This window comes from Vibrio sp. Y51_MX_L26, from assembly GCF_024181935.1.
Classification (GTDB): Bacteria; Pseudomonadota; Gammaproteobacteria; order Enterobacterales; family Vibrionaceae; genus Vibrio; species Vibrio diabolicus.
Window position 1 is genome coordinate 261,629 of sequence record NZ_JAMZAS010000003.1, and the last position, 115,343, is coordinate 376,971.

A 115,343-nucleotide genomic window follows, 5' to 3' on the forward strand; every position below is an offset into this window, starting at 1 on the left:
TCCATTGTTGGCCGCTTTGCTAACCGAATTGCGAAGGGGCAGTTTGAGATAGACGGAGAGAAGTATCAACTTGGTATCAATAACGGTGAAAATTCACTGCACGGTGGCCTAGAAGGGTTTGATAAACGCCGCTGGAAGGTTGAAGAGCAAAATGATCAACGGGTCACTTTTTCACTTCGCTCCCCGGACGGTGACCAAGGCTATCCGGGAAACCTCGATGTGAAGGTGATGTACACGCTCACTGACGAGAATGAACTAGCTATCGCCTATGATGCTAAGACCGACAAAACATCTCCAGTGAATTTAACCAATCACGCTTACTTTAACTTGGCTGGTGAGGCGAGCCGCGCGAAAAGTTTGGATCATACTTTACAGCTCAATGCTGGGCATTACTTGCCAACGGATGCGGGGTTAATTTCTTCCGGTGAACAAAAGCCAGTTTCGGGTACCAGTTTCGACTTCACCGAGCCAAAATCGATTGGCCAAGAATTTCTTGCAGAGCAAGATCAGAAAACTGCTGGTGGCTACGATCACGCCTTTGTCTTCATGCCTGAAGTGACCGATGGCGTGTCTGTCGCTGCGGTTTTAATTGCACCACAAGAAGATGTGGTGATGAAGGTGAAAACCACCAAGCCTGCCATCCAGTTTTATTCAGGTAATTTCTTAGCCGGTACGCCAGGTGCAAGTAAAACTTACGAACGCTATGACGGCCTAGCATTGGAAACGCAGTACTTTCCAGACGGGCCAAACAAACCAGAATGGGGACTCAACAATGGGGTGTTGAGCTCTGGGGATTGCTATCAGCATCAAACTACTTATCAGTTTGAATTTTAGATAGCACTTCTGCCCTTTGAACTTGCAGCGGCAGCGATGCTGCAACTCCAACGACTTTGGGTGTTATGGTGGGCTACATGCCCACCTTTTTTGTTTTTGTCGAAGAGGTTCGAACGATGAGCTCACCCTCTACTTTGCGTTTGTTAGAAAGCAACGGCTGCCCTTCAATCAGTGCCATCAACGATTCGATTGCGAGTTTACCCATGTCTGAGTAGGGCAGTTCAACCGACGTTAATGCTGGAAAGCTTTCAGAGGCGATTTGCTGATTATCGTAACCGACAACGGCAACATCCTGAGGAATCTTCAACCCCAACTCCGCTATCGCTTGGTAGCACCCCATTGCCATATAGTCGCTGCCACAGAAAATCGCTTCTGGCGGCTGCTCCATATTCAGTAGTGCCAGTGTTTGCTGGTGCGCTTCTTTTAGCGACCAGTTTGCATCGACTAAATACTCTGAGTTAGGAATGATGTCTGCATCAATGAGAGCCTGACGATAACCATCGGCACGTTGCTTACTGGCTAGCATCCAACTTTCACCAGACAGCATGGCAATGCGACGATAACCTTGCGCTGTGAGGTGTGAAACTGCTTTGTAAGCTCCAATCATATCGGCTGGCAAAATACTTGGCGTTTCGGTGTGTTCTTCGTTGGTGCAGTTCAGCAGCACAGTCGGTAAGGAAGTTGTGACGCGTTGCTGCTCCAACTCTCGCGTCATACTGGATGCGTAAACCAAACCTGCGTAATCACCGCCGTTGATCTCCGACTCAATCTTGCTTGCCAACACTTCATCATGGCTGTAATTGAACGTCACCAATATGTAGTCGTTCGACCACGCTTCTTCTCTCGCTGCATTGATGGCATCGATAAATGGGTCATAACTGGTTAAGCCGTTGATCACCAATGCGATCTTTTTAGGGCGTCCCAAAGCATGGGCAACCTTTTTGTTTTTGTAGCCAAGTGATTCTGCGGTTTCGAGCACTTTACGTTTGGTCGCTTCCGCGATTTTTACGGAAGTTGAGCCATTCAATACCAGCGATACGGTCGACTGAGAGACGCCAGCCGCCGCCGCAATGTCACTCATGGTGATTTTTTTAGCCATTCTGCTCTTTTACTTAATTTCGTTAGCTAAAGATATTAGCTAAAGATTAAGTTCGGATCATCCTTTAAAGATGAAGATCACAAAAGTAAGTCAGAGCAACTTAAAAGCTGTGATTTTAACCACGTTTATTCTTTGACTACCTAGTCATTAAATTATTAATTAATATATTAGCTAATATTATTAGTTAATAATTTAGCTTTAAGGTGAGTAAGATGAAAAGATGGTCGGAAGAGAAAGCGTGGCAATGGCAAAAAGAGCATGGCTGGCTACGTGGCTTTAACTATTTACCGCGCACAGCGGTTAACTGGAATGAGATGTGGCAAGCGGAATCTTTTGCACCTGAGGTTATGGAACAAGAGTTAGCTTGGGCGCATGATGTGGGTTACAACACTTTACGTACCAACTTACCATTTATAGTTTGGCAAGCGGATCGCGATGGTTTACATGCGCGAATTGAGCGCTTTCTGGATATTTGCGAACGCAATCAAATCAAAGTGATGCTCACGCCGATGGATGACTGCGGTTTCTCGGGCGACCATCCTTATCTTGGTGAACAAAAAGCGCCCGTACCGGATTTGCACAACAGCCAAGCAGCAGCAAGTCCTGGTCGCAATGTGGTGATGGACAAATCTATGTGGGGTGAGGTCGAAGCGTATATTCGCGACATCATCTCTACCTACAAAAATGACCCTCGAATCGTTATTTGGGATCTCTATAACGAGCCAACCAACCGAATGATTTTCACCACCACGGGTGAGATCGCTTATGACGAAGAAATGGAAATCTTTAGCCATGAGCTGATGGAAAAAGCGTTTGAGTGGGCACGTGAAGAAAACCCAACTCAGCCTCTCACCGTTGGCGCTTGGCATGCGCCAAGCATTCTTGACCGAAGCCTACCGATTTATGAACACCCAACCGATCGCAAAGCGATGGAGCTATCGGACATCATTACTTTCCACGCTTACTTACCACTCGATCTGTTCCATAAAGCCGTTGAAATTGTAGAAAGCTACAACCGACCAATGATGTGTACTGAGTGGCTTGCTCGTCATGCGCAATCGTACATGCACGAACAGCTTCCGGTCTTTAAACAGAAAAACATTGGTTGCTACCAGTGGGGATTAGTGAAAGGAAAAACACAAACGCATCTGCCTTGGCCAGAGATAAAACGTAGCGATGCTAACTATGCGAGTCAATGGTTCCACGATCTGCTTGATGAGCAAGGACAGCCGTATGACGCAAGCGAAGTGCAATTGATCAAAACACTCGCAGAAGTGGATTAATTGCCTGTGAGCCGACTCTGAGAAATGAGTCGGTTTCTTATTTACAATAAAATCAATTGAGACGTGAACAATGACTACTCTACAAAACAAACTCACTAATAAGGAGCTGATGTCTTACTTCGGCTATGGGGTAGGCCAGTGCTTTAGCTTTGGTCTAGTCGGCTCTTTTATTCTTTATTTCTATACCGATATTTTGGGCATTTCTCCAATTGCGGCGAGTACGATTTTTTTGATTGCTCGTGTGTGGGATGCGGTGAATGATCCGCTCATTGCCGGATACATGGACACGTTAGACTCTCGCTTTGGTAAATTCCGCCCTTACATGCTGTTTACGCCGGTTCTGATTGTTCTGGTCACGGTTGCCGCTTTCTATAACATCGATGCTGATACATCGACAAAAGTGATGTATGCCGGTATCACTTACATTCTTTGGGGTACGCTTTACACAATTTCTGATGTGCCGTTTTGGTCTATGTCTTCTGTTATGACGGATGAACCGCAAGAGCGAGCAAAAGCGGCAACTTGTGCCATGTTAGGGGTGAATGCAGGTATTGGTGCAACTTTGGTTGTGTTCCCGAAACTGAGCGCTTACTTCGCTGATGGCCGAGCAGATCAGGGTTACTTACCAGCTGTGATTGTGTTGATGATCGCGGGTTTGTTCTTCATGCTGAACGGTTTTTATAACACCAAAGAACGCATCTCGACGAAGAGCTGTGAAAAAGTCACGCTAAAACAAACCTTTCAAGCCGTTCGTAAAAACAAGCCGTTGTTTTTTATTCTGGCAGCGTTTTTCATGAATGTGTTCTTCAATCTGGTGAATGGCTTATACATTTTCTTCTTCACATACAACATGGGTGACGCAGGGTTAGTCTCTCTGATTGGTACCATCACTTTGGTAAGTGCGATTGCGTGTTTGGCTACGCCTGTGCTGACAAAGCGTTTCAAAAAACGTGACATCTTTATTGCGCTGTGTGTTTTAGAGATCATCGCTCGCATTGGGTTCTATTTTACTGGCTATGATAATCCAACGGTCGTGATGGCGTGGTTAGCGGTGATTACAGGCATCTTTATGATGACCAACCCTCTTATCTCGGCCATGATTGCAGACACAGTAGAGTACTCGTACTACCACAGTGGCAAACGTACCGCGGCGATCACGTTCTCGGGACAAACCTTTACAGGCAAACTTTCTGTTGCGGTAGCGGGCGGCTTAACGGGGGTAATCTTGACGATGATTGGCTATGTACCAAATGCGGCGCAAACGGAAACCGCGCTCAGTGGCATGTTCTTCTGTATTGCGTTGCTACCCGCATTGGGAGCTTTAGTGCGCATCTTTATTATGTCTCGCTACACATTTACCGAAGACCAACATGCGATTTTACGAGAAAAATTACAGCGTGGTGAGTTTGCGGAAGGCGTTGACGTGAAGTCTGCAAAACCGAACGAAGCCTTGAGCTAGAATCCATATCGTCTCGACAAGTGCTCAAAGAAAAAGCCCGCTCAATAACCTGAGCGGGCTTTTCGTTTTCAATTTACAGGTTATCCACCATCAACAACGCTCGACAGAGTTTCTTCGTACTAAAGTTGGGCTAAAAATAATGGTTTCGTCTTCAATTTTTTCGTCACGAGATAGCGCCAAAGCCAAACGGGCGGCGCGTTCTGCCATCATCTCGATTGGGTAGCGAATAGTGGTCAGGCTAGGGTGAACAAAGCGGGCGATCAAGCCATCATCGAACCCGACCATAGATACCTTATTTGGTACGTCAATGCCATTTTGATCTAACGCTGCCAGTGCGCCAGCGGCCATGTAGTCGTTGTAGGCCACCACTCCAGTAATCTCCAAAGATTTGGTTAACAGGTTGGTCATCGCAACTTCGCCACCATCACTGTTGGGCTCACCGTATTCGATGTAGCTTTTGGAGAGTTCAATACCATGTTCTTTCAATGCGGCTTGGTAACCTTGCAAGCGTTCATCGGTATCTTCGATATCGTGGGATGAGGCAATGCAAGCGATTTTGCGATGCCCGTGACGAATTAAATATTCTGTCGCGAGGAATGCTCCTTTGCGGTTATCAAGGGAAATACAGCGTTCAGCCAGCTCTGGGATATGACGATTGATAAGCACCATACCTTTTACTTCTTGGGCGTAGCCAATTAGATCCTCATCAGATAAGCCTTTCGAGTGGATGACTATTGCATCGCAACGGCTGTTGATCAGCAATTCTAGGGCTTGACGCTCATCATCTGGATTGTGATACCCGTTGCCAATCAAGATATGTTTGCCATTTTCGCGCGCGATATTATCGACGGATTTGACCAGCGTGCCGAAGAAAGGATCGGACACATCACTCACCAACACACCCATGGTATTTGTGCTTTGACTCACCAGTGCGCGAGCTGCGGCATTGGGTCTGTAACCCAATTTGCTCATTGCTTTGGTGACCGACTCTACCGATGATTGACTGGCTTTTGGGGACTTGTTGATCACGCGAGAAACCGTTGCGACCGAAACACCGGCTTCTTTCGCGACATCCTTGATCGTTGCCATATAGAACCTTTAGTGGCTAAAAATTTTGACTGGAAGTATTAAACACCCATTGTGTAATAAGTGCAATTTGATAGGGAATTTGCTTTCGGAAATGAGATCTTTACCACTTGTATTTATTAAGCTTACTGATAGTGTAAACGTTATCTTTTTAGTAAAACTTTACTGAGGTTTTAATTATGGAAACTATTGCTTACTCTGATTTTGCCAAACTGGAAATTCGTACCGGAAAAATCATTGAAGTGGCTCGTCATCAAAATGCAGACAAGCTGTACATTGTGCAAATTGATATTGGTGAAAAAACACTGCAAACCGTAACCAGCTTAGTACCTTATTACACCGAGGAAGAGTTGATGGGCAAACAAGTGGTCGTGTTGTGTAATCTTGCCAAAGCCAAAATGCGCGGCGAAACCTCCGAATGTATGTTGTTGTGCGCAGAAACGGATGATGAGTCCGAAAGTGTGTTGCTTACGCCAGAAAGAGCGATGCCGACTGGGGTGAGAATTGTTTAGAGTTTAATCAAGCAAACGTTTTATTGTTCGTGTTTATGTTTTGTGTCTCATAAATAAATCAATAGGAATATATTCAACTCTATTTATAATCTCCGTGCTTTTAAAAACTGTTTAACAGTATGAAAAACATAGGAAATTATAATAAAAAAAGTATTGCCATTATTGGCTTTAGGTGCAGTGGTTGCTTCAGCGTCAGTTCAAGCAAAAGGTAACTGGTATGTTGGCGCAGATATTCTTAACTCTGATCTTGAAGTTGAAGGTCACTCTTACAGCTCTTCAGCTACAGGTTTGGGTATTGCGGTAGGTAAAGAGCTGCAATATTCAGAAAACTTCAAATTGGCTTTAGAAGGTGAGTACATTTACTACGGTAGCTTCGAAGAAAAAGCATCGGGCGCGGGTAATTGGTTAGAAGCTACTGTTGAAGGTTATTCATTCAACCTTAATGCTAAACCTAAGTACCAATTCTCTGGCACTGGTTTTTATGTTGGTGCTGTTGTTGGTCTAGGTGTAACTGGGGTTGATTTAGAGGCAAAATCAAACCTTTCTGGTTTCACTGGTAAGACTGATGGTAGCGATGCTGGCTTTAACTATGGTGCTGAAGTGGGTTATGAATTTGCTTCAGGTCTGGTTGTTTCTGGTGGCTACCGTGCTTCTACAGTAACCATCGATGTTGAAGGTGGTGGCGATCTTGAATTTGATTTTGACAGCCTGTACGTTGGCGTTGATTACAAGTTTTAAGCTCGCATAAGCAAAACATAGATACTAAAAAGGAGCCGTTAGGCTCCTTTTTTGATTAGATTATCAATCAACTCGTAATGATGCTCTTGCACGCCTGCAAGGTTGCCGTATTTGGGTTGATGGCGGTCATTTTCTTTTGCGTGTTGCCAGCCAATGGTGTGACGCACAAAATGCTCTGCAAACGCATGAGATACTTCTAAGCAACCTGCTAGCACGGTATCGACATAGCTTTGCATGATTGGGCTTTTTACGCACGGTGGTAATGGCTCGTCTTTTACGTAAACCCAGATGCTATGTTCTTGGTTAAAGCTCGCGTCCGTTTCGATTTGCTCTGGCTGAATTTGAATACGATGATAACCACGCTCACGGTGATCGAATTCTGCGAGAGCTTCTTCATTCACTTCGAGTAAAACGCCGTTGACCTGCCCATCGCCTTGGTTTACAACCAGAGGAGACAGAGTGTAGCTGTCATCAATCTTTCCCCAGTAGCGCACCAGTCCATGAGCAATGACGGGAATGGCTTCTCCCGTTTGTCCGGTTAACTTACGTGACGCAGAATTAATCAAACTGCCATAGCCAAATATGTACATCTTCGTTGCATCCCTTAACTAATGGTTGTGTCTCTCACCGTTTATACCTAACCCGCCTCTGAAGCACAACTTTACCTCTTAAGTATAATCTTAACTCTTAACATATATTTTTAATGCATGTTTGTGGTAGCATCAATATTGTAGTTGAGTTAACCAGCATCAAGAGACGCTTGAGGGCAAGATAATGCTGAATATCACCGATAAAAAAGTGGAAGAAAAAATCCCCGCATGGCTGCGATTAGGCTTTCGGCCGTTTTTTATGTTTGGGTCGATTTACGCCATTGTTGCGATCGCGTTGTGGGTGTGGATGTTCCAGAGCGGAAAGCCAAACGCATTAACTGTACCGGCATTATGGTGGCACGTTCATGAAATGTTGTTCGGCTTTTCGATGGCGATTGTGGTTGGTTTTGTACTGACCGCAGTACAAAACTGGACTGGCATTAATGGCACCAAGCATTACACGCTTTTGATCTTATTTGGCTTGTGGTTGGCACCTAGAATATTGCTTTGGACGCCAGCGCCGTTATGGTTAACCAGCAGCATTGAAGCGGTATTTTTGTTGTTTGTTGCCTATGAGGTAGGCATTCGTGTTTATCGAGCCAAAGGTTGGCGTAATCTGTTTTTTGTGCCGCTGTTTCTTTTGGCCATTTTTGCGAACTTTGCAAGCTACGCAACAATAAAAGGCATGCCGCCGTTTAGCTCTTCTGCTGTATGGCAGGCGATGTTGTGGTGGTTTACGTTGTTGCTGTCGGTCATGGGCGGGCGTGTGATTCCATTCTTTACTGCGCGTCGATTTAATTTCGAAAAAGCGCAACCATTGGCTTGGTTAGAGTGGTTCGCGAACTTGCCGTTGGTAATGCTATTTGTGCTGAGCTTTTTCCCTGTGACGTTTGCAGAACTAGGTAATCCGTTGATGCTGTTTGCAGGAGTTGCTCAGTTGGTGCGTTTTGTTCGCTGGAAACCTTGGTTAACCCTGAGCGAGCCTTTAGTGTGGTCGCTGCATGCTGCGTATTTGTGTTTGCCACTAAGCTTAATTTTGCGAGGCACTTGGGGAGATGCATTTGCCAGCCATAACCTGATTCACCTGTTTGCGATAGGTGCATTAGGCGGCTTGATTTTAGCGATGATCGCACGCGTGACGATGGGACATACTGGTCGCATGATCTACAAAGGTCCGAACATGAGCCTTGCGTTTGCGGCGATTACCGCGGCAGCTTTGGTTCGCAGTTTTGCCGTGATATTTGATCCTGCCAATATGATGCTGTGGATTAATATCAGTGGCGGATTGTGGATTGTCGCATTTGGCCTGTTTGTTTGGCGCTTTGGCGTGATGCTTATTACCCCTCGCGTTGATGGTCATCCCGGATAGGGCGCTAATGTGAGTAGAGAAAGAGGAGCCGCGCGCTCCTCTTTTGATTTTTGTTCTTTATAGGATTAGCGCTTATTCGTCTTCGTCGTCCGTTTTATTCGTGAACCCCAAGCGTTTGAATAGCCACCACTCTAGAGCAAAGATGACAATTAAAGCGATACAGAACCAGGTGAACGCCATGGCGGATTCCACGCCTGGCATACCGCCAATGTTGATGCCAAGCAAACCTGTTAGGAAGCTGGTTGGCAAGAAAATAGTCGCCACCAAGGTAAATAGATAACTGTTTTTATTAGTTTTCTCGTCACGATGATGTTTGATTTCTTCTTGAAAGAGAGCGACTTCACCAAGATAAAACTCAAGTGTTTCATTTATGCGCGTAATATTATTGTGGGCGAAGCGATATTGATGGGGCCTTAAAGCCACCAACTCGGACTCTGATTCAACGAGATCTCGAATAGCATATTGCTGAGGGCGAATAAAACGTTTGATGGAGATAAGCGCTTTTTGAGTCGCCATATGCTTGTACGTCGATTCATCATTCACATCAAACTGGTTTAACGTCTCTTCAATCGTATCGAGGTAAACGTCTATTTTGCTATTTAATCCTTCAATAATCTGATGAAGTAAACCAGCAAGGCTTTTCGGACCTTTGTGTTCCGCCAAGGCTTGACGAATTTCCATGATGGCACGCGATGGGATCTTACGTGTTGAAATCAGTGCGCCTTGAAAATAGAGAATTCGAATACTGAGCATGTCTTCTGGTGAAGCATCGCCATTCATGTTGACGCCTCGTAAAATCAACATGAAGTTCTCGTCATCCAAAGGGTGGAAAGACGGTCGGCTTTCGTCGGCTAACAGGTGATCAACAGTGGCACGTGGTACTTGGTTTTGCTCTAGCCAGCCACGAATATCGGGATGCAGCCGCTCACAATGGTACCAATGTTTGGCTTGAATCTGCTCCGCCGTTGTGGATTGCTGAGTTGCTTCTGGGGTTGAAAAATCCCAATGTTCAATCATAAAACCCATTTTCTTTTCCTTGTCTGAGCCTTTCCCCAAATCACTCGGAAAGAGCCTGTGCTCTTCCGCTGCATTATTTTCCGTGAAATGCATCAGTGATAACGTTCTGAACCTAGCTCCATGAAGTTATTCAGGGATAATTATTTAAATGAGTATGATTGCATTTAACGCTAAATGTCTATGAATAGTTGCTCTTATTTGTAATCAAGTGAAGCAAGCCAAAGTGTGGCGTAAAAACAGCAAAATAAAAAAGCCTGCAACGAGGCAGGCTTTCTAGTAGGGAGGGGAGGAGCAGTTAGCCAACTTGAGAAAGATTAACCACTTTCTGCTGTAGCTTTTCTTTTAAATAGTCCGATAAAGCCTGCTTTTCTTCATCGTTCATGTACAGACCAAGTTTGGTACGACGCCACAAAATGTCTTCATCGGTCATTGCCATTTCATGGTTCATTAAGTAGTCGATCTCACGTTGGTAAACACCGCCGGCTTGCGATGAGAACGCGTGTCCAAGGTCAGCTTCGCTTGCTGTGCCTTCCATTAAGTTCCACGTTTGGGTACCAAATTGTGTTACGTAACGAAGAATCAATGCTTCTGGCGCCCAAGCGTATTTAGCATGAATTTGTTTAGCTAATTGTTCACGACTACAGCTGAAGTTACCACCAGGTAGGGTTTGATTTGCCGTCCAGTCGCTTCCCATCTCTGGTAGGAAAGGAGCCAGCTTTTTCATTGCCGCTTCACCCAGCTTACGGTAGGTCGTCAGCTTACCACCAAAGACAGAAAGCAGAGGTGCATGGTCGTATTCCGCATCGAGTTCTAGCGTGTAGTCTCGTGTGATCGCTTGCGGAGAGTCAGATTCATCGTCACATAAAGGACGAACACCGCTGTATGTCCAAACCACATCTTCGCGAGTCAGCTGGTGGACAAAGTGTTGGTTTACGATGTCGATGAGGTAATCGACTTCGTCATCTGAGATTGCCACTTCGCGTGGGTCACCTTTGTATTCCACATCTGTTGTACCAATGATTGAGAACTTATCTAAGTAAGGAATCATAAATACGATGCGGTTGTCTTTGTTTTGAAGAATGTAGGCTTGCGGTTCGTTGTGGATACGAGGAACAACGATGTGCGAGCCTTTGATTAAGCGAATGTTACGAGGAGAGGCTTGCTCTAATCCATCATCAAAGAACTGTTTTACCCAAGGGCCAGCTGCGTTTACTAGTGCTTTTGCTTTGCGTTCGAAACGTTGGTCTGTCATCACGTCATGAATTGTGACATGCCAGATACCACCTTCACGGTGTGCTTTTTCTACGCGGCAGTAGTTACGTACTTCTGCTTGGTTTTCACGAGCAGCCAGAACGTTAAGTAATACTAAACGCGCGTCATCAACCCAACAGTCAGAGTATTCGAAACCGGTTTTCATTTCTGGTTTTAGCAAGCCCGATTTCGCTAAGTTGACGGTTTTGCTGCCTGGCAGAGTCGTACGTTTACCCAAGTTATCGTAAAGGAACAGACCACAGCGAATCATCCAAGCTGGGCGTAGGAATGGGCGATGAGGCAAACGGAAACGCATTGGTAGTGCAACGTGAGGCGCTTTGCGAAGAATAACTTCACGTTCTGCGAGCGCTTCCGAAACCAAACGAAATTCATAGTGTTCAAGGTAACGTAAACCGCCGTGGATCAGTTTAGAACTTGCCGAAGAAGTAGCGGACGCGAAGTCATTTGCTTCGTATAAGCCAACACTCAAACCGCGGCCAGCTGCGTCTGCCGCAATACCAGCCCCGTTAATGCCGCCACCAATTACGATCAAGTCTAAGGTAGTGGATGAGCTAGTAGTGGAAGCATTTTTTTGTATACTCATAAATTTGACCTCTTGGTGAGCGAACGAGCATTTTAGAACATGATCTAATCCTAGCTTAGGTTTCGTTTGTGATCATCTATTATTTTCGTTTGTGAGCGTTTTGTGTGATTTAGGCACAAAAAAACCTCTGCCTAATTAAGACAGAGGTCATTTGAGAGGCAAATTAATGATTGGAACTACTCGTTTTCGAAGTTTGTCTCGTTCGCTTCAACGACTTCAAGTGGAATTGAAGCTTCTTTTAAAATCGACAAGATTTCTTCTGGTGGCTGCTTGTTGGTAAAGATCATGTTGAGCTGAGCGATATTGCCTAGCTTCACCATGGCATTACGCCCAAATTTGGTGTGGTCGACGGCGAGAAATACACTGCGGCTGTTGTCGATGATCGCTTGTTTGACCCTGACTTCGTGGTAATCAAAGTCTAATAGCGAGCCATCAAAGTCGATACCACTGATGCCAAGAATGCCAAAGTCGAGACGGAACTGTTTAACGAAGTCGAGAGTGGCTTCTCCAACAATGCCGCCATCGCGACTTCGAACTTCACCACCTGCTAAGATGACTTTGATCTCTGGGTTGGGGAAGAGAATGGTTGCCACGTTGATATTGTTGGTAACCACGCGTAGCTGTTTATGGTTTTTATTGAGCGCTCGCGCAACCGCTTCTGGTGTGGTGCCGATATCAATAAATAGAGTCGCACCATCAGGAATGTGCTTGACCACCTCGTCTGCAATGACATCTTTTTCATTGAAGTTGAGCGCTTTACGCGTGTTGTAAGATGTGTTTTCAGAACTGAGAGGGATGGTTGCACCACCGTGATAACGACGAATTTTGTTGTCGTCGGCGAGTTCATTAAGATCGCGTCGGATGGTTTGTGGGCTGACATTGAATCTTTCTACCAACTCATCCGTGCTGACATAGCCTTGTTTTTTCACCAACTCAACAATCTGTTGGTGTCGAGGTATTTGCTTCACTTACCACTCCCTTGTGCATTGGTAACGGCCAATGCTTCAAATTCGAAGCTCTATTGTGCTCGAATTTGCGCGTTGTGAGAAGTAAGCGAGTTCAGGAATCAGGGGCAAAGCGCAAAAAGAGCGCACAAATGGCGCTCTTTTTTCGTATGGAGGTGAGATTAATCTTCTTCGTCGTGAAGTTCAGACCAGGTTTGCGCACATTTCACTGCGCGTTTCCAACCCTTGTAACGACGATTGCGCTTTTCTTCATCATCGTGCGGCTCAAACGTGCGATCAAGCACCGCTTTATTCTGCAACTCGTCAATGCTGTCCCAGTAACCCACGGCAAGGCCTGCAAGGTAGGCTGCACCAAGAGCCGTCACTTCTGTTACTTGAGGGCGGTGTACTTCTGTATTCAATACATCGGATTGGAACTGCATTAGGAAGTTGTTCGCTACCGCACCGCCATCGACGCGAAGATTCGCCAACTTAATACCTGAATCGGCTTGCATCGCATCCAGTACGTCACGAGTTTGGTAAGCGATGCCTTCCAAAGTCGCACGGATAATGTGGTTTGAGTTCACGCCGCGAGTAAGGCCGACAATCGTGCCACGTGCGTAGGCATCCCAGTATGGTGCGCCTAAACCAGTAAAGGCAGGCACGACATAAACGCCGTTTGAGGTATCCACTTTGGTTGCGAAATATTCAGAGTCTTCTGCACCGTTCAGGATTTTTAATTCATCACGTAGCCATTGGATAGAAGCACCACCCATGAATACGGCACCTTCAAGCGCATAAGCAGGCTCACCTTTCGGACCACAAGCCAAAGTTGTCAGTAGGCCGTGCGTCGAAGTGACTTTTTCTTGGCCCGTATTCATTAGCAAGAAACAACCCGTGCCGTAAGTGTTTTTCGCCTGACCCGCTTCAACACACATTTGGCCGTAAAGCGCAGCTTGTTGGTCACCAGCAATACCAGAAATAGGAATACGAGTACCGCCTTTACCACCAATGTTGGTCTTACCGTAAACTTCCGATGAACGTTTTACTTCTGGCATCATAGATGCTGGGATACCAAGCTCATCTAACATTTTCTGATCCCAACATAGATCGTTGATGTTAAATAGCATTGTACGCGATGCGTTAGTGTAGTCGGTCACGTGAACGCGGCCTTGAGTCATCTTCCAAACTAACCAAGTATCGACGGTACCGAACAACAGCTTGCCTGCTTCTGCGTCTTCGCGCGCGCCCTCAACGTTGTCCAGAATCCATTTCACTTTAGTGCCAGAGAAGTAAGGGTCAAGCACCAAACCTGTGTTGTCACGTACGTAGTTTTCTAGACCACGCGCTTTTAAATCTTCACAGATGTCAGCAGTACGGCGACATTGCCATACGATCGCATTGTAAACGGGTTTGCCTGTTTCTTTATTCCAGACGATGGTAGTTTCACGCTGGTTAGTAATACCGATAGCCGCCAATTGGTCGCTACGGATGCCAGACTTAGCTAGAGCTTCTACCAACGTAGAGCTTTGTGTTGCCCAGATTTCCATTGGGTCATGTTCTACCCAACCTGCCTCTGGATAAATCTGAGTAAATTCGCGCTGTGCGACGCTTACGATGTTAGCGTCATGATCAAGAATTACTGCGCGAGAGCTTGTCGTACCTTGGTCTAGGGCAACAATGTATTTTTGCTCAGTCATGGTAAGAATCCTTTTGTTTCGTTATTTATATTTTAGTAAATGTTCGAGTTGCGTCAGTTTTAAGCTCTAGCTTCTTCTGTTTCTTCTTCCGTCTCACATTGGTTTGGAATTGTACAGCCGTGGCCTTGTTGTGGAAGGTAAGCCGCAATCGCTTTTGGATACAACCAACCACCAAAACACGCACCTGCAATCGGAGCAAGTAAAGGCACGATAAAGTAAGGAATGTCTTTAGCACCTGTCAGAGCGTAATCCCAGCCTGCGAAGTAAGCGAACAGTTTCGGTCCAAAGTCGCGCGCAGGATTCATCGCGAAGCCAGTTAGTGGACCAAGAGAACCACCGATTACGGCAATCAAAATACCGATTAACAGCGGGTTCATTGCACCTCGTGCAGCGCCGTTATTTTCATCGCCCAAAGCCAAAATCGCAAACATCAGCACGGCAGTGATAACGAATTCCACAGCAAAAGCGCCAAAGAAAGAGAGGGAAGCATGTGGATAGGTTGAGAAGATACCAGCGGTTGCTAGTGCATCTTGGCTACTGCGGACGAAGTTATGTGCGATTTCGTAGTCGGTGAAAAGGTTGCTGTATAAGCTGTAAACCAACGCAGCAGAGCAGAATGCGCCAAGCATTTGGGCGATGATGTATGGCACCACTTTCGCCTTATCAAAACCATGGAACATAGCGAGTGCGATGGTTACCGCTGGGTTGATGTGCGCGCCTGAAACGCCGGCAGTACAGTAAATAGCGATGGCGACACCTAGGCCCCATACAATACTGATTTCCCATTGTCCAAATGATGCGCCTGTTAGAACTAAGGCTGCGACACAGCCTACGCCGAAGAAGATAAGTAGTCCTGTACCGATAAACTCGGCCAAACATTCTCCGAGCAGAGAGGGGTGTTTGTTCGTTGTCATGTTAAAAGTCCTTTGATCATTTTTGCCTGTCTAGCACGATACTATTGTGCACATATAAACGTTTGCGAAAACAAACGCGCGTTAAAAATGAGCGTTTGAGCATAAAATTGTTAATCAAAGTCTTCGTTTTTGTTAAATGGCGCATCTTTTAATCGAAAAAGAAAACAACGAAAAGAACTTCTTTGCTACGAAGTGTGTTTTGGAAGCGCTCAAATTACCGATGTGAAAAAGAATGCACAACTGGTAAGAGGAGTTTTGTGAAGCTGCTACGTGCTTGGGGATTTATTACTCAGATTTTGCGTAGTAATTAACCCTAAAGAGGTAAGGCGAGGTCAAGTACATCAAGGACTAGCGGTGATATAAGAAAATGCGTTGCTATGTTTATATCTCGAGAGGAACTTGTTATCCAAATTAGTGTTAATTATGAAAATGGAGAGGAAAATAAATATGGTTTATGTCTTGTGTTCGTGAATCACTGTCTAGGTTTGAGTTCAGATAACATTAGCTTTGTTATTTCGTTTGATACTAAGCGCGAACATTTTTCATCTTTTTAGTTATTTAGTGGTTTCGCGTAACAAGGATGGATGTGAAACACCCTTTTTACGGTTAATTTGTGTTCTTATTCGAGCCTTTGTTTCATTGGTTTCGAATTGGAATGCTCAAATGAGAGGTTGAAACATCAGTTTCATATTAACTAATTATGAGTAAAGTTGAACGATGGTCTAATTAATGCGCTCTAATTTACTGTATTTACTTATATTTAATTCATGTGCAACATTTGTCACAGAAATAAAATCCTAACTCAATACAATTCATGAACTTTCGAACGAAGATTTTATTTGTTTCGTTCGCTCCTTTTGTGTTTTTTACCATCGCATACAAAATAATGAGGTTCCTATGTTTGGAATATTCAAACCTAAGGCGCACATTGATCGTCTGTCCCCAGGCAGTATCGATAGCACCTACTCTCGCCTCCGTTGGCAACTCTTTATCGGTATATTTGTTGGCTACGCCGGTTACTATCTGGTTCGTAAAAACTTCAGTTTGGCGATGCCTTATCTTATCGAGCAAGGCTTTAGCCGCGGTGACTTAGGTGTCGCGCTGGCAGCTGTTTCCATTGCATATGGTCTCTCTAAATTTCTAATGGGCAGCGTATCTGACCGTTCCAACCCTCGCTATTTCCTTAGTGGCGGCCTACTGATGTCTGCATTAGTGATGTTTTGCTTTGGCTTTATGCCATGGGCGACTGGCAGCGTCACTGCGATGTTCATTTTGCTTTTCTTGAACGGTTGGTTCCAAGGCATGGGGTGGCCCGCATGTGGACGAACCATGGTGCACTGGTGGTCACGTAAAGAGCGTGGTGAGATCGTTTCGGTTTGGAACGTGGCACACAACGTGGGTGGCGGTTTGATTGGTCCACTATTTATTCTTGGTCTGTGGGCATTTAACGATGATTGGCGCACTGCATTTTATGTTCCTGCATTTTTCGCCACGTTGGTTGCTGTGTTTGTTTGGATGACGGTTCGCGATACGCCTCAATCTTGTGGTTTGCCACCGATCGAAGAGTATAAAGACGATTATCCTGATGACTATGACAAGTCGCACGAACAAGAAATGACAGCCAAGGAAATCTTCTTTAAGTATGTATTCAACAACAAGCTGCTTTGGTCGATTGCAATTGCAAACGCATTTGTTTACCTAATTCGCTACGGCGTACTGGACTGGGCACCTGTTTATCTAAAAGAAGCGAAGGATTTCTCGGTAGATAAATCGTCATGGGCTTACTTCTTATACGAATGGGCCGGCATTCCAGGCACATTATTGTGTGGTTGGATTTCAGACAAATTGTTCAAAGGTCGTCGTGCACCTGCTGGCATCTTATTTATGGTGTTAGTGACCGTTGCAGTGATGGTTTACTGGTTTAACCCTGCTGGTAACCCAATGGTGGACATGATGGCGCTGATTGCAATTGGCTTCCTAATCTATGGTCCGGTTATGCTGATTGGCTTGTACGCACTTGAACTCGCTCCGAAGAAAGCCGCCGGTACTGCTGCTGGTCTTACTGGTTTATTTGGATACTTAGGTGGTGCGGTGGCTGCAAACGCGATTCTGGGTTACACGGTAGACCACTTTGGCTGGGATGGTGGCTTTATCATCTTAGTTGGTTCTTGTATTACTTCTATTGTGTGTTTGATGTACGCCTTCTTAGGTGAGCGTGCGCACCACGAGCAAAAAGAGCGCGAAAAGGAAGCGCTAGCGTAATATTTATTTAAAGAGGCAGTGGAATACTGCCTCTTCGCTTTATCAAGGAAATAACAATGAAAACAAAGTCAGTATGTCTTACTTTTTTAGCACTTAGCCTCTCAGCTGGTGCGATTGCGAAACCGCTTGTAATTGCACACCGTGGCGCATCGGGTTACTTGCCTGAGCACACGCTAGAAGCCAAAGCGCTTGCTTACGCAATGAAACCTGACTACATAGAGCAAGATGTGGTAATGACGAAAGACGACCAGTTGGTCGTGTTGCATGACCATTATCTAGATCGTGTAACGGATGTTGCGGAGCGTTTTCCTGATCGCGCACGCAAAGACGGTCGCTACTACGCGATTGATTTCACACTGGCGGAAATCAAATCGCTGCGAGTAACTGAAGGCTTTAATATCGATGACAAAGGTAATAAGGTCGCTGGTTATCCGACACGATTCCCAATGTGGAAATCGGATTTTACCGTGCCGACGTTTGCTGAAGAGATTGAGCTGATCCAAGGACTTAACAAGACGTTGGGTTACGACATCGGTATTTACCCAGAAATTAAAGCGCCTTGGTTCCATCGTCATGAAGGTAAGGACATTTCTAAAGCGGTGCTTAAAGTCTTGAAGCAGTACGGTTACGACTCGCAAGACGACAAAGTTTACCTGCAGTGTTTTGATGCGAACGAACTGCAACGCATTAACAGTGAGTTGATGCCCGCAATGGACATGGATTTAAAGCTCGTTCAGCTCATGGCTTACACCGATTGGAACGAAACTATGGTGTACAAAGGCGATACAGCAACGCCATACAGCTATGATTGGATGTTCGAAGCCGACGGCATGAAGAAAGTGGCGAGTTACGCCGAAGGTATTGGACCTTGGAAGCCGATGCTGGTGGATGATAAGTCAACCAAAGACAACATCATCATCAAGCCGTTGATGAAGGCTGCAAAAGACGCTGGCTTGCAAGTGCATCCATACACGTTCCGTGCCGATCCAGGACGCATTCCTGCGTACACGGACAGCTTTGAAGGCATGATGGATGTGTACTACAACCAAGTGAAAGTGGATGGTTTGTTTACTGATTTCCCAGATAAAGCAGTCAGCTTTTTAAATCAGTAATCAGCACTCACGCATTTTGCTTTTAGCTAAAAAATCCCCCAACAGTTTCCTGTTGGGGGATTTTTCGTAGGGTTAATTCACTGCAATACCTAAATGACTTCAAGATGCTCAGTTCAGAGCGTGGTCACTGATACGAGTTCAAGGAAAATGGCGAAGTGAAATAGCTCGCTATTTTCAAGTTATTTGACGCGGGAATCGTGATAGTGACACGCTCCCAAAGGGCGAGTTGTCTTGGCTTTCATGCTTTGTTAACGAGCTTTGATTTAGATTAACTAGATCTTCAACTCGTTGCCGCGCCTGCAAGCCAAGTTAGCCTCGCTGAATCAAGCATCTCGAGGTTATTTAGGTATTCTTATTAGTTGTTTTTATGCAATTCGCTGTTCAGTTCAACCGCGCTCTTGTTTGCAAGACACTCGATTTGACCTGTTACAGAGTTACGACGGAACAGTAGGTCAGAAACACCGGCAAGATCGCGTGCTTTCACTACTTCTACTTCTTGGCCAGCAGAATCTAGCATGCGCACTTTTGAACCAGCAGTTACGTATAGACCTGATTCGATAGTACAACGGTCACCCATTGGGAAGCCAAGACCTGCGTTCGCGCCTAGTAGAGAGTTTTCACCGATAGAAACCACAACTTTGCCGCCGCCAGATAGCGTACCCATGATAGATGCGCCGCCGCCGATGTCAGAGCCGTTACCAACCACTACGCCAGCAGAGATACGACCTTCAACCATGCTCACGCCTGTTGTACCCGCGTTGAAGTTGATGAAGCCTTCGTGCATTACCGTTGTGCCTTCGCCAACGTGTGCACCAAGACGTACGCGAGAAGTATCTGCGATACGAATGCCAGTTGGAACCACGTAGTCCACCATTTTAGGGAACTTGTCTACGCAATCTACGCTTAGCGTACGGCCAGCTAGGCGAGCTTCGATTTGACGCTCAGCCAGTTCAGGTAGGTCGATTGGACCTTCGTTAGTCCATGCGATGTTGTGTAGTAGACCGAAGATGCCATCCAGTACGGTGCCGTGTGGCTTGACTAGACGGTTGGAGATAAGTTGAAGTTTTAGGAAGCCTTCAGCAACAGATTGTGGTTGTTCATCCGTAACTAGAATAACCAGTACAAGCGGCTGTGCTGATTCTGCTGCTTTGGTTGCGAAAGATGCGTTTGCTGCATCGCCGTTTGCTTCGAAAGCCGCCGCAAGTTCTGCGCTTTGTGCAGCTGAGATCTCGATAGCTTGGTTGCCTTGTTCGTAACCTGCTACTGCTGCTAGTGCGTTAACAAGCTCTTCATTTGGGTTAAGAACTGGGTTTGGAAAAAACGCTTCAATGATTTTGCCATCGCGGTTTTTAGTCGCTGTACCAAAGGCTAGAGAAAAGAAAGCCATAGTTGATCTCCATGTGTTGAGTCTTGTGTCTCGTCTGTTCACTGACAAGAAATAATTAAGTTGTCAGCCATCATAATGAGAGTGCTAGGGAGTTTAAAGAGGGGAAATAGATAAAGTCTGTAGATGGATACCTTTTGTCTTTTGGGAGATATGTCTGTCTGATGAGAAATGTGGTTGTGAGGTGGTCAATTAGCAGGTGTTTGTTGAAATGAAAGAAGGCGATTTGTCGTATCTGTGCTCGAAAGAAAGGGCGATCTTTCCATGATGATGTGTGCCTTCAGATATAAAAAACGCCACATGATGCGGCGTTTCTTTAACAAATGAGAGGCTTATGCAGCGTCTTCTTGCTTGTCTTCTTCTACAGATTCAAGCTTTTTTGCTTTCTTTGGTGCCGGTTTGCGTTTTGCACCCAGTGCGTAAAGCACTTCTTCTTTGTTTTGAGCGAGGTACATCGCAAGATCTTCTTGCTTCCCTTCATCTTCTAAAAGTTCACTTTTACCTAGCAGCGTGAATAGTTCGTCTGCCATGTCTAGCATTTTATCGTATGCGTCAGCTTCCGCTTTAGAGGTAAAAGTCATTTTCTCTTCTCCATTGCGTTCTACCACGTACTTGACGATTACAGCCATGGTTGGTCCCCTAACTTGGTGTATTGATACTGGCTTTTTATACAGTTTTTGACCAGTTAAGTCTAGCGACAAGCCTAAGAATGAGAGACACGTACAACTAACTGACCAGCATTTAAACTATCTCCGTTTCACTTGGAGGGTGTATCCTCTAGATAAAGGTTATTTGGTCGTTCCCAGTCTTGGCAAAATTCGATAAACGTTCTGAGTAGTGGGCTTTGGTATTTCTCTTTGTGAACCAGTAGCCAGAAGCGACGTTTCATATCTAAAGGCATGTCGAGCAGTTTTACGCGACCGTCACGAATAGCAGGTTCTGCAGACAAACGTGACAAGCAACCTAAGCCCAGCCCAGCAGATACTGAGTTGATCAACGCTTCGGTGGTATTGAGCTGAAAAGCTTCATGCCAATGTTCCAAGCGCGGCGCGACAACGCGCATAAAAAATTCGCGTGAACCAGATCCCGCCTCTCGCAATATCCATTCACTGTTTTCTAGCTCGGTTAAGTTTACTGGCCCTTCGTGCGCGGCTGGGTAATCGGGCGCGCAAATCACGCACATTTCATCTTCGCTAAACTGGGTGGACTGCAATTCAGGGTGAAGTGTTTTGCCTTCAATGAGGGCTATGTCTAACTCGTAATCGGTCAGCATGTCGCAGATTTGTGCAGAGTTAGAAATGAACAGGCTTTGAGAACGATGGTTCGTTTGCTGACGAAATTCGCTAAGCAAATAGGGCGCGACTTGGTTGCCAATGGTGTCGCTGGCACCAATGCGAAGTTGGCCCGATAGCGCTTGGTCACCATCGAAAATGCTCTCGATGTCCTTGGCTCGGTTGAGTAATTCATCCGCCAGTGGCAGTAGCTTTTGACCTTCTTGGTTCAAAATCAGTCGGTTATTAACACGATCAAACAAGTGATGGCCGATCTGCTTTTCTAATTCTGAGAGTGCCATGCTCACAGCGGCTTTTGATAAAAAGAGACTATCAGAAGCTGCTGTGAGCGTTTTGTGTTGCGTGATCGTCGTAAACACTTTCAGTTGTTTAAGAGAAATGTGACTTGCCATACCCCACCGTTAAGTAATTTTGAACGTTTGTTTTAAATAATTAGATATATCGGAACGAAGTGCAAGCGTATTATACGCTCCATCAAGAGTGAGTCTGGTTGAGGTCATCATGATTCAAAGAACAAAAGCAAAAGTAATGGGAGCGCCAACTCCAATGGCGGGTTTGGCTCTTGGTATTGCAAGCTTGGGCTGGAGTTGGGAAAACTTCGCCGAATTACATGGCTACGGACAGTGGATTAGTGCGGGTATCGCGAGCATATTGTTGGCTATATTGGCAACCAAGTTTTTGCTACATAACCATCTATTGAGACAAGATCTTGCTCATCCGGTCGTGGGCAGCGTGGTTCCGACATTTGCGATGGGCACTATGGTGGTATCGAACTCTCTCGGCCATTTTTACCCATTGGCTGGTGATGTGCTTTGGTTGATTGCGGTGGTTCTGCACATCGTGTTCTTGGTGAGCTTTGTTTACCATCGCGCCAAAGATTTTGAATTACATCACATGGTTCCAAGTTGGTTTGTACCTCCAGTGGGTATCATCGTTGCGGATGTGTCTTTCTCTGGCAACCCGATGTTAGCGCCAGTGGCACAAGGTGCATTGATGTTTGGTATGGTGGCGTACGCGATCATGTTGCCGATGATGATTTACCGTTTCATGTTTACCCATGAAATTCCGGATGCAGCGAAACCAACAATGGCAATCATGGCAGCGCCAGCAAGTCTATCATTGGCGGGGTACTTAACGGTCACTGCGACACCATCACCAGTGATCATCGCTATGCTATTTGGTATCGCGGTATTGATGACGGCCATCATATATCTCGCGTTCTTTAAATTGCTTAGACTGCCATTTAGCCCTGGCTATGCAGCGTTTACCTTCCCGATGGTGATCGGTGCGACGGCGCTGTTTAAAATGGCGAATTGGATGGAGTTGCAAGGATTGGCTGCGCACTATGTTCAACAAGTGCGAGGCTTAGCTGGTCTTGAGTTGATTGTGGCAACATTTGTTGTCTCTTATGTGGCTTTACAATACATCAACAACTTATTGATTCAGCCACGCTTGATGCACGCTCATCACGCTTAAATAGCAGATAGGGAAAAGCCTCTTGGTCTTACAGCCAAGAGGCTTTTTTATTTCAATCGGCGTCGATGTTGGACACTAGCCTTTTTTGTAAAATCGCGACATCTCATCCAGAGAATGACGAATGATATCGACAGGAACTTTCTGTTCTTTCTCGACTTTTAACTGGCGATTCAGTTGCTGAGAGTGCCCGCCAGGATTGACCACAAGCATCAGTTCTTTGCCGACCAATGCATAGTTGTAGTAGCTGCCAGCAATATACCAATCGCGAGGGGCAGAGCTATCAAACAAGTTATGACCAACGCTGTATGAACTCGTTGTGCCTTGAACGTCAAACAGCGTATTCATCATGGTTGGCACGACGTCAAAATGGGTCGTGCGGTAATCAATTTGCTCTGGTTGACGATTTGGCATGTACACGTAAAGAGGCACATGCACTTGTACGTCACTGTAGTTACCCGTGTGGCCCCAATAGTTCATCTTATGGTCATTAAACTCTTCACCATGATCAGATGAAATTACCACAATGGTATTGTCTAAGTCGACGTTTTTCAGCACATCACCAATCAAGCTATCGATGTAGTACAACGAGTTCTTGTATCGATTGTGGTAAAGCGAAGCGTCAAAATCGTTGTTGAGCAAAATGTGGTCAACGCGTTCCCAGTATGGTTTGAATTTCGCAAATTCAGGTTCGGGAAATACTGTGCCGTGGGCGGCATCGTAGAACAGAAAACCAAAGTACGGTTTGTCGCTGTCCTGCTTTTGGAACTCGATGAACTTGTCTGTGATCTGCTGATCGCGCTCGACGGCCGTTTCTCCAGTTTGTCTCAGAGTCAAGTCCGACACTTTTTTGAATACCGTGCGAGAAAGTGGCGGGCTGGTGAGCGGTGCTGAGCCAAAAATGCCCATGCGGTATCCTTCTGCTTGCAGCGTATCCATAAAAACAGGAGAGCGTTGGCTTGCGTAAAAGCTTTCCCAGTAGGTCGCTGGCAAGCTGTAAAACAGGCTGAAAATACCCGCTTGAGTTGAGTTGCCGCCGCTCATGTGTTGTGTGAAATTCACTGTCTTTTCGGCGAACTTGCTGACATTTGGCATGACTTCCGGCGTCGCATCACTGTAGCGCCACGCGTCAACCAAGATAAACAAAACATTGGGCTGCTTCTCTTTGCTTTGCACTTGAATGGGTGCAAGCGGGTAGTTGAGTGAGCTACGTTCAATATTGGTTAACTCTACGCGGTTCTTCGATGCAATGTTCTCATCCACTAGGTCGTGTTTGTAAATAAATTTACGAGCCGTCAGCGGGTAGTAAAGTGGCCAGTTATTCGAAAACTGACTGACTTCATCGTCGTAAAGCGCGTTTTTGTACGCATGAATCATCTGTGTGCTGACCAATACAGCAAACCAGACGCTGATCAAAACGAACTTAGCTCGGCTTTGTGCCAGTTTATTACTTACCCAAACGGTACAGGCGAGCCCGATCACCAGAACGGCAACTTCACTGACGAAGATAAGCCAACTCATCCACGAAATATCGAAGACATCACCGCCACCTTCGAAAAACATACGGATTAATAGAGCGTTGATGTGAAGTTTGTATTGCTGAAAAACGAGGATATCGACTTTAAACATGATCAATAGACAGATCGCAATAGCGATCACGATGCCTTTGAATGCTCGAGTCGGTAGAAAAGAGAGCAATAAACTCAACAACATAAATGGAAGAGCGATCAAGCCCAGCCAGCCATATTGAGTCGAAACTAAATAGTAACCTTGCAACAAGGTTAGTGGTTCATTCTGATTGTTAGACAACACAAAAGGATAACAAGCGATCGACAGATACACTGCAAAGCAAGCAAAAAAAGCAATCAGCCAAGCGCTGTTGGAAGACAGTTTGCGAAACATACTTTTTGTTTGTTTATAAATTATGGGTAGTGGGAGTATAAAACAGTGTTTTTTATTATGGAATAGTTGCGACGAATGTCACATTTTGTATGGAAGTGTCAGACTTGATTGACATGTGAAAATTAAGAAGATTCATACTCTATTTGAGTGATATATAACCTTTTGTTTTTTCCGAACGCGAGATCACTGCGGGTTTAAATGGGGCTGTGCTAAGCTAGCTAACAGTTTCAATCGGCGCTCGGTATTCCCAATTTGTTTACTGTTTATCATTCCAACCAAGTTGACGTTCTCAAATCACTCCTTGTCGAACTGATTCGAATCAGTCCGCTGGAAAACCCGTTCGAAAAAGAACAAATTCTGGTTCAAAGTCCGGGCATGTCCCAGTGGCTAAAAATGGAATTGGCCAAAGAGTTTGGTGTTGCCGCGAACATTGATTTTCCGCTTCCTGCTACCTTCATTTGGGATATGTTTACGCAGGTGTTGCCAGACGTGCCAAAACGCAGTGCGTTTAACAAAGAAGCGATGACGTGGAAGTTGATGCATCTGCTTCCGGGGCTTCTCAACCAAGAGGTGTTTTCGCCGTTAGCGCAGTACCTCAAAGATGACAGTGACCACTCTAAGCTGTATCAGCTGGCTGAGAAAATTGCTGATATTTTCGATGGTTACTTGGTGTATCGTCCGGAATGGATCGCAAGTTGGGAAGCTGGGCAGAGTGTGCCAGAGCTGGAAGATGAGCATCCGTGGCAGCCGATCCTGTGGCAAGCGTTGTACGATCACACTGTGTCATTAGGACAGTCTCCTTATCACCGTGCCAACCTTTATGAGCACTTTATCGACACATTAGCGAGTTTTAACGGCAATTTTGACCATTTACCCAAGCGTTTGTTTGTTTTTGGCATTTCTTCGTTGCCGCCTCGCTATATGGATGCGCTAAAAGCAATTGGTGAACACATCGACGTGCATCTGATGTTCACCAACCCTTGTCGTTATTACTGGGGTGAAGTTCGAGATCGTAAATATCTGGCTCGTTTGGCGGCGAAACATCGTCAGCACGTTGTGTGGCAGGACGATCACTCGGAAGTGCAAGGTGAAACTGAGCAACTGAAAGGTTCACTGGAAGATAATGTGATCGATGAGCTGCACACCGATGTGGTCGGAAACAGTCTGTTGGCGTCCATGGGTAAACTCGGACGCGACAATATGTACCTCTTGTCTCAGCTGGAATCTCATGAAATTGAAGCGTTTGTTGATGTTGAGCGCGACAGTCTGCTCCATCAATTGCAAGCGGATATTCTCAATCTTGAAGAACATCAAGATGACCAACAGATTGAAAACAGTCATCACAAACAAGTGGTTAGCTTGGGTGATAAATCACTGAGCCTACACGCTTGTCACAGCCCGATGCGTGAAGTGGAAGTGCTGCATGATCAACTATTGGCGATGTTCGATGCTGACCCAACGTTAAAACCGCGCGATATTATCGTGATGGTCGCGGACATCAACGCTTACAGCCCTGCGATTCAGGCGGTCTTTGGTAACGCACCGGGTGAGCGTTTTATTCCCTATTCGATTTCTGACCGAACCGCCGACCAAGAGAGCCCAATTCTTGCCGCATTTATGCAGTTGGTGAACTTACCCAATACGCGCTGTTTGGCATCAGAACTACTCGAACTTCTGGAAATTCCGGCGATATTAAAGCGTTTTGAACTCAGCGAAGATGATTTCTTACAAGCCAAACAATGGGTTGAAGAATCGGGAATTCGCTGGGGGTTGGATGCCAATACCGGACGCGAATTTGAACTGCCGGAAACCCGTCAAAACACATGGCAATTTGGTATTCAACGCATGTTGCTTGGCTACGCGATGCCAGAATCCGCAGGTTTGTTTGAAACCGAGCAAGGCAGTTTGTCTCCGTACAACGAAGTGCAAGGCATGGGCGCAGAGCTTGCGGGCAAGTTGGCACACTTTATCCAACAAATTAGCACTTATCGCAGCAAACTTTCTCATGTTCAGACTATTGATGGTTGGCGAGAGACTTTGGTTTCACTGCTGGATGACTTCTTCTCAGTTGAGTTAGAAGGTGAAATGGCGCTCAAATCCATTCGCGATACGCTCAGCCAACTCAAAGAGCAATTGGCTGATGCCGCATTTGATGATGCGTTATCGCCGTCGATCATCAGCCAGTACCTTCAAAACAAATTATCTGGCACACGAGTCAGCCAGCGCTTCCTTGCTGGTCAAGTGAACTTTTGTACCCTGATGCCGATGCGCTCTATTCCGTTTAGAACCGTTTGTCTACTGGGGATGAATGACGGCGTGTACCCGCGTTCCATGCCGCCGGAAGGTTTTGACTTGATGACGGGAAGAACCAAACCGGGCGATCGTTCGCGCCGAGATGATGACCGTTACCTATTCCTCGAAGCGATGTTGTCTGCACAGCAAACGCTGTACATCAGTTATGTTGGCCGTTCAATCCAAGACAACACCGAGCGAGTGCCCTCGGTATTGGTTTCTGAGCTGATGGAATACTGCCACCAAAACTATTGTTTAAGTGGTGATGAAGCGTTGCCCGTTGATGAGTCTGGCGACAACTTGTTAAACGCGTTGGTGAATACCCACGCCATGGTGCCGTTTAGCCCAAGTGCGTTCCAAGGCATGCACGCCAGCTACGCGAAAGAGTGGATTCCAGCGGCATTGACTCAAAGTAGTCAATCGCAAGGCTATGTTCGTCGTGATTTTAACCGTGCATTAGACGACTATCTGTTAGGAGCGACGTTCCCACTTGAGCTCGACTTAGTCGAATTGCAACGTTTCTGGCGCTTACCGGTGCAGTTTTTTTTCAATCGTCGCTTAAAAGTAATCTTTGAACCGCCACTGCCGGTGATGGAAGACGACGAACCCTTTGTTTTAGGTGGTTTGGAAAGTTATCAAATGCGTGATGAGCTGTTAGAAACCTTGCTTGAAACGACATTGATGCAGCCAGAGAAAAAAACAGAGGTGCTTAAACACTTTATGAGTCAACAGCGCGCGCAAGGCAAACTGCCGGTGGGGGCGTTTGGTGATATCGAGTTTGAAACCAACCGAGTTCAGGCGGAAGAGCTGGTGGATAAACTGGCGTTTTTATCTGGTGCGCCTCAAGACGATTTGGAAATCGACCTGACGTTTGACTCCTTATTTGAGCGAAATGAAGGCGAAGAGAAAAACGTTCGCCTAACAGGTTGGCTAACCCAGTGTTACCAATCTGGGTTGATTCTCTACCGAAGCGGTAAGATTCGAGCTCAGGATTACCTTGCTGCGTGGATCGATCACCTTGCCATGTCGGCGTCGGGTTATGCCAAGAAAACTCATCTGATTGGCTACGATCGTAAAGAAGGCGCGCTGCATTTGATCTACCCAGAAATTGCCGATGCGCAGTATGCCAAACAGCGACTGACTGAATTAGTTCGCTTGTTCTTCGAGGGTATGACTAAGCCTTTGCCTTATTTCCCGAAAACGGCGTTGGCTTGTGTTGAAGCGGGCTTTAGCCGCGGTCAGTGGGTCGATGACGAAGAGAAATCTTTGAAGAAAATGGCTGACGCATTCAATGATGGCTTCATGAGCCCGGGCGAAGGCAATAACGCGTACATCTCTCGAATTTGGCCTGCTTGGAATGATGAGTTGGCCTCAGAAGTTCGTTTGCTGACAGCATTAGTACTGCAAGGTGCGCGCTTAGCGGTTCAAGACGCTGATGATGTAAAAGCGTAATAAAGACAGTTGGATAAAGAGAAGGAAGAGTAGGGTGGCCGCCAGAAAATCATTATTTTTTGTAGGGCGTTCGCTGTACGGCCACAAGGTCAGAGGGACCATGATACTTTTGTTTAATTCATTTGAGTTGTGCCGCCAAAAAGGTTTGGCTTATCTCGTGGGGCGCATACTAACGGTACGTCTTATGGATAACCGTGAGAAAGATCTCACAAAGCTCTAAATTATCCAACTTGTTAAACATATTAATAGAATTTTTAACTATAGATCACATTTATTAGGTGATACGTCCTAGTAAATAATCCGGAGAGATTCAGCGTTATGGATCAAATGTCAGGTGCAGAGTGTCCTCTACATACGTTAGACCGCACAGAGCAACCTCAACCAACGCCACTAGAACCGATGACGTTTCCTCTGCATGGTGCGAGGTTAATCGAGGCATCAGCAGGTACAGGTAAAACCTTCACTATTGCAGGTTTATATCTGCGCCTTTTGCTTGGTCACGGCAGCGCGGAAACTCGACATCGCGTCCCGCTTACGGTCGACCAAATTCTGGTCGTAACCTTTACCGAAGCGGCAACTGCGGAATTACGCGATCGTATCAGGGCAAGAATCCATGATGCGCGAATCGCGTTTGCGCGTGGACAGAGTTCCGATCCGGTGATCCAACCTTTGCTTAATGAGTTTGACGATCACAAGCAAGCCGCAGAAGTTTTATTGCAGGCAGAGCGTCAGATGGACGAGGCGGCGGTCTACACCATTCACGGTTTTTGCCAACGTATGCTAACGCAAAATGCGTTTGAATCTGGCAGCCGATTTAATAACGAGTTTGTGACCGATGAAAGTCACCTAAAAGCGCAAGTTGTAGCCGATTACTGGCGTCGCAATTTCTACCCGTTGCCGTTTACCTTGGCAGGGGAAATTCGCCAGCTATGGAGCTCTCCATCTGCGTTGTTGTCTGACATCAGCAATTACTTAACTGGTGCGCCGTTAAGCCTTTCTGTTCCTGCAATGAAAGGCAGTTTGGCTGATCTTCATACTGAAAATTTGAAAAAAATTGATGAATTAAAAGTACAGTGGCGAGAAAGCCAAGATGACTTCTTCACGCTGATTTCAGATTCAGATATTAACAAACGCAGCTACACCAAAAAGTCTCTTCCGTCGTGGTTGGAGGCGGTAAACGCTTGGGCAGCAACGGAAACCACAGGTTACGATTATCCAGACAAGCTGGAGAAATTCGCGCAAAACGTCTTGTTGGAAAAAACACCGAAAGGCAGTGCGCCGCAGCATGCGGTATTTGAAGCCATTGAAACATTTCTTGCCAATCCAATCAGCTTAAAAGCGCCACTGCTTGCGCATGCGATTGAACATTGTCGTGTGATGCTGGCCAATGCGAAAAATCAAAAACAGTGGCTCTCTTTCGATGATTTGCTGACGCAACTTTCTGCTTCTATCGATACGGATGAAAGCGAGCTTTTAGCGGCGCGTATTCGTACTTTGTATCCTGTCGCAATGATTGACGAGTTCCAAGATACTGACCCGCTTCAATACAGTATTTTCAGCCGTATTTATCTGAACAACCCGGAATGTGGTTTGTTTATGATCGGTGACCCCAAGCAGGCGATTTATGGCTTTCGTGGCGCAGACATTTTCACTTACATCAAAGCGCGTAACCAAGTAAGTGCCCACTACACGCTTGGGACCAACTGGCGTTCTAGTGCAGATATGGTGCAGGCGGTAAACCAAGTATTTGCTTTGCCAGACAGTCCATTTATCTATGATTCGGATATTCCGTTCTTACCCGTTAAGTACAGTCCCAATGCCGAAAAACGCATTTGGACTATGGGTGGCCAAAAGCAACCCGCGCTGACTTATTGGTTGCAAGAAGCGGACGATAAACCGCTACCAAAAGGCGAGTATTTGACTCGAATGGCAGAGGCGACCGCAAGCCAAATCCAAACTATTTTGACGCAGGCTCAACAGGGGCAAGCGTGTCTGGTGAATGGCGAAAAACAGAAAGCGGTTCAAGCGGGCGATATCGCGGTGTTGGTTCGAACAGGTAGTGAAGGTCGAATGATCAAACAAGCGCTAGCAGACCAAGGCATTGCCAGTGTGTACCTGTCTAACCGAGACAGTGTGTTTACCAGTTCGGTGGCGCAGGATCTACAGCGTTTGCTGCAAGCGGTGCTGACTCCAGAAAATGACCGTGCGCTGCGTGCAAGTCTTGCCTCTGAGCTGTTTGCCCTCGATGCAGCAAGTTTGGATGCGCTTAATAACGATGAAGTGGTGTGGGAAAATGCCGTAAACGAATTCAAAGAATATCGCAAACTTTGGGTTCAGCGTGGTGTGCTGCCGATGTTACGCGCGGTGATCAGCAAACGCCATATTGCCGAGCGATTACTAGAAGAAGGTGCGAGTTCACAGGGTGAGAATGGTGAGCGAGTACTTACCGATTTAATGCACATCGGTGAACTGCTTCAACAAGCTAGTAATGAACTGGATAGCGACCACGGTCTGCTGCGTTGGCTCGCTCAGTCTATCAGTGATGCGGAAAACGGTTTGGGTGGCAGTGATGACCAAATCCAACGTTTAGAATCGGAACGTAACTTAGTGCAGATCGTAACTATTCACAAATCAAAAGGCTTGGAGTATGACCTCGTATTTCTGCCGTTTGTGTTCAGCTATCGAGAAGCCAGTGAAGCCAAATATTACGATGCAGCCAATGACTGCACGGTACTGGATATCACTGGCAACGATGCGTCCATGAAGCAAGCGGACAAAGAGCGTTTGGCGGAAGACTTACGCTTGATATACGTGGCACTAACGCGTGCTGTTTATGCGTGTTTTATCGGTGCCTCACCGTTGCGCAATGGCCGTTCGACCAAAGAGCCAACTGGTGTACACCGCAGTGCGATTGGCTATTTGATTCAAAATGGTCAAGAAGGTGGCATTAACGATTTGCACCAAGGTTTAACAAAGCAACAAGACGAGCTTGATTGTGTCGTTGTGGCCGATCCGCCGCAGCAACTCAAAGATAAGTACGTAGCGCCACAAGAAGAAATACACGATCTTAGTGCGAAAGAACTGCAAAACCCTATCGACAGAAACTGGCGCATCACCAGTTATTCTGGCTTGGTCAAGCAAGGCTCTCATCACGCCGAGCATGATGCCACGATTGAGATTACGGGTTTTGATATTGACTCATCTGAAGAACAAGACGAAGCGGATTTGGTGGAGCCAGAGCGTTCTATTTTTACCTTCCCTCGTGGTGCGCGTCCGGGTACGTTCCTGCACAGCCTGTTTGAGGAAATTGAATTTACTCAGCCAGCCACGACGGAAGAGAATACACAAATCATCCTTGGCTTGATGGAAAGCGAACAGCTCGATGAAGAGTGGTTGCCCATTTTACAGCAATTGATTGATACCGTACTCGCAACGCCGTTGGATGGTAAGTCTTTGCTGCTGAATCAAAAAGCACCGTCGCAACGTTTGGTGGAGATGGAATTTTTGTTGCCGATTGAAGTGTTGTCTGCACCGGCGTTAAACCGAGTTATTCAGCGTCACGATCCGTTGTCGGCGAAAGCGGGGGATTTAGGTTTCCAAACCGTGCAAGGCATGCTCAAAGGTTTTATCGACTTGGTGTTTGAACATCAAGGTAAATACTATGTGCTTGACTGGAAATCGAATCATCTTGGCGACGATGTGGCGCACTACCATGGTGAGGCTCTGAAATCGGCGATGGCGGATCATCGCTACGATTTGCAGTATCAGATTTATGCGTTAGCACTGCATCGTTTCCTACGCAGCCGATTGGCGAATTATCAATACGAGCAGCACTTCGGTGGTGTATATTACTTGTTCTTACGCGGCATGGATGGGCAGAGTGACCACGGCATTTTTGCTGCGAAACCAACCTTAGAGTTCTTACAAGAGATGGATCGTTTGATTGATGGTCAAGCACTGGAAACAAGAGCAACTCAAGCCGGGCAGATGGAGCTACTTTAATGACGACAAATCACAATCTTCATGCTGACCAAGATAGCCTATTGGCAGTGCTAGAACGTTTGGCGCACAAAGGTGCCATTCGTCAGCTCGACTACCAATTCGCCTGTTTTATTGATTCTCAAACGCATGATGAACAGTCGGATAGCCAAGCACTGGCGTTTATCGCTGGTGTTGTCAGTAGTGAGCTTGGCAAAGGACATATCTGTCTGTCTCTGTTCGATGCACAAGGGCAATCAGCGGATTTAGCCAGTAAGTTAGGGCTGTTCGGTGAGTCGGCATTGGCACTCAACACTCAGCTGCAAGGCATAGACTGGATTCAAGTCTTACAAAATTCCGCCGTGGTCGGCGCGCAAGGAGAAGCCTTACCGCTGATTTTCGATGGCGAGCGTCTGTATCTGCACCGCTATTGGCATTATGAAGTGACACTGGCGGAAAAGCTTAATCAGTTGGGCGCTGTAGTGAACTTGCAGCCGCAAGAGTTAGCGCGATTATCCGAGTTGCTCAACCATCTGTTTGCGCGCCAATACCATTTTCTGTTTAACGCGTTAGGCAAAGCAGTAGAAGCGGGAAGCAGCAACCAAGTGTTGCGTCAGCAATTGGTGTGTGATCACCTTGATGTGGTCTCAAGCGAATCGTTGGATTGGCACGCCATTGATGCCGTGCTTAGCAATACGCGCAAGGTTCAGGATTTGCAAACACTGGATGAACTCGTACCACTCTCGGCTTGTGTGAACTGGCAAAAAGTCGCGGCGGCGGTTGCGTTAACCCGTCGATTTGCGGTGATTTCTGGTGGCCCAGGTACGGGTAAAACAACGACAGTAACCAAATTGCTTGCTGCGTTGATTGAGCAGGCGACACAAGAGAAAAATCTGACCATCAAGCTGGTGGCACCAACAGGTAAAGCCGCAGCGCGATTAACCGAATCCATTGGTAAAGCGGTGCAAGAGCTGCCGGTTTCTCCGGAGCTAAAAGCCAAAATTCCGACTGAATCGAGCACCTTGCATCGCTTGCTGGGCGCGATCCCTAACAGCGCAGAATTTCGTCACAACAAGCAGAATCCACTGCATTTGGATATTTTAGTTATCGACGAAGCGTCGATGGTCGATTTGCCAATGATGTACAAAGTGGTCGATGCCTTACCGAAACATGCGCGGCTGATTTTGCTCGGTGATAAAGACCAACTTGCCTCAGTTGAAGCAGGGGCGGTGCTGGGTGATATCTGTTCGTTCCACGCATTGGGTTATGGCAAAGAGCAGGCGTCAGCCATCGCAAAACTGACGGGTTTCGATACTTTAGCGCATACGGGTAACAGTGCATCTAGCATTGCCGATAGCTTATGTATGCTGCAAAAGAGTTACCGATTTGATGCTCGCTCAGGTATTGGTCAGTTGGCAAAAGCGGTCAACTCCGGTTCTGCTGCGAGTGTGGATAATGTCTGGGCGCGTGACTTTTCCGATATCGAACGTTTCGCGCTAAGTAGTCAACATTACAACCAAATGATGCAGACGTTGGTGCAGGAATACGGTCATTACCTCAAACGCATTGGACAACAGGAAACTGATCCTGAAACCGGAGAGCCAGAGTCGCTAACTCACAAAGCCAAAGCGGTGTTAGATACCTTCAACCAATGCCGACTGCTGTGCGCGATCCGTGAAGGTGACTTTGGTGTAGCGGGGCTAAACCAGCGTATTGAGAAAGCACTCGCGGCGCGCAAGTTAATTCAGGTTCAGGATGAAATTTGGTATCACGGCAGACCCGTCATGGTTACGCGTAATGATCACGGTCTAGGTTTGTATAACGGTGATATCGGTATTTGCATGCGAGATGACAGTGAAGAAGAACCACGTTTGAAAGTCTTTTTCGAGTTACCTGACGGCAGTGTGAAATCAGTCTTACCGAGCCGAGTGCCTGAACATGAAACAGCTTACGCCATGACCATCCATAAATCGCAAGGCAGTGAATTTGACTACACTCTGATGATATTACCACCAGACTTTAGCCCGATATTAACCCGTGAGTTGATTTACACAGGTATTACCCGCGCGAAAAAGCGTTTAGCTCTTTACGCCGAACTCAATGTTCTGAAGCGAGGCATTAAGGTGAAAACGGCTCGCGCGAGTGGATTAGTACAGCGGCTTACGAATTAATTTTTACTTGTGATTGTGACATTTTCGAAGATGATTCTTTGTGGCGGGTCTTATATCCGCCATTTCGTTTTCATGAAAAATGGATTGCTATTGAGTAATATTCTTCCTTAAAGATATATTTCTCCTTTCTCATTCGCATATCAAAGGCAACTGAATATGAGTTTGCTCGACTCGTCTTTTCTAACCTTCTTTATCGCCGGAGGAGGCGCGTTTTTATGGTTCGTTATTATCGGAGCAATTTTTATATTTTTTATACCGCCAAAGGTGAAGCGGTTTGCTTTTAATCCGAAACATTATTCAGAAGTAGAGTTAGCCTTAGTCTCGGGTTTTCACTTTGGTGCTTTAGTACATGGTGTAGGCTTAGTTGCGGCGGTCGCTTTACCAACTTTAGCGAGGAGAAGGGGCTTTGCTGATATTCATCAAGTTTGCTCCGGTCTATTCATCGGAATTTGCCGTATTTATATAAGCGTTTTATTGCTTCTAGCTATGATCACTTTAGGCTCAATGGTGGTTTGGATGTCTATTACTTGAGAGCTGGAATAGAAGGTCGGTGAAGTTTGCAGTTATTAGAAGTTTCTTTTATTACATTTTTTGTTGCAGGTGCTTTGTTAGTTTTTTGGTACCTGATAGTAGGTATTTTGCTTATTGTTATCACGCCGCAAAAAGTAAAGCGCTATGCGTACACTAGTGAGCATTATACAGATATTGAGCTTGCTTTAGTTTCTGGATGTCACTTTGGGGCCTTAATACATGGATTAGCCCTTGTTGCCGCAGTTGCATTTCCTAAGTTGGCCAAAAAAAGAAAGCTAACAGATATTCGTAGAGTTTGCCCAAAGTGGTTCATAAGTATTGGGGTAGTGTACTGGACTATTTTAATCTTTATCGTAGTCACTATTTTTGCATCTTTGTTGGCTATGATTTTGTTTTGAATTGATTACGTACTTAAAAGAAGACCGAGCTTATGGCTCGGTCTTCTTTTATGCATGTTTTGCAAACGCATTGGTAAAAGACACGCTGCGTATTTTGTATTGCTGTTGATAAGCAAGAATAAAATCTCGGACAGCGTCATTTACGGGGAAAACACAGTGGACGTCTAGGCCTTCTAAAAACTGATTGTCAGCCATATCCCAGAAGCTTTGAAGCGAATTACAAATGATTGTTCTCATAACAGTGCTCGTCTCGGCTTATTTAAAGTCAGATTAACAACTGTCCTTGGTGTGCAATACGGAGCTAACTAGTTTTTCAATTGCCCAGTATTTTAGGGTGAAGGCTACATTACATCACCTAGATCCATTCGTATTGGTTAAAAACCAATCACTAGCGAGCAGAGTATAGCCAACCAAATGTATATTTAAAAGATAAAATTGGAACGAAAATTAAGCAATGGTTTGCGCATTTCTAAGTTGGGTTTACATGATGACCCGCTAGTCCGGAGTAGGGTTTATGTGTGGCCTTACTCCTAAACAAACTCGTTCCTAAACAAGCTCGATGTGCAGGGTTGAGCGTTAATGAACTGAATCCCGCACCTTGAGGTGTTGGTATAGCGGAACCTTAAATTTCTCTTCCTGATTTAAGGTTAAGCTACAAATCTAGCGCTAAGATTTTTGACTTACGCTGGAAGTTATATAGCCCTTGTTTGGCTCCGGGCAAATAGTCGACACTGACTTCGTAAAAACCTTGCTCTCTGAACCAATGTAGACTGTGTGTCGTGAGGACAAAAATCTGATCAATGGTTTCGGATTTAGAACGATGTTTCATGTAGTTGAGCAGTAACAAACCTCGGTTTCCATCACGATAGTCAGGGTGAATCGCTACGCAAGCCATCTCAGCTTTACGCTCTTCTGGGTATGGATAAAGGGCAGCACAGCCAATAATCAAGCCGTCTTTTTCGATGATGGTAAATTTTCCAATCTCTTGTTCTAGCTGCTCTCGAGAGCGCCTAACGAGTACACCTTGTTCTTCTAAAGGACGAATGAGGTCTAAGATACCGCCAATATCATCAATATTAGCTTGTCTCACTTGCTCAGCGCTTGCCATAACAACTTGGGTTCCGATGCCGTCGAAAGAGAACAACTCCTGAATTAAGGCGCCATCTACTTTATAACTGATCAAGTGGCTACGAGGTACTCCGGCACGGCAAGCGGCAATAGAGCCTTTAAGAAAGCGCAGTGTCCCAGTGTTGTAATCTAGGTCAGGAGACGTATTTTCAGAGAGCGTTTTGATAACATGCTCCGCCTCAATTGGCAGCAACTCGGCGACAGCATTACCGTTGTCATCAATGACACCTTGTTCTGAACAGAAACCAATCAGTTTGTCTGCGCCTAATTTGATCGCCAGTTGTGTCGCAACTTCTTCAGAAAGTAAGTTAAAACACTCGCCAGTCACAGAGCTCGCAATGGGGCCAAGTAGCACAATAGAGCCTTGGTCGAGCGTGCGATTAATCGCGTCGGTGTCAATGCGGCGAATGCGTCCACTATGGCAATAGTCCACACCATCATCAACGCCGAGTGGCTGAGCAATGATGTAGTTTCCGCTAACGACATTGAGCTGGGTACCTGCCATCGGAGTATTGTTGAGGCTCATTGATAGGCGCGCAGTAATCGCAAGCTGAAGTTGTCCGGCAGCTTGCATAACAACAGATAAAGCCGATTCATCCGTAATGCGGATATTTTTGTGGTAAGGCGTAGTGAGGTCTTGTTTTTCTAGCAGCTGATTAATTTGAGGACGTGCACCATACACCACCACGACTTTGATTCCGAGGCTGTGCATGAGGGCGATATCATTAATAATGTTGCCAAAATTTTTGTGTGCGACGGCTTCTCCGCCCAGCATGATCACCATGGTTTTTCCGCGGTGAGCATTGACATAAGGTGTTGATTGACGGAATCCTTTTACGAGAGCAGTACTACGAATTTTCACTACAGCCATTCCTTTGTTTAATTATGTCAAAATAATGCCTTTTTATTCACTTGGTGGCAAGGTGAAATTTTGGAATAAAGCACAAACATATTGAGGTAGGTTCTTGGTACCGTTGAGGGGGAGAGTTACAATGAGCGCGTCTTTTCTCAATACGTGAACCTCATGTCTTCTGCTGTTAATAAGAATGCTGCGATCACTGCTTCAAATCTGTCAAAAACGTCATCTAAATCAATGCTTCGTAAGTGGCTAGAGCGTTCTCTTATGCTTATAGCGATAGTTGGAACCGTTGTCGTGTGCATGCTGTATAGTGATTTGATTACTCGAACCATTAATCCGCCTATTCCTAAATCGACTATTTATGGCCGCTGGGTTGAGCAAGATGTTGCGCCTTATGCTCGTGAAGAATTTGTGTTGAGTGAGCACGGTGTTACTGTAAATGGTTCTACAGTGGCTACCAGTTTTGAATTCGATGGGGATTCGTTTTCGTATCGAGTGGGTTCAAATGAGCGGCACTTCAATTTTGTGGGTAAGCAGCATGCAGAAATGAAGCTGGATGCCAATGCACATTATCTACCTGTATTCCGTTTAGAGGGACGTGCAAGGATTGCGGTAAGATAGTCGTTTTTATCATTGTCTTTTAAGCAGAGAGCTCTTGCGTCTGTGAGTCACATGGATGATCACAATTTCATCTCTCAATAGGTAAATCTTACTTTCAAACATAATCCGGACAATTCCGTAATTCTTCCGCTGTTATCATGTTGCATTAACTGAATGAATTCACAACGAGTAAACGGATTGGCTTAGTGTTGAAACATTTTGTCGTTGCTTTTCAATTGCGTCGTATGCATTTGTTTGCCATCCTTTTGCTATTCTCTTTTACGGAAAAGACACGTGTTAAAAAAACTCCTTCCTATTATCTCTTTGAGCCTACTCTTTGGCTGTGCTCAACAAAATGATCGTGCTCAGCAATATCTTGATGGTGAGTTTCCTCAGATCCTCAATCAAGTGGATGTGGTTGAGTCTAACAAACCACGCGATTTTACTGAATTTAACAAGCAAGCTGAGCAAGTGGTGATAAAGTCACCATCCATGGCGAAGATGTACCAACCGCTATATCAACGATTAAGTGAGTGGGCGCAACAGAGCGGAGATACCAGTGCGTTGAGTGCGTTTGGCATTCAAGCCGCGCAATTGGGTGGTGGTGATAAAAAAGGTAATGTGCTGTTTACCGGATACTTTTCTCCCGTGATGGAACTGCGTCATACACCAAACGACATTTTTAAGTACCCAGTTTATGGCAAGCCAAACTGCTCATCAGATTGTCCGACTCGCGCGGAGATCTATAATGGAGCACTAGATGGACAAGGTTTGGTGCTAGGTTACGCGCCTAATCGTATCGACCCGTTTATGATGGAAGTGCAGGGCAGTGGCTATGTGCATTTTGAAGATGATGATACGTTGGAGTACTTTGCGTACGCGGGTAAAAACAACAAAGCTTACGTCAGCATTGGCCGCATTTTGATTGAACGTGGTGAAGTGCCGCGTGAAAAAATGTCCCTCAAAGCAATCAAAGAGTGGGTGATGGACAACGACGATGCAACAGTACGCGAGTTGTTGGAGCAAAATCCTTCTTACGTTTTCTTTGCGCCAAAAGCAGAAGCGCCAGTAACAGGCTCGGCTGGTATTCCGTTGTTGCCAATGGCCGCTGTCGCGGGTGACCGTTCTATCTTACCAATGGGTACGCCAATCTTGGCGGAAGTGCCACTGTTGAATGCTGATGGTACGTGGAGTGGTGCGCATCAACTGCGAATGCTGATCGTTTTAGACACTGGTGGTGCGGTAAAACAGAACCATTTGGATCTGTATCATGGCATTGGTGCGAGAGCTGGAACGGAAGCAGGGCACTACAAGCATTTTGGTCGAGTGTGGAAACTTGGGTTAGAAAACTCACCAACTCAAGCGCCTTGGGCTTTACCGCCAGAAAAGCTACAATAGTCGTCCAAGAGAGAGGAACACTCTCTTATCTAGACATTTCATCAAAGAGTGCGTATAAATCGCACTCTTTGTTTTTCTATCGATCATCTGGACTTCAATATGCGTGAACTCGATACCCCAGCATCTGACAGCTACAATCAACGCTTTGGCGGCACTCGTCGTCTTTATGGCAACAGCGAAGTGGACATTCTTCGCGCTGCACACGTTTGTGTGATTGGTATTGGTGGTGTAGGCTCATGGGCGGTGGAAGCGCTGGCTCGTACTGGGATCGGTGAGTTGACTCTGATTGATATGGACGATGTTTGTGTCACGAACATTAACCGCCAAATTCATGCGATGACGGGCACCGTTGGCCAAAGCAAAATTGAAGTGATGGCCGAGCGTGTCAAATTGATCAACCCAGAGTGCAAAGTCAATCTGATTGATGATTTCATCACGCCAGACAATCAACATGAGTACTTAAGCAAAGAGTTTGATTACGTGTTGGATGCCATTGACAGCGTAAAAGCGAAAGCGTCTTTGTTGGCGTATTGCCGCAGCAACAAGATCAAAGTGATCACCACGGGTGGTGCTGGTGGTCAGGTTGACCCAACGCAGATCATGGTCGCTGATTTAACGAAAACGATCCAAGATCCTCTAGCGAAGAAAATCAAAGACACCTTGCGTCGTCATCATAACTTCCCTAAGAATCCGGCTCGTAAGTTTGGTATTGATTGCGTGTTTTCAACCGAGCAGTTGAAGTACCCTCAAGCAGACGGTTCAGTGTGTGGTGTGAAGTCGACAGCGGAAGGCCCAAAACGTATGGATTGCGCTAGCGGTTTTGGTGCGGCGACTGTCGTAACTGCAACGTTTGGCTTTGTCGCGGTATCGCGAATCGTTGAGAAGTTGATTTCAAAATATAAGAAGTAAACTAGAAGAAGAGCGCATCATGACAGATTTTCCCGTTTCTCCATTTGGTACAGATATCACCAGCGAAGACATTGTAGCGACTATGCAGCAATTTAAAGGCTGGGAAGATCGTTACCGTCAGGTTATTCTGTGGGGTAAAAAGCTGCCACAAATGCCAGAAGAGCTGAAATCAGAACAAGTTACCGTTTCGGGCTGTGAAAGCTTGGTGTGGTTAGTGAGCCAAGAACAAGATGGCGTTTGGCATTTTTGTGCGGACTCCGATGCGCGTATCGTCCGTGGATTGATTGCCTTGGTAATGGCAGCTTATGAAGGTAAAACGGCCGATCAAATTCAAGCATTTGATATTGATGCTTATTTTGATCAACTGGGGCTTGTCTCCCATTTAAGCCCGTCACGTGGTAATGGCTTGAAAGCTATTGTAGAGCAGATTAAACAAACCGCCGTGTAACGAGTCATTTTCCCAATTCTTAAAAAACGCCGAATAGCCTAGCTGTTTGGCGTTTTTTGTATCTGAGTTGAGATATTTTTTGCATATGGATAAAAAGTATGCAAATGGTCGACTATTTTAGCGTTAATTAACCATTCTATTGATCCTGGTTCATTATATTGCCCACTTGGTTTTTATAAACTCAATTGTATTTAAAATTTGTCTATATTAGATAATAGACATATGCCCCATTCGCTCCTATTCCCCAATGTGGAAACACACTTGGAAGCGATTGGGTTACTTAGATACAAATGCTAGGAACCTCCCTATATGCAATTCACCTTGGAACATGCGCAAGACGTGTTATCCGGAATGCCAGACCCCACTTTTATTCTGAGTGAAGATGGTATCTATATTGATGTTTTTGGAGGAACAGATAAAAAAGCCTATCACGATGGAAGTAATTTGATAGGTGAGACGCTGTACAGCGTACTTGAGAAAGATAAAGCTGACTGGTTTATCGAACAGATAAATCGGTCACTGAAACAAGACAGTATTGTGACGATCGAGTACAAGATGTGCGCCGACAGCATTCAGGGAATAGATGCTAACAGTGGGCCAAGAGGCGACCTATACTACGAAGGCAAGATCTGCCCACTCGCTATAAAATACCGAGGTCGTCGCGTTGTCCTTATTCTTACACGCAACATCTCCAATCGCCACCGAGTTGAAACCCTTCTTCGCCATCAAAGCCAAATTGATGCTCTTACCAACATCTACAATCGACGTGTCTTTTTCGAAAAGCTCACAGAAGAAGTTATTAAATCCCAAGCTCCGGATTATCACTCCGCGTTGTTATTATTTGATTTGGATTTTTTTAAAGTCATCAATGATAAACGTGGTCATGATGCGGGGGATTATGTCTTAGAGACGTTAGCTGATTTGGTTTCTCACTTACTCGTCAAAGACGAAATTTTTGCAAGAGTCGGAGGGGAGGAGTTTGCGATTATTTTGCCAGAAACTTCTCTGTCGGCGGCGAAAGAGGTAGGAGAGGAAGTACGTTCCCATATTCAAAATTGTCAGTTCGAATTTGAAAAGATTGAAATTCCGGTCACGGTGAGTGTAGGCGTGGTGGAAATAGGCAGAAATGAAACCACCAAACGTTTGTATGCGCATGCAGATAAAGCGCTTTATGCTGCGAAAAGAAATGGCAGAAATTGCGTGGCGACTCTGGATAGGCAGATGGAGTAACCTTGTTGGTTACTCCAAATCAAACCGTTGGCGTTATAGCATGTCGACGGCTTTTTCTACGGCGGCGATGAATCTATCTACATCTTCAGCCGTGTTATAAATACCAAAAGAAACGCGTACCGTGCCTTTCACGTTTAGCGCATCCATCAATGGGTGAGCGCAGTGGTGTCCTGCTCGTACCGCAATGCCTTGTTGATCGAGCAGCGTTGCCATGTCTTGGTGATGAACGCCGTCCATGACGAACGTCAGTACAGAGGCGTTCGGTTGGTAGCCTAGAATATGGATGTCATCCAACGCGCTTAGTGCTTGGTAGGACTTATCCTGAAGCACATGGAGATGATCCTCTACTTCGTGATGGTCAAAACCTTGGTACCACTCAATGGCTTTCGCTAGAGCAATCGCGCCCGCAACGTTTGGTGTGCCCGCTTCAAATTTACCAGGAAGTGCAGAAAACGTCGTTTTCTCGAACGAAACGCGTTCAACCATTTTACCACCGCCGTGCCATGGTGGCATAGCTTCTAACAACTCTAGTTTGCCGTATAGGACGCCAATACCTGCTGGCGCATAAAGTTTGTGACCTGAGAAAACGTAAAAATCGATATCTGATACCGATAAATCAAGCTGCTCATGGACGATGCCTTGAGCGCCATCAATCACAACAACCGCGCCAACGCTGTGCGCTAGTTCAGTGATTTTTTCGATAGGTTGTCGTGTGCCCGTGACGTTGGTGATTTGCGCACAAGCAACAATTTTACAGCGGTCAGACAGAAGCGCCTCAAATGCACTGATGTCGAACTGGCAATCTGATGTCATTGGAACTTTTATGACTTTGGCGCCCGTTTGCTCTGCCACGATTTGCCAAGGCACGATGTTAGCGTGGTGCTCCATCTCGCTAATCAAGATCTCATCACCCGGTTGTAACGTGCTGCGGGCGTAAGTCTGAGCAATTAAGTTCAGTGCTTCGGTTGCGCCCCGTGTCCAAATGATCTCTTTAGAGCTGTTTGCACCAATAAAGTTTGCCACTCGTTCTCGTGCCGCTTCAAATTGGCTGGTGGCATTAGCCGTTAAACTATGACTGCCACGGTGAACATTGGCATTTTGCGCACTGTAGTAATGACTGATGACATCAATCACACATTGCGGTTTTTGCGTTGTCGCTGCGCTATCTAGATACACTAAGGGCGTATCGTTGACGGATTGATTTAGAGCGGGAAATTGCTCACGTACAGCATTTACGTCAAACATTATTCTTCACCAAGCTTATGGTAATGCAGAGTAGGCAGAGGGATCATTGGTTCAGCAACTGACCATGCGTGTTTTTTACCTGAGAGTTGAATGATTACTTCCATTGCGAACTCTAAAGCAGTGCCCGGACCTTGACTGGTGATAAGGTTGTGGTTGATATCAAAGGTCACGCGTTTGCTGCGCCACTTCTCTTCCGGGATATGTGACTGAAAGCTCGGGTGACAGGTCATCAGTGATTGTGGGAAAAGATCATGGTGTTGCAATACCAACGCCGGTGCTGCGCAGATAGCAGCGACCAACTTTCCCTCGTAGATGTGCTGCTTAAGGATTTCTATCATCACCGTGCTATCACGAAAAATTTCTGCACCACCAACACCACCAGAAAGCGCTATGGCGTCAAACTCATCATCAGCGATATCGACCAGCTTACAATCGGCTGTTAGTGTGACTCCGCGAGAAGCTTTCATCGTCAATGAGCCATCAAAAGCAGCACTCGCTACCGTAACGTCATAACCCGCGCGAACCATCATGTCGATAACGGTGACGGCTTCCATTTCTTCGGTGCCCGGAGCGATTGGCACTAAGATTTTCTTACTCATTGTTCTGTCCAGCTTTGTTCTATTTGTTTGATGCGTTGGTAAAGTTTTAAATTCTCAGGCGTATTGATGCGATGTTTCTCGGCAGCCTTTAACAAGTATCCGGTTATAAAATCAATTTCCGTTCGACGCTGATGGAATACGTCTTGTCTCATTGAAGAATAGTTCTCAGTTGTGGCGTTCACCACTTGCATTACCGTATCGAAAAGAGAGCGAAACTCGATAGCAATACCTTCTTTACTCATTACTTCAACCAGTTCTTGAGTGATGCTTTCGAGTTGTATCTTAAACTCGGGCTGCGCAAGCTCACCATTCTTACACTGGTGAATCGCAGTCAGTGGGTTAATCGCGCAGTTGATCGCTAACTTAGTCCATAACGCAGATTGGATGTGTGGATTCCAAATGGCCTCTGGAAGGGCATGATGCATAACATCTTGCAGAAAAGCGCACTGCATTCCTTTGTCATTATAACCACCCACTTGCGTTGTTCCGTGACCGGTATGCAGTACGTGTTGGTTATCTGGTTTGTATGCGCCGTGCGTCGTTGTGGCGAGCACTATCGGATTGTTTGGCAGAGCCTTCTCCACTCCAGCGGCGGTACCCATACCATTGTGCATCAGCATGATAATCGTGTCTGCGTTGATATGAGGCAGTAAAGGCTGAATGGCGTCTTCCATTTGCCAAGCTTTTACCGTGATCAAAATGAGATCCGCTTTATTTACGGAGGAAATATCTTGATTACTGAATACGATTGCGGGTGTGTCATCCAACTGAAGTGATTGTTGTCTCTCTGAACTTCTTCCCCACAATGAAACATTGTGCCCGGCAAGCTGAAATTTTGTTGCCCAGAGTGAGCCAACGGCTCCTGGACCTAAGATGAGAATATTCACCAAACGCTCTCATTAAAAAGGTTTGCTGCAAGGATAATGAGGGAAAAAAGGAAAGCAAATAAAAATGGCGCCAAGAGGCGCCATTTTTGGGGTACTTATCGGTTCTATTAGAACTTGTAAGTTACAGCAACGTAGTGTGCTACGCCTGAAGAGTCAACAGTTTGAGTCCATGGTAGTGCTTTACCATCTTCAAAGCCGTATACGTCTTTGTATAGTTTCAGGCCGTAACCAACTGCGAAACGATCAGAGTGCCAGTAGATACCGTTGAACATAGCACCGCCGTTTGACGTGTTAGTGTTGAACTTGTTGCCTTCTTTGTCTTCCATACCAAATTGGTAATCGATGTAACCTTGGTAAGAAATGAATGAACCGTTCTCGAAGAAGTAGAATGGTTTGAACCAGTTAGTCGAGATTTGGAAACCGTTCCAATCTTTGTTGTTGCCGTAGTATGAACCGTATAGGTTTAGGCCTACTTTACCCAACCAAGGAACCATTACGTCAGAACCTAGACCGATTTTTTGGTTGTTTACGCCAGAGTTACCACCCCATTCCATAAGAGTTGCAACGTATAGCTCTTGAACTGGACCGAAAGACAGGTCTTTACCAGTTAGTGCGTCCAGAGACATACGTGGAGCGAACTTCATGAAGATTTTTTCTGCGCCAGCTTTGTCGCTGCCTGGGTCAGAAGCTAGGTTGAATACGTCAACGTAACCGTACAGGTCGAAGATACCAGAGCGACCGCCGAATTCCATCTCTAGGTAATCGTGGCTAGATTCTGGACCTGCACCTTTCTCATCGAATGCACCCATTAGGTTGAACTGCATCCACTTGTAATCGTTTTTGTGGATATCGCCGTCTGAGTAGTCAGCCGCCATAACTGGAGCTGAAGTAGCCGCTAGAAGGCTAAGAGCTAAAAGTGATTTACGCATAAGGGGACTCTCTATGTTTGTAATGATTCAGAACACGCAATCTGTGCTGCGCTTTCCAATTGGCGGGAATAATAGCGATAAAAATCCCAAATGAAAGTGATAAAGGGTGCAAAATTGAACGTTTTTGGTGAGTTGCGTCACGAAATTATCTTTATTTACGGAACTTTTTGTTTGTTGCATTTTATTGCAATAAATATGTGATTTAGATTGTTTGCGTAAGCGATTTTATGACTTTTTAAGCCAGTCGATTAACCAACATAAATCGTTAGTGATCGGAGTGATAAGGGATTCGTATGTATCGGTGAATCAAAGAGGACGTTTGAATGAAAGAAGTCATGTTATTCCCGCTCACCTCGGTTGTACTACCCGAAGGCAAGATGAATCTGCGTATTTTTGAACCTAGATATAAGCGCATGGTGAAAGAGTGTAGTCTGCAAAATGTGGGGTTTGGTGTTTGCCTAGTAGGTAGTGAAGGTGACCCTAAAGACGTGGGAAATGTTTCATCTATCGGAACTTTGGTCAGGATCGTTGATTTTGAAACACTCAGTGATGGTCTTCTTGGTATTACAGTCGCTGGTGAGAAACGCTTTGTTGTCAAACGAGTTCGTGCAGATGCGGACGGCTTACGCCATGCAGAGGTCGAATGGTTAGACAATTGGCAACATCCAGACAACTCACCAGATTTCTTCTATTTAAGCCAGCAGTTATCCCATGTTTATGAAGAGTTTCCTCAACTTGGAAACCTCTACCAGCATCGTTTTTACGATGACTCAGCTTGGGTGACCCAGCGCTGGCTTGAATTACTTCCTTTAGACTGCAATCTGTTCGAACAGCTCGTTGGCGCAGAGAACTGCATTCCTGCGTTGCAATTTCTGACAGAAGCCATAGAAGCCCCCGATTAACAAAGAGGCAAGGATATGAAAGGATTTAGCAGAGCTGCGCTAACTATGGTGGCGGCATTAGGACTGGCGGCGTGTGGCTCCGACAGCGACACCATCGAGTATTCCAATTTGCAAGCAGTACATGCGTCTTCTGATGCGCCGCTTGCAAATGTGTGGATAAACGATAAATCATCATTGACAGGTGTTGATTATGGTATGGGTTCTGGTTACATGAAGTTACGTGAGGGCATGAACTCCATTCAAGTTGATGTTCAACTTCCAGGCGATGAAACCGCGACCGTAATACCTAAAACAGAATTAGATCTCGATTCAGACCTCAATTACAACGTGTTCGTTGTTGGTGATGCCGATGGTTCGCCAAACCCAGTAGAACCTTTAGTTGTGACTCGCAGCGCCGATTCAATGGCTGATGCCAATAGTTTAGATGTTCAAGTTGTTCATGCAGCGTCTGGCGTTCCTGCCGTTGATCTCTACGTCACTGAGCCCGGGGCTGATCTTGCTAGCGCGACACCGCTTATGAATCTTGCATATAAAGCATCTACAGACGTATTGAACATCCCCGCTGGTGAGTACCAAGTTCGACTTGCTGTTGGGGATAGCGTTGCTTTTGACTCGGGCACAATATCTCTTGCTGCTAATTCAAACTTGACGATTGCCGCTATCAGTACCGGAGATTCAAATAGCACGTCACCAGTTAAGTTGTTGGTATTAGATGGTTCAGGATCTTCTATAATCGAGGATATGGGCAGCCAAGCTGAAGTAAGAGTTGGACATCTTGTCGATGGAGCGCCAATCGTCGATGTCAACGTTAACGGGGCGGCCTTCGGTCCTCTTGCCGACTTAGCGTTCAAAGAGATTCGTGGTTATTTGGATCTCGATGCTGGCGCTTACGATATTGACGTTTACGTGGATGGCACAACAACCAATCCTATTATCGATGTTGACGGATTAATGGTTGCGGGCGGAATGGATTACAGTGTTTACGCAGTCGGTGTTGTTAGCCCAGCGATTGATATCGAACCTCTAGTTGTTGAAGACATGAGACGTGCAGTGGCAACTAGCGCGACGCTGAATGTGACACATGCGGCGGCGAATCCCGTAGCGGAAATGGTGGATATTTATCTCACTACAAGCGCTGGAATAGATGGAAGTGATCCAACTGTTGCTAATTTTGCGTACAAAGATAGCGTTCAGGGATTATATGTCGCTGAAGGTACCTATTATGTAACCGTGACAGTGGCAGGCGATCCAAGTACGGTTGCTGTTGATTCAGCACCAGTCAATGTGATGAATGGTGTTGTGTATCAGGTGGTTGCCATTGATGATGGGAACAACGGTGGCTTCAACTTGTTGGTTGATGACGTGACCGATTAGGACGAATGGGAGTAGATGACTCCTCCCTAAAATTAAGGCCGATTATGATGAGTGATAGCCCAAAAAAACTGGGGCGCAGTGATTGGAACGATTACATGGACAAAGTGAAGGCTCGAGATAAAGACGCATTCGCTTTTGTATTCCGTTTTTACGCACCCAAGCTGAAGCAATTCGCTTACAAACATGTTGGTAATGAGCAAGTTGCTATGGAGATGGTGCAAGAGACCATGGCGACAGTTTGGCAGAAAGCGCACCTCTATGATGGGGAAAAGAGCGCGTTATCGACTTGGATATACACTATAATCCGAAACCTATGCTTTGATCTGTTGAGAAAGCAGAAAGGTAAGGAGTTACACATTCATTCTGATGACATTTGGCCGTCAGAATATTATCCACCAGATCTTGTTGATCACTATTCACCAGAGCAAGACATGTTGAAAGAGCAGGTGGTTAAATTTTTAGATATTTTACCGAAAAATCAGAGAGACGTTTTACAAGCGGTGTATCTTGAGGAGCTACCTCATCAGCAGGTCGCTGAATTATTTGATATACCCCTCGGTACCGTAAAATCCAGGCTGAGGCTTGCAGTAGAAAAGCTAAGGCATTCAATGCATACGGAGCAACTATGAACAAACACCCAGATAACAGCTTGTTAGAAGCATACGCTTCGGGAAGCATTGATGCAGTTTCTGGTCTTGTGGTCGCAACCCATTTAGAAACATGCACCAAGTGCCGAGCTTATGTGAACCAAGTCGAAGCCAGCCAAGCGAATATCGTGAGCGACATCCCCTCTGAATATGTCCCTGAATTCGACGATATGTTCAATGATATTATCAATGCGGAGCCAGCGACAGATAACATCGTTATCCGAGATCCTGCCGCAGTGAATGTTGCAGGAAAGAGCTTTGAACTTCCCAAAACCTTAGCGCGTTTCTCTGACCTTGTAGGGTCATGGAGAAGTTACGGAGGCAAGGTTTTCAGTGCTCAGATTGATCTAGGGGAAGATGCTCGTGTTAGCTTAATGTACATCGGAGAAGATGTGCAAATCCCTCAACATACGCACAAAGGCTTAGAATCTACATTGATCTTACATGGTGGGTTTAGTGATGAGGATGGCCAATATGAAGAGGGCGATTTGATGATTAGAGACGCGTCAGTGAAGCACAGCCCTTACACTAAGGCCGGAGAAGATTGCTTGTGTTTAACCGTATTGACCGAGCCGATGATCTTTACTCAAGGTGTGGCACGTATATTTAATATGTTTGGCAAAGGGCTATACCCATAGACCTCTTATCTCATATCTCGGCAAAACAAAAACCACCGAATTCGGTGGTTTTTTTGATGCGCTTCTTAGTGCTTGTGACGTGCTTTTTCCAATAGAGCATCAAAGTAATGTCGTAGCGAGTACAACATAATCAAGCTTGGCACGACCATAACAGCGGTAAGCACAAAGAACGTGCTCCAGTCATTGAGGTAGTCCACCAGTTCTCCACTGAAAGAAGCAAGAGTCGTTCGTCCGAAGTTGCCCAAAGAGGCAAGCAACGCATACTGAGTTGCCGAGAATGCTTGTCCGGTTAGAATCGTCAAAAATGAAACAAAAGCGACAGTTGAGAAAGCAGTCGTAAAGTTATCGACAATAATGGTTGCTAAATACAGGTGCTCATTTGGGCCTACCGATGCAATCCAAGCAAACATCAAGTTGCTGGCAGACATAGCAATACCACCGATCATTAATCCACGTACAATACCAAACCTGACGTTGAACATGCTTCCGACAAAGGTAAAGAAGATAGTGGCTCCCCATCCGATCAGTTTGGAGTAATAACCAATTTGTTCGTTACTAAAACCAATATCTTTATAGAACGCGATCGACATCCTGCCTAAAAACGCTTCGCCAATTTTGAATAGGAAAACGAACAGCAAAAGAGTAATCGCGACACGGACGCCATTGCGATTAAAGAAGTCAAGGAAAGGTTCTACAACAGTCACAGTAAACCAAGCCACGACTTTTGAACCAACCACTTCTTTGTGGCGTTGTTCTGCGGCAGACTGAAGTTGTTCGCGTTGAGTCTTAGGCTCTCCGACTAAAATCGTAAAGACCATTAGAATACCGACTATCACCGCCATCCCGTAATACACGCCATTCCAACCGACACTATCAGCATTAACAAACGCTAAATAACCTGGTAATGAATAACCTGTCCACCAGCCAATAACTGCCATTGCAGAAGCTTGTGGCAGCTTAGATTCTTCTGATTTTGGGAAAGTATCAATACGAAAAGCATCTATCGCGATGTCTTGTGTGGCTGATGCGGTTGCAATACACAAGGCGAGTAGAGACGCAAACACCAAGTTCTCTGCTGGATTCACGCCCGCAATAAATACCGTCGCGACGAGTACGATGCTTTGACAGAAGAAAATCCAGCTACGCCTTTGTCCAAGTAGTCGATAGAGCACTGGTAGCTTCACCCGGTCTACGAGTGGCGCCCAGAGAAAGTTAATTGCATAAACCGCAAAGACACTACCAAAGTAGCCTATTGCGGATAGGGTCAAACCAGCGTCTTTTAGCCAGCCAGACATATTTGAACCGATAAGTACCCACGGAAAGCCGCTAGAGCAGCCCAACATGAAAACCCACATGAGTCGTTTATCGAGGTAACTTTTTACCGTTTCCAACCAAGTGATGGAAGGTAATGAAGACATAAATCAATCCAATAAAATGAAGCCGTTGAAAGAGAAAGCCCTTCGATTATTCAAAGGGCTTATCGTTTTGGCTATTTAAGTAGTGTTGCTTTGGTGATGACGATTTGAGTCTCGGGAACATCACGCATACCGCGAGTCGTCGTAGTTGGCTGTTTTGCCATTTTTTGGATAATGTCGAATCCTTCCGTGACCTCGCCAAATACCGCATAACCCGGTGGGCGAGCGCCGTAGTTTAGAAAATCATTGTCGACTAAATTGATAAAAAACTGACGAGTAGCAGAGTCAGGCGCGTTGGTGCGCGCCATTGCAATCGTCGCACGGTCGTTATTTAAACCGTTATTACCCTCGTTTTTGATTGGAGCGTAAGTCTTCACCATTTGCATATCTTGGTTAAATCCACCACCTTGCGCCATAAAACCTGGAATAACGCGGTGAAAAATAGTGCCTTCATAGCTACCGTCTTCTACATATTTCAGGAAGTTCGCTACCGTAATCGGCGCTTTCTCTTCATTCAGTTCGACAGTAAATGAACCTAACGTTGTTTCAAACGCCACTTTTGGTCCGGCCCAAACGCTGCAGCTGAGTAGCGCGAGAGAAAGAATTGCCTTGCGTAACATTAGAAACGCTCCTGCATGTATTGACGAAGCTCAGGATCATTGGCAATTTCTTTAAGTGTTAATGTCACTACATCATTCAGTGTTTGCTCAATGTCGGCATCAGACGCACTCAATGTGCCAGAACGCTTCGCAGTGCCTGTGTAAGTTTTGACCAGTTTACCTTCTGGTGTTTCTGCGGTGATTTCAAGCACGACTTTCGCATCCATCTCATTTTCCATCACCGAATGTTTTACGTTAACTAATGCTTCTTGAACGTTTAATTCAATTGCATTGTTGCTGTTTAGATCGGCATGGAAGCCTTGAGATGAAAACTGCTTCTCTAATGCTTCTTCTAACGCAATACGTAAATTCTGTTTAGCATGAAGAGGAAGAATGTTCGAACGGCCGTTATCCACCAACGCCACGTACTGAGCTGCACGTACATCTTTGCTGGTCAAACTGTAAGTCTTGCCTTGAACAATTGGATTGGTGCTCAGTGTGCTTTCTGGCATCAAATTCAGCTGAGGCTGTTGAGGCGCTGAACACGCAGCAAGCAACGCAACCGAAGCCGCAAGTACCAATTTTCTCATTTTATTATTCCTTTTAACTATTTTGCTAAAGCTTATTTTGCGCTTAATTTAGCAGGATTTTTTGTGGCCTGTAAAATCACAAACTTATTGTTGGAAGCGATAAGTTTCACATTCTTATCGCCAAACAGCCGTTTTAGTTTTGCGTCGTAACCAAGATGACGATTTCCAATCACCAGTAACTTACCACCTTCACTTAATACTTGCTTTGCATCACAGAACATTTGCCAAGCAATATGATCGGTGATTGCCTGCTGTTGGTGAAAGGGTGGGTTACACATAATCATAGAGCAGCTGTTGTGTTTAAAACCGTCCAAACAATTGTTTGCAACACACTGTATGTCTCTATCTTTACCAAGGTTATCTAGCAGGTTCTGCTTCGCGGACTCAAGCGCCATAAAGCTTTCATCAACACATGTTAATCGAGCATTCGGATTCAGCTGACCAAACTTCACAGACAGAACACCATTACCGCAACCGAGATCGATAACATTATCTATCAATGGGTCTTGAGGTAGGTGCTGCAGCATAAAACGCGCACCTAAATCTAAGCTTTCTCCTGAATAGACATTTGGCATGTTCTTGAGTTCGATATCTTCGCCATCAACGCGCCAAGTAGTGAAAGGGCTCACTTCAATTGTTGGTTCAACCGTTGCTTGAGCAAATACCAATCGGTGCTTTTTCCATGCCAGAGATGTTTTTGTCTCACCCAAGTATTTTTCAAACAGTTTTAGCGTTGAAGTATGAATGTCTTTCGCTTTATTAACTGCAATGATGGGGCAGGATGCAGGCAGTGCTTTTCTTAACTGACTGAGTATCCAAACGAGGTGACGGTTACTTTTTGGCAGTTGCAGCAATACGAGATCAGTATTGGAAGGTACGGGGTCCATCGTGGTTGCAAACGCTACCTTATTGCACTGGTTTTGCTCAAGGTTCTGCTGCACACCTTTATGAGAAATGAAAGAATCACTCATTAGCGTCACATGGTGCTTTTCTGAAAACCAGCAGGAGAGGGCACCAAAGCTGTCATTAATCACGAGGATGTTTTGATTGTCTGGCAAAGCAAGTTCTTCAACATGATTAATAAGATACTCATCACCGGCATCCCACGCTTGTAGAGTTTCATTGCTGCGTTTTGGGAAACGATGAAGTGTTAGGCTTCGCTCGTGAAGATTCAGTTCGGTTTTCATAGCTAAATGTAAGTTGATTTAGAAATTAAGTGTTATTGTCGCAAATGATGACGTGTCGAGATACAAAAAGCTGTCAAATTTTACGTGTTCAGTGGTGCTCGCTCTCTAGGCATGTTCATAGCGTCAAGCGCTTTGAAATCAGTTGAACGTAAAATGCATCAATAATGAGAGTGATGTTTGAGTGATACACGTCTGCTTTACTTAGGTATATACTTATGGAATTCGCATCAATGAGGAACGAATATGATCCAAGAAATCATAGAGAAGAAACTACACAGTGAGCTGCAACCAAGCTATCTCAAAGTGATTAATGAGAGCTACATGCATAATGTGCCACCAGGCTCGGAGAGTCACTTCAAAGTGATTGTTGTGAGTGATTCGTTCGCGGGACAGCGTTTGATTGGACGCCATCGCCAAGTTCATCAAATTTTGGCAGATGAGCTAGATAACCACATTCATGCACTAGCTATTCATACATACACTGATGAAGAGTGGAAGCGAGAACAAGATGGCGCTCCTGATAGCCCTATGTGTATGGGTGGCGGTCACTAAAGACGCAAAATATAAAGGTGCAGAGAAAAGGTGGCTAAGGCCATCTTTTTTCGTTTTACATTCTTTAGGGGCATTGATGTGGCACAAATTCTGGTTAAAAAATGTGTTAACAGTGTTTCAACAAATGAATGGAAATTGCAGGATATTTCAGGCGATGAATATGACTTTTCCATAAGATATGTATGGAATATGGCATTTGTGCGATCGGTCAAAGTTATGACTATTCTTTGACCTTTTAGACCTGATTCTACCGAAATAACCCCTCTATTCTAATGATTGGTCATGGCATCAAGTTCCTAAAAAATGCTAGACTACGGCACCTGATAAATCTCGCGTATTCCTTGTGACGAGATTTTTAATAGGATGTTGCGATTTTGATGTTTAAAACAACATCAAAACCGGACACTGATGTCGTGTCTAAAAGTTACGCAATCAAAAGAATCTTTTTCCCGATAAAAGTAGTGCAAGTGCGTATGATTACAATAAAGAAGGGCTTGGATCTTCCTATCGCAGGAACTCCATCCCAGGTGATTAATGATGGTAAGACCATCAAAAAAGTCGCCTTGCTTGGCGAAGAGTACGTTGGCATGCGTCCTACCATGCATGTCCGCGTTGGTGATGAAGTGAAAAAAGCGCAAGTTCTTTTTGAAGATAAAAAGAACCCTGGCGTGAAATTTACTGCACCAGCAGCCGGTAAAGTGATCGAAGTTAACCGTGGCGCTAAACGTGTCCTTCAATCTGTAGTGATTGAAGTGGCAGGTGAAGAGCAGGTGACATTTGATAAGTTCGAAGCCGCTCAACTTTCAGGTCTAGATCGTGAAGTGATCAAGACTCAGTTGGTTGACTCTGGCCTATGGACCGCTTTACGTACTCGTCCGTTTAGCAAGGTTCCTGCAATCGAGTCTTCTACTAAGGCTATTTTCGTAACTGCAATGGATACTAATCCATTAGCAGCTAAGCCAGAGTTGATCATTAATGAGCAACAAGAAGCATTCATTGCTGGTCTAGACATTCTTTCAGCCCTGACAGAAGGCAAGGTTTACGTATGTAAATCTGGCACTAGTTTGCCACGCTCTTCACAGTCTAACGTAGAAGAACACGTCTTCGATGGCCCTCACCCAGCAGGTCTTGCTGGCACCCACATGCATTTCCTATACCCAGTGAATGCAGAAAATGTGGCATGGAGCATCAACTACCAAGACGTTATCGCGTTCGGTAAGTTGTTCCTAACTGGTGAGCTATACACAGATCGTGTTGTGTCTCTAGCTGGTCCAGTTGTGAATAACCCTCGTCTAGTTCGTACCGTAATCGGTGCAAGCTTAGATGACCTAACAGATAACGAGCTGATGCCTGGCGAAGTTCGTGTGATTTCTGGTTCTGTACTGACAGGTACACATGCAACTGGTCCACACGCATACCTTGGCCGTTACCATCAACAGGTTTCTGTATTACGTGAAGGCCGTGAGAAAGAACTATTTGGCTGGGCAATGCCTGGTAAGAATAAGTTCTCGGTAACTCGCTCTTTCCTTGGTCACGTATTCAAAGGTCAGTTGTTCAATATGACAACGACGACCAATGGTAGTGATCGTTCAATGGTTCCAATTGGCAACTACGAACGCGTAATGCCTCTAGATATGGAGCCTACTCTGCTGCTTCGTGATCTATGTGCAGGTGATACAGACAGTGCTCAAGCACTGGGTGCGCTTGAACTGGATGAAGAAGATCTAGCATTGTGTACCTTTGTATGTCCAGGTAAATACGAGTACGGTACGTTACTTCGTGAATGCCTAGATACTATCGAGAAGGAAGGGTAATTTTCATGGCTCTTAAAAAGTTTCTTGAAGACATCGAGCATCATTTTGAGCCTGGTGGTAAACACGAAAAATGGTTTGCCCTGTACGAAGCTGTAGCAACAGTTTTTTACACTCCAGGTATCGTAACAAATAAAAGCTCGCACGTTCGTGATAGCGTTGACCTAAAACGTATCATGATCATGGTTTGGTTTGCGGTATTCCCAGCAATGTTCTGGGGTATGTACAACGCGGGTGGCCAAGCTATTGCAGCGCTTAACCACATGTACGCTGGTGATCAACTAGCGACAGTTATCTCTGGTAACTGGCACTACTGGCTAACTGAAATGCTGGGCGGAACGATTGCCGCTGATGCAGGGGTTGGCAGTAAGATGCTACTAGGTGCGACCTACTTCCTACCTATCTACGCAACAGTATTCCTTGTTGGTGGTTTCTGGGAAGTGCTTTTCTGTATGGTGCGTAAGCACGAAGTAAACGAAGGCTTCTTTGTTACTTCTATCTTGTTCGCACTTATCGTTCCACCAACGCTACCTCTATGGCAAGCGGCACTAGGTATCACATTTGGTGTTGTTGTTGCGAAAGAGATCTTCGGTGGTACAGGTCGTAACTTCCTTAACCCTGCACTTGCAGGTCGTGCATTCCTATTCTTCGCTTACCCAGCGCAAATCTCGGGTGACGTAGTATGGACTGCAGCTGACGGCTTCTCTGGTGCAACTGCTCTTAGCCAATGGGCTCAAGGTGGTAACGGTGCTCTAGTTAACACAGTAACTGGTTCTCCTATCACTTGGATGGACGCTTTCATCGGTAACATCCCTGGCTCTATTGGTGAAGTATCGACTCTAGCTCTAATGATCGGTGCAGCGATGATCGTTTACATGCGAATCGCTTCATGGCGCATCATTGCGGGCGTAATGATCGGTATGATTGCAGTATCGACTCTGTTTAACGTGATCGGTTCTGACACTAACCCAATGTTCAACATGCCATGGCACTGGCACCTAGTTCTAGGTGGTTTTGCATTCGGTATGTTCTTCATGGCAACGGACCCAGTATCAGCGTCATTTACTAACAAAGGTAAATGGTGGTACGGCATCCTGATTGGTGCAATGTGTGTGATGATCCGTGTAGTTAACCCGGCGTACCCAGAAGGTATGATGCTGGCGATTCTATTCGCGAACCTATTCGCACCTCTGTTCGACCATGTAGTGATTGAGAAGAACATCAAGCGGAGACTAGCACGCTATGGCAAGTAATAACGACAGCATTAAAAAGACGCTGGGTGTTGTTATCGGGTTGAGCCTTGTTTGTTCAATCATCGTATCAACAGCAGCAGTAGGTCTGCGTGATAAGCAAAAAGCTAACGCTGTCCTAGATAAGCAATCAAAGATCGTTGAAGTTGCAGGCATTGACGCGAACGGTAAGAAAGTACCAGAGCTATTTGCTGAGTACATCGAACCTCGTCTGGTAGACCTTGAAACAGGTAACTTTACTGAGGGTAATGCATCTACGTACGATCAGCGTGAAGCATCAAAAGATGCAGAACGTTCAATCGCATTGACACCAGAAGAAGACGTCGCTGATATCCGTCGTCGTGCGAATACAGCAGTGGTGTACTTAGTAAAAGACCAAGATGAAGTCCAAAAAGTTATCTTGCCTATGCACGGTAAAGGACTATGGTCGATGATGTATGCCTTTGTAGCCGTTGAAACTGATGGTAACACTGTGTCTGCTATTACTTACTACGAGCAAGGTGAAACTCCTGGACTTGGTGGTGAAGTAGAGAACCCTTCATGGCGTGATCAATTCATTGGCAAGAAATTGTACAATGAAGATCATCAGCCAGCGATTAAGGTCGTGAAAGGCGGCGCACCGCAAGGTTCTGAGCACGGTGTTGATGGCCTATCAGGAGCAACGCTCACTAGTAATGGTGTTCAACACACATTTGACTTCTGGTTAGGTGACAAGGGCTTTGGTCCTTTCCTAGCAAAAGTTCGTGACGGAGAACTTAACTAATGTCTAGTGCACAAAACGTTAAAAAGAGCATTCTAGCGCCAGTATTGGATAACAACCCAATCGCGCTACAAGTTCTTGGTGTATGTTCTGCTCTTGCAGTAACAACTAAACTAGAAACAGCTTTTGTAATGACGCTAGCGGTAACATTTGTAACTGCGTTGTCTAACTTCTCTGTTTCATTGATCCGTAACCACATTCCTAACAGTGTGCGTATCATCGTTCAGATGGCAATTATCGCATCGCTAGTAATCGTGGTAGACCAGGTGCTAAAAGCTTACCTATACGATATCTCTAAACAGCTATCTGTATTCGTTGGTCTGATTATCACTAACTGTATCGTAATGGGTCGTGCTGAAGCATTCGCAATGAAGTCTGCACCAGTACCATCTCTTATTGACGGTATTGGTAACGGTCTAGGTTACGGCTTCGTTCTTATCACTGTAGGTTTCTTCCGTGAGCTATTTGGCTCAGGCAAACTATTTGGCCTAGAAGTTCTACCTCTAGTGAGCAACGGTGGTTGGTACCAGCCTAACGGCCTAATGCTACTAGCACCATCAGCATTCTTCCTAATCGGCTTCCTTATCTGGGTAATCCGTATTCTGAAACCAGAACAAGTAGAAGCGAAGGAGTAAGGACGTCATGGAACATTACATTAGTCTGTTAGTTAAATCGATTTTCATCGAAAACATGGCTCTGTCTTTCTTCCTAGGTATGTGTACTTTCCTTGCCGTATCTAAGAAGGTTAAGACCTCTTTCGGCCTAGGTGTTGCAGTTGTGGTAGTACTGACTATCGCTGTTCCTGTGAACAACCTAGTATACAACCTAGTTCTGAGAGAGAACGCGTTAGTTGAGGGCGTGGACCTTAGCTTCCTAAACTTCATCACCTTTATCGGTGTAATTGCAGCACTTGTACAGATTCTAGAGATGGTTCTAGACCGTTTCTTCCCACCTTTGTACAACGCGCTAGGCATCTTCCTACCGCTGATCACAGTAAACTGTGCAATCTTCGGTGGTGTATCTTTCATGGTACAACGTGACTACAACTTTGCTGAATCTATCGTTTACGGTTTCGGCTCTGGTGTGGGCTGGATGCTGGCAATCGTTGCTCTTGCAGGTATCCGTGAGAAGATGAAGTACTCTGACGTACCTCCAGGTCTACGTGGTCTTGGTATCACATTTATCACTGTAGGTCTTATGGCGTTAGGCTTTATGTCTTTCTCTGGTGTTCAACTGTAAGTCGGGTAAACCGCAACAATTAAGGAATAGTCAATGGACATTATTCTTGGTGTAGTGATGTTTACTCTGATCGTACTTGCACTAGTACTAGTGATTCTTTTCGCTAAGTCTAAGCTTGTACCAACAGGTGACATTACAATTTCTGTGAACGATGACCCTTCTCTGGCGATCGTTACACAACCAGGTGGTAAGCTACTGAGTGCTCTAGCCGGTGCTGGCGTATTCGTATCTTCTGCTTGTGGTGGCGGTGGCTCATGTGGTCAGTGTCGCGTAAAAGTTAAATCAGGTGGTGGCGACATCCTACCAACCGAGCTTGACCATATTACTAAAGGTGAAGCACGTGAAGGTGAGCGTCTAGCGTGTCAGGTTGCTATGAAAACTGACATGGACATCGAGCTTCCTGAAGAAATCTTCGGCGTTAAGAAGTGGGAATGTACCGTTATCTCTAACGATAACAAAGCGACATTCATCAAAGAGCTTAAGCTACAAATTCCAGATGGCGAATCAGTACCTTTCCGTGCTGGTGGTTACATCCAGATTGAAGCACCTGCTCACCACGTGAAATACGCAGACTACGATATTCCTGAGGAATACCGTGAAGACTGGGAGAAGTTCAACCTTTTCCGTTACGAGTCTAAAGTTAACGAAGAGACCATCCGTGCATACTCAATGGCTAACTACCCAGAAGAGCACGGTATCATCATGCTTAACGTTCGTATCGCAACTCCGCCGCCGAACAACCCAGACGTACCACCAGGCATCATGTCTTCGTACATCTGGTCTCTAAAAGAAGGCGACAAGTGTACTATTTCTGGTCCATTTGGTGAGTTCTTTGCGAAAGATACAGATGCAGAAATGGTATTCGTTGGTGGTGGTGCTGGTATGGCTCCAATGCGCTCACATATCTTCGACCAACTTAAGCGTCTACACTCTAAGCGTAAGATGTCTTTCTGGTACGGCGCACGTTCTAAGCGTGAAATGTTCTACGTAGAAGACTTCGATATGCTACAAGCTGAGAATGATAACTTCGTATGGCACTGTGCACTGTCTGATCCACTTCCAGAAGATAACTGGGATGGTTACACTGGCTTTATTCACAACGTTCTTTACGAGAACTATCTACGTGATCACGAAGCGCCAGAAGACTGTGAATACTACATGTGTGGTCCACCTATGATGAATGCGGCTGTTATCGGCATGCTAAAAGATCTAGGTGTAGAGGATGAAAACATCCTACTAGATGACTTCGGTGGTTAATCCCTCCAAGTGATTGAATCTATGGCTAGCTCTCTAAGAGCTAGCCATTATTTTTTGTAGAAGTAAAAATAATATTCAACAGTTGATATAGGTAATTGGATTTAAGTAATCGGTCCCATTCCCCATATCAATTCAACAACATTGGGAGTTAACAAGTGAAAACGTGGCTTGTTGCATTCGCTTCTCTATTGATTTTGGCTGGCTGTGAGCAACCAGCAGATCAAATTCATCTAAGTGGCCCTACCATGGGGACTTCTTATAACATCAAATATATCGAGCAAGATGGTATTCCAACGCCAAAAGCGATGCAGACGGAAATTGATCGCTTACTGGAAGAGGTTAATGACCAAATGTCGACTTACCGTGATGATTCAGAATTAAGTCGCTTTAACCAGCATCAAACGAGTGAGCCATTTACTGTATCGACACAAACAGCAACCGTAGTCAAAGAAGCGATTCGTCTCAACGGTCTTACTTTAGGCGCATTGGATGTGACAGTCGGTCCTTTAGTTAACCTGTGGGGCTTTGGCCCAGAAGCTCGCCCTGATGTCGTTCCTACAGATGAAGAGCTAGCGGCACGCAAAGCCAATACTGGCATTCATCATCTATCTGTTGATGGCAATAAATTGTCCAAAGATATTCCTAACTTGTATGTCGATTTATCAACTATTGCTAAAGGTTGGGGGGTTGACGTGGTTGCTGACTACCTTCAATCTGAAGGGGTTCATAACTTCATGGTAGAAGTAGGCGGCGAAATGCGCCTCAAAGGCGTGAATCGTGAAGGCGTGCCTTGGCGCATTGCGATTGAAAAGCCGACTATTGATGAGCGCTCAATTCAAGAAATTATTGAGCCAGGGGACATGGCAATTGCAACAAGTGGTGACTATCGTAATTACTTTGAGAGTAATGGTGTGAGATACTCTCATATTATTAATCCAAGAACAGGCAAACCTATTCATCATAAAGTGGTGTCTGTAACGGTATTAGATAAATCGTCGATGACTGCTGATGGTCTTGCAACTGGTCTTATGGTGCTAGGTGAAGACAAAGGCATGGCAATTGCGAACGAAAATAATATTCCTGTTTTCATGATTGTGAAGACGGAAAATGGTTTTAAAGAGCTGGCTTCGGAAGCATACAAGCCGTTCATGAAGAAATAACAACAGAAGTGAGCATGTTCTTATGAGTACATTTCTAATTACGTTTGCAGTTTTTGTTGCGGTAATCGCAGCGATGGCTGTTGGCTACATCTTCCAGAAGAAAGTAGTGAAGGGTAGCTGTGGCGGTCTTGGTGCAGTAGGTATTGAGAAAGTATGTAACTGTCCAGAACCATGTGACGCGCGTAAGAAACGTGAAGCACGTGAAGCGGCGCGAGCTGAGAAATTGGCTGCATGGGAAAAAGATCGAATTGCTTAAGTATCGATCATCCAAATAGTAATACAAAATAACCCAGCCAAAGCTGGGTTTTTTTATATCTCTCGCTCTACTTCTCTGAGAGTTTATACTTTGCTTGCTACGTTTAATCTAGGATGACCGGAAGCTTAAGTCGGTGCAGACTTCACAGCCAAGTCATTTCCCTTTAATCACCGTACTTAACTGTTATTTGGTTATATACTCAAACTAAAGCGCGTTAACTTAGGAGGAAATATGGAAATGCATCAACACGGTATGGCTGAATTGTTTCAACAACTAGGCCTCGGCAGCTCTCCTCAAGAGATAAAAGACTTTATTAACGAACATCGGCACAAAAGAGCTTCAGCCCCTCTGCATGAAGCCAGCTTTTGGACAAGTTCGCAGGCCACATTTCTCAAACAAGCCATTGAAGAAGACGCAGACTGGGCAGAGTTGGTCGATCAGCTTGATGTGATGTTACGAGATTAAAGCACGTTTACAAACTCTCATTTCTATCAAGGCAGATTTAATTTATACTGTGTTTTTGAACAGTGTTTAATGGCTATGTCAGACCGAATCAGAAAAATCATTCACGTCGATATGGATTGTTTTTATGCTGCCGTTGAGATGAGAGATAATCCTAGTTACCGTGGCATTGCACTCGCCGTTGGCGGTCATGAAAAACAGCGTGGCGTGATTAGCACCTGTAATTATGAGGCGCGCAAATATGGCGTTCGTAGTGCAATGTCAACGGCGCGAGCATTGCAACTCTGCCCCCATCTACTGGTCGTTCCCGGTCGAATGCACGTGTACAAACAAGTCTCTCAGCAGATTCGTGCTATTTTTGAGCGTTATACGCCTATCATTGAACCTCTCTCATTAGATGAAGCATACCTCGATGTAACGGATTCGACAGCTTGCCGTGGCTCCGCAACGTTGATCGCAGAGTCTATTCGACGCGACATTTGGAATGAGCTTGGGCTGACGGCATCGGCGGGCATTGCACCGATTAAGTTCCTTGCCAAAGTCGCCTCTGATATGAATAAACCCAACGGTCAGTTTGTTATCCCGCCAGATAAGGTTCAGGAAGTTATCGATACACTTCCGCTGGAAAACATTCCTGGTGTTGGGAAGGTGAGTCTTGAGAAGCTACACCAAGCGGGCTTTTATCGATGTGAGGATATTAAAAACAGCGACTATCGTGAACTGCTGAGACAGTTTGGTCGTCAGGGAGCATCTTTATGGCAGCGTAGCCATGGAATTGATAATCGAGAGGTCGTCGTTGAGCGAGAGAGAAAATCCGTCGGTGTGGAACGGACATTTAGCCAGAATATCTCGAGCTATGATGAATGTTGGCAAGTGATCGAGGATAAACTTTATCCTGAACTCGAGAAACGCTTAGAGCGTACAAGCCCAGATAAATCGATTATTAAACAAGGTATTAAAGTTAAATTTGCTGACTTTCAACTGACAACAATTGAGCATATCCATCCGCAATTAGAGCTTGAGGACTTCAAGATCTTGTTAAGAGATATTCTTAAGCGCCAAAACGGACGGGAAATACGCCTTTTAGGCTTGAACGTGATGCTCAAGCCCGAGAACCAAGCGCGTCAATTGAGCTTTTTCTAGGCTCTTACTGCTTCTACCTGAGCTAATACTTGCTCAAAGCTTGTGTTGGCCATCGCACCATAACCTGACAGTTTTGAAGCTTTTAGCTGGCTAATTAAAGGGGTACTAATGCCACACAAGAAGCGGGCGACAGCATCATTGCTGATAGCTGAAGGGGAGAGCTGAATAAATTCCTGCACCCACATTGCTACTTGAGGTGGCTCAATATCCTCACTTTGTGGTGTTGGGAACGAAGCGACTTGACCACGACACACGGAGCAGTGACCACATTGCTTTGGTGCATTGTGATCAGCAAAGTAGTTCGCCAATTGTGAGCTCAAACAGTGCTCTGACTGGAACAAGCGCAGCATGGTGTGAATTCTTTCGATATCTTTGCTTTCTTTGGATTGGAACAGTTCATACAGTTGTTGGATTAAAACATCAGAACTCTGTGTGGTTGGCAAAACAGAGTACACGTCGGTCAGTTGTTTGCTCTCTAGCTCTATCCAACCATTCTGGTGAAAATAGTCGAGGGCTGCGACAACTCGGTTGCGTTCCGATTGATAGTTCATCCATAACGCTTCTAGGTCAACTTGGCACCACACTTTTGCTTTTTGCGAACAGGAGAAAATAGCCTCCACGAATTGACGTCGCTCGCCTTGAAATTGATTCACAATAAATTGCTGATCGTGCAAAAACTTAAAGCGATATTCCGCAAAATAACTGTATTTTGCTTCAATGAGTTTATGTAGCTCCAAATAAACCAACAAGGTTTTGAGTGGCAATTGGCGGATATTACTTTCACGCGATAAACGCAGTGGCACTACCTCCCATTGTGGAGCATGTTCTTTCGCTTGCTCGACTACATAGTTAATCGAGGTTAGTTCAGGTGTATCACCATAGACAAAGTTTTCCAACACCGTTAAGCCGGACGTATTGCCTAGCAGAATGCACTCAGAACGTTGCCCGTCCCTGCCTGCACGTCCAATCTCTTGTGCGTAGTTCTCGATCGATTTGGGTAAGTCGAAGTGAATGACGCGGCGGATATCAGATTTATCGACCCCCATACCAAATGCAATCGTTGCAACAATACAGTCAATTTGGCTATCCATGAACTGCTGTTGGATTTGTTCACGGATGTCGCTTTTCATACCAGCATGGTACGCGTGAGCATTAATGCCAATATGGATTAGTGATTTTGCTACTTGCTCTGCTGTCTGCTGTTGTGTCACGTATACGATAGTCGGAAGCTTAGGAGAAGAGGCGATGATTTCACTTAGCTTTTCTTGTTTCGTTGCTTCCTCGCATGGGATAACCGAGATATCCAGATTGGGGCGGTAGAAGCCTGTAACGGTAATATGTTCACTGGCAATATCGAACTTTTGTTTCATGTCTTCAATAACTGCGGGCGTTGCTGTTGCAGTGAGAAGCAAAGATTGTGGAATGTTCAGTTCACGTTGATATTGCGGTAGCTTGAGATAATCAGGGCGGAAGTTATGTCCCCATTCGGAAATACAGTGCGCTTCATCAACCACCATCAAAGAGATCGGCACTTGGCGAATGAACTCACGAAAACGCTCGTTCTTTAGGCGCTCAACAGAAATCATCAATATTTTGATCTGTCCATTTTTTACCCCTGCCATGACGCGTTGTGACTCTTCTCTGCTTTGACTGCTATCGATAGAAGCGGCCGGGATCCCTTTACTTTGCAAAAAGTTCAGCTGATCTTTCATTAACGCCAACAACGGCGAGATCACCAACGTAAGATTGGGCAATACGGTTGCTGGTAATTGGTAACAGAGAGACTTACCCGAACCTGTAGGAAAGATGGCCGCAGCAGAGTAACCATTCATAACCGCTTCAATTACGGGTTGTTGACCTTGGCGTAATGAGTCAAAACCAAATACGGATTGAAGTGTTTGATGCAGCGAGTCACTTTGCATAATAGGGAAACCTTTCTTTGATGGTAAACTTAGGTACATTAACACACCCTGAGTGCCAAACGCGCGTCCTAAAAGTATGAATAAAGCTGACTTAGTCCAAATTATCATCCAACATCTGGAAGAAAAACTTCAAGTGGCCCATGCATCGGCTCAGCGAGCCATTGATGCCGCGACAGATGAAGAAACTGTTCCCGAGCATAAGTACGATACGTTAGCACTTGAAGCCGCGTATCTTGCTCATGGACAAGCTATGCGAATCCAAGAGAGTGAAGACGAGCTGCGTCAATATCGCGCTCTAGTGACTCGCGACTTTAAAGGCGCACCTGTTGGTGTAGGTGCTTACGTCGTTCTCGCAGATGAGAATTTGCTTGAAAAGCACTTCTTTGTAGGCCCTTGTTCTGGTGGTCTGACTGTTAAATATCAGGCTCAGGAAGTCTTTGTCTTAACAGCAAAATCTCCTCTTGGTCGAGCGTTATTCGGGAAAGAAGAAGGCGATGAGATTGATGTAAAAATAGGAGAAAAAACAACTTGTTACGAAGTCGTGACGGTTTGCTGACATCTCATGTATCACTCAGTGTTATGTTTAACACGAGTAATGTTAAATAAAAGAGAATGACATGAAAAAGCTTTTTACACTCTCATTGCTGATGGTCAGTGCTACTGGTTATGCAGCGCAGTGTCGTGTGGACATCAATAATGAAGTCCGTATGGATGGGCAAAGCTTGGAAATTCGTCAAACGACGGGTGACAAAGCGGTTGTGGATGAGGATAACAACCTCTTCATCAAAGGTGAGCTAATTGAACTCAATGCCGACCAGAAAGCGGCAATTGAAGACTATCGCGAAAAAATGAACGCGTATATTCCACAAGCAAAGCAGTTGGCGAGTGATGGTTTAGCGCTTGCAAATGACATCATCGATGATGTCGCGGAAAGCCTAGACGCACCTGGCGCGTTTGATAACGTCAAAGTCGCAGTACAGGACTTTTTCGCTGATGTTGAATCACGTTACTACAAAGATGGTGATTTCATTCTACCAGCGGAAAGTTTTGAGTCCATGACACAAGGGTGGACTGAAGACTTTGCAAAAGCACAAGAGATCTTCAATAAAGAGTTTTTAGCGAGTTCGTTGGATGCTTTATCGAAAAAAATGAAGGAAGAGGGGGGAATAAACCTCACTGCATTATCGGAGAGTATGGCTGAACTCAGCGCGAAAGTAGAAGAGCGTTTAGCTGAGCATTCGAAAGAGGTAGAGCAACAAGCAGAAGACTTGTGTGACTCGTTGGATGACATGGCAGGGCAAGAAGACGATTTGTTGAAGAAAATCCCTGAGCTAAAAGATTACCGAGTATTTACGATTTAATTACCCTTCAAAAAGTAGAACTCAATGGTATAAAGAAAGAGAGCACAATTGTGCTCTCTTTTCGTTTTTACTTACTTGAACAAGTAATGAAAGCAAGACGATATTTCCGTTTTACCCGCTTGTTCTTTGATAGCTTATTGCGCGTTCATCTCGGTGAGCTTATCGCCGACAGGTTTTGAGAAATTAAAACCATCATACTGATCCCAGTTGATAGACCACGTCATTACCCCTGCATAATTCGGGTAATTGAACGCTGGCTTAACGGTGCCGCATGAAGTGCCTTTGGTTAAACAATCTAGTGCGCTGATAATATTCTGTGTCGGAGCCTGACCTGAATTTGCCGAGCTAGGACCTGAAGGTAAGCCGATTGCGACTTGATCATCACGTAGTGGTGCAAACTGAGTGCCGTCGGCCAATTCAAAGCCTTCGATAAGCATTTTAGATTGCGCTACCATCATATCCACAGAGCCTTCTGGTGCACTGCCTGGCAGATATGGGTTTGGCAAACCACCGTTGTTATATAGCTGGACGTGAAGTAGGTCGAGCGTGCTGCGTGTCTCGTTAATCACAGGAATGTAAGCTCCCCAAATACCGCTGTAAGCCACATAGCCGCCTTGAACATAAGGATGCTCAGGTGCCATGGTTAGGTACATGTCGCCACCCATATTTTGCTCTATTTGAAGCAAAGCACGACCAAGGCGAGCTTGAATTTGCGAGCCATGAACCAAGTTAGATCCACTCTCTAAATCCACATCAAGACCATCAAAGCCCCACTCAGCGATAAGACCTGTTAGGCTAGAGACAAAGTTGGCTTCGTCTTGATCGGTATTCAGCGTAATAGTGCCTTCTGCGCCACCAAGAGAGAGAACAAACTTCTTACCCTTCGCTTGAAGCGCAGCCATGTCTTGCTTGAATTGCGTTGGGTCGAGCGCTGGACAATCGCTGTAAATATCGCCTGAATATAGATTAAAGTGCACGGTACCATCGCTGTTGCGGTCATTTTCGGCGAAGGCAATATCAATCACATCCCACGCATCAGCCATATCCGCTAGACGAATTGGACAGCCAGCCCCATTTACAAAATTGTGCCAGTAACCGATGAGTTTATGACGTTTCTCTGCTTGCTCAACCACCGTTATTGCTGCTGCGTCAGACAATGCATTGCTTCCTGACAAATCCACAGCTTGGGCGCTAACTGTAAAGTTACCAAGTGCAGTTGGTGTCCAGTTGGCTGTGTAAGGTGCCGTGGTATCGGTTGCAATAATAGAGCCGTTGATCATGAAATCAACGTGTTTAATGCCTGAGGTTAAAGACGTTGCATCGGCACTTAATGCGAGGTTTTTGCCTAAGCCGACGGTTTGACCGCTACTTGGTGAAGTCAGTGAGACGACCAAATCTTTATCGCTGACTTCCACACCAACCAAGGACTCTGACGTGTTGTTAGCATTATCGGTTGCGACGGCTTTAAGCTGGTTAGCGCCAATAAGTGTGGCGTTCCAAGTAACGGAATATGGTGCTTGAGTGATGACCCCTAAGCTGGTGTTGTTCGCAAAAAACTCAACTTGCGTGACTGTGCCATCAGCATCGCTTGCGTTAGCCGTGATTTCGTTATTGCTGCCAGCGAGCACGACTTGTCCATCCGTTGGTGCCGTAATGGTAACTTGCGGTGGCGTCGAACAAGCACCTAGGCCACTCCAAGCATCTTGCCAATATAGCCCTTCACCAGGCTCGTAAGCCCATGTCGCATCCGAGGAACACCAACCCGCAACGTCACAACGATATTTTTGGTTGAAGTGAGAAACTAGGTCGCCAACTTGATAACTCGTTCCCGCCGCGTAAGGCACTGCATCTGCACATCCGCCCGTCCCTGTTTCTGAATTACTAACAACAAGCGTTACTTCTTGGCTCATGGTTGCGAGGTTTGTGTCATCAGTCGCTTGTGCTTTGAACGAGTATGTACCTGGACTCGCGGTCCATTGATATTCGTAAGGTGCACTAGTATCAATGGCGACAGATTGATTGTTTACGAAGAACTCAACTTGTGTGACCACACCATCAATATCATCAGCTTGAGCGGCTACGGTTAGGTTATCGCCTACATTAAGCACTTCTGTGCCTACTGGGCTTGTCAATGAAATGCTTGGTGGCGGCAACTCGACTTGTGGTTGAATTTGGATAGAAATCATCGTGGTGGTAACGGCTCCCTCATTATCGGTCGCAATCGCGGTCAATTGCGAGACACCTTCAATAGCGGTCTAAGATGCTTCGAATGGTGCTTGAGTTATCACAGCAACCGTTTGGTTGCCTGCAACAAACTCAACTTGTGCGATTTGGCCATCTTCGTCGGTTGCGTTGGCTAGCAAGGTGATCGCACTGCCTTCGGGAATTTGTGCGTTGTTTGTTGGAGAGGAGAATGACACTGTTGGCTCTAGATTGTTGCTTCCACCATCACATTGCCCTAACGCTTTCCATGCCTCCCAAGCCCCTGAATTGGTAACAGGGTCATTGCCTTGCGTCCAATACGCGGCCTCGTAAGCGGCTCCTTGCGTTTTTACTAAAGTGCCCGATGTATAAGTCGCAGTGCTGTCCCAGTCGGGTAAGCTTTGGCAGTTATAGGCTTGAGCTTGGTAGCTGACGCTGAGTGCTGCAACCATCGCTCCGTGAAGTAGAGTGACCTTCATTTTCCTCTCCTTGAGTCATGGATATAAATGAGAACAGAGTAATAACTAGCTGATAAATAGACATAAGGGGGAAAAAGCGAAGCATAATATTCTGCTTTTCGACACAGTATCACGAGGAACTATTCGTTCCTTACACCAAAGCTCATTATTTTTCGGCTCACTTCACGATGGGAGAATCACAAATTCTAGGCGTGTGAAAAAGACAAAAGTCGCCAGGTCTTAGAATGATGAATGTGAGATGTACGTTAAAATTTACAAGCTGAATGACTGTGAATTGTTTCAACTGTCGAGTATTTAACCGGAGCGCTCTTGTTGAATAGTGAATATTGCTATAGTGTACTAGTCAGCTAGTTCAATGATATTTTGTGTGAGTAGTATGACACAGCAAACCTCTTCTCAGCCTCGTGAGCATTTTGGCTCTCGTCTCGGATTCATCTTAGCAGCCGCAGGTGCCGCAGTTGGCCTTGGCAATATTTGGGGCTTTCCAACCCAAGCTGCCAGTAATGGCGGCGGTGCTTTCCTGTTGGTTTATTTGGTGATGATTCTTATCGTCGCATTTCCTATGCTGGTGGTTGAAATGGCGATTGGTCGTCATGGTCAAGCCAATCCGGTAGATAGTATGCGTTCGCTTACCAATCATCCGGTAGGTAAAAAGCTCGGCGGTATTGTGGGCTGGATTGGTTTAAGCGTACCAAGCGCTGTTTTAGCGTTTTACTCTATTGTCGGTGGTTGGTTGATCTGCTTTTTACTGGGTGCAATCACAGATCTAATGGGGTTAGAAGCTGCAACTCAATGGCTAAAGGGCTTTAGCGTTGAACGTAACTTGTTCGGAACCATTACTTTTTATGTGCTAACGATTCTCATCGTACAAGGTGGCGTAAAACAAGGTATTGAGAAGTGGTCCACACGTTTGATGCCAGCATTGTTTGTTCTGTTTGCCCTGCTGTTTGCTTACATCATGACGCAAAACGGTGCGATGGAAGGGCTAAAGCATTACTTGGTACCGGATTTCGAAAAGGTATGGGACCGCAAGTTGATTCTTGCTGCAATGGGACAGGGCTTCTTCTCGCTTACGATCGGTGGCTGTTCAATGCTGATTTATGGCTCTTACTTGAGTAAGCAAGAGAACCTACCAAAGATGGCGATGAACGTGACCATGGTAGATACTGCCGTTGCTTTCATTGCAGGGTTAGTGGTGATGCCAGCGATGTTTGTTGCGATGCAAAAAGGCGTTCAAATCTATGCTGAAGATGGCTCTCTATTAAGCTCTGATACGTTGGTATTTACCGTATTGCCATTGATGTTTGATAGCTTAGGTTTGCTTGGTCAATTGTTCTCTATTGTGTTCTTTTTATTGCTGACGATTGCGGCGCTAACGTCTTCCATTTCAATGTTAGAGTGTCCAGTGGCGTTAGTGAGTGAGCGTTTCAACACCAAGCGTAGCGCAACGAGCTGGGTTTTAGGTGGTCTCATCGCCTTGTTCAGTGTGGTGATTGTTTATAACTTTGGCGCTCTGTTTGGTATGGTCGCGACGGTTGCTACTCAGTATCTACAACCAACCGCTGCGCTCTTATTCTGCTTATTTGGTGGTTGGGTATGGAATCGCAACTCAAAAATCAAAGAGCTTGAGCAAGGTTGCCCGGAGTTTACGCAAGGTTGGTTTGGTAAGTTATGGCCTGCGTATGTGAAGTTTGTATGTCCAATTCTTGTGGCTACGGTCATATGGGCTTCATTCGGCTAATCGAAACGTCTATTGGACAAAAGAGAAGGGCTTGATGAGTGATCATCAAGCCCTTTTTCATGTTGGTTATTCCCCGTTTCAGTTACCCGCGGTGATTGCTGCGGGTTAACGGAATTGTCCTGCTTCTGGAAGAAAGTCAAAACCAGCAGAAGCCAGTTTTGCTTCTAGTGCCGCACGATCGATATCGAAGAAAGCTACCAGTTTATCTAAGTCACCACCGAAGTCGTCGCGTAGCTTCATATTTACAATGCTCATGAGCATGACAGAATCCATGGATTCAAAGTTCGCTAGATTCATTACTTATCCTCAAAATCTGAAATCAGTAGGTTTGCCGCAGCAAATGCCGCTTTTTCACGCACTTCTTTAGGCAAAGACTCATCCGCCGCAACATCGTTCAGCGCTTTAACAGCACATGAAATTGCCTGAGGAATGTAAGCTTGATCGCCACTACCAATTTGAGCATAAAGCTCACGAACCAGTTCACAACAGCCGTATACTTGCATGTTTTCTTTCCACTAAATGATAACTTATCTCAATATACACACAGCAGATTTGAAACTCAAAGTGCAGAGTTGTTTTGGCTCAAGTTGAGGAGTTGCTTGAGCGAGATTTAATCACTGCATTTGTACTTCTAACTGCTGAGTGACTTCTGGTGAAAGCTGAAGTTGTTTTGCCAGTTCTTGCAAATACGCTTTTTCCATGAAGTTTTGCTCATCAGCAACAATCAAAGACGCGAGATAAATTTCTGACGCTTGTTGGGGAGAGGTCGCCTGATTAGCAATTTCAGCAGGATCAAGCGGTTTGTTTAGTTCTTGCTGAACGAGTTGACGTACGTGCTCATCTGCGCCCATATCCACGAGGGCTTGCTCGATGCGGGCCATTTCCTCTTCATCTACATGGCCATCGGCTTTTGCGGCTCCAATCATTGCTTTTAAAATTAGTACACTGTGTTTGCTGTCATCGGGGTCAAAGGTCTCATGAACACCTTGACCGGACTGTTTGGCTTGCCAGTCGTTATAAACTTTGTAGGCTAATGCTCCAAGCGCAGCAGCGCCACCGACTTTTAATGCGCCCGAGCCTATTTTCTTGGTCATTTTTTTACTTTTCTTCGAGCCCATCAGCATACCGATAAGGCCTCCGCCAACGGCACCTGCTCCTAGCGTTTTCAGGCTACTTGAGTTTGATGAGGATTTGATGTTGTTAGTTTGTTTACCTAACGCATCAGCCCCTTGCTTGAGTAAGTCTGATTTGAGTGCTTGGTTTAGAAGACTTTTTAAATCCATAACTGACCTCCTTTAGATGATGAAATCAGTTTAATAGCAAGAAGCTGAACCAAAGATTAACAAAGTGAATAGATCTAAAGGGGAGTAGTAAGGTTGCCCAGTAATAAAAAGGGTTGACCGAAGCCAACCCTTTCTAATTATTTTGAAATTACTTCAAATGAGAACCGTCGAGCGCTTACTTTAGTTGAGCCTTTACGTGCTCGATAATATCAGTCATTGCGACTGGCGTTTTCTCACCAGTAGCACGGTTCTTGTATTCGAAGTTGCCTTCTTTCATTGAGCGATCACCGATAATAATTGTATGCGGTACACCAATAAGCTCCATGTCAGAGAACATTACGCCTGGGCGTTCTTTACGATCATCAAATAGCACTTCGATGCCCATTGCCGTTAGCTCAGCGTACAACTTCTCAGCGGCTTCTTTTACTTCTTCTGACTTGTGCATGTTCATTGGAACGATCGCAACCTGGAATGGTGCGATTGCATCTGGCCAGATGATGCCGTATTTGTCATGGTTTTGCTCAATAGCAGCCGCTACGACGCGAGTGATACCGATGCCGTAACAGCCCATTTCTAGGATGACGTTCTTACCATCAGGACCAAGTACACCACAGTTCATCGCTGCGGAGTAAGCGTTGCCAAGTTGGAAGATATGGCCAACTTCGATACCACGCTTAAGCTGGATAATGCCTTTACCACATGGGCTTGGATCGCCTTCAACCACGTTGCGTAGGTCTTCAACTTGACCAAGCTCTGCGTCACGACCCCAGTTAATGCCGAAGTAGTGTTTGCCATCGATGTTCGCACCCGCACCGAAATCACTCATTACCGCTACGCTGCGGTCAACGATGAACGGCAGTTTAAGACCAACAGGGCCTAGAGAACCAGGACCAGCACCGATAAGCTCACGAATTTCTTCTTCAGATGCCATTTCCAGTGGAGCTGCAACCTGAGGAAGGTTCTCTGCTTTCACTTCGTTCAGTTCATGATCGCCACGAATGATAAGCGCGATGATTGGTGCATCAACTTCGTCAGACGCTTTCACAAACAAAGTTTTCACTGTTTTTTCAATTGGCAGCTCAAACTGTTCAACCAATTCAGCGATTGTTTTTGCGTTTGGCGTATCTACCAACGTCATTTCTTGCGTTGGTGCAGCTGCTTCAGAGGCTGGAGCTAGTGCTTCTGCTTTTTCGATGTTTGCCGCGTAATCTGACTCGGTAGAGAATGCGATGATGTCTTCGCCACTTTCAGCCAGTACGTGGAACTCTTGAGAGCCGCTACCACCGATAGCACCGCTATCTGCTAGTACAGGACGGTAATCCAGACCCATGCGATCGAATGCTTTGCAGTAAGCATCGTGCATTGCGTCGTATGACTTTTGTAGGCCGTCTTTATCAATGTCAAAGCTGTACGCATCCATCATTGAGAATTCACGTGAACGCATTACACCGAAGCGTGGACGACGTTCGTCACGGAATTTGGTTTGGATTTGGTACAGGTTTAGCGGAAGCTGTTTGTAAGAGCTCACTTCATTGCGAACAAGGCTAGTGATCACTTCTTCAGCGGTTGGGCTAAGTACAAACGGACGAACATGACGGTCAGTAAAGCGAAGTAGCTCAGGACCCATCTTTTCGCTGCGGCCTGTCTCTTCCCATAGTTCAAACGGCTGAACAACGGGCATCAAAGTTTCGACTGCACCTGCATTGTCGATTTCTTGACGAACGATGTTTTCGACTTTACGCAGTACACGTAGACCAGTAGGTAGCCAGGTGTATAGACCTGAAGCCAGCTTACGGATCATACCTGCACGTAGCATGAGCTGGTGGCTCACTACTTCTGCGTCGTTTGGAGTCTCCTTCAGAGTAGAAAGAAGATAATTACTGGTACGCATTAAATTTATCCGTTTATTTAAGTTAGATACTCAAGCTTGAATAAGCTGGAGTATAGGAGTTCCCGAAAGGGAAATTTATTAGCCGTCTATAATATCAGCCAATTGCGTTTGTCAAAAGCTTTCAATAGCGGTAACCGTTATTAAGTTGCTTGTTGCTGTGAACTTTACGTTCAAGTCGAACAAATTTACCGCATATTCTTTGTCGTCCGGCTTGCTTTTCTTGTATGCAGGACGAGGATCTTGTGCCAGAACTTGTTCAATGACTGATCTTACATAGTCAGTATCGGATCGATTTTCTATCGTTGCTAATGCTTGAGCAGAAAAGTTGACTTGTGACTTTTCTGGTTCTTGGTCTGCGTATCCGCCTTGTGCTTCCGAAATAGAATCCGAATAGGGGATATAAGGCTTAATATCTACAATCGGTGTCCCATCAACGAGATCAACGCTGCCTAAATCAAGATAGATTTGATCGCCTTGCTTAGTGACTCCTTTCACTTCAACGGCTGACATTCCGATTCCGTTTGGGCGGAAAGTCGAGCGTGAGGCAAAGACACCTATTCGTTCATTGCCGCCTAGTCGTGGTGGACGGACGGTTGGCTTCCAACCTGCTTCCAGATTTTGATCAAACAAAAATAACAGCCAAACGTGAGAGAACTGTTCTAGCCCACGCACTGCTTCAGGGCTATTCGCTGCGCCTAACAGTTTTACGCGTGCTTTCGCTGTTGGTACTAAGCGAGGCTGGCGCGGTACTGCAAACTTTTCTTTGTACGGTGTCTCAATGACACCGATGGGTTCAATGGAATACATGGTGGACATCTTTAAGAATTCATTGAGATGAAAAGTATCACAAATTTCTCTTGCTTTTCTTGTTGATAATGATCATTAATTAAAATGTTATAACATAACATTTTAATTGAGAGGAAAAGTATTATGAAACCAGGAATCCACCCTGAATATCGTCCAGTGGTGTTCCACGACACCAGCGTAGATGAATACTTCGTTGTTGGTTCTACGTTGAAAACAGAGAGAACCATCGAATGGAAAGATGGCAAAACCTACCCTTACTTTACGTTAGATGTGTCGTCAGCCTCCCATCCGTACTACACCGGTAAACAGCGAGTGGTTCAAACAGAAGGTCGTATTGCGAACTTCAACCGTCGTTTTGGTCAATTTAAGAGCGAAAAGGAATAAATCATGAAGGTAGTAAAATCATTAAAAAGTGCAAAAAGTCGTCATCCGGATTGCCAGATCGTAAAACGAAGAGGGCGTCTATATGTCATTTGTAAGGCGAATCCGAGGTTTAAAGCAGTGCAGAAGTAATCGTTCTGCATATTTCTGGGTTATGGTTTTGTTTAATTGATAATTTTGACTTAACTGTTTTACATGGATGAAATATCTGCATTTTTGTTTATTATTGGTTATAAAACTCTCTAATGGTCACAGTTTGTAACATTTAGGGCTTTTCTTTAACCTTCTACTCAAGTACCCTTCGCTCGCTTTTTTGACATTTTTGTCACATTTGCACAGGAATAAAAACAAGGAGGGAACAGATGAGTTCATCTGATTCAATTAAACAAAACTCGCCTAAGAAGCCGCTGTTTACGCGCTTTTTGGATACTGTCGAATATTTGGGGAACTTATTACCTCACCCGATCACACTATTTGCCATTTTCTGTTTAGCCATTCTGGTGATGTCGGGCATTGCAGGATACTTCGAAGTTTCCGTTGTAGACCCTCGTCCTGAGGGCGCAAAAGGTCGTGCCGCAGATGGCATGATTCATGTCGTCAGCTTACTTAACGCTGATGGACTCGAACTTATCGTTACCAATTTAGTGAAAAACTTTGTTGGCTTTGCGCCTTTAGGCACGGTTTTGGTTGCGATGTTGGGTGTTGCTATTGCCGAGTACTCTGGTTTGCTATCTGCAGCTATGCGTGGCTTGGTCATGGGCGCATCTCAACGTATGGTAACAGTGACTGTTGTTTTCGCTGGTATCATTTCAAATACGGCATCAGAGCTGGGGTATGTGGTACTTATTCCACTGGCAGCAATGCTGTTCCATTCTCTAGGTCGTCACCCACTTGCAGGCCTTGCTGCGGCATTCGCTGGTGTATCTGGTGGTTATTCAGCAAACCTACTTATCGGTACGGTTGACCCGCTACTGTCAGGTATTACTGAAACAGCAGCGCAAATGATTGACCCAACTTACACTGTTGGTCCAGAAGTTAACTGGTACTTCATGTTTGTTTCGACGTTCTTCATTGCAATCACTGGTGCGTTTGTCACTGAAAAAATTGTTGAGCCAAAGCTTGGCAAATACAGTGAAGAAGAAGCCTCAGAAGATTTGTCGAACGACAAAATGGGCGGCTTAACAGACATTGAAAAGAAAGGTCTAAAACTAGCAGGTGTTGCTGTACTGGTTGTTTCCGCGTTGCTTGCTTGGACGGTTGTTCCAGCTGACGGCATCTTACGTTCTGATGCAGGTACAATTGCAGGTTCTCCATTCCTGAAAAGTATCGTGGCATTCATCTTTGTGTTCTTTGCTATCCCAGGCTTTGTGTTTGGTAAAGTTGTTGGCACGATGAAGACGGATCGCGATGTAATTGATGCAATGGCGAAATCGATGTCTTCTATGGGCATGTACATTGTATTAGTTTTCTTTGCTGCTCAGTTCGTTGCTTTCTTTAAATGGACTAACTTCGGTCAGGTATTCGCGGTTGCTGGCGCTAGTTTCCTGCAAGAAATTGGCTTAACTGGCCCAATGTTATTCTTTGCCTTCATCCTCATGTGTGGCTTTATCAACCTAATGATTGGTTCGGCATCGGCACAGTGGGCAGTGACGGCACCGATTTTTGTTCCTATGTTAATGCTTGTTGGTTATGCACCGGAAACGATTCAGGCTGCTTACCGAATTGGTGACTCGACGACAAACATCATTACTCCAATGATGAGCTACTTTGGTTTGATCCTAGCGGTAGCAACTCGTTACATGAAGAACTTAGGTATCGGTACGCTGATCGCGACCATGCTACCTTACTCAATCTGCTTCATTGTAGGTTGGAGTGTGTTGTTCTATCTGTGGGTATTCGTATTTGGTTTACCAGTAGGCCCTGGCGCAGCAACATACTACACACCGTAAAAACGGTTACCTCACACAGCTCCATTATAAAAAGCCTGCGAACGTCGCAGGCTTTTTTATCGATCCAGATTGTGTGCACGCAGGCTTGCTTGGCTATCGATGTCGTTTTATAGCTGAAAACGCATCAACAAAGGGCGATAAAAGTGCTGAGTGAGCCAGCACAAGCTTTGCCAAATTACGCGTTTGTACCAAGGTAAGTGCGCAATATAAACATAGCTAAATTCAATTTCTGGCTGGGCTTTTCGGTTGCGTTTAAAAGCTGGTGCCCCTGAGCTCATATTAAAGCGACGCTGGCATATCATTGCGTGGCGGATGGTATAAGCAGATATTCTTCTATACAGCGCAAAACTCTGCGGCTTATTGGTATCGTAGCCAAAAATTGGGCAAGTCATGTCGTTATCAATTTCTACTATGCTTAACGTAGCCAGCATCTCGTCTTGATAAAACAGTCCCACTAAATGCACTAAGTTATTCTGGCTAGCCTGCTTTAAATATTGGGTTGAAAACTGGATGTTATTCCGGCTGTATTTATCAAGGTAAAGCATGTCATATAACACTTTGGCGCGCTGAAACTCTTCATCAGTAGCCAGTGGCTTAAACTGCCAATCTTTATCATTAAACAGCTTGAAATCTTTTGTTAAATCTCGGTTGAAGCTGAATGCTTGCCAATCCTCAAGTAAATACACTTGTCGTGTTACCAAGCTTTGCCATTGTTGCTGTTCTAATCGCTGAATTAAGTGTGAGTGCTGAAGTTGGTTGAGGGAGCGAAGCACCAAGGGAAAGGTGGGGTATTGATCGAGTGCCACGCGGCGCAGCTCATCAAGGTTTAAGGATTCCCATTGTTCGCTATACATATTGGTGGACAAGCACTGATTGTTGAGCGTTTGGACTTGATCCAATCCAGCCAATGATAAGATTGGTTTAGTCATATTAATAAGTAGCTTACATACCCATCGAACAGCCACATTTTTGACTTTGTGAAGCTCTTCTTCGGCGTAGCCACTAAGCAGTGTCATAGGGGACACGGCATAACAGTTGTTTGGTATTTTTGGTGTTACGGAGTAGGGAATGGCAACATCATTGATATAGTAGCAACCAAAGCTTGCTGTGCATTCATTAATAGGATTCGATTGCATAAGAGTGATAAAGGTTTTATGCCATTCTTGAGAGGAAAGTGTCATGATGGCAACGCTTCTCCATTCCACTCAATATCAACGGTAGAAGCGGCGCTCCATTTTGCCTTGTTCTGCCTAGCTAACCGGAGTAATTCAAACACACTCCGGATTTGGCTCCCTACCGGCAAGTTATGCTGTTGCATTACATTCACTCCAGACCACCAATCTTGCCAAGTTCGAGCCTTAAATAGGGATAATCCACCTTCAGCGATGAGTGTTATTGGACCTAAATGATGCAATCGCTGCTTGGAAGGACTGGTAAACTCCATATTAGGAAGCAGTTGATTGCATCGAGATGAGAGTAGGTGCAAACCACTTGTGGCTCTTGGGTTGCATTCAATCACGTAGAGATCATTTTGTGATTGGATGAAGTCAAACGACACCTGCCCATGATAAGTATGACGCTCACCAAAAGCTGCGATAAAAGTATCTAGTCGTTCGCATGAGATCGGCTGAAAAGCACTGGCGGCCGAGCCGTTTACACAGTATTTCGGCACATAAGCTTGGTGTGCTTTAAGGTCACCATGTTTAAAAATCGCATAGTTACACACCGGAGTCCCATGGATTTTTTGTTGCTGAACCCAAGGGAAAAGGGGTGATATCGTGGCGGCAGAAATAGACTGAGTTGTCACATCTCTTATGACTTGCCCGCCAAACCGAGAGTAAACTGGCTTTAGAACGGTTCTCTTATTAATTTCAATCTCACTTTTATCAGTGACCAAACGAGTTTTTGGAAGTGTAATTTCTGGCAAACCTTGAAGCTGTTCAAAGACGGTCAACTTGTTGTGTAGGGCATTGAGTAGTCCCACATCGGGCAGAAAAAAATCTACATCTGGGCATTGTTTGGCAACATGAGCCAAGTAATACACTTCTTCACAAGTGGGTATCACCATATCAATACGCATCTGAGTAATGATTTTTAGGATCTGCTGTTGATAGGTGGGAAACGCAAATCGAGGTGAAGCGGTGGGGATATAAGACTCGATACCTCGCAAAAATGATCCCAGAGGCTTTTTTAGCGAATCGGTGAGAATTACTTCATGCCCATGATGCATACACATGGTTGCCCACTCTAGCGCAACTGGTGCTCGGGCTCCGGTGATTAAGACCCGCATATGTTCACCACACGTCGTTGTTTATTCATTGGCGTCCAAATAGGCGCAGGGCGGTAACTAAATCTGACAGGATCAAGCCGTAATTGGTCAAACAACTTTATCAAGGCTTGATGTATAACCCGATGGTGGTGAACATCCGCTTCAATTTGAATGGTTTGTGACCCTGTTTGGGTGATTCGGTAATCCACGCGACCTTGGGCAGATAGTGTTATAGCGCGGTAGATGAGATCTGGTAACACCGTCACTGGGACGTGGTTTGCGTTTAGCGTGAGGCGATCACCACATCGTCCGGCAATCGCGCCAAGAGGTTCAAATACGCCATTATCCTGTTTATTCTCAATAATATCGTCGAGCTGATAACGAATAATTGGCTGAGTTTTACGACGAAAATCGGTAATGATTGGGCTGTAATGAGTACGTTCGGTATTCAGCCAATGTTTTTCGATGTAAACAACATCCTGATTCCAGCGCATTTGTCCTTGCTGATCAGTACATGCAAGAAAACCTTCGGTACATTGATAGACTTCATGGAGTTCGCTGTCGAACCGTTGAGAAATATAGTGACGGTCACTCTCGGTTAGAACCTCTGCCCCAGAAATGATCCGCTGTGGTTGAATTGCGGGTTGACCAAATTGACCGCTGAACTGGGCGCAGAGCTGAAGAGCTTGCGCACTACCAACCAAAAGCGTGGGTTGGAACTCATCCAACTCTTTTATCCATTCTTGGTAAGGTTTGGTTAAATCGGCATAAAAGAATGTGACAGGTCCTTTCGCGACGGATTTATACAGTGGGCTGTTGGCTCGCAAGGCTAGTGCAATTCGGTGCTTTTGCCATAGGTTGGGCAAAAGGCGAGCCAATATATTGCCGGCCCACAGTTGTGTTTCCTGCTTGTCAGCAAGAAACAGCCCGCGCATGCCTGATGTGCCCGAAGAAAGCCCAACAGTAACATCGCCAACTTTCGAAGCGGCGAAGTTGCGTGACTGTTCTGCGTCGAGTGCTTGTTGCATTAGCTGTTCAGCATCTAAGCCTTTCGTATTCAACTCCGAGAGGTTCTCCATCATGGTTTGCTTATTCATGATAGGGAAACCACTGAGTGCTGCACCTTGAAGTGAGCGGTAATACGGTGAATGACAGCATACCCATTCCAAGTGTTGCGTTAAGTGTTGTTGCTGCCATGTTTCGACTTGTTCCCTTGAGCCGAAGGGGCGGTAGCGGGTTCGCCAGAATTCTGAGATAAGCGTTCTCACTTCATCCATCCTTCTTTGATTAGCTGCTGGATAGTTTCCTGACAATGTGAAGGTACGAAGCGAACAACTTGGTGGGTTTGTTGGTAGCAACTTCTCAACTCGGAGAGGGTGTTTTTATAGGCTTTTGTATCATCGCAAAGCATGTTCGCCAGCCAATGCTGATCGATATTTTCACTCAAGCTCTCGATTAACCAGCATGCATCGGCGAGTAAGAACAGCCAACTTTGGTCTCTTTTAACCAGCAAGCCCACTTGGCCAGCGGCATGGCCTGGCAAGCTAACCATATAAATAAGTCCATCGTCGAACATGTCTTTACAGAGCAAGTTAACCCCTTGGCACTGAGGAAGAATTTGGCTGATTGGCACAGAAAAATCACCATGAATGATGAAGTTAGATTCTATTTGTGGAGGAAGCAGAGCTTTTAGGTAGCCTTTTCTTACGCCTCCAATTCGACCACTTTTAGTAATCGCATCTACCCCTTTTTGTTGGCAATGCAATTGAGAGTGAGAAAACTCAGACACGGCGGCAATGTGATCAGCGTGAAAGTGGGAGAGCACTAAATGCTCAATATCATGAGGTTTGAGATTTTCTTTTGCTAACTGCGCAACAATCCCATGTTCTTGTTGATAGCGGCAAGGTGTTGTCCAAGCATAAAAACGTTCAGGGAAGGAACGAGTCGCGCTAAAAAAGTGCTCGTGATATCCCGTATCAAACAGGATGTTGCCTTGTGTCGGGTGTTGAATTAACGCAACGGCTGCCGGAAATGCTCTAGGCTTGATACCAGAGCCTGGTTTGACAACAAAGCCTGGGTGTACGCAGTGTCCAGCCTCAAAGATTTTTATTTTTAGACCAGTTTGCATACTGCTGTATTCCTTCTTGAATTGAAAAAAGTGGTTGGTAATTCAGGTTTTTTATCGCCTTGCTGATATCCAGAGTTTGATGATAGTTAAACAATCCTGCGCTGTATGAAGTGAGCCTTGGCTCTGGCTGATGTGGTAAGCGCCTTCGTATTTGCTCACTGAGCTTTAATAATGGTGATACCACACCGTATGGTAATGATTGTAACGTTACTTTTAGGTTCAACCCCACACATAAAGCTTGTAGAACAGTCTCAATTGGCATTGGTTCGTTGTTGGAAATATTGAAGACATCACCATGCTGAAGCCGGTCTGCCTGAGTGCAAGCGAGCATCGCCGCATGGGCAACGTTGTCGACATAAGTTAGATCAACCACTGGGTTTCTACCCGATGGCAGAAGCAGAGTGTTGTTTTTTATCGCCTTAAGCACTCTTGGGATAATCGCGCGATCGTTGGGACCAAAAATGCCACGCGGTCTTAAAATGATCGCTTTGCTTTGGCCTTTTATGGCTTCAAGTTCAGATAGGTATTTGGTGTGTGCGTAATCATTACACCAGTGTGAAGCAATGGCGTCGGTTTCTCGAATATTCCAACGGTCTTGATGGTCAAAGTAGACGCTGGTGGAGGAAATATGGATAAAACGCGAGATTTGATGCGTATTAGCCGCATTGACGAGGTTTTTGGTGGCATCTACATTGGCTTGATAAAACGCTTCCCACTTGCCCCATGGGCTTGAGAGAGCGGCACAATGGATGATTGCATCCATGCCGTGGCATACCGCATGAACAGCAGAGTGGTCTCTCAAATCGACTAAATGTGGGATAACATCGAATTGCTCAGCGAGTTGTTTGGCGATGATTGTATTTCGCGCTGTAAAATGCAGTTCATGTTGCTGGTGAAACATTCTTAGAATTGCGCTACCCAGCATCCCACTGCCACCCGTGACTAATATCTTCATAGTTTTAGCACTCCCATCCCTAGTGACAACCCTGCGGCGGTGCCAGCTAATAACACATGTTTTCCTGCTGTTTCTGGCTGATTACGCAGCCAGTGTAAGTTAATCGGGAGTGAGGCGGCGACTTGGTTTCCCAAAGTCGAAAAGTGATTAACTGTTTTCTCGGTTGGTAACCCGGTGAGTGATGGCAGTTTTTTTAATCCGTGCGCACTGGCTTGATGCGGAAGAAAATAATCAATATCGCTGAGTGTTACCGGAGAGGCGTCAAAGCCTTTTTTTAGAAACGCCGGTAAGGTTTTACGCACATGTTTAAACAGTGCTTTGCCCTCCATCTCAAACTGGCAGCTTTTTAAATAGGCTTGATGCTCTGAGGTGTGAGGGTTGACATGACTACCTCCGCCCTTAATTTGACAAAATGAATACCCGGCATGATGCGTTTCAAAGTGACTGGTGAGCAATCCATCACCGTTGTGTTCTTCGAGCAAAAACGCGGCGGCACCGTCGGCGAATAAGGTTGCAATTTCTGGTTTGAGCGTAAAATTTCGATTCAGTGTGATGCCAGTAGCGAGTTCGCTGGTGACAATGAGAATCCGACGGTACCGTTTTGCGAAGAATAGACTCTGAGCAAGATCAAGCGCAGAGAGAAATGATAAACAGGTGCTGTTCAAATCAAAGCTTTCTAGCCATGTTGGAGCGTCTAACGCGGCGAGAACCGCTGAGGCGTCGTAGGGCAGAGACTGGTGGTGAGTGCCGCTGGCGTAGATAAGGAGATCAACGGAGCTCAGGGTATGTATGTTTCCTAAACACTGCTCTATCGCCTGCACCGCCATGTAAATAGCGGTCTCTTTTGTATTGGCTACATGACGATATTCAACGTCGAATTTATTTCGGCAGGTCCCTGGCGCCAATTTTAGGAAGCGATCCATCTCTCGATCTGACCATTGATTCGTTGGCAGGTAGCTTCCACTAGAAACGATGTTAAAGCCCATTATTCTCTATACATTTATTAAAAACGTCGTTCAAAATAAACCACGTTGCATATTGAAGCTATGGCGAGCGAGATGAAAAATAAACAGAACAAAACAAATGGGAGTAAGAGCACGCTTTGGGTGCAATGCTGAAAATGAATTTTCAGGAATGAGCCAGGCTTTGATTTGCTGGCTCAATATGAATAGAGTGAGGATTACTTCCTAAATTTAGCCAAAATACGATCTAAATGGTTCGCAAATTCGCGGCGATCGGTTTGGGAAAGCGCAGCGGGACCACCAGTCTGAATTCCGCTTGAACGCATGGTTTCCATGAAGTCGCGGATATTTAGACGTGCTTTGATGGTGTCTTTCGTATAAAGCTCGCCACGTGAACTGAGGGCTTGAGCGCCTTTAGAGATGACCTCATCTGCAAGCGGAATATCTGATGTGATCACCAAATCGTTGGCCTCCACACGCTTAACGATTTCGTTGTCAGCGATGTCAAATCCAGCTGGAACTTGCAGCGAGTGGATGTTGTCTCTTTTGGGCACCGGGACAACGTGGTTGGCGACAAACGTACATTCAATCCCCGTGCGTTCGGCGGCACGCACAATGGTTTCGCGGATGACTTTCGGACATGCGTCTGCATCTACCCATAACTTCATGATGACTTCTCACTTAGCTTGGCTTCTAGCTCTTCAATACGAGCCACTAATTTTTTCACCGTGCTTTCTAGCGCTGCAAGACGATCATTATCGGTGTGCGCTTGCGCCGCGACTTCAACCTTGGGAACACGCTGAGCACTTTTCCAACTTTTTATTGCGGTGATTAATGCAGGCATTGGGACGGGCGTTTTCAAGCGTGCTTTCACTAACGCTACGGTTGGTTCTTTTCCTTGTTGTTGCAGTTGTTCCATTACCGCTTCTAATTCTTTAGTAACGTCTTGAGTTAACATTTTTAATCCTTAACAACGATATATCTATCATCATACGTTGAGTCCCCTAATTTGGCGAATAGCAATTTGGAATGTGTGGTGTGAGAGATCTCTTACATGGGTTGTGAGAGAAAACGATTTCGTGAGCGGAAAAATAGAAATTACAAACATCAAGCTATTGATAAATAATGATTTAACAACTATTTAACCAATGTGGCGTATAAATATTTATCTAGTATAGATTGTCAATTTTTAGGAAAGGCGTAAATTGAGAGTTGTCAGCAGGAAGCAGACATGGAACAGGAAAGCACCAAGGATTTGGTTATCGTCAGGAAGACGATTTGGTTGGTCAGGATGATTAATCAAGCATGGAGCGTAGGACATTGTAAGGACACTATCATCAATAGGATGTTGATGACTAAGGATAGACAATGGACCCCTCTAGGATAGAGGTTATGGACAGCGTCAGGAAGATGCAAGGGACACCGCTCAAGGAACAAGTGATGTGTGCTAACGGGGAATGTTAGCTATCAGGATGATAAGGACACCGCTAGGACGGCGACGTAAGGAATAAGCTGACGGAATCAGCCACTATTATGGATGATGCATGGAGCACTTTTAGTAGCCGGACTGCTGCGAGTAAGACCATGACCCCGATACTTATGTGTCGGGGTCTTTCTTATATAAAAAGATACCTAGTCGTTCTCGTTGAATTAAGCACCTCGAGGTGACGTGGGTATATCAATATCACAAAATTTATAAATTCCTAATAACACTTAATAAAAAACAATCCAGATCAATATCCTTTCCAATCAGTTGGTTTAACTTTCGGCTTCTCTACAAGGTGTTATGCCCCGCAGCTATTGAGCATATTCAAGCTCATCGAGTTTGTGATCTGCGGATAAATAAAGTTTGTTGTAATCAAGGAACAGATGTGGCCATAGTAACCAGAAGAATGCTTCTTCTACCCTACAATGAGTCGTTGCAACTAGAGTTCGTCATGCTGAATTGCTGTGCGAAAAACCGTGCTGAAATGAACGGTCCGTATACTGTCGCGTCTGCCAAACAGATGTTTGAGAAAATACTGGATGATGAAAATATTTATAGTATGGCGGTGCTAGAAAGCACCAGTCGTGACTATATGGGGCACGTGTTCATTTCCCATCTCGATTCCGAGCCTGAGTTAGGGTTTATTTTTGATAAATCTTATTGGGGTAAAGGGTTAGCGACAGAAGCTCTAAAAGCGTTTTTCCCAAAGGCGTGCCGTGAGCTGGGGCTACATAAGGTGAAAGCTAATGTGAATAGCAACCATCAAGCTTCTATGGCGGTGCTGAAAAAACTGGGATTTGTTGAAACAAAAGAAAGTAAGGATCTATATGGCCCTTACTTTGAAATGGAATTTACAAGCGATGCGGTGGTAGGTGAAAGTTCTGCGGCCTGAAACCGACCATGGTTAACTCCCCTTGGTAGCAATCGTCACCAAGAGATGAAAACTCAAATTGATACACCGTATGCCAACGCCAGACTCCGTCTGGCGTTTTTAGTTTATGGGCACCAAAGGCGATGCTGATTAATTGGAGATCCAATTGCTCACATTTACGCGTGATTGCCACTTTTGCGAGTTCGGCTTGACGACGTTGTTGCCAAAACAGATAACAGAAAAAGCATAGCCCTAAAATTGCTAAAAGATCACCAATCATCCCTGAACCTTTATTATCCCTTTGTTGCTTGTTGTAAGCTTACTAGCGCGTTTGCTAGTTCTTCAGATGGATTTGAATGTAGCAAGGGCAATAGCACCATTCTTAACTCTGGTAGCATCACTAAATCGGCAAATAACTGATTAAATAGGGCTTGATTACCGGTTTGAGCTAAACGCAGCAAAAACTGTTCTGCTACCTTTTCATTGGCTAGTAAGTGCCAAGCTCGGCCAGCCACGCCAATCAGTACTTCCTGATGGCTTAAACGAGGGCTTTGTAAAATCGCTTCTAACACTGGCGAGACAATGGCTGTTGGTGCGCCAGCCAAAGCTCGGATAAGCGCTGAAAGTAGGAAGAGATCCGGTTCGCTACTTGCGATTTCTTGTTGTGCTTTTTCCGCGATACGTTCTGCTAAACGCTCTTGTAACTCTACATGCTCAAGCGCACCCAACAGAGCATAAAGTGGCTCATTCGGTAGGTGGTTCAACGCTTTGCGTATCATTACCCCGTTTTGCTCTTTGTCCAAACGAGCGGCCATGTCGGTGATCCCTTGCAGACCTACGGTTTGCCAATTGTCCCAGCCTAAACCGCCTGAAAAGTAATGTTGAGTGTGCTCGTAATATTGGCTGGTAGGAAGATCGAGGTTCGCGCGGACCTGGCTATGAAACACGGCCATTTTATCTTCGGAAGGTTTGAAAGTGTATGGGTTATTAGACAGCTTTTGCTGTTGCTCTTCAGAGATATCATCATTGAGGCGTGTTCCCATAGCTTCCACTACGTATTTAATGAAATTACCGATATCCGCTTGCTTTAACAAACCGCGCTCGTCCAATTCAAACTTTAGAAACCAAATCCAAGGTTGCTTTTGTTCATTCCAATAAGCGATGGCAAGGTGTGCTCTACGCTGCATTGGGAATGGGTACGGTGCTTGACCTTTTTCTACATCGGCAAACTCTTTCTTAGCGATGGTTTTGATACGACGACCAAGATCGAAGATTTGATAATCACAGCGGCTGTTGTTCAACAGTTGAGTGAGGGTTTGAATGTTTTCCATTAAATACGACGTCCTAACGTTCTTTTCACAAGAAATGGTATCATTCTCGGCTAATTCAAGGTTCGAGATAGAATTAATGGTAACAAATACTCAATTGGTCGACTTACTTCACCAACTTGAAGCGCAGCTTAAAGAACATAAGTTGTGGCAACACACTAGGCCTTCAGAGCAAGCCTTACAAAGTGTGGAGCCATTTGCGATTGATACACTGCATCCTCATGAGTGGTTGCAGTGGATCTTTATAGACAGAATGCATGCGCTAGTGGAAAACAACCAACCATTGCCAAGAGAGTTTTCTCTCGAGCCCTATTTTTCAGAAGCGTGGAAGCAGGAACCGCAGTTCGCAGAGCTGCTTGTTACAATCCGAACCATTGATGAACTATGTAAGTAACCAAATGTTAGAACAAGAAATAGCGCGATCTTCAGAACCAGTGGAACTGGAGATCGTTTATCAGGATGAATATTTTGTTGCGGTTAACAAGCCTGCTGGCATGCTGGTGCACCGCAGTTGGTTAGATAAACACGAAACTCAGTTTGTCATGCAAACTTTGCGCGACCAAATTGGTCAGCATGTGTTCCCATTGCATCGTCTGGATCGTCCAACATCTGGTGTGCTCGTGTTTGCTTTGTCGAGTGAAGTCGCGTCACAAGTCATGCCGATGTTTGCTGAACATAAAATGGAAAAGACATACCACGCAATAGTACGCGGTTGGATTGAGGAAGAGGGCGTCTTAGATTACGCGCTCAAAGTCGAGTTAGACAAGATTGCGGATAAGTTCGCTTCACAAGAAAAAGAAGCGCAAGAAGCGGTGACGGAATATAAACCGTTGGCTAAGGTGGAAGTTCCCTATTCGACGGGTAAATTTCCTACAACGCGTTATTGCTTAGTTGAGATGAAACCTAAAACGGGGCGTAAGCACCAACTTCGTCGTCATATGGCACATCTACGCCATCCGATCGTGGGTGATACAACGCACGGGGATGGAAAGCACAACAAGCTGTATCGCACAGAGTTTGATTCTCATCGTTTGCTACTGCATGCTTCAGAGTTACGGTTCGTCCATCCATTTACCGATCAAGAGATTGTCATGACGGCCAATATTGATGAGACTTGGCAGCAATTGTTTACTCGATTTGAGTGGGATGAATCGATGATCAACCGATAATCGGCGCAGTTAGATCTAGATAATGATTGAGTACAAATAAAAAGGGTTAGCATCAATGCTAACCCTTTTTTAATATTTAAGACTTAACGTTTTACTTTAGTTTTTCGAGATCCGCCTCGATCTCTGCGATCTTGCTCGAAACAACTTTTTCTAAATGACGAAGGTCTGAGAGAATTTTCTCTTTGACATCAACCTCAGGTTGTTTCGTTGGCTTAGTGATCTTATTCAGTTCATCAATGACCAATGTGAGGTTACGGTTGATTTCCGTTACTTCTTTATATTTGTGACTGCCACTGTCCACAAGAACATTTTTGATTTGGCGCGGGTATTTGAATTTAACGCTTTTGGCGAACAGCTCGCCTTTTTGCTTGTGGAAATATATCTTGAGCACGTCTTTGTGTGCTTCTTGGCGTAGGGAATAACGTTCAATCTGCTTAGGGTCGTGAATACCCAAACCAGTGAGGTGGGGATACATAGGCTACCTCTATTACATCGAATTGATATTGATATAACTGTAGCAGCCTATGTATGAGCTAGATAGCTGATATTTAGCCAAAATGCTTAACTTGTGGGCAAGATCGCTCTCGCCCTGAACCGAAAAGATTGGCAGGTTTGATCTAAGCAGCGACCTCATCAGATAACTTTTCGATCAATCTCTCTCTTAGCTCATCCTGTTGTTCTTCACTTAATCTTCCCCCTGCATCACTGGTTAAAATAAATAAGTCTTCTGCTCGCTCACCAATGGTGGTGATTTTTGCACCATGAAGGTTGATATTTAAATCAGCAAACGTACGGCCTACTTTGGCCAACAGCCCTGGTGTGTCTAGCGCGACAAACTCCATTAAAGTGTGTTTTTTACCTTTGGTTGGTAAGAAGTCGACTTTGGTTTTCACATTAAAGTGCTGAAGTTTGTTCGGAGTACGGCGCGTTTTAATCTTGGTTGGTCGGCCCGCCTCCAGTACATGGGTTAGGTGTTTAATCACCGCCGCGTGACGAGACTCATCGATCGCTTCGCCATGTTGATCGAGTACCATAAAGGTATCAATCACGTGCCCATCTTTGCTGGTCATGATTTGCGCGTCGTGTACATTAAAATTACGCCTATCTAACTCCGCCACGACCGTCGCAAATAAAGCAGGCTGGTCTTTCGTATATACAAACACCTCAGTGCCGCCACGAGTGGCTTTTTTACTGATCAACACCAAAGGCTTAGTCGGATCTTCCATACGAAGTAAGTGTTCGCAGTGCCACGCGATTTGCGTATGGGTATGACGAAGGAAATAGTCAGCTTTGAAGCGTTGCCACAATACTTCAATTTCGCGCGCGGCAAACCCCTCTTTGCGCAACATTGCAGAGGCCATTTGTTGGTTGTGGCGAATTCGCTCACGCACATCGACAGGATTCTCTAGCCCTCTACGTAAAGCACGTTGTGTAGAGTAATACAGCTCTGCGAGTAAGGTTCGTTTCCAAGTATTCCAAAGTTCTGGGTTGGTTGCACAAATATCTGCAACTGTCAGGCACACAAGATAATCGAGAGATTCTTCGTCTCTGACTTTTTTGGCAAATTCGGTAATTACATCGGGATCATAAATGTCTCGGCGCTGTGCGGTGACGGACATTAATAGATGATGCCTTACCAACCAAGCGACAAGTTTGGCCTCGGGCTTTGATAAGCCATGCTCAATACAGAAGTCGTAAGCCTCACCTTCGCCTATAACAGAGTGATCGCCGCCACGTCCTTTACCGATATCGTGGAAAATAGCGGCAATAATCAGCAGTTCTTTCTTTTGCATCCGTGGGTAGACGTCACAACAAATAGGGTGCTTCGCATGATTTTCTGGGTCACTAAAGGTATTAATGTGTTTCAGTAAGCGAATACTGTGCTCATCAACCGTGTAGGCGTGGAATAAGTCAAACTGCATTTGACCAACAATTTGGCTCCATTGCGGTAAATAGGCCGCCATAACCCCTAATCGGTGCATCAGGCTGAATGCTTTATGCAGAGCATTAGGGTGACGACATAACGCCATGAACTTTTCACGCGCAGCAGGAATGGTGTGCAAAAATTTGTTGAGTCGACGGCGCGCGGTGCGCAGCTGACGTAGTGTTGGTGGGCTCACCCCTTCAATGGTTGAGTCGTTCGCGATATGTAAGAACATATCCAGAATAGTTTCTGGGCGAGCTTGAAACAATGCGGGTTTCCGCGCTTCAATCAAAGAGCCACGACGTTGGAAGTCGGCATCGAGAATCTCGGCACTTTCTGTCGCCCCACCATTAATGATCGCTTGATCAAAAAGTTTGAGTAGCATTTTATTGAGCTCTGCCACACGACGAAGTGTGCGGTAGAACTCTTTCATCATCATTTCTACGCCTCGGTTGCCTTCACCGACGTAGCCTAGATTTTCCGCAACTTGTGCTTGATGGGCAAAGGTCAAGCGGTTGTCATAGCGGCGAAGCTCCATGTGCAGAGCGAAACGCACTCGCCAAAGGAAGTCCTGACATTCAACCAATTCTCGGTATTCTGCGTCAGTTAAAAATCCGTATCGGCTCATTTCCAGCAATGACGTGGCACCAAAGTGACGTCGGGCGACCCAGCTTAATGTATGAATATCGCGCAGCCCGCCAGGGGTCGACTTAATGTCTGGTTCTAAGTTGTAGGTCGTATCGTGGTAACGGGCATGGCGTTCGCGCTGCTCTTGAATTTTCGCGCGGTAAAACGTTTCACTTGGCCAAAAGGAGTCTGATAATACGACTTTCTTCAGTGCCTGAAAGGTATCCTCGCTGCCACACAGTAGACGCGCTTCTTGGAGGTTTGTCGCGACCGTTAGATCGGCTTTACCAATTTCAGCACATTCAGTAACGGTGCGAACAGCGTGTCCGACCTCGAGTTTTAAATCCCACAACAGCGTAATGAATTCGCTGATTTTTGCTTCTAACGCGGTCGGCAGTTTATTGTTCGACAGAATCAAAATATCGATATCGGAGAGCGGATGTAGCTCGCCACGCCCATAGCCACCCACGGCAACTAGGGAAATGTTGTAAATATCTTTGAAGCCAAAATGTTGCCACAAACGATTCAGAAGCAGATCCATGTATTCTGCCCTGGCTAAAACCAAGCTTGTTACCGGATGATGATTGAGAAACTCTTGGTTTTGATCGGAGCTAAATTTCTCTAACTCTTGTTTGAGCTCTCCGATATTGATTTGTTCATCGGAAAAGGTAAGAGGGGACTGAAGTGTCATATTTGCCATCCGTGCAAGCTAATCTAGTTACAATCTAACAAATTTGTGGCAGATAAAAAATATCCCCGCCGAAGCAGGGATATAGTAAACAACGAGTGGTCGTCAGCTTTACGCGTTTTTCATTAGGCGAGGAATCGTATCGTCGCTACGAAGCGTCAGTACTTCACAACCTTCTTTTGTTACAACAATGGTATGTTCCCATTGCGCAGAGTTCTTGCCGTCGCCTGTGTAAACGGTCCAATCGTCTTGAGCGTCAACAGAGCAACCAAATTTACCTGCGTTAATCATCGGCTCAATAGTAAAGCACATGCCTTCTTTTAGTACGCGGCGGTCTTTGTTCTTGTAATGAACCACTTGTGGTTCTTCATGGAACTCATCGCCGATACCGTGGCCACAGAAGTCTTTCACAATAGAAAACTTGTTGCGAGGGTTGTTTTTGTTGTTCTCTTTGATGTACTTCTCGATAGCTGTACCGATGTCACCAACTGTTGAACCTGGCTTAACGGTACGCATACCAACATACAGTGCTTCTTGAGCAACCATGCATAGACGTTTGTTTGCAGGTGAAACATCACCGACTAGGAACATCTTAGAAGTGTCACCATGGTAACCTTGAGGACGCACGCTCAGATCCGCATTTTCGTCATTTGGAACGATTACGGTAATATCAACGTTTAAGATGTCGCCATCTTTTAGTACCGCTGGCTTCATTTGACCGTTGCTACCGATTTCGTCTTTTTCTGCTGGAATACCGTGGCATACGATATGGTTGATTGAAGTACAAATCGACTTAGGGAAACCATGGTAATCAAGCGGAGCAGAGTATGCGCCTTTTTCTAGAGCGTACTCATGACAGATTTTGTTCAACTCTTCTGTCGTCACACCAACTTTGATGTGTGGTTCGATCATTTCTAGAATCTCTGCGGCCAGCTTGCCCGCAATGCGCATGCGTTCTATTTCTTCAGCAGTTTTAATCTTGATTGACATTGGCTTTCTCTACTTATTCCTAAGCACGTAAACGTGCGAATGGCCGCATTCTATCAGACATCGGGGCGTTAACCCAAGTTAGATAGGAATATGCATCATTCTTAATTCGATCGTATGTTTAAAGTTTTGCTTATAAATAGGAGAAAGTGGCACGGTGAAGAAATAATTTTTACTAGCCACAGTGAGCTAAAATATGGTATAAAGCGCGCCGGAATAGAGGACTGTTCTCTTCGTTTAGCAAAGCTAAGCGGCGAAGCAAGCTTCATCCGAATAACCTTTTATCTTTAAATCACACACATTCCGTCACATATTCCGGGGTGCTGAGTAGAAGCTTGGTCGGAGTTATGGGGAATGTGGAGGCCTAACCCCATAGAGGAATTTAAAATGGCAACTGTATCAATGCGCGATATGCTAAAAGCTGGTGTTCACTTCGGTCACCAGACTCGTTACTGGAACCCAAAAATGAAGCCATTCATCTTTGGCGCTCGTAACAAAGTTCATATCATCAACCTAGAAAAAACTGTACCAATGTTCAACGACGCTCTAGCTGAACTAGCTAAAGTTGGCGAGAAGAAAGGTAAAGTTCTATTCGTAGGTACTAAGCGCGCTGCATCTGAAGCTGTTAAAGAAGCTGCAATCGCAAGCAACCAGTTTTACGTAAACAACCGCTGGTTAGGCGGTATGCTTACAAACTACAAAACAGTTCGTCAGTCTATCAAGCGTCTAAAAGATCTAGAGACTCAATCTCAAGACGGTACTTTTGACAAACTAACTAAGAAAGAAGCTCTAATGCGTACTCGCGAAATGGAGAAGCTAGAGAAATCTCTTGGTGGTATCAAAGACATGGGCGGCCTACCAGACGCTCTATTCGTAATCGACGCTGATCACGAACACATTGCAATTAAAGAAGCTAACAACCTAGGTATTCCAGTATACGCTGTGGTAGATACTAACTCTAACCCAGACGGCGTTGACTACGTAATCCCAGGTAACGACGACGCGATCCGCGCTGTACAGCTATACCTGAACGCTGCTGCTTCAGCAGTATCTGAAGGTCGTAACAAAGACGTAGCTGCAGTTGCTGAAAAAGACGGTTTCGTAGAAGCTGAATAATAGCGGCTCTGTGTCACACTTGGTCTATGTGAAACCTTTGTGTAGCATAAACTAAGTTATAGTTAGCAATGGGGGCCGACAATGTTAGGCCCCTGTTTTTTACCTTATTTCGAATCAAACGAGGAATACAGAATGGCAACTGTAACTGCTGCTCTAGTTAAAGAACTTCGCGAGCGTACTGGCGCTGGCATGATGGAATGTAAGAAAGCGCTTGTAGAAGCAAACGCTGACATCGAACTAGCAATTGAAAACATGCGTAAATCTGGCGCAGCGAAAGCAGCTAAGAAAGCTGGTAACGTTGCAGCTGAAGGCGCAATCATCATCAAAGAAGAAAACGGCGTTGCTGTTCTTCTTGAAGTTAACTGCCAAACTGACTTCGTTGCTAAAGACGGTAACTTCACTGCATTCGCAGAAGAAGTTGCAGCTGCAGCTCTAGCTTCAAAAGCGACTGTTGAAGAGCTACAAGCACAATTCGAAGACGCACGTGTAGCTCTTGTAGCTAAAATCGGTGAAAACATCACTATCCGTCGCGTAGAATACGTTCAAGGCACTGCAATTGCTTCTTACCGTCACGGTGAGAAAATCGGTGTTGTTGTTGCTGGTGAAGGCGACGCAGAAACTCTTAAGCACGTTGCAATGCACGTTGCTGCTTCTAAGCCTGAGTTCGTTAACCCAGAAGACGTACCAGCTGACGTAGTAGAAAAAGAGAAAGCGGTTCAAGTTGAAATCGCAATGAACGAAGGCAAGCCTGCTGAAATCGCTGAGAAGATGGTTGTTGGCCGCATGAAGAAATTCACTGGCGAGATCTCTCTAACAGGTCAAGCTTTCATCATGGAACCTAAGAAAACTGTAGGTGAAATGCTGAAAGAAAAAGGCGCTTCAGTTTCTACATTCGTTCGCCTAGAAGTAGGTGAAGGTATCGAGAAGAAAGAAGAAATGAGCTTCGCTGAAGAAGTTGCTGCAGCTCAAAAAGGTTAATCCTTAGAGACTGTATAAAGATTAGACCGTAGCCTTGGCTGCGGTCTTTTTATGAGCAGTGAACGATTAGCCGTGATGAATAGCCATAACTGAATTTGTGTCTATTCATGACTGTTAATCAACAACTCTCTTTGGAAGGTAAACTCCATGACTACGAACCCTAAACCAGCGTATCAACGTATTCTATTAAAACTGAGTGGTGAAGCTCTTCAAGGTGAAGACGGTTTTGGTATTGATCCTGCGGTCCTTGATCGCATGGCACAAGAAGTGAAAGAACTGGTTGAACTGGGTGTTCAGGTTGGTGTAGTTATCGGTGGCGGTAACTTGTTCCGTGGTGCAGGCCTTGCTGAAGCTGGTATGAACCGCGTAGTTGGTGACCACATGGGTATGCTTGCTACAGTAATGAATGGCCTAGCGATGCGCGATGCTCTTCACCGTGCATACGTGAATGCGCGCGTTATGTCTGCCATTCCTCTAAAAGGCGTATGTGACGACTATAATTGGGCTGATGCGATCCGTGAGCTTCGCCAAGGCCGTGTTGTCATCTTCTCTGCTGGTACGGGTAACCCGTTCTTTACAACGGATTCTGCTGCTTGCCTACGTGGTATTGAAATCGAAGCGGATGTTGTACTAAAAGCGACGAAGGTTGATGGTGTATTTACTGCTGACCCTGTAGCAAACCCAGACGCAGAGCTGTATGATAAGCTATCTTACGCAGAAGTTCTGGATAAAGAGCTGAAAGTGATGGACTTGGCGGCGTTTACGCTAGCTCGTGACCACAAAATGCCAATCCGCGTATTTAACATGAACAAACCAGGCGCACTACGTCGCGTGGTTATGGGCGAAGCAGAAGGCACGCTAATCAACGAATAAGCTTGTCCCAAGGTGCCACCCAAAGCGTTAGGGTGGCGTTTGCTTTGCTCAACCGTTTTAGGCTTTCTTCAGGAAAGATGACATTTTTAAGGTGAAACTGTGATTAACGAAATCAAAAAAGACGCGCAAGAGCGCATGGATAAAAGCGTTGAAGCGCTTAAGAACAACCTTTCTAAAATTCGTACAGGTCGTGCACACCCAAGCCTACTATCTGGTATTTCTGTAGAATACTACGGTGCAGCAACACCTCTAAACCAAGTAGCAAACGTTATTGCTGAAGATGCGCGTACACTTGCAATCACGGTTTTCGATAAAGAGCTGACCCCGAAAGTAGAAAAAGCGATCATGACGTCTGATCTTGGTCTAAACCCTATGTCTGCTGGTACTATCATCCGTGTTCCACTTCCACCACTAACGGAAGAACGTCGTAAAGACCTAGTTAAGATCGTTCGTGGTGAAGCTGAAGGTGGTCGTGTTGCTGTTCGTAACATCCGTCGTGACGCAAACAACGATCTTAAAGCGCTTCTAAAAGATAAAGAAATCTCTGAAGATGAAGATCGTAAAGCACAAGACGAAATTCAAAAACTAACTGACGTTGCAGTTAAGAAGATCGATGAAGTTCTTGCTGCAAAAGAAAAAGAGTTGATGGAAGTTTAATACTCCCACACACATCACTGTTGGAAAACGCTGTGCTCACAGCTCAGCGTTTTTTTATGTTAGTCTATCCAACTGATGGAACTCAATTAACTCCCTATGCAAAATTCTCAAGCCTTCTCTGATTCCCTTCCTAAGCATATTGCCATCATTATGGACGGTAATGGCCGTTGGGCTAAGTCCAAAGGAAAACCTCGCGTATTTGGTCACAAAAAAGGTGTTAATGCCGTTCGTAAGACCGTGGCTGCTGCTTCAAAGCTTGGCATTAAAGCCATGACGCTATTTGCTTTTAGTAGTGAAAACTGGCGTCGTCCGGAGGAAGAAGTGGGTCTTTTGATGGAACTGTTTATCACGGTCCTGTCTAGTGAAGTAAAAAAACTACACAAAAATAATTTACGGTTGCGCGTGATCGGTGATACCAGTCGATTTAGTGAGCGTCTACAAAAGAAGATTGTAGAAGCTGAAAATCTAACGGCAGGTAACACGGGGATGGTGATCAACATTGCAGCCAATTATGGCGGTAAGTGGGACATCACAGAAGCGGCCAAAACGTTAGCGTTAAAAGCACGTAACGGTGAGATTCGTGTAGAGGATATCAATGAGCAGCTAATCACTGAGCATTTGACCATGGCAGACTTACCTGAAGTGGATCTTTTGATTCGTACCAGTGGAGAGTGTCGCATCAGCAACTTTATGTTGTGGCAAATGGCTTATGCAGAAATGTACTTTACACCCGAGTATTGGCCGGAATTCGACGAAGACAGCTTAGTTGAAGCTGTAACTTGGTTTATCAATCGAGAACGTCGTTTTGGCTGTACAGGTGAACAAATAAAGGCATTGATGGCAGCTCAATAAGGACTAGTTAGTTTGAAACAGAGAATAATAACAGCACTAATTTTAGCTCCCCTGGTTATTTTAGGCATTTTTAAATTACCCCTAATGGGCTTTATTGCCGCTTTAACTGCAATTACCCTATTAGGTTTTTGGGAGTGGACTCAATTTACAGGAAGCAACTCTCGCTTTGCTGCCCTCGTTCCGGCAGTCATTGTTACCGGACTTAGTTTTCTATATATTTCGCCTGACGCACATAGCCTCAACCATTTAGCAACGCCTCATTATGTTGTGCTGGGCCTTGGTTTTGTTTGGTGGATTATTGCTAGCTTAATGGCGATTACTTATCCCAAAACAACGAAATCTTGGCAAAATAATTTTGTTTTACGCCATGTGTTTGGTTTTCTGACATTAATTCCATTCCTTTGGAGTGTAGTTATTCTTAGAGCTCATGACATTACGGTAGATCCATACCACGGAGCAAAGCTCGTGTTATACGTTTGTTTCTTGGTATGGGCTGCAGATAGCGGTGCTTACTTTGCAGGCAAAAGCTTAGGCAAACGCAAGATGGCGCCACATGTCAGTCCGAATAAAACCATTGAAGGGCTTATTGGCGGCATTATCACGGCATTGATCGTGGCGTGGGCATTTGCTGATTGGTTCGATATTCAGTTCACCAGTCCTGTCCATATGGTGTTGATTACGTTGGTTACTGTTGTTATATCAGTGCTCGGCGATCTGGTGGAAAGTATGTTCAAGCGTGTCTCAGGCATTAAAGACAGCAGCAACATTATCCCAGGACATGGCGGTGTGCTCGATCGTATTGACAGCCTAACCGCAGCATTCCCAGTTTTTGCTCTTCTTTACTACGTATTCTAATTTATCAGGAGCGGCATTGTCGCTCCTGAGCTTTCTAACGGTCTTACAACATGCAAAAGTTAACGATTCTTGGTGCTACTGGATCTATTGGTGCAAGCACGCTTAAAGTGGTCGAACAAAACCCAGAGCTGTTTTCTGTCGTTGCCTTAGCGGCAAGCACCAACGTTGAAAAGATGATCGGGCTATGTCGTCAGTGGCAACCTAAATACGCGGTAATGGCGGACAAAGCCGCAGCGATTCAACTCCAATCTGAGTTACATTTGGTTTCGCCAAACACCGAAGTATTAGGTGGTGTGGATGCTCTATGCCATATTGCTTCATTGGACGAAGTTGACAGTGTGATGGCTGCTATTGTCGGAGCGGCTGGTCTACTGCCTACCATGGCTGCTGTGAAAGCTGGTAAGCGAGTATTGTTGGCAAATAAAGAAGCACTGGTCATGTCAGGCCAGTTATTTATTGATGCCGTAGAAGAGTTTGGTGCGGAGCTACTTCCCGTCGATAGTGAACACAATGCTATTTTCCAGTGCTTACCACAGCAAGTACAAACCAATTTAGGTCGTTGTAATTTACAAGAACATGGCATTTCTCATATTTTGCTGACTGGTTCTGGTGGTCCTTTCCGTTACACTGACATCGCAGAACTGGAAAAGGTGACTCCTGAACAGGCGATCGCCCATCCAAACTGGTCGATGGGACCAAAGATTTCCGTTGACTCAGCCACGATGATGAACAAAGGCCTGGAGTATATCGAAGCTAAATGGTTGTTTAATGCGGCTCGCGAGCAGCTAAAGGTTATTATTCATCCGCAGTCTGTTATTCATTCAATGGTTCAATACCGCGATGGTTCGGTTTTGGCACAAATGGGTGAGCCGGATATGGCGACCCCTATTGCACTGACTATGTCATACCCATCAAGGGTTGAAGCTGGGGTTAAGCCACTAGACTTCACGCAAATTGGCGAATTGACGTTTTTGCAACCTGATTTTGCTCGTTACCCATGCTTAAAACTAGCAATTGACGCTTGTTATGAAGGTCAACATGCAACAACGGCACTGAATGCAGCGAATGAAGTCGCTGTTGATGCATTTTTAAATAACAGCCTAGGTTTTACGGATATCGCTCGCATCAATGAGTCTGTGTTGAATAAAATCAATGCAAGCTGCAAAGCTGAGAATGCGAATAGCTTGGAAAGCTTGTTAGAGCTAGATAGAATGGCACGAACTATTGCCCTAGAAACCATACGCGAGCGTAGCTGATGACTGGTATATTGTGGAATCTCATTTCTTTTATCGTCGCACTAGGCATTCTTGTCGCAGTGCACGAGTTTGGGCACTTTTGGGTTGCTCGCCGTTGCGGCGTGAAAGTTGAAAAGTTTTCAATCGGTTTCGGCAAGTCTATCTGGAGTAAGGTAGGCAAAGACGGAACGGAGTACAGCATCTCAATGATCCCTCTCGGCGGCTATGTAAAAATGGTTGATAGCCGTGTTGATGAGGTGCCAGAACATGAGAAGCACTTAGCGTTTGATAAGAAGCCGCTATGGAAGCGAACCTCTATTGTTGCGGCAGGCCCTGTCTTTAACTTCCTTTTCGCAATTTTCGCCTATTGGCTCGTATTTCTTATTGGTATCCCAGCAGTTAAGCCAGTAATTGGTGAAGTTACGCCCAATTCGATCGTCGCAGAAGCCGGAATTGAATCAGGAATGGAACTTAAATCGATATCTGGTATCAAAACTCCGGATTGGGAATCGGTAAATATGGGATTGATTTCTCATATTGGCGATGATTTGATGACAGTAACACTGACGTCAGCGAATGAAGTTGGTTCAGAAGTAACGAAAACGCTCGATCTGCGCGAATGGGAGTTCGACCCTGAAACTCAGTCTGCGATGCAGTCATTAGGTTTTGCGCCGTATACACCGGAGGTGTATCGCGTTATCGAACAGGTTTCGCAAGGTGGAGCGGCGGAAAAAGCAGGTGTGCTTCCAGGTGATGAGATTGTCGCTATTGGTGAACAACGCGTCACGGAGTGGAAGCAGGTTGTTGAAGCGGTTCGCTCTAATCCTGATACACCGATTGAATTAACGGTATTGCGTCAGGGCTATGAGCAAACATTAACGCTGACGCCTGGTAGCCGTGAGCTAGCTAACAAAGAAGTCGTTGGTTTTGCAGGTATTGCACCTAAAGTCGCAGAATGGCCAGAAAGTTATCGCTTCGACCTTCAGTTTGGTGTATTCGAGTCAGTAGGTAAGGCGGTAGACAAAACCGGCCAAGTCATTGGCTTGACAATCAGCATGCTTAAGAAACTGATTGTTGGTGACGTTGGTCTGAATAATCTGAGTGGTCCAATATCAATAGCCAAAGGCGCAGGTGCGACGGCTGATTATGGCTTGGTCTACTTTTTAGGTTTTCTCGCTCTAATTAGTGTTAACCTAGGTATTATTAATCTCGTTCCTTTACCAATGTTGGATGGCGGTCATTTGTTGTTTTTTGCAATTGAAGCAGTCATTCGACGTCCCGTTCCTGAGAGAGTGCAGGAAATGGGTTTTAGAATTGGTGGTGCGATCATCTTCTCGCTCATGGCGTTAGCGCTATTTAATGATTTTACTCGTCTGTGATAGTTCAGAGACAAAAGCAGTAGCAAGGAATAATTAGAACAAGTATGGCGATTAAGCGAATTCTATTTGCAAGTTTACTGGCGACCAGTGTATCTGCAAATGGAGCAGAGAACTTCGTAGTTCAAGATATTGAAATCGATGGATTGCAGCGTGTAGCACTGGGTGCTGCGTTGTTGAAAATGCCTGTACGTGTCGGTGATACCATTGGCCAAGGCGATGTTGCAGAGATTATCCGTGCACTGTATGCATCTGGTAACTTTGAAGATGTGAAAGTGTTACGTGACGGCGGCGTTCTGATGGTTCAAGTCAAAGAACGTCCTACCATTGCCAGCATCTCATTTTCTGGTAACAAAGCAATCAAGGACGAGCAGCTACAAGAAAACCTGAACGCATCTGGCGTTCGTGAAGGCGAAGCGCTTGACCGCACCACGCTAAGCAACATTGAAAAAGGCTTAGAAGACTTTTACTACAGCGTAGGTAAATACAACGCCACAGTAAAAGCTGTGGTGACTCCACTGCCACGTAACCGTTCTGACCTAAAGTTTGTCTTTACTGAAGGCGTGTCGGCAAAAATTCAGCAAATCAATTTTATCGGCAATGAAGTTTTCAGCGATGAGGACCTTCTTTCTCGTTTTAACTTGAATGTTGATGTGCCGTGGTGGAATTTCCTGTCTGACGAAAAGTACCAAAAACAAGTGCTTGCAGGTGATATTGAAGCGCTCAAATCATTCTATCTGGACCGCGGTTACTTAAAATTTAACGTTGATTCGACACAAGTTGCAATCTCTCCTGACAAGAAAGGGGTATACATTACTCTTGGCTTAGAAGAGGGAGAGGTTTATACCGTCAAGGATGTAAAGTTCCGTGGTGATTTGATTGGTGAGGAAGCGACGTTCGAACGACTTGTACCATTTGAAGACAATGAGACGTACAACGGCTCGTTGGTCACTTCAATGGAAGAGGGTATTAAACGTGTGCTTGGTGAGTCCGGCTACGCTTATCCTCAAGTGAATACCATTCCTGAGTTTGACGATGAGAATCAAGAAGTATCTTTGGTCGTTAACGTCGATCCAGGTAACCGAATTTACGTTCGTGATATCCGCTTCACGGGTAACAACTCAACCAAAGATGAAGTCCTTCGTCGTGAAATGCGTCAGATGGAAGGCAGTTGGTTAAACTCGAAATCGATTGAAACGGGTAAAACTCGTCTAAACCGTTTGGGCTACTTTGAAAATGTTGAAGTACAGACGGTTCGAGTTCCTGGTAGTGATGATCAAGTTGACCTAGTTTACTCTGTCAAAGAAGCGAACTCTGGTAGCGTTAACTTCGGTGTTGGCTACGGTACAGAATCGGGTGTGAGCTTCCAGGTTGGCCTGCAACAAGATAACTTTATTGGTAGCGGTAACCGTGTTGGTATCAACGCGATGATGAATGACTACCAGAAAAACATCAGTCTAGATTACCGAGACCCGTACTGGAACTTAGACGGTGTTAGCTTAGGTGGTAAGGTCTTCTACAACGAATTTGAAGCGAAAGAAGCTAATATCGTTGACTATACCAACGAAAGCTATGGCGCGAGCTTAACGTGGGGCTTCCCATTCGATGAGCTGAACCGTTTTGAATTCGGTGTCGGTTATACGCACAACAAGATCGGTAACTTATCGCCTTACTTGCAGGTAGAGCAGTTCTTACGAGCACAAGCAGACAACATTGATTCTAGTGGAGCGTTGAACACGAACGACTTCGATTTCAATATCTCTTGGACACGTAATAACTTAAACCGTGGCTACTTCCCTACGGCAGGTAACCATCAGCGTGCATTCTATAAAATGACCGTACCTGGCTCTGACGTTCAATACTTCAAAATGCAGTACGATGTTCGTCAGTATGTGCCATTGACTAAAAAGCACGAGTTTACCCTCTTGTTCCGTGGCCGCTTAGGTTACGGTAATGGTTACGGTCAAACAGATGGTAACGATAACTTGTTCCCATTCTACGAAAACTACTACGCAGGTGGCTTTACATCGCTTCGTGGCTTTGGCTCAAACTCTGTTGGTCCTAAAGCGGTTTACCGTGATACATCTGGTTCAAACAATGGCGCAGATACAGCAACAGATGACTCTGTTGGTGGTAACGCCGTAGCGCTAGCAAGTGTTGAGTTGATTGTCCCAACACCATTTGCATCAGAAGAAGTACAAAACCAAATTCGTACCAGTATCTTCTTTGATATGGCAAGTGTTTGGGATACGGAGTTTGACTACCGCGATTCAGGTGCGGAATATGGTGACCGTTACTACTACGATTACTCAGATCCAACCAACTACCGCTCTTCTTACGGTGCGGCGTTGCAGTGGATGTCTCCAATGGGGCCACTAGTCTTCTCACTAGCGAAACCAATTAAGAAATTTGATGGCGATGATGAAGAGTTCTTCACATTCACTATCGGTAGAACTTTCTAAAGAGGAAAATATTTTGAATAAAATGATCAAAGCGGCTGGGATTGGCCTTCTTGTACTGAGCTCTTCAATGTTTGCAAATGCGGCAGAAGCTGCACAGAAAATTGCTTATGTAAATACAGCTCAAGTTTTCCAAGCTCTTCCTCAACGTGAAGTTGTACTACAAAAAATGCAGAAAGACTTCAAAAGCAAAGCTGATGAACTGAAGTCAATCCAAGCGCAAGCTAAAACAAAGATCGAAAAGCTACAACGTGACGGTGAGCTTTTGGGTCAAGACGAAGTTGAAAAGCTACGTATCGATATCGCGAAGCTAGACAGCGAGTACAAAGTGAAAGCACAAGCACTTGAAAAAGCAAGTGCGCGTCGTGAAGCTGAAGAAAAAGCGAAGCTTTTCAAAACGATTCAAGATGCAGTTAAGAAAGTCGCAGACAAAAATGGTTACGATCTTGTGATTGATATCTCTGCTTTGCAGTACGGCAAGCCAGAATACAATATCTCTGAAGACGTAATTAAAGCTCTAAAATAAGAAGTTATGAAGACATTAACATTAGCCGAATTGGCGACAATTACCGGGGGTGAGCTGTTTGGTGACGAGTCTCTCGTTGTAAGCCGTGTTGCCCCAATGGATAAAGCACAAGAAGGTGACGTAACCTTCTTGTCTAACCCAAAATACGCAAAACACCTTTCTGAGTGCCAAGCTACCGTTGTTATGGTAAAGGCTGAGCATAAAGATCAATGCGTTGGAAATGCGCTAGTGGTTTCAGACCCTTATGTCGCATTTGCTCGTGTGGTCCAAGCGATGGATACCACACCAAAACCGGCAGACGATATTGCACCAAGTGCTGTGATTGCCGCTGACGTTAAAATGGGTGAGAACGTTACAATCGGCGCTAATGCCGTGATTGAAACGGGCGTGGAACTCGGCGACAACGTAAGTGTTGGTGCTGGTTGTTTTATCGGTAAGAACGCCAAGCTAGGGAATAACACCAAGCTTTGGGCTAATGTCACTATCTACCATGAAGTGTCATTGGGTGATGACTGTCTCGTTCAATCGGGTACCGTCATTGGCTCTGATGGCTTCGGTTATGCGAATGACAAAGGCGAGTGGATCAAAATCCCTCAGCTTGGTTCAGTGCGTATCGGTAACCGCGTTGAGATTGGTGCTTGTACTACGATTGACCGCGGTGCACTCGAAGATACTATCATTGAAGACAATGTCATTCTGGATAACCAACTTCAAATCGCGCACAACGTGCAGATCGGATATGGTACCGTGATGCCTGGTGGTACTATTGTCGCGGGCAGTACAAAAATTGGTAAGTACTGCCAGATTGGCGGCGCGTCTGTTCTGAATGGCCATATCACTATCGCAGATGGTGTGGCGATTACAGGTATGGGCATGGTAATGCGCAGTATCGAAGAAAAAGGCCTTTACTCATCAGGTATTCCACTACAAACGAACAGAGAGTGGCGTAAAACTGCAACTCGAGTTCACCGTATTGATGAGATGAATAAGCGCCTGAAAGCGGTTGAAAAACAGCTGGAACAGAAAGAAAAAATTTAGAACAAGTTATCTTTCGCTCTGTATTTAACGTGAAAGCTAACAGGCTCTAGTTCCATATTCTGTACGAAGACTCGCGAAATGCGGGTCTTTTTCTTCTATAATGACGCGCTCTAAGTAGATTTAACTCCAAGATGGTGCGTATTTTGCTAGTATATTGCAAAGCGATTCGGCTTTACGACCTATTGCCACGTTTGCCATCTTGGCGGCAAAAAATTGATATAGGAAGACGACTTTGACTACTGAAAAGAAAACGATGAACATCTCTGAAATTCAAGAGCTACTACCTCATCGCTACCCATTCTTATTGATCGACCGAGTGATAGACTTCCAAGAAGAGAAGTACCTTCACGCGATTAAAAACGTGTCGGTTAACGAACCTCAGTTCACAGGTCACTTTCCTCAACTACCAGTATTCCCAGGTGTTTTGATTTTAGAAGCAATGGCTCAGGCAACAGGCTTACTTGCATTTAAATCATTTGGTGCACCAACAGAAAATGAACTGTACTACTTTGCAAGCGTAGACGGCGCGAAATTCCGTAAACCAGTGGTTCCGGGCGACCAATTGGTTATTGAGGTAGAATTTCTGAAAGAACGTCGCGGCATTGCTGCATTTAGCGGTGTAGCAAAAGTTGACGGCGAAGTGGTATGTTCTGCAGAACTGAAGTGTGCTCGTCGAGAGTTTTAATATGATTCATGAAACCGCTAAAATCCACCCGGCTGCGGTGGTAGAAGAGGGCGCCAAAATTGGTGCTAACGTAACAGTAGGTCCTTTTACGTACATCACCTCTACGGTTGAAATTGGTGAAGGCACAGAAGTGATGTCTCACGTTGTGATCAAAGGTCACACGACTATTGGCAAAGATAACCGTATTTTCCCGCATGCTGTCATTGGCGAAGAAAACCAAGACAAAAAATACGGTGGTGAAGACACAACTGTGGTTATCGGTGATCGTAACGTCATTCGTGAAGCGGTCCAAGTTCACCGCGGCACAGTGCAGGACAAAGCAACCACGATCATTGGTGATGACAACTTATTGTGTGTGAATGCACACGTTGCGCATGATGTTGTTATTGGTAACCACACTCATATCGGTAATAACTCGATTCTTGGTGGTCACGTTACTGTTGATGATTATGCTGGTGTGATGGCACTGTCTGCGATTCACCCGTTTTGTACAGTGGGCGCTTACGCGTACATTGGCGGCTGCTCAGCAGTGGTGCAAGATGTCCCAGCTTACGTACTCGCGCAAGGTAACCACGCAACACCTTTCGGCTTGAACCTTGTTGGCTTGAAGCGTAATGGTTTTGAGAAACCAGAGATTCGTGCGCTGCAAAAAGCGTATAAAGAAATCTACCGTTCAGGTAAGACGCTAGAAGAAGTGAAGCCTATTCTGGCTGAAATGGCTCAAGATTGGCCGGCTGTGAAGCGTTTCTCAGATATTCTGGAAACGACGGAACGTGGCATTATTCGTTAATTGGCGAATGAACCAATAAATAAAAAGATCGTGACCGAATTTGAGGTTACGATCTTTTTGTGTTTTATGGATAAGGCAAACCGTTATCCATAGCGCACAGGAAAAATAGCGAAGTAGATATGGAAAGACCATTACGTATTGGCATCATTGCCGGAGAATTGTCTGGCGATACGCTAGGTGAAGGCTTTATCAAAGCAGTAAAGCAACAATATTCAGACGCAGAGTTTGTAGGCATTGGCGGTCCGAAAATGATAGCCCAAGGTTGCGAGTCTCTGTTTGATATGGAAGAGCTTGCGGTGATGGGGTTAGTCGAGGTTTTAGGCCGCTTACCGAGACTTCTTAAAGTGAAAGCTGAGCTCGTTCAGTATTTTACTCAGAATCCGCCTGATGTTTTCATCGGGATCGATGCTCCTGACTTCAACTTACGTCTAGAACTTGACCTCAAGCAAGCGGGCATTAAAACCGTTCATTACGTGAGTCCGTCTGTTTGGGCTTGGCGTCAGAAGCGCATCTTTAAAATAGAAGCGGCAACGAACTTGGTGTTAGCATTTCTTCCTTTTGAAAAAGCGTTCTACGACAAATTTAATGTGCCTTGCGAGTTCATTGGTCATACCTTGGCTGATTCCATCCCACTTGAATCAGAACAAGTGCCTGCACGTGAGTTGCTTGGTTTAGAACAAGATAAAAAGTGGCTTGCTGTCCTGCCAGGCAGTCGTGGTAGCGAGTTAAAAATGCTCTCTGAGCCATTTATTGAAACCTGCAAGTTACTTCATAAAAAATTTCCAGAACTGGGGTTTGTTGTCGCACTTGTTAATCAAAAACGCCGTGAGCAGTTTGAACAAGCATGGAAAGAGCTCGCACCAGAGTTGGACTTCAAGTTAGTTGATGACACCGCACGTAACGTCATCACCGCATCCGATGCAGTGATGCTGGCCTCTGGTACCGTAGCGTTGGAGTGTATGCTTCTCAAGCGTCCAATGGTGGTGGGTTATCGTGTGAATGCATTTACCGCTTTCTTAGCTAAACGTCTATTGAAAACGAAGTATGTGTCATTGCCGAATATCTTGGCGGATGATGAGCTCGTCAAAGAATATCTACAAGATGAGTGCACACCAGACAATTTGTTTACTGAGGTTTCTCGCTTATTGGAAAGCGACAATAAACCGATGTTAGATAAGTTTACGGAAATGCATCATTGGATCCGTAAAGATGCGGATCAACAAGCCGCAAACGCGGTTCTAAAACTGATTGAAAAATAGAGATTTATCATGGCTGTTAAACCAAAAGCGACCAAAACCAAAGTTGAACTCCCTCCGTTTGAATATCCACAAGGTTATCAGTTTGTGGCCGGAGTCGACGAGGTAGGACGTGGCCCTTTGGTGGGAGACGTCGTCACCGCTGCGGTTATCCTTGATCCTAACAATCCTATTGAAGGTTTGAACGATTCGAAAAAATTGACCGAAAAGAAACGCATGGCGCTGATTCCTGAAATCAAAGAAAAAGCTTTGGCGTGGGCGGTCGGACGTTGTTCTCCTGAAGAAATCGATCAACTGAATATTTTGCAGGCGACTATGGTTGCGATGCAGCGCGCAGTGGCGGGGTTACAGGTTCAACCTGATTTGGTGTTGATTGACGGTAACCGTTGTCCGGAGCTGCCAATGGATGCTCAAGCTGTAGTAAAAGGCGATCTACGTGTTGCCGAAATCAGTGCGGCTTCCATTATTGCCAAAGTCGTGCGTGACCAAGAGATGGAAGAGTTGGATAAACTTCATCCACAATTTGGCTTCGCGAAGCACAAAGGTTACCCAACTAAAGCGCACTTTGAAGCGATTGAGCAACACGGAGTGATTAGTGAACACCGCAAGAGTTTCAAGCCAGTAAAAAAAGCGTTAGGCATAGAATAATCAAACGATCTAATTGGTGTTATAAACCCAACCTCTTTAGGTTAGAATCCCCAACAAAATAGAGTTACACGGTACCTGTTAATGTCAGATCCCAAATTCATCCACCTGCGTGTTCATAGTGACTTCTCGATGGTGGATGGCCTCAACAAAGTTCCGCCAATCGTAAAGAAAGTTGCTGAACTCGGTATGCCCGCAATGGCGTTGACCGACTTTACCAACCTATGTGGTTTGGTGAAGTTTTACGGTACAGCACATGGCAGTGGTGTTAAACCGATCATTGGTGCTGACTTTAAAATGCAGTCGGACGAGTTTGGTGAAGAGCTGACTCAAGTGACTTTGCTTGCGGCGGATAATGTGGGTTATAAGAACCTGACGTTATTGATATCAAAAGCGTACTTACGTGGACATGTTCAACACCACCCTGTGATTGATAAAGCCTGGTTGGCTGAAATGTCTGAAGGCCTGATTGTATTATCCGGCGGTAAAAGCGGGGAAATTGGTCGCGGCCTTTTGAAAGGCAACCGTCAAATAGTGCAAGGGTGTGTTGATTTTTATAAACAGCATTTTCCAGATCGCTTTTATCTTGAGTTACTTCGTACCGGTCGTCCAGATGAAGAAACTTATCTTCACTTTGCAGTTGAATTGGCAGAGCAGCAAGACTTGCCAGTAGTGGCGACCAATGAAGTTGTATTCCTGAGTCCAGACCTATTTGATGCTCATGAAATACGCGTAGCGATTCACGATGGTTACACATTAGAAGATCCGCGTAGGCCAAAAAACTACAGTCCGCAGCAATATCTTCGTACAGAAGAAGAAATGTGCGAGCTGTTTGCTGATATTCCTGAAGCGTTAGAAAACAGTGTCGAGATAGCGAAGCGTTGTAACGTGACTGTGCGCTTAGGGGAGTACTTCCTACCAGCCTTCCCAACCGAAGGGATGAAAGAGACTGAGTTCCTAGTCATGAAATCCCGAGAGGGATTGGAAGAGCGTTTAGAGTTCCTATTTCCAGATGAGGAAGAGAGAAAACGTCGCCGCCCTGAATATGATGAACGTCTTCAGATAGAGCTAGATGTTATCAACCAAATGGGATTTCCTGGTTACTTCTTGATCGTAATGGAGTTCATCCAGTGGTCAAAAGATAATGGAATTCCTGTAGGTCCTGGACGTGGTTCCGGTGCTGGTTCTTTGGTGGCTTACGCACTAAAAATCACCGATCTGGATCCACTAGAATACGACTTGCTGTTCGAACGTTTCTTGAACCCAGAACGTGTTTCGATGCCCGATTTCGACGTCGATTTCTGTATGGATAAACGTGACCAGGTTATTGACCACGTTGCGGAAATGTACGGTCGCGACGCGGTATCTCAGATCATCACGTTTGGTACCATGGCGGCAAAAGCGGTAATCCGTGACGTTGGCCGCGTATTGGGCCACCCATTTGGTTTTGTTGATCGTATTTCAAAGCTGATCCCGCCCGATCCAGGCATGACGCTAGATAAAGCGTTTAAAGCTGAACCTGCACTACCTGAATTGTATGAGGCCGATGAGGAAGTTAAAGAACTCATCGACATGTGTCATATTTTGGAAGGCTGTACGCGAAACGCCGGTAAACACGCTGGTGGTGTTGTAATTTCACCTACAACAATTACCGATTTTGCGCCAATTTATGCAGACGCTGAAGGTCACTTTCCGGTTACTCAATTTGATAAAAACGATGTTGAGACCGCTGGCCTAGTTAAGTTTGACTTCTTGGGTTTACGTACCTTAACCATTATTGACTGGGCGTTAGGACTGATTAACCCACGCCTAGAGCGAGAAGGGAAAGAACCGGTTCAAATTGAATCCATACCGTTAGAAGACCCTGCCTCTTTCCGTTTGTTGCAAAACTCTGAAACGACAGCAGTATTCCAGCTTGAATCTCGAGGCATGAAAGAGCTGATCAAACGACTTCAGCCAGACTGTTTCGAAGACATTATCGCATTGGTAGCACTCTTCCGTCCGGGTCCTTTGCAATCGGGCATGGTAGATAACTTTATCGACCGTAAACATGGTCGAGAAGCGATCTCTTATCCAGATGAAAAGTGGCAACACGAGTCGCTAAAAGAGACGCTTGATCCAACCTACGGCATCATCCTGTACCAAGAGCAGGTAATGCAGATTGCGCAGATCTTAGCGGGTTACACGCTAGGTGGTGCGGACATGCTCCGCCGTGCAATGGGTAAGAAAAAGCCAGAAGAGATGGCAAAACAACGTGCTATCTTTGAAGAAGGTGCGATAAAGAACGGTATCGATGGCGAGTTGGCGATGAAAATCTTCGACTTGGTAGAGAAGTTCGCTGGTTATGGCTTTAACAAATCACACTCGGCTGCTTATGCATTGGTTTCTTATCAGACTCTTTGGCTGAAAACCCATTATCCTGCCGAATTTATGGCTGCGGTAATGACAGCCGATATGGATAACACGGAAAAGGTCGTTGGCTTGGTCGATGAGTGTTTCCGTATGAAGCTCACCGTGCTGCCACCAGACATCAACTCTGGCCTATATCGCTTTAATGTTGATGAAAATGGCGCAATTGTTTACGGTATTGGTGCGATAAAAGGGGTAGGTGAAGGTCCTATCGATGCGATTCTTGAGGCGAGAAATAAAGGTGGTCACTTTAAAGACCTATTTGATTTCTGTGCTCGAGTTGATCTAAAACGCGTCAATAAACGAGTGATAGAGAAGCTGATTTACGCGGGCGCGTTGGATCGACTAGGCCCACACCGCGCGGCGATGATGGCGTCACTCAATGATGCGGTAAAAGCAGCAAGTCAACATCACCAAGCTGAGGCGTTTGGTCAAACGGATATGTTTGGTGTGTTAACGGATGCGCCTGAAGAAGTAGAGCATAAGTATACGCAGGTTCCGCCTTGGCCAGAAAAAGTGTGGTTAGAGGGCGAGCGTGATACCCTAGGTCTATATTTGACAGGGCACCCAATTAACGCCTACGTAAAGGAACTAAACAAATACACCAGTTGTCGACTAAAAGACGCAACGCCAACGCGTCGCGACCAATCTGTCACGGTGGCTGGTTTGGTTATTGCCGCTCGTGTAATGACGACCAAGCGTGGTACACGAATTGGCATTATGACACTGGATGACCGAAGTGGTCGCATGGAAGTGATGTTGTTCTCAGATGCACTGGATCGATACGCTGAACTTCTCGAAAAAGACAGAATTTTGGTCGTTTCTGGACAGGTCAGCTTTGATGACTTCAACGGTGGCCTTAAAATGTCGGCGCGTGAAGTTATGGATCTCGGCAGTGCGCGCGAGAAATACGCTCGTGGTTTGTCGGTATCGATAGATGCAACTCAGATCAACGATCAGTTTTTTGAGCAGTTCAGCCGTATTTTAGAACCGCACAAAGCCGGAACCGTACCCGTCAATGTATACTACCAGCGTGCCGACGCCAGAGCGCGGTTAACATTGGGCACCGAGTGGCGAGTAACGCCAAGTGATACATTACTCGACGATTTAAAACAGTTGCTTGGCAAAAGCCAGGTAGAACTCGAATTTAACTAAAAATTCAGCGCAATATGTTAGACGCTGAGTAAACAAGGATTCATAGATGAGCCTAAACTTTCTTGAATTTGAAAAGCCAATCGCAGAACTAGAAGCGAAAATTGAAGCATTACGTGATGTCTCTCGTCACGGTGGTGATTCTGCGATTGACCTGGATAAAGAAATCGAACAGCTTGAGAAGAAAAGCTTAGAGCTGAAGAAAAAAACCTTCAGTGACCTAGGCGCATGGGAAACAGCTCAACTGGCTCGTCACCCACTACGTCCTTACACGCTGGATTACATCCAACACGCTTTTGAGGAGTTTGATGAATTAGCGGGTGACCGCGCGTTTGCAGACGACAAAGCGATTGTGGGTGGCATGGCTCGCCTTGAAGGCCGCCCTGTGATGATCATTGGTCACCAAAAAGGTCGTGAAACCAAAGAGAAAGTGAAACGTAACTTTGGTATGCCAAAACCAGAAGGTTACCGTAAAGCGCTACGTTTGATGGAAATGGCAGAGCGTTTCAACATGCCGATCATCACATTTATCGACACGGCTGGCGCGTATCCAGGTGTGGGCGCAGAAGAGCGTGGTCAATCTGAAGCTATCGCGAAAAACCTAAAAGTGATGTCTGGTCTTAAAGTGCCAGTAATCTGTAACGTTGTTGGTGAAGGTGGTTCAGGCGGCGCACTAGCAATTGGTGTAGGCGACTACGTGAACATGCTTCAGTACTCTACATACTCAGTAATCTCTCCTGAAGGTTGTGCTTCAATCTTATGGCGTGATTCTGACAAAGCGCCACAAGCGGCAGAAGCGATGGGTCTAACTGCTCCTCGTCTTAAAGAGCTTGAACTGATCGACGAAATCATTGAAGAGCCACTAGGCGGCGCTCATCGCGATCATGTTCAAATGGCAGCGAATATGAAAGCAACACTACTTCGTCAGCTAGAAGATCTAGAACAATTGGATGAAGAGACGCTACGTGAACGTCGTTACCAGCGCCTAATGAGCTACGGTTACTGTTAATTTCGGTGATTGCTATTAAGCGTTAGCTGATATCTCAAGTGATAACAGTTAAAATAGAAAGGGTTGGATGAGAGTCCAGCCCTTTTTTGTACCTATCGGATCGCTTATGGAATCGCTTTACCCGCATTTTGCTCAAGTTCTCGGCCGCTACTATCAATCAGGCACTAAGGTTGTCTTGGCGTTTAGCGGAGGAGTGGATTCACGTCTTTTACTCGAATTACTCAGTCGCTATCAACAAGCGCATTCGATAGAGTGTCACGCTGTGTATGTGCACCATGGTTTGAGCTCGAATGCCGATGATTGGGCTGATAAATGCCTACTTTGGGCAAAACAAGTGGGGATATCATGCTCGATCGAGCGAGTGAGCTTAGACATCAGCAATGGTGAAAGTATTGAACTTCTTGCTCGTGAAGCTCGCTACCAAGCCTTAACTAAGTACATTCAAGAAGGCGATATACTGTTGACTGGTCAACATGCCGACGATCAAATAGAGACTTTTCTCCTTGCGCTTAAGCGCGGCAGCGGGCCTAAAGGGTTATCTTCGATGGCGGAGAGTATGCCGTTTTCTTGCGGATCTCTAGTTCGACCATTGCTTACTATCAAGCGGAAGACCATCGAAGAAGCCGCTACTAAATTAGGCTTGGAGTGGGTGGAAGACGAAAGCAATCAAGATACCCGTTATGATCGTAACTTTCTTCGTCATTGTGTTATTCCTGAATTGTCTGGTCGCTGGCCGAATATCCATCAAGCGGTTCAGCGCAGTGCAAGTTTATGTGCTCAACAAGAAGCGCTATTGGATGAACTATTGAGCGCGGTGTTTGAACGCGCTTTACAAACGGATCTAAGTTTGAGTATTGAAGAACTGGCTAAGCACAGTGGATTAGCGCGTGCGCGCTTGATTCGTATGTGGCTGGCTAAGCTTAATACTAGTATGCCGACTCAGGTACAACTCAATCTTATCTGGAATGAAGTCGCATTAGCTCAGCAAGATGCCAACCCCAAACTACAACTTAAACAAGGTGAAGTGCGCCGTTTTCGAAATCGTCTCTACTGGGTAACAGAAATCGCTGACGTCACTGAGTGGCAAAGTACGATTCAAGTCGATACCGTTTTATCGCTTCCAGAGCGGCTAGGGGAACTGACCTTAACGACGAGTTCTAGTAACGCAACGATTGCGCTTCCGAGTCAGCCAGAATTGCTTCGCGTGACCTTCAATCCGGAAGGCTTATCAGCGCATCCAACCACGCGTAATCACAGTCGAAAACTGAAGAAATTATTCCAAGAATACAATGTGCCAAGCTGGCTGCGTCGTCAAATTCCGATTTTGATGTATCAAGACCGAGTCGTTGCTGTGGCAGATCTGTTCGTTGATCAGGCGTTTAATGGTCAAGATTGTGAACTTATTTGGCGCAGGTAATGAAAATTCATGCCACAATGTCGATTATAAAATATAAAAATCCTTAAATAATAATTGATTAGGTGAAGCAATGAAGAAAACAATCATGGGCGCAATGGTGGCGCTAACCATGTTCAGTGGGCAGGCTCTAGCAGCGGGAGATGCCACAGCAGGTCAAGCAAAGGCAGGAGTATGCGCTGCGTGTCATGGCGCCGACGGCATTGCTGTCATTCCGGGTTACCCAAACCTGAAAGGGCAAAACGAGCAATACATTATCAGCTCAATTAAAGCCTATAAAAACAAAGAGCGAACAGGTGGTCTTGCTGCTGTTATGCAAGCTCAAGCTTCACTGTTGTCTGATGAAGATATCGCAAATCTAGCGGCTTACTACGCAAGTTTGAAGTAAACGCGAGTCTGAAAAAGCTTGGACGATTGGGCATTGAGCTGTCCTCATTGGGGTTTTATCAACTCACGATATTCGCCATGTTAATTTGCTCAATCTGGATTTTCGCTGGTGGATCAGAGACAAACATTGAATGTTGCGAAACGCTAAACGATAATAAGCGCAATCGATTGAAGCTTAAGGGATGAACATGAAAAAAATTGAAGCGATTATCAAGCCATTTAAATTGGATGATGTTCGAGAAGCGCTAGCTGAAGTTGGCATTACAGGGATGACCGTCTCTGAAGTGAAAGGCTTTGGTCGCCAAAAAGGTCACACCGAGCTTTACCGTGGTGCAGAGTACATGGTGGACTTTCTGCCTAAAGTGAAGCTCGAAATCGTTGTAACGGAAGATGTGGCTGATAAATGCGTAGAGACGATCATAGAAACCGCGCAAACCGGCAAAATTGGTGATGGTAAAATCTTTGTTACTGATGTTGAGCGTGTGGTTCGTATCCGTACTGGTGAAGAAGACGAAGACGCGATCTAAGGTTTCTTGTTACCTGTCTCGTATTTATTATGCTAAAAGGGAGCCAAGTGGCTCCTTTTTTGTTTTTTACTTTCAGTGAAATCAAATAACCCGAGGTTGGTTGTTCCAGTTTTAGGGTGCGTATATTCAGGTTTGTCGTATGTTTAAGCGTTTTTTTCTGGCGTTAGCTTTTCTTATTATGGCGGTATTGGTCGGCTTCCAGGTTATTTTCACCGTACCAGATCAGCCGCAAATCATTACTCAAACAGGTTCAGAGCTGACGCAGGATATTAGGTGCATCGAATTTAGCGGCTCAAAAGCTCTGGATCAGGGCGGTGAAATCAATGTACTTGTCTGGAATATCTACAAACAGAACCGGACTAATTGGCAAAGCGCACTCAATGAATTCTCTGCTGATAAGCAGCTGCTGTTATTGCAAGAAGCCAGCATGACACCATCTTTTAAGCAATGGTTGGTGGATGGCAACTGGGTCAGCAACCAAGTGAGTGCCTTTAAGGCGCTGGGCAGCGGTGCGGGTGTGATTAGTATCGCTCAAGGGCAACCAGAAAAAGCTTGTGCTTATACGTCTAAAGA

The 115,343-nt window shown here is 45.3% G+C and carries 105 protein-coding genes and 1 pseudogene (2 of these 106 running past the window's edge); 64 read left to right on the forward strand and 42 right to left on the reverse strand.

Going from position 1 to position 115,343, the window contains the following annotated elements; all coding sequences use genetic code 11:
• A protein-coding gene (gene galM / locus NL645_RS09825; RefSeq protein WP_253651639.1) for a galactose-1-epimerase crosses the window boundary here: on the forward strand, window positions 1–834 show its 3' portion. The gene continues 231 nt to the left of window position 1, outside the view; 834 of the gene's 1,065 nt are visible here — the last part of the coding sequence; its start codon lies beyond the left edge, outside the window; its stop codon occupies window positions 832–834.
• A gap of 73 nt (window positions 835–907) precedes the next feature.
• Here galM and NL645_RS09830 read toward each other — a convergent pair whose 3' ends face one another.
• Window positions 908–1,933, reverse strand: a complete 1,026-nt coding sequence (locus NL645_RS09830) for a LacI family DNA-binding transcriptional regulator (RefSeq protein ID WP_006742407.1) — start codon at window positions 1,931–1,933, stop codon at window positions 908–910.
• Between the two features lie 212 nt (window positions 1,934–2,145).
• Between NL645_RS09830 and NL645_RS09835 the strand changes: the two genes are divergently transcribed.
• Window positions 2,146–3,216 carry a cellulase family glycosylhydrolase gene (locus tag NL645_RS09835; protein ID WP_048625922.1) on the forward strand — a complete coding sequence of 357 codons (1,071 nt, stop codon included), beginning with the start codon at window positions 2,146–2,148 and terminating at the stop codon, window positions 3,214–3,216.
• Window positions 3,217–3,286: 70 nt separating this feature from the next.
• Window positions 3,287–4,675, forward strand: coding sequence for an MFS transporter (locus NL645_RS09840; RefSeq protein WP_109169546.1), 1,389 nt, complete (start codon window positions 3,287–3,289; stop codon window positions 4,673–4,675).
• A gap of 90 nt (window positions 4,676–4,765) precedes the next feature.
• Here NL645_RS09840 and NL645_RS09845 read toward each other — a convergent pair whose 3' ends face one another.
• On the reverse strand, window positions 4,766–5,764 hold the full coding sequence (locus NL645_RS09845) for a substrate-binding domain-containing protein (protein WP_053305584.1): 999 nt from the start codon (window positions 5,762–5,764) through the stop codon (window positions 4,766–4,768).
• 176 nt (window positions 5,765–5,940) lie between these two features.
• On the opposite strand from NL645_RS09845, the gene NL645_RS09850 reads away from it, so the two are divergent.
• Together NL645_RS09850 and NL645_RS09855 are read left to right on the forward strand one after the other, a co-directional pair.
• The gene (locus NL645_RS09850; protein WP_005494151.1) at window positions 5,941–6,273 is read left to right on the forward strand and encodes a tRNA-binding protein; all 333 of its coding nucleotides are present in this window, start codon (window positions 5,941–5,943) and stop codon (window positions 6,271–6,273) included.
• A gap of 141 nt (window positions 6,274–6,414) precedes the next feature.
• On the forward strand, window positions 6,415–7,011 hold the full coding sequence (locus NL645_RS09855; protein WP_012841470.1) for an outer membrane beta-barrel protein: 597 nt from the start codon (window positions 6,415–6,417) through the stop codon (window positions 7,009–7,011).
• A 38-nt stretch (window positions 7,012–7,049) separates the two neighbouring features.
• Here the strand turns inward: NL645_RS09855 and NL645_RS09860 are convergent, their stop codons facing one another.
• Window positions 7,050–7,601, reverse strand: a complete 552-nt coding sequence (locus NL645_RS09860) for a gamma-glutamylcyclotransferase family protein (RefSeq protein ID WP_253651640.1) — start codon at window positions 7,599–7,601, stop codon at window positions 7,050–7,052.
• A gap of 184 nt (window positions 7,602–7,785) precedes the next feature.
• Here NL645_RS09860 and NL645_RS09865 point away from each other — a divergent pair, with 184 nt between their 5' ends.
• Window positions 7,786–8,970 carry an NnrS family protein gene (locus NL645_RS09865; protein ID WP_253651641.1) on the forward strand — a complete coding sequence of 395 codons (1,185 nt, stop codon included), beginning with the start codon at window positions 7,786–7,788 and terminating at the stop codon, window positions 8,968–8,970.
• A gap of 72 nt (window positions 8,971–9,042) precedes the next feature.
• Here NL645_RS09865 and NL645_RS09870 read toward each other — a convergent pair whose 3' ends face one another.
• From NL645_RS09870 to NL645_RS09890, 5 genes are all read right to left on the reverse strand, one after another.
• Window positions 9,043–9,996, reverse strand: a complete 954-nt coding sequence (locus tag NL645_RS09870; RefSeq protein WP_012841472.1) for a CorA family divalent cation transporter — start codon at window positions 9,994–9,996, stop codon at window positions 9,043–9,045.
• Window positions 9,997–10,282: 286 nt separating this feature from the next.
• Window positions 10,283–11,842, reverse strand: a complete 1,560-nt coding sequence (glpD, locus tag NL645_RS09875) for a glycerol-3-phosphate dehydrogenase (RefSeq protein WP_253651642.1) — start codon at window positions 11,840–11,842, stop codon at window positions 10,283–10,285.
• Window positions 11,843–12,018: 176 nt separating this feature from the next.
• On the reverse strand, window positions 12,019–12,810 hold the full coding sequence (locus NL645_RS09880) for a DeoR/GlpR family transcriptional regulator (RefSeq protein ID WP_006742414.1): 792 nt from the start codon (window positions 12,808–12,810) through the stop codon (window positions 12,019–12,021).
• A 158-nt stretch (window positions 12,811–12,968) separates the two neighbouring features.
• A complete protein-coding gene (glpK, locus tag NL645_RS09885) occupies window positions 12,969–14,486 on the reverse strand; it encodes a glycerol kinase GlpK (protein WP_006742415.1) in 1,518 nt (505 codons plus the stop codon).
• A 59-nt stretch (window positions 14,487–14,545) separates the two neighbouring features.
• Window positions 14,546–15,400, reverse strand: a complete 855-nt coding sequence (locus tag NL645_RS09890) for an MIP/aquaporin family protein (protein ID WP_046875005.1) — start codon at window positions 15,398–15,400, stop codon at window positions 14,546–14,548.
• An 897-nt stretch (window positions 15,401–16,297) separates the two neighbouring features.
• On the opposite strand from NL645_RS09890, the gene glpT reads away from it, so the two are divergent.
• Both glpT and glpQ read left to right on the forward strand, forming a co-directional pair.
• Window positions 16,298–17,662, forward strand: coding sequence for a glycerol-3-phosphate transporter (gene glpT / locus NL645_RS09895; protein ID WP_006742417.1), 1,365 nt, complete (start codon window positions 16,298–16,300; stop codon window positions 17,660–17,662).
• A gap of 56 nt (window positions 17,663–17,718) precedes the next feature.
• Window positions 17,719–18,774 (forward strand): glycerophosphodiester phosphodiesterase, encoded by a 1,056-nt coding sequence (gene glpQ, locus NL645_RS09900; RefSeq protein WP_068864588.1) that lies wholly within the window; start codon window positions 17,719–17,721, stop codon window positions 18,772–18,774.
• Between the two features lie 355 nt (window positions 18,775–19,129).
• Here glpQ and dapD read toward each other — a convergent pair whose 3' ends face one another.
• From dapD to NL645_RS09915, 3 genes are all read right to left on the reverse strand, one after another.
• On the reverse strand, window positions 19,130–20,161 hold the full coding sequence (gene dapD, locus NL645_RS09905) for a 2,3,4,5-tetrahydropyridine-2,6-dicarboxylate N-succinyltransferase (protein ID WP_253651643.1): 1,032 nt from the start codon (window positions 20,159–20,161) through the stop codon (window positions 19,130–19,132).
• A gap of 329 nt (window positions 20,162–20,490) precedes the next feature.
• Window positions 20,491–20,787 carry a YebG family protein gene (locus tag NL645_RS09910; RefSeq protein ID WP_041852896.1) on the reverse strand — a complete coding sequence of 99 codons (297 nt, stop codon included), beginning with the start codon at window positions 20,785–20,787 and terminating at the stop codon, window positions 20,491–20,493.
• Between the two features lie 128 nt (window positions 20,788–20,915).
• Window positions 20,916–21,842: a LysR substrate-binding domain-containing protein gene (locus NL645_RS09915; RefSeq protein WP_124008453.1), complete on the reverse strand. Its 927-nt coding sequence runs from the start codon at window positions 21,840–21,842 to the stop codon at window positions 20,916–20,918.
• Between the two features lie 109 nt (window positions 21,843–21,951).
• Between NL645_RS09915 and NL645_RS09920 the strand changes: the two genes are divergently transcribed.
• On the forward strand, window positions 21,952–22,926 hold the full coding sequence (locus NL645_RS09920) for a TDT family transporter (RefSeq protein WP_104974866.1): 975 nt from the start codon (window positions 21,952–21,954) through the stop codon (window positions 22,924–22,926).
• A gap of 75 nt (window positions 22,927–23,001) precedes the next feature.
• Here NL645_RS09920 and NL645_RS09925 read toward each other — a convergent pair whose 3' ends face one another.
• The gene (locus tag NL645_RS09925) at window positions 23,002–24,825 is read right to left on the reverse strand and encodes a DUF3413 domain-containing protein (RefSeq protein ID WP_253651644.1); all 1,824 of its coding nucleotides are present in this window, start codon (window positions 24,823–24,825) and stop codon (window positions 23,002–23,004) included.
• A gap of 252 nt (window positions 24,826–25,077) precedes the next feature.
• Between NL645_RS09925 and recC the strand changes: the two genes are divergently transcribed.
• The 5 genes from recC (at window position 25,078) to NL645_RS09950 (ending at window position 35,647) form a co-directional block, all read left to right on the forward strand.
• Window positions 25,078–28,569 (forward strand): exodeoxyribonuclease V subunit gamma, encoded by a 3,492-nt coding sequence (gene recC / locus NL645_RS09930; protein ID WP_253651645.1) that lies wholly within the window; start codon window positions 25,078–25,080, stop codon window positions 28,567–28,569.
• A gap of 327 nt (window positions 28,570–28,896) precedes the next feature.
• On the forward strand, window positions 28,897–32,571 hold the full coding sequence (recB, locus tag NL645_RS09935; protein ID WP_253651708.1) for an exodeoxyribonuclease V subunit beta: 3,675 nt from the start codon (window positions 28,897–28,899) through the stop codon (window positions 32,569–32,571).
• A complete protein-coding gene (gene recD, locus NL645_RS09940) occupies window positions 32,571–34,718 on the forward strand; it encodes an exodeoxyribonuclease V subunit alpha (protein WP_253651646.1) in 2,148 nt (715 codons plus the stop codon). The genes recB and recD overlap by 1 nt, the downstream gene beginning before the upstream one ends.
• 156 nt (window positions 34,719–34,874) lie before the next feature.
• Complete coding sequence (locus tag NL645_RS09945; RefSeq protein ID WP_182032723.1) at window positions 34,875–35,249, forward strand: hypothetical protein; 375 nt, start codon at window positions 34,875–34,877, stop codon at window positions 35,247–35,249.
• Between the two features lie 26 nt (window positions 35,250–35,275).
• On the forward strand, window positions 35,276–35,647 hold the full coding sequence (locus NL645_RS09950; protein ID WP_046874995.1) for a hypothetical protein: 372 nt from the start codon (window positions 35,276–35,278) through the stop codon (window positions 35,645–35,647).
• Window positions 35,648–35,695: 48 nt separating this feature from the next.
• On the opposite strand, the gene NL645_RS09955 is transcribed toward NL645_RS09950, so the two are convergent.
• Both NL645_RS09955 and argA read right to left on the reverse strand, forming a co-directional pair.
• Window positions 35,696–35,884 (reverse strand): hypothetical protein, encoded by a 189-nt coding sequence (locus NL645_RS09955; RefSeq protein WP_074191720.1) that lies wholly within the window; start codon window positions 35,882–35,884, stop codon window positions 35,696–35,698.
• Window positions 35,885–36,299: 415 nt separating this feature from the next.
• Complete coding sequence (gene argA, locus NL645_RS09960; protein WP_012841478.1) at window positions 36,300–37,637, reverse strand: amino-acid N-acetyltransferase; 1,338 nt, start codon at window positions 37,635–37,637, stop codon at window positions 36,300–36,302.
• A 162-nt stretch (window positions 37,638–37,799) separates the two neighbouring features.
• Between argA and NL645_RS09965 the strand changes: the two genes are divergently transcribed.
• The 5 genes from NL645_RS09965 to NL645_RS09985 all read left to right on the forward strand — a co-directional run bounded on the left by NL645_RS09965 (window position 37,800) and on the right by NL645_RS09985 (window position 42,219).
• A complete protein-coding gene (locus NL645_RS09965) occupies window positions 37,800–38,255 on the forward strand; it encodes a DUF2850 domain-containing protein (RefSeq protein ID WP_041852897.1) in 456 nt (151 codons plus the stop codon).
• 273 nt (window positions 38,256–38,528) lie between these two features.
• Entirely contained in the window at window positions 38,529–39,632 is a 1,104-nt protein-coding gene (gene mltA, locus NL645_RS09970) for a murein transglycosylase A (RefSeq protein WP_012841480.1), read from the forward strand.
• A 99-nt stretch (window positions 39,633–39,731) separates the two neighbouring features.
• Complete coding sequence (tcdA, locus tag NL645_RS09975) at window positions 39,732–40,541, forward strand: tRNA cyclic N6-threonylcarbamoyladenosine(37) synthase TcdA (RefSeq protein WP_005380241.1); 810 nt, start codon at window positions 39,732–39,734, stop codon at window positions 40,539–40,541.
• A 19-nt stretch (window positions 40,542–40,560) separates the two neighbouring features.
• A complete protein-coding gene (gene csdE / locus NL645_RS09980) occupies window positions 40,561–40,989 on the forward strand; it encodes a cysteine desulfurase sulfur acceptor subunit CsdE (RefSeq protein ID WP_253651647.1) in 429 nt (142 codons plus the stop codon).
• A 309-nt stretch (window positions 40,990–41,298) separates the two neighbouring features.
• Complete coding sequence (locus tag NL645_RS09985) at window positions 41,299–42,219, forward strand: GGDEF domain-containing protein (RefSeq protein ID WP_253651648.1); 921 nt, start codon at window positions 41,299–41,301, stop codon at window positions 42,217–42,219.
• A gap of 33 nt (window positions 42,220–42,252) precedes the next feature.
• On the opposite strand, the gene csdA is transcribed toward NL645_RS09985, so the two are convergent.
• From csdA to NL645_RS10005, 4 genes are all read right to left on the reverse strand, one after another.
• Complete coding sequence (csdA, locus tag NL645_RS09990; RefSeq protein WP_114323562.1) at window positions 42,253–43,464, reverse strand: cysteine desulfurase CsdA; 1,212 nt, start codon at window positions 43,462–43,464, stop codon at window positions 42,253–42,255.
• Entirely contained in the window at window positions 43,464–44,063 is a 600-nt protein-coding gene (locus NL645_RS09995) for a DJ-1 family glyoxalase III (RefSeq protein WP_006742560.1), read from the reverse strand. The genes csdA and NL645_RS09995 overlap by 1 nt, the downstream gene beginning before the upstream one ends.
• Window positions 44,060–44,950, reverse strand: a complete 891-nt coding sequence (gene panE, locus NL645_RS10000) for a 2-dehydropantoate 2-reductase (protein WP_253651649.1) — start codon at window positions 44,948–44,950, stop codon at window positions 44,060–44,062. The genes NL645_RS09995 and panE overlap by 4 nt, the downstream gene beginning before the upstream one ends.
• A 107-nt stretch (window positions 44,951–45,057) precedes the next feature.
• Window positions 45,058–45,879, reverse strand: coding sequence for an outer membrane protein OmpK (locus NL645_RS10005; protein WP_012128732.1), 822 nt, complete (start codon window positions 45,877–45,879; stop codon window positions 45,058–45,060).
• A gap of 323 nt (window positions 45,880–46,202) precedes the next feature.
• Here NL645_RS10005 and NL645_RS10010 point away from each other — a divergent pair, with 323 nt between their 5' ends.
• Genes NL645_RS10010 through NL645_RS10025 form a run of 4 tightly spaced genes read left to right on the forward strand, consistent with a single transcriptional unit; the run spans window position 46,203 to window position 49,440 of the window.
• Complete coding sequence (locus NL645_RS10010) at window positions 46,203–46,781, forward strand: LON peptidase substrate-binding domain-containing protein (RefSeq protein WP_253651650.1); 579 nt, start codon at window positions 46,203–46,205, stop codon at window positions 46,779–46,781.
• Between the two features lie 15 nt (window positions 46,782–46,796).
• Entirely contained in the window at window positions 46,797–48,155 is a 1,359-nt protein-coding gene (locus NL645_RS10015) for a DUF4397 domain-containing protein (RefSeq protein ID WP_104974876.1), read from the forward strand.
• 44 nt (window positions 48,156–48,199) lie between these two features.
• A complete protein-coding gene (locus tag NL645_RS10020) occupies window positions 48,200–48,784 on the forward strand; it encodes an RNA polymerase sigma factor (RefSeq protein WP_005380255.1) in 585 nt (194 codons plus the stop codon).
• Entirely contained in the window at window positions 48,781–49,440 is a 660-nt protein-coding gene (locus tag NL645_RS10025) for a ChrR family anti-sigma-E factor (protein ID WP_048625904.1), read from the forward strand. Before NL645_RS10020 ends, NL645_RS10025 begins: the two co-directional genes overlap by 4 nt.
• A gap of 65 nt (window positions 49,441–49,505) precedes the next feature.
• On the opposite strand, the gene NL645_RS10030 is transcribed toward NL645_RS10025, so the two are convergent.
• The 4 genes from NL645_RS10030 to NL645_RS10045 form a co-directional block, all read right to left on the reverse strand.
• On the reverse strand, window positions 49,506–50,858 hold the full coding sequence (locus tag NL645_RS10030; RefSeq protein WP_006742554.1) for an MFS transporter: 1,353 nt from the start codon (window positions 50,856–50,858) through the stop codon (window positions 49,506–49,508).
• 71 nt (window positions 50,859–50,929) lie between these two features.
• Complete coding sequence (locus NL645_RS10035) at window positions 50,930–51,475, reverse strand: peptidylprolyl isomerase (protein WP_012841483.1); 546 nt, start codon at window positions 51,473–51,475, stop codon at window positions 50,930–50,932.
• Complete coding sequence (locus NL645_RS10040; RefSeq protein WP_012841484.1) at window positions 51,475–52,044, reverse strand: YajG family lipoprotein; 570 nt, start codon at window positions 52,042–52,044, stop codon at window positions 51,475–51,477. The genes NL645_RS10035 and NL645_RS10040 overlap by 1 nt, the downstream gene beginning before the upstream one ends.
• A gap of 32 nt (window positions 52,045–52,076) precedes the next feature.
• The gene (locus tag NL645_RS10045) at window positions 52,077–53,231 is read right to left on the reverse strand and encodes a methyltransferase (RefSeq protein ID WP_253651651.1); all 1,155 of its coding nucleotides are present in this window, start codon (window positions 53,229–53,231) and stop codon (window positions 52,077–52,079) included.
• A 243-nt stretch (window positions 53,232–53,474) separates the two neighbouring features.
• Between NL645_RS10045 and bolA the strand changes: the two genes are divergently transcribed.
• The 11 genes from bolA to dinB all read left to right on the forward strand — a co-directional run bounded on the left by bolA (window position 53,475) and on the right by dinB (window position 63,121).
• Window positions 53,475–53,783, forward strand: coding sequence for a transcriptional regulator BolA (gene bolA / locus NL645_RS10050; RefSeq protein ID WP_005380262.1), 309 nt, complete (start codon window positions 53,475–53,477; stop codon window positions 53,781–53,783).
• Window positions 53,784–54,256: 473 nt separating this feature from the next.
• Window positions 54,257–55,597 carry a Na(+)-translocating NADH-quinone reductase subunit A gene (locus NL645_RS10055; RefSeq protein WP_041853022.1) on the forward strand — a complete coding sequence of 447 codons (1,341 nt, stop codon included), beginning with the start codon at window positions 54,257–54,259 and terminating at the stop codon, window positions 55,595–55,597.
• A 5-nt stretch (window positions 55,598–55,602) separates the two neighbouring features.
• Window positions 55,603–56,847, forward strand: a complete 1,245-nt coding sequence (locus NL645_RS10060) for an NADH:ubiquinone reductase (Na(+)-transporting) subunit B (RefSeq protein ID WP_006742551.1) — start codon at window positions 55,603–55,605, stop codon at window positions 56,845–56,847.
• Window positions 56,837–57,607 carry a Na(+)-translocating NADH-quinone reductase subunit C gene (locus NL645_RS10065; protein WP_006742550.1) on the forward strand — a complete coding sequence of 257 codons (771 nt, stop codon included), beginning with the start codon at window positions 56,837–56,839 and terminating at the stop codon, window positions 57,605–57,607. The genes NL645_RS10060 and NL645_RS10065 overlap by 11 nt, the downstream gene beginning before the upstream one ends.
• Window positions 57,607–58,239, forward strand: a complete 633-nt coding sequence (locus NL645_RS10070) for an NADH:ubiquinone reductase (Na(+)-transporting) subunit D (RefSeq protein ID WP_005380269.1) — start codon at window positions 57,607–57,609, stop codon at window positions 58,237–58,239. Before NL645_RS10065 ends, NL645_RS10070 begins: the two co-directional genes overlap by 1 nt.
• Before the next feature lie 7 nt (window positions 58,240–58,246).
• A complete protein-coding gene (gene nqrE / locus NL645_RS10075; RefSeq protein ID WP_005380270.1) occupies window positions 58,247–58,843 on the forward strand; it encodes an NADH:ubiquinone reductase (Na(+)-transporting) subunit E in 597 nt (198 codons plus the stop codon).
• 33 nt (window positions 58,844–58,876) lie between these two features.
• Window positions 58,877–60,100, forward strand: coding sequence for an NADH:ubiquinone reductase (Na(+)-transporting) subunit F (nqrF, locus tag NL645_RS10080; protein WP_005380271.1), 1,224 nt, complete (start codon window positions 58,877–58,879; stop codon window positions 60,098–60,100).
• Between the two features lie 155 nt (window positions 60,101–60,255).
• Window positions 60,256–61,260, forward strand: a complete 1,005-nt coding sequence (locus NL645_RS10085; protein WP_047008896.1) for an FAD:protein FMN transferase — start codon at window positions 60,256–60,258, stop codon at window positions 61,258–61,260.
• Window positions 61,261–61,282: 22 nt separating this feature from the next.
• On the forward strand, window positions 61,283–61,516 hold the full coding sequence (nqrM, locus tag NL645_RS10090) for a (Na+)-NQR maturation NqrM (protein ID WP_005436655.1): 234 nt from the start codon (window positions 61,283–61,285) through the stop codon (window positions 61,514–61,516).
• A 231-nt stretch (window positions 61,517–61,747) separates the two neighbouring features.
• On the forward strand, window positions 61,748–61,981 hold the full coding sequence (locus NL645_RS10095; protein WP_012841486.1) for a DUF2789 domain-containing protein: 234 nt from the start codon (window positions 61,748–61,750) through the stop codon (window positions 61,979–61,981).
• 111 nt (window positions 61,982–62,092) lie between these two features.
• Window positions 62,093–63,121, forward strand: a complete 1,029-nt coding sequence (dinB, locus tag NL645_RS10100) for a DNA polymerase IV (protein WP_253651709.1) — start codon at window positions 62,093–62,095, stop codon at window positions 63,119–63,121.
• On the opposite strand, the gene NL645_RS10105 is transcribed toward dinB, so the two are convergent.
• The gene (locus NL645_RS10105; RefSeq protein WP_253651710.1) at window positions 63,118–65,043 is read right to left on the reverse strand and encodes an ATP-dependent DNA helicase RecQ; all 1,926 of its coding nucleotides are present in this window, start codon (window positions 65,041–65,043) and stop codon (window positions 63,118–63,120) included. The genes dinB and NL645_RS10105 overlap by 4 nt on opposite strands.
• 76 nt (window positions 65,044–65,119) lie before the next feature.
• On the opposite strand from NL645_RS10105, the gene NL645_RS10110 reads away from it, so the two are divergent.
• Window positions 65,120–65,599 carry a GreA/GreB family elongation factor gene (locus tag NL645_RS10110; protein WP_109169655.1) on the forward strand — a complete coding sequence of 160 codons (480 nt, stop codon included), beginning with the start codon at window positions 65,120–65,122 and terminating at the stop codon, window positions 65,597–65,599.
• Window positions 65,600–65,660: 61 nt separating this feature from the next.
• Complete coding sequence (locus NL645_RS10115; RefSeq protein ID WP_005385316.1) at window positions 65,661–66,404, forward strand: YggN family protein; 744 nt, start codon at window positions 65,661–65,663, stop codon at window positions 66,402–66,404.
• 134 nt (window positions 66,405–66,538) lie between these two features.
• Here the strand turns inward: NL645_RS10115 and NL645_RS10120 are convergent.
• Window positions 66,539–69,085 (reverse strand): annotated as a pseudogene (locus NL645_RS10120) (Ig-like domain-containing protein).
• A gap of 376 nt (window positions 69,086–69,461) precedes the next feature.
• Between NL645_RS10120 and NL645_RS10125 the strand changes: the two are divergent.
• The gene (locus tag NL645_RS10125; RefSeq protein ID WP_253651652.1) at window positions 69,462–70,826 is read left to right on the forward strand and encodes a sodium-dependent transporter; all 1,365 of its coding nucleotides are present in this window, start codon (window positions 69,462–69,464) and stop codon (window positions 70,824–70,826) included.
• Between the two features lie 105 nt (window positions 70,827–70,931).
• Here NL645_RS10125 and NL645_RS10130 read toward each other — a convergent pair whose 3' ends face one another.
• From NL645_RS10130 to tsaA, 5 genes are all read right to left on the reverse strand, one after another.
• A complete protein-coding gene (locus tag NL645_RS10130) occupies window positions 70,932–71,123 on the reverse strand; it encodes a DUF4250 domain-containing protein (protein ID WP_048625898.1) in 192 nt (63 codons plus the stop codon).
• On the reverse strand, window positions 71,123–71,329 hold the full coding sequence (locus NL645_RS10135) for a YaeP family protein (protein ID WP_005391765.1): 207 nt from the start codon (window positions 71,327–71,329) through the stop codon (window positions 71,123–71,125). Before NL645_RS10135 ends, NL645_RS10130 begins: the two co-directional genes overlap by 1 nt.
• Before the next feature lie 111 nt (window positions 71,330–71,440).
• Window positions 71,441–72,109 (reverse strand): tellurite resistance TerB family protein, encoded by a 669-nt coding sequence (locus NL645_RS10140; RefSeq protein WP_104969715.1) that lies wholly within the window; start codon window positions 72,107–72,109, stop codon window positions 71,441–71,443.
• 175 nt (window positions 72,110–72,284) lie between these two features.
• Window positions 72,285–74,000, reverse strand: a complete 1,716-nt coding sequence (locus NL645_RS10145) for a proline--tRNA ligase (RefSeq protein ID WP_006742543.1) — start codon at window positions 73,998–74,000, stop codon at window positions 72,285–72,287.
• A gap of 111 nt (window positions 74,001–74,111) precedes the next feature.
• Window positions 74,112–74,807 carry a tRNA (N6-threonylcarbamoyladenosine(37)-N6)-methyltransferase TrmO gene (tsaA, locus tag NL645_RS10150; protein WP_253651653.1) on the reverse strand — a complete coding sequence of 232 codons (696 nt, stop codon included), beginning with the start codon at window positions 74,805–74,807 and terminating at the stop codon, window positions 74,112–74,114.
• 123 nt (window positions 74,808–74,930) lie between these two features.
• Here tsaA and NL645_RS10155 point away from each other — a divergent pair, with 123 nt between their 5' ends.
• The 3 genes from NL645_RS10155 (at window position 74,931) to NL645_RS10165 (ending at window position 77,137) form a co-directional block, all read left to right on the forward strand.
• Window positions 74,931–75,191, forward strand: coding sequence for a type B 50S ribosomal protein L31 (locus NL645_RS10155; protein ID WP_012841491.1), 261 nt, complete (start codon window positions 74,931–74,933; stop codon window positions 75,189–75,191).
• Window positions 75,192–75,194: 3 nt separating this feature from the next.
• Window positions 75,195–75,320 (forward strand): type B 50S ribosomal protein L36, encoded by a 126-nt coding sequence (ykgO, locus tag NL645_RS10160; RefSeq protein ID WP_009844388.1) that lies wholly within the window; start codon window positions 75,195–75,197, stop codon window positions 75,318–75,320.
• A 230-nt stretch (window positions 75,321–75,550) separates the two neighbouring features.
• A complete protein-coding gene (locus tag NL645_RS10165; RefSeq protein ID WP_006742541.1) occupies window positions 75,551–77,137 on the forward strand; it encodes an AbgT family transporter in 1,587 nt (528 codons plus the stop codon).
• A gap of 107 nt (window positions 77,138–77,244) precedes the next feature.
• Here NL645_RS10165 and NL645_RS10170 read toward each other — a convergent pair whose 3' ends face one another.
• From NL645_RS10170 to NL645_RS10205, 8 genes are all read right to left on the reverse strand, one after another.
• A complete protein-coding gene (locus NL645_RS10170) occupies window positions 77,245–78,318 on the reverse strand; it encodes a hypothetical protein (protein WP_253651654.1) in 1,074 nt (357 codons plus the stop codon).
• Window positions 78,315–79,427 (reverse strand): ATP-grasp domain-containing protein, encoded by a 1,113-nt coding sequence (locus tag NL645_RS10175; protein WP_253651655.1) that lies wholly within the window; start codon window positions 79,425–79,427, stop codon window positions 78,315–78,317. The genes NL645_RS10170 and NL645_RS10175 overlap by 4 nt, the downstream gene beginning before the upstream one ends.
• Window positions 79,415–80,683, reverse strand: a complete 1,269-nt coding sequence (locus tag NL645_RS10180) for a F390 synthetase-related protein (RefSeq protein WP_253651656.1) — start codon at window positions 80,681–80,683, stop codon at window positions 79,415–79,417. Before NL645_RS10180 ends, NL645_RS10175 begins: the two co-directional genes overlap by 13 nt.
• Entirely contained in the window at window positions 80,671–81,534 is an 864-nt protein-coding gene (locus NL645_RS10185) for an MBL fold metallo-hydrolase (protein WP_253651657.1), read from the reverse strand. The genes NL645_RS10180 and NL645_RS10185 overlap by 13 nt, the downstream gene beginning before the upstream one ends.
• On the reverse strand, window positions 81,503–82,489 hold the full coding sequence (locus tag NL645_RS10190; protein ID WP_253651658.1) for an NAD(P)-dependent oxidoreductase: 987 nt from the start codon (window positions 82,487–82,489) through the stop codon (window positions 81,503–81,505). The genes NL645_RS10185 and NL645_RS10190 overlap by 32 nt, the downstream gene beginning before the upstream one ends.
• Window positions 82,486–83,475, reverse strand: a complete 990-nt coding sequence (locus NL645_RS10195) for a ketoacyl-ACP synthase III (RefSeq protein WP_253651659.1) — start codon at window positions 83,473–83,475, stop codon at window positions 82,486–82,488. The genes NL645_RS10190 and NL645_RS10195 overlap by 4 nt, the downstream gene beginning before the upstream one ends.
• Before the next feature lie 194 nt (window positions 83,476–83,669).
• Window positions 83,670–84,119: a YaiI/YqxD family protein gene (locus tag NL645_RS10200; protein ID WP_012841495.1), complete on the reverse strand. Its 450-nt coding sequence runs from the start codon at window positions 84,117–84,119 to the stop codon at window positions 83,670–83,672.
• On the reverse strand, window positions 84,116–84,409 hold the full coding sequence (locus tag NL645_RS10205) for a hypothetical protein (protein WP_012841496.1): 294 nt from the start codon (window positions 84,407–84,409) through the stop codon (window positions 84,116–84,118). Before NL645_RS10205 ends, NL645_RS10200 begins: the two co-directional genes overlap by 4 nt.
• 934 nt (window positions 84,410–85,343) lie before the next feature.
• Between NL645_RS10205 and NL645_RS10210 the strand changes: the two genes are divergently transcribed.
• A complete protein-coding gene (locus NL645_RS10210; protein WP_080936742.1) occupies window positions 85,344–85,829 on the forward strand; it encodes a GNAT family N-acetyltransferase in 486 nt (161 codons plus the stop codon).
• Here the strand turns inward: NL645_RS10210 and NL645_RS10215 are convergent.
• Both NL645_RS10215 and NL645_RS10220 read right to left on the reverse strand, forming a co-directional pair.
• Window positions 85,789–86,088: a DUF3301 domain-containing protein gene (locus tag NL645_RS10215; protein WP_012841498.1), complete on the reverse strand. Its 300-nt coding sequence runs from the start codon at window positions 86,086–86,088 to the stop codon at window positions 85,789–85,791. The genes NL645_RS10210 and NL645_RS10215 overlap by 41 nt on opposite strands.
• Before the next feature lie 13 nt (window positions 86,089–86,101).
• The gene (locus NL645_RS10220; protein ID WP_253651660.1) at window positions 86,102–87,139 is read right to left on the reverse strand and encodes a DUF3549 family protein; all 1,038 of its coding nucleotides are present in this window, start codon (window positions 87,137–87,139) and stop codon (window positions 86,102–86,104) included.
• Window positions 87,140–87,215: 76 nt separating this feature from the next.
• On the opposite strand from NL645_RS10220, the gene NL645_RS10225 reads away from it, so the two are divergent.
• Both NL645_RS10225 and truC read left to right on the forward strand, forming a co-directional pair.
• Entirely contained in the window at window positions 87,216–87,530 is a 315-nt protein-coding gene (locus NL645_RS10225) for a YqcC family protein (protein WP_253651661.1), read from the forward strand.
• A gap of 4 nt (window positions 87,531–87,534) precedes the next feature.
• Window positions 87,535–88,305: a tRNA pseudouridine(65) synthase TruC gene (gene truC / locus NL645_RS10230; protein ID WP_046874970.1), complete on the forward strand. Its 771-nt coding sequence runs from the start codon at window positions 87,535–87,537 to the stop codon at window positions 88,303–88,305.
• A 91-nt stretch (window positions 88,306–88,396) separates the two neighbouring features.
• Here the strand turns inward: truC and NL645_RS10235 are convergent, their stop codons facing one another.
• The 3 genes from NL645_RS10235 to map form a co-directional block, all read right to left on the reverse strand.
• The gene (locus NL645_RS10235; protein WP_005380322.1) at window positions 88,397–88,780 is read right to left on the reverse strand and encodes a DUF3461 family protein; all 384 of its coding nucleotides are present in this window, start codon (window positions 88,778–88,780) and stop codon (window positions 88,397–88,399) included.
• 142 nt (window positions 88,781–88,922) lie between these two features.
• The gene (gene glnD, locus NL645_RS10240; protein ID WP_253651662.1) at window positions 88,923–91,547 is read right to left on the reverse strand and encodes a bifunctional uridylyltransferase/uridylyl-removing protein GlnD; all 2,625 of its coding nucleotides are present in this window, start codon (window positions 91,545–91,547) and stop codon (window positions 88,923–88,925) included.
• Window positions 91,548–91,655: 108 nt separating this feature from the next.
• A complete protein-coding gene (gene map / locus NL645_RS10245; RefSeq protein WP_005380326.1) occupies window positions 91,656–92,534 on the reverse strand; it encodes a type I methionyl aminopeptidase in 879 nt (292 codons plus the stop codon).
• A gap of 384 nt (window positions 92,535–92,918) precedes the next feature.
• Here map and rpsB point away from each other — a divergent pair, with 384 nt between their 5' ends.
• The 21 genes from rpsB to NL645_RS10350 form a co-directional block, all read left to right on the forward strand.
• A complete protein-coding gene (gene rpsB / locus NL645_RS10250; RefSeq protein ID WP_012841501.1) occupies window positions 92,919–93,647 on the forward strand; it encodes a 30S ribosomal protein S2 in 729 nt (242 codons plus the stop codon).
• Between the two features lie 132 nt (window positions 93,648–93,779).
• On the forward strand, window positions 93,780–94,625 hold the full coding sequence (tsf, locus tag NL645_RS10255; RefSeq protein WP_012841502.1) for a translation elongation factor Ts: 846 nt from the start codon (window positions 93,780–93,782) through the stop codon (window positions 94,623–94,625).
• Window positions 94,626–94,772: 147 nt separating this feature from the next.
• Complete coding sequence (pyrH, locus tag NL645_RS10260) at window positions 94,773–95,498, forward strand: UMP kinase (RefSeq protein WP_005380329.1); 726 nt, start codon at window positions 94,773–94,775, stop codon at window positions 95,496–95,498.
• A 99-nt stretch (window positions 95,499–95,597) separates the two neighbouring features.
• The gene (gene frr / locus NL645_RS10265) at window positions 95,598–96,155 is read left to right on the forward strand and encodes a ribosome recycling factor (RefSeq protein ID WP_005380330.1); all 558 of its coding nucleotides are present in this window, start codon (window positions 95,598–95,600) and stop codon (window positions 96,153–96,155) included.
• A 96-nt stretch (window positions 96,156–96,251) separates the two neighbouring features.
• Window positions 96,252–97,007 carry an isoprenyl transferase gene (locus NL645_RS10270; protein ID WP_006741661.1) on the forward strand — a complete coding sequence of 252 codons (756 nt, stop codon included), beginning with the start codon at window positions 96,252–96,254 and terminating at the stop codon, window positions 97,005–97,007.
• Between the two features lie 12 nt (window positions 97,008–97,019).
• Window positions 97,020–97,862, forward strand: a complete 843-nt coding sequence (locus tag NL645_RS10275) for a phosphatidate cytidylyltransferase (protein WP_046875500.1) — start codon at window positions 97,020–97,022, stop codon at window positions 97,860–97,862.
• Window positions 97,863–97,912: 50 nt separating this feature from the next.
• Window positions 97,913–99,118 (forward strand): 1-deoxy-D-xylulose-5-phosphate reductoisomerase, encoded by a 1,206-nt coding sequence (gene ispC / locus NL645_RS10280; RefSeq protein ID WP_109169611.1) that lies wholly within the window; start codon window positions 97,913–97,915, stop codon window positions 99,116–99,118.
• The gene (gene rseP / locus NL645_RS10285) at window positions 99,118–100,476 is read left to right on the forward strand and encodes a sigma E protease regulator RseP (protein ID WP_253651663.1); all 1,359 of its coding nucleotides are present in this window, start codon (window positions 99,118–99,120) and stop codon (window positions 100,474–100,476) included. The genes ispC and rseP overlap by 1 nt, the downstream gene beginning before the upstream one ends.
• Window positions 100,477–100,520: 44 nt before the next feature.
• Window positions 100,521–102,935, forward strand: a complete 2,415-nt coding sequence (gene bamA / locus NL645_RS10290) for an outer membrane protein assembly factor BamA (protein ID WP_006741664.1) — start codon at window positions 100,521–100,523, stop codon at window positions 102,933–102,935.
• Between the two features lie 13 nt (window positions 102,936–102,948).
• On the forward strand, window positions 102,949–103,458 hold the full coding sequence (locus tag NL645_RS10295; RefSeq protein ID WP_005391804.1) for an OmpH family outer membrane protein: 510 nt from the start codon (window positions 102,949–102,951) through the stop codon (window positions 103,456–103,458).
• A 6-nt stretch (window positions 103,459–103,464) separates the two neighbouring features.
• Entirely contained in the window at window positions 103,465–104,496 is a 1,032-nt protein-coding gene (lpxD, locus tag NL645_RS10300; RefSeq protein WP_253651664.1) for a UDP-3-O-(3-hydroxymyristoyl)glucosamine N-acyltransferase, read from the forward strand.
• Between the two features lie 232 nt (window positions 104,497–104,728).
• Window positions 104,729–105,181: a 3-hydroxyacyl-ACP dehydratase FabZ gene (gene fabZ, locus NL645_RS10305; protein ID WP_005380349.1), complete on the forward strand. Its 453-nt coding sequence runs from the start codon at window positions 104,729–104,731 to the stop codon at window positions 105,179–105,181.
• Window position 105,182: 1 nt separating this feature from the next.
• Entirely contained in the window at window positions 105,183–105,971 is a 789-nt protein-coding gene (gene lpxA / locus NL645_RS10310; RefSeq protein ID WP_167426314.1) for an acyl-ACP--UDP-N-acetylglucosamine O-acyltransferase, read from the forward strand.
• A gap of 119 nt (window positions 105,972–106,090) precedes the next feature.
• Window positions 106,091–107,230: a lipid-A-disaccharide synthase gene (lpxB, locus tag NL645_RS10315; RefSeq protein WP_253651665.1), complete on the forward strand. Its 1,140-nt coding sequence runs from the start codon at window positions 106,091–106,093 to the stop codon at window positions 107,228–107,230.
• A gap of 9 nt (window positions 107,231–107,239) precedes the next feature.
• Complete coding sequence (gene rnhB / locus NL645_RS10320) at window positions 107,240–107,875, forward strand: ribonuclease HII (protein ID WP_253651666.1); 636 nt, start codon at window positions 107,240–107,242, stop codon at window positions 107,873–107,875.
• A gap of 81 nt (window positions 107,876–107,956) precedes the next feature.
• On the forward strand, window positions 107,957–111,436 hold the full coding sequence (dnaE, locus tag NL645_RS10325; protein ID WP_006741668.1) for a DNA polymerase III subunit alpha: 3,480 nt from the start codon (window positions 107,957–107,959) through the stop codon (window positions 111,434–111,436).
• Between the two features lie 46 nt (window positions 111,437–111,482).
• A complete protein-coding gene (gene accA, locus NL645_RS10330) occupies window positions 111,483–112,442 on the forward strand; it encodes an acetyl-CoA carboxylase carboxyl transferase subunit alpha (RefSeq protein ID WP_005380365.1) in 960 nt (319 codons plus the stop codon).
• A gap of 106 nt (window positions 112,443–112,548) precedes the next feature.
• Entirely contained in the window at window positions 112,549–113,859 is a 1,311-nt protein-coding gene (tilS, locus tag NL645_RS10335; protein WP_253651667.1) for a tRNA lysidine(34) synthetase TilS, read from the forward strand.
• A gap of 70 nt (window positions 113,860–113,929) precedes the next feature.
• Window positions 113,930–114,244: a cytochrome c gene (locus NL645_RS10340; RefSeq protein ID WP_074191692.1), complete on the forward strand. Its 315-nt coding sequence runs from the start codon at window positions 113,930–113,932 to the stop codon at window positions 114,242–114,244.
• Window positions 114,245–114,431: 187 nt separating this feature from the next.
• A complete protein-coding gene (gene glnB / locus NL645_RS10345; protein WP_005436810.1) occupies window positions 114,432–114,770 on the forward strand; it encodes a nitrogen regulatory protein P-II in 339 nt (112 codons plus the stop codon).
• A 139-nt stretch (window positions 114,771–114,909) separates the two neighbouring features.
• A protein-coding gene (locus tag NL645_RS10350) for an endonuclease/exonuclease/phosphatase family protein (RefSeq protein ID WP_053809794.1) crosses the window boundary here: on the forward strand, window positions 114,910–115,343 show its 5' portion. 412 nt of this gene lie beyond the right edge of the window; 434 of the gene's 846 nt are visible here — the first part of the coding sequence; the start codon lies at window positions 114,910–114,912; the stop codon falls past the right edge of the window.

Coding starts and splice junctions, on each gene's coding strand:
- NL645_RS09830 (WP_006742407.1), bottom strand. CDS start 1,933: ATGGCTAAAAAAATCACCATGAGTGACATTGCGGCGGCGGCTGGCGTC.
- NL645_RS09835 (WP_048625922.1), top strand. CDS start 2,146: ATGAAAAGATGGTCGGAAGAGAAAGCGTGGCAATGGCAAAAAGAGCAT.
- NL645_RS09840 (WP_109169546.1), top strand. CDS start 3,287: ATGACTACTCTACAAAACAAACTCACTAATAAGGAGCTGATGTCTTAC.
- NL645_RS09845 (WP_053305584.1), bottom strand. CDS start 5,764: ATGGCAACGATCAAGGATGTCGCGAAAGAAGCCGGTGTTTCGGTCGCA.
- NL645_RS09850 (WP_005494151.1), top strand. CDS start 5,941: ATGGAAACTATTGCTTACTCTGATTTTGCCAAACTGGAAATTCGTACC.
- NL645_RS09860 (WP_253651640.1), bottom strand. CDS start 7,601: ATGTACATATTTGGCTATGGCAGTTTGATTAATTCTGCGTCACGTAAG.
- NL645_RS09865 (WP_253651641.1), top strand. CDS start 7,786: ATGCTGAATATCACCGATAAAAAAGTGGAAGAAAAAATCCCCGCATGG.
- NL645_RS09870 (WP_012841472.1), bottom strand. CDS start 9,996: ATGGGTTTTATGATTGAACATTGGGATTTTTCAACCCCAGAAGCAACT.
- glpD (WP_253651642.1), bottom strand. CDS start 11,842: ATGAGTATACAAAAAAATGCTTCCACTACTAGCTCATCCACTACCTTA.
- glpK (WP_006742415.1), bottom strand. CDS start 14,486: ATGACTGAGCAAAAATACATTGTTGCCCTAGACCAAGGTACGACAAGC.
- NL645_RS09890 (WP_046875005.1), bottom strand. CDS start 15,400: ATGACAACGAACAAACACCCCTCTCTGCTCGGAGAATGTTTGGCCGAG.
- glpT (WP_006742417.1), top strand. CDS start 16,298: ATGTTTGGAATATTCAAACCTAAGGCGCACATTGATCGTCTGTCCCCA.
- glpQ (WP_068864588.1), top strand. CDS start 17,719: ATGAAAACAAAGTCAGTATGTCTTACTTTTTTAGCACTTAGCCTCTCA.
- dapD (WP_253651643.1), bottom strand. CDS start 20,161: ATGGCTTTCTTTTCTCTAGCCTTTGGTACAGCGACTAAAAACCGCGAT.
- NL645_RS09910 (WP_041852896.1), bottom strand. CDS start 20,787: ATGGCTGTAATCGTCAAGTACGTGGTAGAACGCAATGGAGAAGAGAAA.
- NL645_RS09915 (WP_124008453.1), bottom strand. CDS start 21,842: ATGGCAAGTCACATTTCTCTTAAACAACTGAAAGTGTTTACGACGATC.
- NL645_RS09920 (WP_104974866.1), top strand. CDS start 21,952: ATGATTCAAAGAACAAAAGCAAAAGTAATGGGAGCGCCAACTCCAATG.
- NL645_RS09925 (WP_253651644.1), bottom strand. CDS start 24,825: ATGTTTCGCAAACTGTCTTCCAACAGCGCTTGGCTGATTGCTTTTTTT.
- recB (WP_253651708.1), top strand. CDS start 28,897: ATGTCAGGTGCAGAGTGTCCTCTACATACGTTAGACCGCACAGAGCAA.
- recD (WP_253651646.1), top strand. CDS start 32,571: ATGACGACAAATCACAATCTTCATGCTGACCAAGATAGCCTATTGGCA.
- NL645_RS09945 (WP_182032723.1), top strand. CDS start 34,875: ATGAGTTTGCTCGACTCGTCTTTTCTAACCTTCTTTATCGCCGGAGGA.
- NL645_RS09955 (WP_074191720.1), bottom strand. CDS start 35,884: ATGAGAACAATCATTTGTAATTCGCTTCAAAGCTTCTGGGATATGGCT.
- NL645_RS09965 (WP_041852897.1), top strand. CDS start 37,800: ATGTCTTCTGCTGTTAATAAGAATGCTGCGATCACTGCTTCAAATCTG.
- tcdA (WP_005380241.1), top strand. CDS start 39,732: ATGCGTGAACTCGATACCCCAGCATCTGACAGCTACAATCAACGCTTT.
- csdE (WP_253651647.1), top strand. CDS start 40,561: ATGACAGATTTTCCCGTTTCTCCATTTGGTACAGATATCACCAGCGAA.
- NL645_RS09985 (WP_253651648.1), top strand. CDS start 41,299: ATGCAATTCACCTTGGAACATGCGCAAGACGTGTTATCCGGAATGCCA.
- csdA (WP_114323562.1), bottom strand. CDS start 43,464: ATGTTTGACGTAAATGCTGTACGTGAGCAATTTCCCGCTCTAAATCAA.
- NL645_RS09995 (WP_006742560.1), bottom strand. CDS start 44,063: ATGAGTAAGAAAATCTTAGTGCCAATCGCTCCGGGCACCGAAGAAATG.
- NL645_RS10005 (WP_012128732.1), bottom strand. CDS start 45,879: ATGCGTAAATCACTTTTAGCTCTTAGCCTTCTAGCGGCTACTTCAGCT.
- NL645_RS10010 (WP_253651650.1), top strand. CDS start 46,203: ATGAAAGAAGTCATGTTATTCCCGCTCACCTCGGTTGTACTACCCGAA.
- NL645_RS10015 (WP_104974876.1), top strand. CDS start 46,797: ATGAAAGGATTTAGCAGAGCTGCGCTAACTATGGTGGCGGCATTAGGA.
- NL645_RS10020 (WP_005380255.1), top strand. CDS start 48,200: ATGATGAGTGATAGCCCAAAAAAACTGGGGCGCAGTGATTGGAACGAT.
- NL645_RS10025 (WP_048625904.1), top strand. CDS start 48,781: ATGAACAAACACCCAGATAACAGCTTGTTAGAAGCATACGCTTCGGGA.
- NL645_RS10030 (WP_006742554.1), bottom strand. CDS start 50,858: ATGTCTTCATTACCTTCCATCACTTGGTTGGAAACGGTAAAAAGTTAC.
- NL645_RS10035 (WP_012841483.1), bottom strand. CDS start 51,475: ATGTTACGCAAGGCAATTCTTTCTCTCGCGCTACTCAGCTGCAGCGTT.
- NL645_RS10040 (WP_012841484.1), bottom strand. CDS start 52,044: ATGAGAAAATTGGTACTTGCGGCTTCGGTTGCGTTGCTTGCTGCGTGT.
- NL645_RS10045 (WP_253651651.1), bottom strand. CDS start 53,231: ATGAAAACCGAACTGAATCTTCACGAGCGAAGCCTAACACTTCATCGT.
- bolA (WP_005380262.1), top strand. CDS start 53,475: ATGATCCAAGAAATCATAGAGAAGAAACTACACAGTGAGCTGCAACCA.
- NL645_RS10055 (WP_041853022.1), top strand. CDS start 54,257: ATGATTACAATAAAGAAGGGCTTGGATCTTCCTATCGCAGGAACTCCA.
- NL645_RS10060 (WP_006742551.1), top strand. CDS start 55,603: ATGGCTCTTAAAAAGTTTCTTGAAGACATCGAGCATCATTTTGAGCCT.
- NL645_RS10065 (WP_006742550.1), top strand. CDS start 56,837: ATGGCAAGTAATAACGACAGCATTAAAAAGACGCTGGGTGTTGTTATC.
- NL645_RS10070 (WP_005380269.1), top strand. CDS start 57,607: ATGTCTAGTGCACAAAACGTTAAAAAGAGCATTCTAGCGCCAGTATTG.
- nqrE (WP_005380270.1), top strand. CDS start 58,247: ATGGAACATTACATTAGTCTGTTAGTTAAATCGATTTTCATCGAAAAC.
- nqrF (WP_005380271.1), top strand. CDS start 58,877: ATGGACATTATTCTTGGTGTAGTGATGTTTACTCTGATCGTACTTGCA.
- nqrM (WP_005436655.1), top strand. CDS start 61,283: ATGAGTACATTTCTAATTACGTTTGCAGTTTTTGTTGCGGTAATCGCA.
- NL645_RS10095 (WP_012841486.1), top strand. CDS start 61,748: ATGGAAATGCATCAACACGGTATGGCTGAATTGTTTCAACAACTAGGC.
- dinB (WP_253651709.1), top strand. CDS start 62,093: ATGGATTGTTTTTATGCTGCCGTTGAGATGAGAGATAATCCTAGTTAC.
- NL645_RS10105 (WP_253651710.1), bottom strand. CDS start 65,043: ATGCAAAGTGACTCGCTGCATCAAACACTTCAATCCGTATTTGGTTTT.
- NL645_RS10110 (WP_109169655.1), top strand. CDS start 65,120: ATGAATAAAGCTGACTTAGTCCAAATTATCATCCAACATCTGGAAGAA.
- NL645_RS10115 (WP_005385316.1), top strand. CDS start 65,661: ATGAAAAAGCTTTTTACACTCTCATTGCTGATGGTCAGTGCTACTGGT.
- NL645_RS10125 (WP_253651652.1), top strand. CDS start 69,462: ATGACACAGCAAACCTCTTCTCAGCCTCGTGAGCATTTTGGCTCTCGT.
- NL645_RS10130 (WP_048625898.1), bottom strand. CDS start 71,123: ATGAATCTAGCGAACTTTGAATCCATGGATTCTGTCATGCTCATGAGC.
- NL645_RS10135 (WP_005391765.1), bottom strand. CDS start 71,329: ATGCAAGTATACGGCTGTTGTGAACTGGTTCGTGAGCTTTATGCTCAA.
- NL645_RS10140 (WP_104969715.1), bottom strand. CDS start 72,109: ATGGATTTAAAAAGTCTTCTAAACCAAGCACTCAAATCAGACTTACTC.
- NL645_RS10145 (WP_006742543.1), bottom strand. CDS start 74,000: ATGCGTACCAGTAATTATCTTCTTTCTACTCTGAAGGAGACTCCAAAC.
- tsaA (WP_253651653.1), bottom strand. CDS start 74,807: ATGTATTCCATTGAACCCATCGGTGTCATTGAGACACCGTACAAAGAA.
- NL645_RS10155 (WP_012841491.1), top strand. CDS start 74,931: ATGAAACCAGGAATCCACCCTGAATATCGTCCAGTGGTGTTCCACGAC.
- ykgO (WP_009844388.1), top strand. CDS start 75,195: ATGAAGGTAGTAAAATCATTAAAAAGTGCAAAAAGTCGTCATCCGGAT.
- NL645_RS10165 (WP_006742541.1), top strand. CDS start 75,551: ATGAGTTCATCTGATTCAATTAAACAAAACTCGCCTAAGAAGCCGCTG.
- NL645_RS10170 (WP_253651654.1), bottom strand. CDS start 78,318: ATGACACTTTCCTCTCAAGAATGGCATAAAACCTTTATCACTCTTATG.
- NL645_RS10175 (WP_253651655.1), bottom strand. CDS start 79,427: ATGCGGGTCTTAATCACCGGAGCCCGAGCACCAGTTGCGCTAGAGTGG.
- NL645_RS10180 (WP_253651656.1), bottom strand. CDS start 80,683: ATGGATGAAGTGAGAACGCTTATCTCAGAATTCTGGCGAACCCGCTAC.
- NL645_RS10185 (WP_253651657.1), bottom strand. CDS start 81,534: ATGCAAACTGGTCTAAAAATAAAAATCTTTGAGGCTGGACACTGCGTA.
- NL645_RS10190 (WP_253651658.1), bottom strand. CDS start 82,489: ATGAAGATATTAGTCACGGGTGGCAGTGGGATGCTGGGTAGCGCAATT.
- NL645_RS10195 (WP_253651659.1), bottom strand. CDS start 83,475: ATGGGCTTTAACATCGTTTCTAGTGGAAGCTACCTGCCAACGAATCAA.
- NL645_RS10200 (WP_012841495.1), bottom strand. CDS start 84,119: ATGAAGTTATGGGTAGATGCAGACGCATGTCCGAAAGTCATCCGCGAA.
- NL645_RS10205 (WP_012841496.1), bottom strand. CDS start 84,409: ATGTTAACTCAAGACGTTACTAAAGAATTAGAAGCGGTAATGGAACAA.
- NL645_RS10210 (WP_080936742.1), top strand. CDS start 85,344: ATGCTTCTTCTACCCTACAATGAGTCGTTGCAACTAGAGTTCGTCATG.
- NL645_RS10215 (WP_012841498.1), bottom strand. CDS start 86,088: ATGATTGGTGATCTTTTAGCAATTTTAGGGCTATGCTTTTTCTGTTAT.
- NL645_RS10220 (WP_253651660.1), bottom strand. CDS start 87,139: ATGGAAAACATTCAAACCCTCACTCAACTGTTGAACAACAGCCGCTGT.
- NL645_RS10225 (WP_253651661.1), top strand. CDS start 87,216: ATGGTAACAAATACTCAATTGGTCGACTTACTTCACCAACTTGAAGCG.
- truC (WP_046874970.1), top strand. CDS start 87,535: ATGTTAGAACAAGAAATAGCGCGATCTTCAGAACCAGTGGAACTGGAG.
- NL645_RS10235 (WP_005380322.1), bottom strand. CDS start 88,780: ATGTATCCCCACCTCACTGGTTTGGGTATTCACGACCCTAAGCAGATT.
- glnD (WP_253651662.1), bottom strand. CDS start 91,547: ATGACACTTCAGTCCCCTCTTACCTTTTCCGATGAACAAATCAATATC.
- map (WP_005380326.1), bottom strand. CDS start 92,534: ATGTCAATCAAGATTAAAACTGCTGAAGAAATAGAACGCATGCGCATT.
- rpsB (WP_012841501.1), top strand. CDS start 92,919: ATGGCAACTGTATCAATGCGCGATATGCTAAAAGCTGGTGTTCACTTC.
- tsf (WP_012841502.1), top strand. CDS start 93,780: ATGGCAACTGTAACTGCTGCTCTAGTTAAAGAACTTCGCGAGCGTACT.
- pyrH (WP_005380329.1), top strand. CDS start 94,773: ATGACTACGAACCCTAAACCAGCGTATCAACGTATTCTATTAAAACTG.
- NL645_RS10270 (WP_006741661.1), top strand. CDS start 96,252: ATGCAAAATTCTCAAGCCTTCTCTGATTCCCTTCCTAAGCATATTGCC.
- ispC (WP_109169611.1), top strand. CDS start 97,913: ATGCAAAAGTTAACGATTCTTGGTGCTACTGGATCTATTGGTGCAAGC.
- rseP (WP_253651663.1), top strand. CDS start 99,118: ATGACTGGTATATTGTGGAATCTCATTTCTTTTATCGTCGCACTAGGC.
- bamA (WP_006741664.1), top strand. CDS start 100,521: ATGGCGATTAAGCGAATTCTATTTGCAAGTTTACTGGCGACCAGTGTA.
- lpxD (WP_253651664.1), top strand. CDS start 103,465: ATGAAGACATTAACATTAGCCGAATTGGCGACAATTACCGGGGGTGAG.
- lpxA (WP_167426314.1), top strand. CDS start 105,183: ATGATTCATGAAACCGCTAAAATCCACCCGGCTGCGGTGGTAGAAGAG.
- lpxB (WP_253651665.1), top strand. CDS start 106,091: ATGGAAAGACCATTACGTATTGGCATCATTGCCGGAGAATTGTCTGGC.
- rnhB (WP_253651666.1), top strand. CDS start 107,240: ATGGCTGTTAAACCAAAAGCGACCAAAACCAAAGTTGAACTCCCTCCG.
- dnaE (WP_006741668.1), top strand. CDS start 107,957: ATGTCAGATCCCAAATTCATCCACCTGCGTGTTCATAGTGACTTCTCG.
- accA (WP_005380365.1), top strand. CDS start 111,483: ATGAGCCTAAACTTTCTTGAATTTGAAAAGCCAATCGCAGAACTAGAA.
- tilS (WP_253651667.1), top strand. CDS start 112,549: ATGGAATCGCTTTACCCGCATTTTGCTCAAGTTCTCGGCCGCTACTAT.
- NL645_RS10340 (WP_074191692.1), top strand. CDS start 113,930: ATGAAGAAAACAATCATGGGCGCAATGGTGGCGCTAACCATGTTCAGT.
- glnB (WP_005436810.1), top strand. CDS start 114,432: ATGAAAAAAATTGAAGCGATTATCAAGCCATTTAAATTGGATGATGTT.